Here is a 114795-nt window from a genome sequence, read left to right as displayed (position 1 = left end):
GGCGAGCCGGGGTTCCGGCAAGCCAGAGGAAGAGGGCCAGCGGTCCGAGCCCCCAGAACACGAAGGTGAGTACGCCGCCAACGACCGTCGTGTCCGAGATCGCTGCGATCAGCACGACGTACAGCCAGGCGATTGCAATAATGTACATGGCGCCGATTCTACCCGCAGCGCGGGTATGGCGCCGGGGACCGTGCGCGGTCCGGGGAAAATCAAGGTGACCAGCGAATTCCGCATGCGTCCTAACCAGCGCCTCAGGAGGGGCTGATGTCCGAATCCGACAACAAACAGGGCAGCCCCGCCATCGAGGGAATGCTGCAGTTCGGCCAGGCGATGGCGCAGAACTTCTTTCAGGCCATCGCGCGCCAGCATGCGGTCATGCAGGACAGCAGCGGAGAGGCCGCGCCAAGCGTCACCATGCCGGAAACCGACGCGTTTGCGCGTCTGCAGCAGGATTTCGCCGCGCGCCACGTTGCGCTATGGACGACGATGCTGCAACTGAAGCCGGGCGAGAAGGCCGCCCCCGTCATTTCTCCTGAACCCGGGGACCGCCGGTTTTCCGCGCCCGAATGGAGCGAAAGCCCGCTCTTCGACTACGTCCGCCAGGCCTACCTGCTGAACGCGAGCTTCCTCAGTCAGGTTTCCGAAGAGCTGCCAATGGCCGACGGTCGCGCCAAGTCGCGCCTGCAGTTCCTGACCCGGCAATACGTCGATGCGCTGGCGCCGTCCAATTTCGCCGCGACGAATCCCGAATTCATCAAGACCGCCCTCGACACCGAAGGCGAGAGCATCACGCGTGGCATCAAGAACCTGATCGCCGATCTCGAAAAGGGCCGCGTGTCGATGACCGACGACGAAGCGTTCGAGGTCGGACGCAACATCGCCGTTTCGCCGGGGGCGGTCATCTACGAGAACGAGCTGATGCAGCTCGTCCAGTATGCGCCGCTCACCGACAAGGTCGCCCAGGTACCGCTGCTGATCGTGCCTCCCTGCATCAACAAGTTCTACATCCTCGACCTGCAGCCCGACAACTCGCTTGTGCGCTTCACGGTGGAGCAGGGGTTTACGGTCTTCCTCGTGTCGTGGAAGAACCCCAAGGCGGCGGAATCGACAGCGACCTGGGACGACTACCTCGAGAAGGGGCCCCTCAAGGCGCTCGAGGTCGTGCGTACCGTCACGCGCGTGAAGAAACCGAACGTGCTTGGATTCTGCGTCGGTGGCACGATATTGACGTCGGCGCTCGGTGTCGCGCGTGCGCGTGGCGAAGATCCCGTGGCGAGCCTGACGCTCATGACGACCCTGCTCGATTTTGCCGATGCGGGCGAACTCGGCTGTCTGGTCGACGAGGCGAGCGTGACGGCGCGCGAGGCTGCGATCGGCAAAGGGGGGCTGCTGCCCGGACAGGAGTTGGCGAACGTCTTTTCGGCGCTGCGTGCCAACGACCTCATCTGGCAGTACGTCGTCGGCAACTACCTGAAGGGCAACAAACCGGGCGCGTTCGACCTGCTGTACTGGAATTCCGACAGCACGAATCTGCCGGGGCCGTTCCTGACGTGGTATTTGCGTAACATGTATCTGGAAAATAACCTGCGCATGCCAGGCAAGCTCAAGATGCTCGGCGTGAAGGTCGATCTGGGCAAGGTCGACGTGCCGGCTTACCTGCTCGCGACGCGCGAGGATCACATCGTTCCGTGGAAGGGCGCCTACCTTTCGCGCGGACTGTTGGGCGGGGAAACCACCTTCGTGCTCGGTGCGAGCGGCCACATTGCCGGAGCAATCAATGCGGCGTCCAAGAATCGCCGCAGCTACTGGGTGAATTCCTCCGGCGCCGCCGACCCGGACGAATGGCTGGACGAGGCCGTCGAGCAGAAGGGCAGCTGGTGGCTGCACTGGATCGAATGGCTCAGGCCATACGGGGGCAAGCAGGTCGCGGCGCGCGGCCGGCTTGGCAATGCGAAGTACGCGCCGATCGAGCCCGCGCCCGGTCGTTACGTCAAGGAAAAGGCCTGACGCGCACAAACCGGCCCGGAACGAGAATTATGCAGCGGCAGCGGACACGGGGGGCGCTGCCGGAAGTGTCTGGAAACCCCTTGTGAATCGATCAACGGGAGAGGAGGAAGTTTATGGCAAGAGTTGCACTAGTGACCGGTGGCATGGGTGGCCTGGGCGAGGCGGTCTGCATCAAGCTCGCCGCGCTGGGCTACAGGGTCGTGACGACGCATTCCCCGGGCAACACCAAGGCCGCTGAGTGGCTGCAGACCATGAACAACATGGGCTACGGCTTCAAGGCCTATCCCTGCGACGTGTCGGATTTCGATTCGTGCAAGACCTGCGTCGAGACCGTCACCCGGGAAGTGGGGCCTGTGGACGTGCTGGTGAATAACGCCGGGATCACCCGCGACATGACCTTCAAGAAGATGACCAAGGCCGACTGGGATGCCGTCATCTCCACCAACCTCGACAGCGTGTTCAACATGACGAAGCAGGTCATGGACGGCATGGTCGAGCGCAAGTGGGGGCGTGTCATCAACGTTTCGTCGGTCAATGGCCAGAAAGGTGCATTCGGCCAGACCAATTACTCCGCTGCGAAGGCGGGGATGCATGGCTTCACCAAGGCGCTGGCACTGGAAGTTGCGCGTAGTGGCGTGACCGTCAACACCATCTCGCCGGGATACATCGGCACCAAGATGGTGACGGCCATCCCGCAGGAAATCCTTGAATCCAAGATCCTGCCGCAGATTCCGGTGTCGCGTCTGGGCAAGCCCGAGGAAATCGCCGGACTGGTGGCCTATCTCGCGTCCGAGGAGGCTGCCTTCGTGACCGGTGCGAACATCTCCATCAACGGCGGCCAGCACATGTTCTGACCGGGACCGTATCCGGTTCGCCAACGGCGCGTTTCCGAAAGGAGCGCGCCGTTTTATTTTCCTTTTGCAGTGCAGCAAACTCTTCGAAAAGTCCCTATAATTTACCGGCTTTGCGGTAATGCACTGCCGCACGGTTGCCAGAGGGGGCGCGCTGTGGGCGTTTGTCGCGCGACCGGACGCACCTCCCATCACCAATCTGCAAGAGGATTGCACCATGACTCAAAAAGTCGCACTCGTTACCGGCGCCATGGGCGGTTTGGGCACCGCGATCTGTCAGGCCCTGGCCAAGGACGGCCTGAAGGTCGTCGCCAACTGCCTGCCGGGTTTCCCGCAGAAGGATGAGTGGCTTGCCAAGCAGAAGGAAGTCGGTTTCGAGTTCATTGCTGCCGAAGGTGACGTGTCCGATTACGAATCCTGCAAGGCAATGGTCGCCAAGATCGAAGCCGAAGTCGGCGCGATCGACGTCCTGGTGAACAACGCCGGCATCACCCGCGACAAGTTCTTCCCCAAGATGGAGAAGGGCCAGTGGGATGCGGTGATCAACACCAACCTCAACAGCCTGTTCAATGTCACCCACCACGTCTCGCCGAAGATGGCCGAACGCGGCTGGGGGCGCATCATCAACATTTCCTCGGTGAATGGCGTCAAGGGGCAGGCGGGGCAGACCAACTACTCCACGGCCAAGGCCGGTGTGCTGGGCTTCACCAAAGCGCTCGCCGCCGAGCTGGCGACCAAGGGCGTCACCGTCAATGCCATCGCCCCGGGCTACATCGGCACCGAGATGGTCATGGCGATCCGCGAGGACATCCGCCAGGGCATCATCGACACGGTGCCGATGAAGCGTCTCGGCAAGCCCGAGGAAATCGGCGCGCTGTGCTCCTATCTCGCGTCCGATCTGGCTGGCTATGTGACCGGCGCGACCATCAACATCAACGGTGGCCTGCACATGTGCTGATGCAGTATTCCGCGTCCGCGGATCGCTGCGAGACCCCGCCGAACGGCGGGGTTTTTATTTCTGCACCGCGGTATAATTTTATCGAACGTGGAGAGCGGAATTGACCGCCGACGAGGAGAGGCATTGATGGCTGAGCAGTCGCGTCTTATCAAGAAGTATCCCAACCGCCGTCTGTACGACACCCGGACCAGTTCCTACATCACGCTGGCCGATGTGAAGGAACTCGTGCTGGGGCGGGAGGAGTTTCAGGTTGTCGATGCCAAGACCGGCGAGGATCTCACGCGCAGCATCCTCCTCCAGATCATCCTCGAGGAAGAGGCGGGCGGAGCGCCCATGTTTACCAGCGACCTGCTTGCGCACATGATCCGCTTCTACGGAAATGCGACGCAGGGGATGATGGGCAAGTACCTCGAGAACAACATCAAGGCCTTCACCGAAATGCAGGCCAAGCTGCAGGAACAGACGCAGGCGATCTATGGCGAGAACAGTCCGATCAGCCAGGATCTGTGGGCCCAGTTCCTCAATTTCCAGGGTCCCGCGCTGCAGAGCGTGATGGGCACCTACGTCGATCAGAGCAAGAAGATGTTCTCGCAGATGCAGGAGCAGATCGAGAACCAGACGCGCAGCATCTTCACCGGCTTCCCGTTCCCGAACTACGCCCCGGCCGCGAAGGAAGAGCAGGCCGCACCCCAGGCTGCCAAGGAAGTGAAGCCCGAGGCGCCTGCGGCGAAGACCGGCCGTTCGAGCCAGAAATAACAATCCGGCCGGGGCCATTCCGGACTCCGGTCGACACCCCCCTCAGAGCATGACCCAGCACAAAACTCCAGGCGTACCGCGAGTCGGTTTCGTCTCCCTCGGCTGCCCCAAGGCGACAGTCGACTCCGAACATATCCTCACGCGCCTGCGGGGCGAGGGCTACGAAATCTCCGGCAGTTATGACGACGCCGATCTCGTGGTCGTCAATACCTGCGGCTTCATCGATGCCGCCGTCGAGGAATCGCTCGACGCGATCGGCGAGGCTCTGGCCGAGAACGGCAAGGTCATCGTCACCGGCTGTCTCGGTGCCAAGGACGATGTCGTGATGGCGGCGCATCCGCAGGTTCTTGCCGTCACCGGCCCGCATGCGACCGACGCCGTGATGAAGGCGGTTCACCAGCACCTGCCCAAGCCGCACGATCCCTTCACCGACCTCGTGCCGCCGCAGGGCATCCGCCTCACGCCGAACCACTACGCCTATCTGAAGATCTCCGAAGGCTGCAACCACCGCTGCACCTTCTGCATCATTCCGTCGCTGCGCGGCGATCTCGTATCGCGCCCGATCCACGAAGTGATGCGCGAAGCGGAGTCCCTGGTGGATGCAGGCGTGAAGGAGCTTCTCGTCATCTCGCAGGACACCAGCGCGTACGGCGTGGACACCAAGTACCGCACCGGCTTCTGGAACGGGCGCCCGATCAAGACGCGGCTGCTCGACCTCGCGAAAGCGCTCGGCGAACTCGGCGTGTGGATCCGCATGCACTACGTCTATCCGTATCCCAGCGTGGACGACCTCATCCCGCTGATGGCCGAAGGCAAGATCCTCCCCTATCTGGACATCCCGTTCCAGCACGCCAGCCCGCGTATCCTCAAGGCCATGCGGCGCCCGGCGAACGCCGAGAACGTGCTCGAACGCATCCGTTCCTGGCGCAGCATCTGTCCGGACCTGACGATCCGCTCCACCTTCATCACCGGATTTCCTGGCGAGACTGACGAGGATTTCGAGCTGTTGCTGCAGTTCCTCGAGGAAGCGAAGCTCGACCGCGTCGGTGCGTTCGCGTACTCCCCCGTCGAGGGCGCCGAGGCGAATCAGCTGTCCGACCCGGTTCCCGACGAAGTGCGCGAGGAGCGCCGCATGCGCCTGATGGAGTTCCAGGAAGACATCTCGACCCAACGTCTCGAGCGCTGGATCGGTCGCGAGATAACCGTGCTCGTCGACGACATCGAGGAGGACGGCGCGATCGCCCGGTCGCCCGGGGATGCACCCGAGATCGACGGCCTGGTCATCATCCCGAATGGTGAGGGGCTCGAGCCCGGCGAGTTCGCCCGGGTGCGCATTACCGACTGCGACGTGCACGACCTGTACGCCGAGCCGATAGTCTGACAAGGCGCCTAGCCGATGTTCGAGCCGACGCCGCAGAATCCTGGCAAGTCCGGCCCCGTCATCGGATTGGCGCTCGGCAGCGGCGCGGCACGCGGCTGGGCCCACCTCGGAGTGCTGCGCGTACTTGCCCGCGAGGGGATCGAGCCGCAGATCATCTGCGGCTGTTCCATCGGCGCCTTCGTCGGTGCCGCCATGGCATCGGGCGACCTCGATAAGCTCACTCAGTGGGCCGAGGCGCTCAAGTGGCAGGATGTGGTCTCCCTGCTCGACGTGAGCCTGCGCGGCGGCCTCATCAAGGGCGAGAAACTCATCCAGTTCTTCGAACGCAACTTCGTCGACCGCGATTTCTCGCAGCTCGACCGCAGTTTCGCTTGCGTTGCGACCGAGCTCGAGACGGGACGCGAGATCTGGCTGCGCGAGGGTAGCGTCGCGCAGGCCGTGCGGGCGTCGATCGCTCTGCCCGGACTATTCACGCCCATCGTGCGCGACGGCCGTCTTCTCGTCGATGGCGGGCTCGTGAATCCCGTGCCCGTGTCGCTATGTCGTGCGATGGGGGCCGACGTGGTGATCGCGGTCGATCTGGGTTCGGACATGATCGGCAAGGCGTGGCGTGCCACGCCGGTCGAGCAGGTCGAAGAGACCTCCGAGGGCTGGACGGAGCGCCTCTTTGCGCGTCTCGGCCTCCCGACGAACGGAAACGGCAATGGACGCGCCGTCCAGGCGGCCGGTGCCGACGCATCGCTCCCGTCCCTGATGACCGTGCTCACCTCCAGCATCAACATCATGCAGGTGCGCATCGCACGCAGCCGCCTGGCGGGCGAGCCCGCCGAGGTGCAGATTTCTCCAAGGCTCGCGCACATCGGCACGATGGACTTCCACCGTGCCCGTGAGGCGATCGCGGAAGGTGAGGCCGCGGTCACGGGCATGTTGCCGGCTCTGCGCTACGTGCTCGGGCGTACGGTTGCGGGAGATGCGGTATGAACGACGTGGTCGGGGCGCTGGCCGGGGCTGTAGGAATGTCGCACGTGATTCACGATGCGGCGGCCATGGTTCCTTATCTCACGGACTGGCGCGGACGTTACACCGGCCGCGCGATCGCTGTCGTAAAGCCCGGTAACACCCGGGAAACCGCAGACGTCGTGCGCATCTGCGCGTCCGCGAGAGTTCCGATGGTGCCGCAGGGGGGCAACACGGGGTTGTGTGGCGGGGCGACGCCGCTTGCCGATGGTGAGTCGGTCGTGATCAGCATGGCACGCATGAACCGCATACGGGCGGTTGATGGCGCGAACAATGCGCTCGTCGCGGAAGCGGGGTGCACGCTAGCGGCGGTCCAGCAAGCCGCCGAGGCGGCCAGCCGGCTGTTTCCGCTCTCGCTCGCGTCGGAGGGAAGCTGCCTCGTCGGCGGCAACATCTCGACGAACGCCGGTGGCGTGCAGGTCTTGCGTTACGGGAACATGCGCGAGCTGGTGCTCGGCGTCGAGGTCGTGCTTCCTGACGGGCGCATCTGGGACGGGTTGCGTGCCTTACGCAAGGACAACACCGGTTACGATCTCAAGCAGCTCTTCATCGGTGCCGAGGGAACTCTGGGTATCGTCACCGCAGCGGCCCTCAAGCTGTTTCCGCGTCCGCGCTCAAGCGCGACCGCTTGGGTTGCCGTTCCCGACCCGCAGGCTGCAGTCGCCCTGTTGGCCCTGCTGCGCGATCGCTGCGGGGAGCGCGTCAATGCGTTCGAACTCGTCGGCCGACCCGCTCTAGAGCTCGTGCTGCGCCACATTCCCGCGATGCGCGCGCCGCTTGCGGGGGCTCACGACTGGCATGTGCTCGTCGAAGTCGCCGACGCACTCGATGGTGCGGCGCTGGATGACATGCTCGAGCGCGCGATCGCCGGCGCGATCGAAACCGGTCTGGCGGTCGATGGCGCCGTCGCGTCCAGTCTCGGTCAAGCGCGGGCCCTGTGGTCCTTGCGCGAGAACATCTCCGAGGCGCAAAAGATCGAAGGGGTCAGCATCAAGCACGACATTTCCGTGCCTGTCAGCCGCATCCCCGAATTCCTGCAGCGGGCGCGGGCGGCGCTGACGGCGATGTGGCCTGATGTGCGCATCGTCGCGTTCGGTCACATCGGCGACGGGAACCTGCACTACAACCTGTCCATGCCAGGCGCCTTCGACAATGCCGGGTTCGTGGCCCGAACGGGCGAGGTCAATCGCATCGTTCATGACCTCGTTGCCGCACTGAACGGTTCGATCTCGGCCGAGCATGGCATTGGCCAATTGAAACGCGACGAGAACGCCCGCTACAAGTCCGACGTCGAACTCGACCTGATGTGGACCGTGAAACGGGCTCTCGATCCGCACGGGCTGATGAATCCCGGGAAAGTCGTCTGATTTCGAAAAAAGTGAAAGTTCGGGGTTTACAGCCTCGGGGTGGCACCCTATAATGCGCGCTCTTTCGCCGTCGGGGGTATAGCTCAGCTGGGAGAGCGCTTGCATGGCATGCAAGAGGTCAGCGGTTCGATCCCGCTTACCTCCACCAGTCGAAAGAATTGCAGTCCCCATCGTCTAGAGGCCTAGGACACCGCCCTTTCACGGCGATAACCGGGGTTCGAATCCCCGTGGGGACGCCAGTATGCAGCGAGGCGTTGAGTTATAATGGCGGCTCGCAAGCCGGTCTGTAAGGCCGGGCAAGAGGTCAGCGCGGAGTGGTAGTTCAGTTGGTTAGAATACCGGCCTGTCACGCCGGGGGTCGCGGGTTCGAGCCCCGTCCACTCCGCCAACAACAATGCAGACGTTAGTCCAAATGCATTGGCAGTATCGGTTTAAAGTGCTTGCGGTTGGTAGCGCCAGAAGCTAGAATGCGCAGCTCTGTTGGGGGTATAGCTCAGCTGGGAGAGCGCTTGCATGGCATGCAAGAGGTCAGCGGTTCGATCCCGCTTACCTCCACCAACGAAGCAACAAGACGTTGTCCCCATCGTCTAGAGGCCTAGGACACCGCCCTTTCACGGCGATAACCGGGGTTCGAATCCCCGTGGGGACGCCAGATCAAGCAAGGCGTCGAGCAGACGAATTGCAGTCGGCAAGTAAAGCCGGCAACTGGTCAGCGCGGAGTGGTAGTTCAGTTGGTTAGAATACCGGCCTGTCACGCCGGGGGTCGCGGGTTCGAGCCCCGTCCACTCCGCCAACAAATGAAATGGGAGCCTTAGGGCTCCCATTTTTTTCGTCCCTGCATATCCGTTTCCCGAAGTCGGACCATCTGAAGAGCTGCGCGCTTGTGCTGTCATGGGTGCCGCCGCGGACAGCTCATGCTGGCTGACGTCTCGACATTGCGTTATAGTTCCATACGCATCAGTATGGTCCCGGCCAGCGATGGGTCGGGGCGTTACTTACCAAGGGAGCGGGATCAATGAATCTAACGAAGATCGGCGTCGTAGGCGCCGGCACGATGGGTAACGGCATTACCCAGGCATTTGCGGTAGCCGGGTTCGACGTGGTGATGATGGACGTCGCGGAGGCGGCGGTGCAACGTGGTCTGGCCACTCTGACCGCGAGCTTCGATCGTCTGATCAAGAAGGAGAAGATGACCGAGGCGCAGAAAGCGGAGGCTCTTGCGCGTATCGCGACGGCCAGCGACGTCGGGGCGCTTGCGGATTGCGATCTGGTGATCGAGGCGGCGACCGAGAACCTCGATCTGAAGCTGAAGATATTTGCGCAGCTCGATGCAGCGGTGAAAGCCGACGCCGTGCTGGCATCGAACACCTCCTCGATCTCGATCACCAAGCTCGCAGCTTCGACCCGGCGCGCGGACAAGGTCGTCGGCATGCACTTCTTCAATCCGGTGCCCATGATGGCGCTGGTCGAGCTGATCCGTGGCCTGCAGACGTCCGATGCGACCTATGCGGCGGTCGAGACGGTCGCGAAGGCGATCGGTAAGACCCCCGTCCAGGTGCGCAACAGCCCGGGTTTCGTCGTCAATCGCCTGTTGTGCCCGATGATCAACGAGGCGATATTTGCGTTGGGTGAAGGGCTTGCCACGGCCGCCGAGATCGACGAGGCAATGAAGCTCGGATGCAATCACCCGATCGGACCGCTGGCCCTCGCCGACATGATCGGGCTCGACGTCGAACTGGCGGTGATGCAGGTCCTGTTCGAAGGTTTCAAGGATCCGAAATACCGCCCTGCGCCGCTGCTCGTCGAAATGGTCGAGGCGGGCTATCTCGGGCGCAAGTCGGGCAAGGGCTTCTACGACTACAAGTAAGCGCGTTGCGGCCCTCGTGGCCTCGTGTCCCGGTCAGGGAAAACAAAAACGCCACCGACGAGGTGGCGTTTTTTCTTGTTGCCGTTCCGATCAGCCGCGGCGCATCGCGTCGAAGAACTCCGCATTGCTCTTGGTTGCCTTGACCTTGTCCATCAGGAATTCCATCGCATCGATGTCATCCATGCCGTACAGCAGCTTGCGCAACACCCAAACCTTCTGCAGCACGTCCGCCTTCATGAGCAGCTCTTCGCGACGAGTCCCGGAGCGGTTGACGTTGATGGCCGGATACACGCGCTTCTCGGCCATGCGGCGATCGAGGTGCAATTCCATGTTGCCGGTACCCTTGAATTCCTCATAGATCACCTCGTCCATCCGGCTTCCGGTGTCGATCAGGGCTGTCGCGATGATGGTCAGCGAGCCACCTTCCTCGATATTCCGCGCCGCGCCGAAGAAACGCTTGGGCTTCTGCAGGGCGTTGGCGTCGACGCCGCCGGTGAGCACCTTGCCGGAGGCCGGTACCACGGTGTTGTAGGCCCGCGCGAGGCGCGTGAGCGAATCGAGCAGGATTACGACGTCCTTCTTGTGTTCGGTGAGTCGCTTGGCCTTTTCAATGACCATCTCGGCGACCTGCACATGGCGCGAAGCGGGTTCGTCGAAGGTGGATGCCACCACCTCGCCTTTGACCGAGCGCTGCATTTCGGTGACTTCTTCGGGGCGCTCGTCGATCAGAAGGACAATGAGGGCGACGTCCGGGTGGTTGGCCGAGATGGCGTGGGCGATGTGCTGCAGCATCACGGTCTTGCCGCTCTTCGGCGGAGCGACCAGGAGGCCCCGCTGGCCCTTGCCGATCGGCGCGATCATGTCGATGATCCGGCTCGTGATGTTCTCCTCGCCACGAATGTCTCGCTCGAGCTTGAGGCATTCGTTCGGGTGCAGCGGAGTCAGGTTCTCGAACAGGATCTTGTGCTTGCAGTTCTCGGGCGGTTCGCCGTTGATCTTGTCGAGCTTGACGAGGGCGAAGTAGCGCTCGCCGTCCTTCGGGGTGCGGATCTCGCCCTCGATGGTATCGCCGGTGTGCAGGTTGAAGCGGCGGATCTGTGACGGCGAGACATAGATGTCGTCGGTGCCGGCGAGGTAGGAGATGTCCGGCGAACGCAGAAAGCCGAAGCCGTCGGGGAGGACTTCGAGCGCCCCGTCACCGTATATGGGTTCCCCCTTCTTGGCCCTGTTCTTGAGCAGGGCAAATACCAGTTCCTGCTTGCGCAGGCGGTTTGCGCCTTCGATTTCGTTGGCGACCGCCATTTCGAGCAATTGGCTGACGTGGAGGGACTTGAGCTCCGATAAATGCATGGCGAAGGGCGCGACGGGGCGCAGATGGATGAAACCGGTGAGGGGGATGCTACGGAAGGTACTGCTGCGGCGCCGGAAGGCCGGCTTCGGGAGCGGGGGGCGCCGCGCAGGCAGGGCTGGACTTTAGCCCCGGTCAGAGATTGCTGTCAATGAAGGCGGTGAGTTGCGACTTGGAAAGCGCGCCGACCTTGGTGGCCTCGACGTTGCCGCCCTTGAACAGCATCAGCGTCGGAATGCCGCGAATGCCGAACTTGGCCGGGGTTTCCTGGTTTTCATCGATGTTCAGCTTGGCGACCTTGAGCTTGCCCGCATATTCCTTGGCGATGTCGTCGAGGATCGGGGCGATCATCTTGCACGGACCGCACCATTCGGCCCAGTAATCGACCAGCACCGGGGTTTGTGCCTGGAGCACCTCGGCCTCGAAGTTGCCGTCGGTGACGTAATGGATGTGCTCGCTCATGATTCCTCGCATCAAGGTCTTGCTGTCTTTCGGATTGGGAGTCGGGCCGGTACGGCCCTCGGAGACAGTGGCAGGAGAGGCCTGCCACTTCAGAGTGTCGGGAAAAGTTATGCCAAGCCGTCCCGTCCGTCAAGCATTTCGCCCTTTTTTCGCCGCCTGTGCTGTCGGGGTTTGCCCGTCCCTGTGTCAAAACGGCGAAGGTCTCGGCTATATTGTCGAAAAAGCAGGCGCGCCCAGGGCGGCGCGTGCCGGCTTGACCAACTGGAGTGAACGACGATGGCCTACGTAGTGACAGAAGCCTGCATCCGCTGCAAATACACTGACTGTGTGGATGTGTGCCCCGTGGACTGCTTCCGCGAAGGTGCGAATTTTCTCGTGATCGATCCAGCGGAGTGCATCGACTGCACCCTGTGCGTGGCCGAATGTCCGGTAGAGGCCATCTACGCCGAGGACGACGTGCCCGAAGGCCAGCGCCATTTCATCGCCCTCAACGCTGAGCTTGCGAAGGAATGGAAGCCGATCGTCGAGCGCAAGGATCCTCTGTCGGATGCCGACGAGTGGGCTGCCCGCAAGGACAAGCTGGGCGAACTGAAGCGCTGAGGTCGTGGGCGGGAGGCCTTTGACGGCGGTCCGATCGTGCGTCTGAGTGGTCTTTTCCTGATCGGGACTATGCAATATCATGCACTTGGGTCAGTTGATATGAATTTGGAAAGGGGATTGGCATGCTGGTGAGCGAGATTCTTGCGATCAAGGGCAAGGTGCTCTACACCATAGCGCCGAACAAGAGCCTTGCCGAGGCGGTCGAAATCATGACCGAGCAGGATGTCGGTTCGCTCGTGGTCTTTTCGCACGGCCAGATGGTCGGCATGCTGACCTTCCGCGAAGTGCTGGTTGCGGTGCATAAGGGTGGCGCCGAGTGGGGGAAGATGGCGATCGAGGAGGCGATGCTGTCCGGTCCCATCGCGGCATCGCCGAACATGGAAATGGACGAGCTGCGACGTCTCATGGTGGAGCATCGGCAGCGCTATCTGCCGGTGATGGACGGGACGACGCTGCTCGGGGTCGTTTCCTTCCACGACGTGGCCAAGGCAGTACTCGAGGAGCAAAGTTTCGAGAACCGCATGCTCAAGAATTACATCCGGAACTGGCCACAGGAGCCGGGCGAAGAGGCCTGAGGCAAGGCAGGCCGGTTCTGCCGCAGTTCCATCCTCGCGCCGGGAAGTGCGAGGGGCAAGGCACAAGACGACCTTCGCCCGATGAGGCGAAGGCATGCAGCTGGAAGCCGGCGGCGCCGACGAGGCGTTGCCGGGACTGCCTCGGGAGGGCACCGCCGGACGTTGCGGTCCGGCGCCATTTCCAACTGTTGGAGGAGTGCTGTGGAAAAGATCTGGCTCAAGAGCTATCCGCCCGGAATTCCCGCGGAAATCGACGTAAACGAGTTTGCGTCACTTGCCGACGTATTTTCCAGGGGGGTGCGCCAGTTCGCCGACCGCATCGCCTACGTGAATATGGGCAAAACCATCACGTATGCAGAACTGGACCGGCGTTCGGCGCAGTTCGCGGGTTATCTGCAGGGGGAGTTGAAGCTGCCGCGCGGGGCCCGCGTGGCGCTGATGATGCCCAATCTCCTGCAGTACCCGATCGCGATGTTCGGCGCATTGCGTGCCGGCTACACGGTCGTAAACGTAAATCCGCTCTACACGGCGCGAGAACTGGAGCACCAGCTCGGGGATTCGGGTGCGGACACGATCGTCATCGTGGAGAATTTCGCCCGCACGCTCGAGGACGTCCTGCAGCGCCTGCAGGTGCGCAACGTGGTGGTGACCAGCCTCGGCGAGTTGCTCGGTTTTCCGAAGGGCATGCTGGTCGATTTCGTCGTGCGCCACGTGAAGAAGATGGTGCCGTCGTGGAAGATTCCCGGATACGTGCGGTTTTCAGAGGCGCTGGCGACGGGCGGACGACATCCGTTGCAGGCGGTGGAGATCGGTCATGATGACGTCGCCTATCTCCAATATACCGGCGGCACGACCGGCGTCGCGAAGGGCGCGGTCCTGACGCATGGCAACATCATCGCAAACCTGCAGCAAGCGCATGCCTGGATCAAGCCCTACCTGCGAAAGGAGGGGGAGATCATCATCACGGCATTGCCGCTGTATCACATCTTCTCGCTGACGGCGAACTGCCTCACCTTTTTCAAGGTCGGCGCGATGAACGTGCTGATCACCAATCCGCGGGATATCCCGGGGTTCGTCAAGGAACTCGCGAAATACCGGTTTACGGCGATCACCGGTGTGAACACCCTGTTCAACGCGCTTCTGAACAACGAGGACTTCAGCAAGCTCGATTTTTCGTCCCTGCACATCACGCTGGGCGGCGGCATGGCCGTGCAGCAGGCAGTGGCCGAAAAGTGGCGCCGCGTGACCGGCCGCCCGCTCGTGGAGGCATATGGTCTGACGGAGACGTCTCCGGCGGTGACGATCAATCCGCTCGACTTGCCGCAGTTCAATCACTCCATCGGACTGCCGGTTTCGTCGACGGAGGTCAGCATCCGTGGCGACAATGGAGAGGAGGTGCCGCTGGGGCAACCGGGCGAACTGTGCGTGCGCGGCCCGCAGGTGACGCGGGGATACTGGCAGCGGCCGGAGGAGACGGCCAATGCCTTCACCGCGGACGGTTTCCTGCGTACCGGCGATGTGGCGACCATTGACGAGCGCGGCTTCGTCCGCATCGTCGATCGCAAGAAGGACATGATTCTCGTGTCGGGCTTCAACGTCTTTCCGAACGAGGTCGAGGATGTCATCGCCGGCCATCCGGGGGTGCTCGAGGTGGCTGCCGTCGGGGTTCCGGACGAACGGACCGGCGAGGCGGTGAAGGTGTTCGTCGTGCGCAAGGATCCTGCCTTGACGAAGGAGGACATCGTCGCGCACTGCCGTACGAATCTGACGGCGTACAAGGTGCCGCATCTGGTCGAGTTCCGCGAGGAGCTGCCGAAGACGAACGTCGGAAAGATCCTGCGGCGACTCCTGCGCGACGGGCAGGCTTGAGCAAAGGTGCTTGTGTTTCCGTCGAGCCTGTGTTTAGATTTGAGCCTTAACTGTTTGTCTTTGTCCCGATGACCCATCTGGTTCGTGCCCTCGTTGTAGTCGCCCTGTCCGTACGCGTAGTAGTAGGCGTAGGCGGCCGCGCGTCTCGAGGGTAAGGACAGAAGCAAACAAGAGATTCCAACCCCCGCCGGCGCGCAAGCCCGGCGGGGGTTTTTGTTTTTGCGCCGCCGGTTTTGATGCCCGACACCGAACCGAAGGAGCGCAAGATGATGCAAATGACCGGCGCCGAGTTGATCGTGCGCCTGCTTGAACGGCAGGGTATTCGTACCATTGCAGGAATCCCCGGGGGGGCCATCCTGCCCCTGTACGATGCCTTGTCCGGTAGCGACATCATCCGTCACGTGCTCGCTCGTCACGAGCAAGGGGCGGGCTTCATGGCGCAAGGCATGGCGCGGGTGTCCGGGCGTCCGGAAGTGTGTTTCGCGTCCAGCGGTCCGGGCGCGACGAATCTGGTGACCGCGATCGCGGATGCGCGTCTCGATTCGATTCCCATGGTCGCGATCACGGGCCAGGTGCCGCTGTCGATGATCGGCACGGATGCCTTCCAGGAAGTCGATATCTACGGCATGACCGTGCCGATCACCAAGCACAACTTCCTCGTCCGTTCGGCCACGGAACTGCTTGAAGTCATCCCGCAGGCATTCCGCATCGCGATGTCCGGCCGCCCCGGGCCGGTGCTCATTGACGTTCCGAAGGACGTGCAGAATCAGTTGGTGAGCTTCGAGGCCTACCCCGAGCCGGCCGTGCCGGATCCGGTGCCCGCTCTGGACATGGTCGCGATCGAGACGGCTGCGAAGATGATCGACGAGGCGGAGCGTCCCGTACTGTATCTGGGCGGGGGCGTCGTGCATTCGGGGGCCTCGCGGCTGGCGGTCACGCTGGCGGAGCAGGCCGGACTGCCGACGACGATGACGCTGATGGCGCTGGGCACGATGCCGGTCGATCATCCGCTGTCCATCGGCATGCTCGGCATGCACGCCGCGCGTTACACGAATTTCGTTCTCGAGGAATCGGACCTGCTGATCTGCGTCGGCGCGCGCTTCGACGACCGCGCGATCGGCAAGGCGGCGCAATTCTGTCCCAATGCGCAGATCATCCATATCGACATCGATCCGGCAGAGCTGCACAAGATCAAGACGGCGCACGTGGCGATCAACGGCGATGTTGCGACCGTGCTGGCGGCTCTGCTCCCGCGCGTGAAGCAAAGCCTGCGCAAGCGCTGGCTGTCGCACGTGGATAGCCTGAAGTCGCGTTTCCCGATGGTGATGCCGGGGCGCGACGATCCCCGCGCCCACTATGGTCTGGTGCATGCGGTCGCCGCCGCTCTGGACGACGAGGCCGTCATCGCGACCGACGTCGGGCAGCACCAGATGTGGGTCGCCCAGGCCTATCCGTTCCGGCGTCCGCGCCAGTGGCTGACCTCGGGGGGCCTCGGAACGATGGGCTTCGGAGTCCCGGCGGCGATCGGCGCCGCGCTTTCCGAACCCGATCGTACCGTGGTGTGCTTTACCGGAGACGGGAGCTTCAAGATGAATATCCAGGAGCTCGCGACGCTCGCCGAGGAGGGGCTGAACGTCAAGATCGTGCTGATGAACAACAACTCGCTTGGTCTCGTGTATCAGCAGCAGAACCTTTTTTACGGCAAACGCGTGTTTGCGTCGAAGTACCGCGGCGAACCCGATTTCGTGAAGATCGCCGAGGGCTTCGGCATAGCGGCTGTGGATCTGGATAGTTCGCCGAATCCGCGCGCGACGCTCGCGCAGGCGCTGCAAAGCCGCGGACCGTGCCTGATCCATGCGTCGATCAGCCGCGAGGAATTCGTTTATCCGATGGTGCCGCCGGGCGCTGCCAATACTGAAATGATCGGAGGTTGAACATGATCGAACAAGTCGCCGAGCCTTTGCAGCAACAAGGTTTCGCCAAGGTGGTGCTGGAACTCGAAGTGAATAATCACCCGGGCGTGATGAGTCACATCTGCAACCTGTTCGCCCGCAGGGCGTTCAACGTCGAGGGCATCCTGTGCATGCCGATGTCCGACACCAGCCGCAGCCGCATCTGGCTGCTGGTGTTCGAGGATCAGCGTCTCGAGCAGATGGTGCTGCAGGTCGAGAAGTTGGTCGACGTGCTTTCCGTGCGTCGCCACGGCGCCGAGCACGAGGTATTCGAGCGTCTCGAGAAGTACTTCCATTGAGGTCGGGCCGGGCGTGTCGCCCGGCCGCCTGTCGGAAGGGGCGAAACGGCGCTGTGCTAAACTGCAAAACTCCTTCCGATTCACGTTCTGGTCGAGATTGCGATGTCCGGCAACACCCTAGGTAAACTCTTTTGTGTCACCTCCTTCGGTGAGTCCCACGGACCCGCGATCGGCTGCGTCGTCGATGGCTGTCCGCCGGGACTGCCGATTTCGGCCGAAGAGATCCAGGTCGAACTCGATCGCCGCAAACCGGGTACCTCGCGCCACGTGACTCAGCGCCGCGAGCCGGACGAGGTGGAGATCCTGTCGGGGGTGTTCGAGGGGGTGACGACCGGTACGCCGATCGCCCTTCTGATCCGCAATCAGGATCAACGCTCGCGTGACTACGGCAACATCTCCGAGACCTTCCGTCCCGGACATGCCGACTACGAGTACTGGCAAAAATACGGGATTCGCGACTATCGCGGAGGCGGTCGCTCGTCTGCGCGCGAGACGGCGGTGCGGGTGGCGGCCGGCGCGATCGCGCGGAAGTGGTTGCAGGAGCGCTACGGCATCGTGATTCGCGGCTTCATGTCGCAGCTCGGTCCCATCCCGATCCCCTTCGTGAGCTGGGACGAGGTTTCGCGTAACCCGTTCTTCGCGCCCAATGCCGGAATCGTTCCGCAACTCGAGGCCTACATGGACGAGTTGCGCAAGTCCGGGGATTCGATCGGCGCGCGTATCGACGTCGTCGCCACGGGCGTTCCGGTGGGCTGGGGCGAACCCGTCTATGACCGGCTCGACGCCGACATCGCGTATGCGATGATGGGCATCAACGCCGTGAAGGGGGTCGAGATCGGCGCCGGCTTCGAGTGCGTGACGCAGCACGGCACCGAACATTCCGATGAGATGACGCCAGAGGGCTACCTGACGAACAACGCGGGTGGCGTGCTCGGCGGCATTTCGAGCGGTCAGGACATCATCGTGAGCATGGCGGTGAAGCCGACCTCCAGCATCCGTCTCGATCGCCGCTCGATCGACAAGCAGGGCAAGCCCGTGATCGTGAATACGCACGGGCGGCACGACCCCTGCGTCGGCATCCGCGCAACCCCGATCGCCGAGGCGATGCTGGCCATCGTGCTGATGGATCATGCATTGCGCCATCGCGCGCAATGCGGCGACGTGATGACCGAAACGCCCAGGATCGCGCGGCTGGCGCCACAGGGTGTGCAGCGCGTCCCTCCGCCGCGCGCCTGACGGGGCCGGATTGTCGGTGTCGAATTCCGGTGCCCTTGCCGGCTTCCGGGGCGTGAGGGGCTGAATTGCATCAAGGCGTCGCGGCGGTTCCCTACTGGCGTCTTTCGGCCTACTACTTTTCCTATTTCGCGTTCGTCGGCGCCTTTTCGCCCTATTTCACGCTCTACTTGCAGTCGATCGCGCTGTCGGCGACCGACATCGCGCTGTTGATGTCGTTGATGCAGGTGATGCGCGTGCTGGCTCCGAACATGTGGGGCTGGCTGGCCGAGCGCTTTGGCCGGCGGCTCGCCATCATCCGCGTGTCGGCGTGGGCGAGCCTCGTCGGCTTCTGTGTCTTCTTCTTCACAACGCGTTTCGAAGGGCTGTTCCTGGCCATGGCCCTGATGGCTTTCTTCTGGAGCGCCGCGCTGCCGCTGGTAGAAAGTCTGACGTTCGCCCATCTGGGGGCGCACTCCGGGCGATACGCCAGTATCCGCGTGTGGGGATCGGTCGGGTTCATCGCCGCTGTGCTCGGGCTCGGATACATGCTCGATTTCCTCCCGCTCCAATCGGTGCTGTGGATCACTGCGGCGATCCTCGCAGCGATCGCCCTGTGCGCGGCGGCGCTGCCCGAGGCCGCGCGACCGCTCGCCCATCGCGAGAGCGCGAGCCTGCATGAGACGCTCCGGCGCCCCGAGGTTCGGGCGCTCCTGGTCGCGTGCTTCCTGATGTCGGCCGCACACGGTGCGCTGTACGTGTTCTATTCGATATTCCTCGTCGATCACGGCTACGACAAGTCGGTGGTCGGCTGGATGTGGTCACTCGGCGTGGTCGCCGAGATCGTGGTCTTCATGTTCATGCCGAGGCTGCTGCGCCGCTATTCGATGCGCGCGATCCTGGTCTTCGCGTTTGCGTGCGCCGTCGTGCGCTTTGCGGCGATCGGCTGGGGCGTCGGGTCGCTTGCGGTGCTGGTGTTTGCCCAGCTCCTGCACGGAGCAACCTTCGGTGCCTACCATGCGGCGGCGATCGCGGCGGTGAACCAGTGGTTTCGCGGCAAGCTGCAGTCGCACGGGCAGGCCCTCTACGGAAGTATTTCCTTTGGTGCGGGAGGGATGCTGGGCGGGCTTGTGAGCGGATTTACGTGGGAAACCGTGGGGCCGGCGTGGACCTATACTCTGGGTTCGCTATTCGCGCTGGCAGGTCTCGCCTGGCTGATGCTGGGCTGGCGTAGCGGAGAGGAGTCGATGATGGACGGAGGGCTCGGATGATGTGTCGATTTGCGACGATGATGTCGGTTGCCGCGGCTGCGTGGCTCATGTCTGCCTGCCAGACGGTGCAGACGACCGGTGGCGGCGCCGTGGGCGTCGATCGCGGCCAGATGATGATGGTGTCGGCCGCGGAGGTCGAGCAGGCCTCCGGCAAGCAGTACCAGCAAGTGATGGGCGAGGCGCGCCAGAAGGGCGTGCTCAACCGCGATCCGGCGCAGCTGGCACGCGTGCGCGCAATCTCCAATCGCCTGATTCCCCAGTCCGCCGTGTTCCGCCGGGATGCCGCGCAGTGGCAATGGGAGGTCAATGTGATCCACACCGACGAGCTCAACGCATGGTGTATGGCGGGGGGCAAAATGGCGGTTTACTCCGGCCTCATCGATCAGCTGAAACTCACCGACGACGAGCTCGCTGCGGTAATGGGGCACGAGATCGCGCATGCCTTGAGGGAGCATTCGCGCGAGCAGATTTCGAAGGCAATGGTGACCAGCGTGGGGGCGTCCGTCGCGGGGGCGATCCTCGGCGTCGGACAGCTCGGTACGGATCTCATGGGCATGGTCGGCAAGGTGACCTTCGAGCTGCCGAATTCGCGCCTGCATGAAACAGAGGCCGATCGCATCGGCGTCGAGCTTGCCGCACGTGCGGGCTACGACCCGCGGGCCGCCGTCAGCCTGTGGGACAAGATGGCGTCACGCTCGAACGGCGGTCCGCCGCAGTGGCTTTCGACTCACCCCGGGCACGACACGAGGCGCAAGGATCTCGGCGAGTACGCCCAGCGGGTCATGCCGCTCTACGAGCAGGCGCGCCACTGAGGTCGGCGCCGCGAAGGTCCGGCCCGCCTATCCAGTCGGCGACGCGTGTGAAATAATCGAAGACCCTTTCCTTGTCTTTCCGCGGGATTTATTGGATGGAAGCCCAGACGCTGTACGAAAAGTTGTGGTCCAGTCATGTCGTCCACCAGGAGGCCGACGGTACTGCGCTCATTTATATCGACCGCCACCTGGTGCACGAGGTAACCAGCCCGCAGGCCTTCGAGGGCCTCAAGCTCGCCGGGCGCAAGCCGTGGCGCGTGAGTTCGATCGTCGCGACCGCCGACCACAACACACCGACCGATCACTGGGAACGGGGCATCGAGGATCCGGTTTCGCGCCAGCAGGTCGAAACGCTGGACGCCAACATCCGTGAGGTCGGCGCGCTGGCTTATTTCCCGTTCAAGGACTCGCGCCAGGGCATCGTTCATGTGATCGGGCCCGAGAATGGCGCGACGCTGCCCGGCATGACCGTCGTCTGTGGTGACTCGCACACCTCCACGCACGGTGCGTTCGCCTGTCTGGCGCACGGTATCGGCACCTCCGAGGTCGAGCATGTGATGGCGACGCAGTGCCTGCTGCAGAAGAAGTCGAAGACCATGCTGGTCAAGGTCGACGGCAAGCTCGGGCGTGGCGTGTACGCGAAGGACATCGCACTCGCCGTGATCGGCCGCATCGGTACTGCGGGCGGCACGGGTTATGCGATCGAATTCGGCGGCAGCGCGATCCGCGCGCTGACGATGGAAGGGCGCATGACCCTGTGCAACATGGCGATCGAAGCGGGCGCGCGTGCCGGTCTCGTCGGCGTCGATGACATCACGATCGACTACCTGCGCGGCAAGCCGTTCGCGCCCAAGGGCGAGCTCTTCGACAAGGCTGCAGCCTACTGGCGCACCCTGAAGTCGGACGAGGGCGCGCGCTTCGACCGCGTCGTCGAACTCGACGCCGCCGAGATCCTGCCGCAGGTCACCTGGGGCACCTCGCCCGAGATGGTCGAGACGGTGACCGGCCGCGTGCCGGATCCGGCGAAGATCGCCGATCCGGTCAAGCGCGAAGGCGTCGAGCGCGCGCTCAAGTACATGGGCCTTGCACCGAATACGGCGATCAGCGAGATCCCGGTGGATCAGGTGTTCATCGGGTCGTGCACGAATTCGCGCATCGAAGACCTGCGCGAAGCGGCGGCGGTCGCCAAGGGGCGGAAGAAGGCGGCGAGCGTCAAGCGCGTCCTGGTCGTTCCCGGTTCGGGCCTGGTGAAGCAACAGGCTGAAACTGAGGGCCTCGACAAGATCTTCATCGACGCGGGCTTCGAATGGCGCGAGCCGGGGTGCTCGATGTGCCTGGCGATGAACGCGGACCGTCTCGAACCGGGCGAGCATTGCGCCTCGACCTCGAACCGCAATTTCGAAGGGCGCCAGGGCGCGGGCGGCCGCACGCATCTCGTGAGCCCTGCGATGGCTGTCGCCGCGGCCGTGGCCGGGCACTTCGTGGATGTCCGCGAGCTTTCCTGAACTCATCCGGCGCGAGGCCGCGCCGACGACCGATATTGACACGGATGGCCGGGCCATCCAGAGGGTAGTGAAAGAATGAAACCGTTTACCACACTCGAAGCGCTGGCCGTGCCGCTCGATCGTGCGAACGTCGACACCGACGCGATCATCCCCAAGCAGTTCCTGAAGTCGATCAAGCGCAGCGGCTTCGGTCCGAACCTTTTCGACGAATGGCGTTACCTCGATCACGGCGAGCCGGGGCAGGATTGCAGCGGCCGTCCCGGGAATCCGGATTTCGTACTGAACAAGGCGCGCTACCAGGGCGCGCAGATCCTGCTCACCCGTGACAATTTCGGCTGCGGCAGCTCGCGCGAGCACGCGCCGTGGGCTCTCGAGGACTACGGCTTCCGTGTGCTGATCGGCACGAGTTTCGCCGACATCTTCTTCAACAACTGCTTCAAGAACGGGGTGTTGCCGATCGTGCTGCCGGCGGCGCAGGTCGACGAGCTCTTCCGTCAGTGCGAGGCGGCCGATGGCTACCGCCTCGTGGTCGATCTGGCGGCGCAGACGGTCACCCGTCCTGACGGCATGATCGTCAAGTTCGACGTCGATCCATTCCGCAAGGAATGTCTGCTTAACGGCTGGGACGACATCGGCCTGACGCTGCGCCACGCAGACAAGATCCGCGCTTTCGAGGAAAAGCGCCGCGCCGAGCACCCCTATTATTTCGCCTGAGCAGCGCTGCAAGGGCACCTGGAGAAACCTGCTGATGAAGATTTGTGTTCTGCCGGGCGACGGAATCGGTCCGGAAATCATGGCCGAAGCCGTCCGCGTGATCGACGCGCTGGACCTGAAGTTCGAACTCGAAGAGGGCCTGCTGGGCGGTGCCGCGGTCGATGCGACCGGCGATCCGTATCCGGAAGCGACGCGCAAGCTCGCGCGCGAGGCCGACGCCGTGCTGCTCGGTGCCGTCGGCGGCCCGAAGTGGGACAGCCTGCCGCGCGAGCAGCGCCCCGAGCGCGGCCTGCTGGGCATCCGCAAGGATCTGTGCCTGTTCGCCAACCTGCGTCCGGCGATCCTCTATCCCGAGCTCGCGAATGCCTCGACGCTCAAGCCCGAGGTCGTCTCGGGCCTCGACATCCTGATCGTGCGCGAACTCACCGGCGACATCTACTTCGGTCAGCCGCGCGGCATCGAGAACCGTAACGGCGAGCGCTACGGTTTCAACACCATGCACTACACCGAATCCGAGATCCGCCGCATCGGCCGCGTCGCCTTCGAGGCCGCCCGCAAGCGCAACAAACGCCTGTGCTCGGTCGACAAGATGAACGTGCTGGAAACCACGCAGCTGTGGCGTGACGTGATGACCGAGCTTTCGCCCGAGTATCCGGACGTCGAGCTCACCCACATGCTCGTGGACAACGCCGCGATGCAGCTTGTCCGTGCGCCCAAGCAGTTCGACGTGATGGTCACCGGCAACATGTTCGGCGACATCCTGTCCGACGAGGCGTCGATGCTCACCGGTTCGATCGGCATGCTGCCGTCGGCCTCGCTGGACGCGAACAACAAAGGGCTCTACGAGCCCTCGCACGGCTCGGCCCCGGACATCGCCGGCAAGGGGGTGGCGAACCCGCTCGCGACGATCCTGTCGGCGGCGATGATGCTGCGCTATACGTTCAATAACGAGGCCGCCGCTACCCGCGTCGAGACGGCCGTGAAGAAGGTCCTCGCTCAGGGATATCGCACCGGCGACATCTACGAGCCGGGTACGACGAAGGTGGGCACGAAGCAGATGGGCGACGCCGTGCTGGCGGCGCTCTGAGATTTCTGGCAATTCGAGGTATAGCAAATGAACAAGGTTGGTCTGGTCGGTTGGCGTGGCATGGTCGGTTCCGTGCTGATGCAGCGCATGGTCGAGGAGGGCGACTTCGCCCACATCGAGCCGGTGTATTTCTCGACGTCCGCGGCCGGCGGCAAGCCGCCCGCTTTCGGTGGCAAGGAAGCCTCGCTGCCGCTGCAGGATGCGTCGAACATCGACATGCTCAAGCAGATGGACATCGTGATCACCTGCCAGGGCGGCGACTACACCAAGTCCGTCTATCCGCAGCTGCGTGCCGCGGGCTGGAAGGGGCACTGGATCGACGCCGCGAGCGCCTTGCGCATGGAAGACAACGCGGTGATCATCCTCGATCCGGTCAACATGAATGTGATCAAGGATTCGCTCGTGAAGGGCGGCCGTGACTGGATCGGCGGCAACTGCACCGTCTCCCTGATGCTGATGGGCCTCGGCGGTCTTTTCCGGAACGACCTCGTCGAGTGGGTGTCGGCGATGACCTATCAGGCCGCCTCCGGCGCCGGCGCGCAGAACATGCGCGAGCTGCTTGCCCAGATGGGGGCGCTGCACGATGCAGTCAAGGCGGAACTGGCCGATCCCGCTTCCGCGATCCTCGATATCGACCGCAAGGTCGCCGCGACGATGCGCTCGTCCGATTTTCCGGTGAAGAATTTCCGCGGAGCCGCGCTCGCGGGCAGCCTGATCCCGTGGATCGATGTGCCGGTCGACAACGGCCAGTCGAAGGAGGAATGGAAGGGCGGTGCGGAGTGCAACAAGATCCTCGGCCGGCCCGCCTTCCGCAGCCCCGGCAGCATCCCCATCGACGGCCTGTGCGTACGCATCGGCGCGATGCGCTGCCATTCCCAGGGGCTCACGATCAAGCTGCGCAAGGACGTGCCGCTCGACGAGATCAGCGACATCATCGGGAAGGCCAACGACTGGGTGAAGGTCGTTCCCAACGAGCGGGAAATCTCGGAGCGCGAACTGACCCCGGCAGCCGTCACTGGCACCTTGGCGGTCCCCGTCGGCCGTCTGCACAAAATGGCGATGGGGCCCGAGTACCTCGGTGCCTTCACCGTTGGCGACCAGCTGCTTTGGGGGGCGGCCGAGCCCCTGCGCCGCATGCTGCGCATCGTTCTCGATCGCTGATCGTAGTGGCGTGAGGAAACGGCGTTTGCATCGCCGTTTCCTCGTGTCCTATGCCTTGGTCCTCAAGGCAGGATGACGGTATTTGCGGATTGGGAAATAGTCTTGGCAATTAAAGAATTGCTGCCAAGACTTAAACAAAATGTTAGATTGCCGAGGCATGACGGATGCCCGGCTGCGTCCGCGACGTCCATATTCCACGCAGTTTGGTACCCAGACTAGGGTGCGGATGATAAGACAATGATGAAGACATCGATCAAGGCTTCCCTGATCGCGACGGCGATCGCCATGTTCCCACTAGGCAGCAATGCCGCCGGACTCGGTTCGATCCATGTTTTCAGCGGCATCGGACAGCCGCTCAGGGCAGAGGTCGAGCTGAACGCGAGCAATGAGGAGCTACAGTCGCTTTCGGCGCGCGTTGCTCCCCTGGAAGCATTCCGTCAGGCGAGTCTTCAATATACCGCTGCGATATCGGGGCTGCGCTTCGCGGTAGAGCGCAGGGGTAGCCGCTCCGTTGTCAAGATCACCAGCGACAGGCCGTTTAACGATCCGTTCGTCGATCTCCTGATCGAGCTGAACTGGGCGTCCGGACGGCTGATGCGTGAATACACCTTCCTGCTCGATCCCGTGCCCGCAGGTGCTCCGGCTCCCGCCGTCGGGCGCGGAGCGGCGCCGGTCGCTGCGCCGCTTGCTGCGCCGGCTGCGTCAGTGCAGCGCAGGGCGCCGGTAGCGAATCAGGCGCCGGTTGCAGGCCAGGCGGCCGGGACCGGCGGCGAGCGCCATGAGATCAGGAAGGGCGATACGCTTCATCGTATCGCCGAGGCGAACCGGCCCGAAGGCGCCAGCCTCGATCAGATGCTCATCGCCCTGTTTCGGGAGAATCCCGAAGCTTTCGACGGGAACAACATCAACCGCCTGCGCACCGGTGCGATCGTGAACGTTCCGTCCGATGCGCGCGTTCGCGAGATCGATCCCGGTCAAGCGCGTCGCGAGGTGCAGGCCCAATCCGCGGACTTTGCCGCGTACCGCAGGAAGCTCGCCGGAGCGGTCGCCGCGCGGCCCGTGGCCGGTGAATCGGCTCCGTCGCGTAGTGATGCCGGCACGATCGTGCCGAAAGTCGACGAGCCTGCGCGCCCCGTAGCGGGCGATCAGGTCAAGGTTTCGGGTGCGCCGGCCGAGCCGGGGGCCGACAAGGCTCGCCTCGCCCGCCTTCAGGCGCTCGAGGAGGAACTCGTTGCGCGCGACAAGGCGCTCGAGGAAGCGAATAGTCGTGTCGCCGCCCTCGAGGCCAATGTCAAGCAGATGCAGGAATTGCTCAACCTGCGCAGCGAAAGCATGGCTCAGCTGCAGCAGCAAGCGACCGCCGCGCCGTCGGCTGCGGCGCAGGAGCCCGCCGCGGCGTCTTCCGCTCCGGCGCAGCAGCCCCCCGCGGCAGAGTCGCAGCAGGCGGCCCCGGTCCAGGAGCAGGCGCCCGTTCCTGCACCCGCGCCCAAGTCGGCGCCCGCTCCGGTGCAAGCGCCGGCGGCGGTCGAGGAGCCGGGCTTCGTTCAGAGCCTGCTCGGCGATCCGGCGGTCCTTGCCGGTGGTGGCGGCATTCTCGCGCTCCTCCTTGCATATGTCGGCATCAAGGCGCGACAGCGGCGCAGGCAGGATGAGGATCATGGGGTCGAATCCGTCGCGAGCGCCTTCCCGCCGCCGACCAATTCGGTCTTCGGAGCGACGGGGGGGCAGAGCGTCAACACGGGCGAGAGCAGCGTACTGCACACGGATTTCAGCCAGTCCGGTCTTTCGGCGATCGACACCGACGAAGGCGTCGATCCCGTTGCCGAGGCCGATGTGTATATGGCTTACGGGCGCGACGCGCAGGCCGAGGAGATTCTGCTCGATGCCCTGAAGACCGACACCACGCGGATGGCGATCTACGTCAAGCTGCTGGAGATCTACGCCCAGCGCAAGAATCTCAAGGCGTTCGAGAACACCGCGACGGATCTCTATTCGCGGACCGGCGGCGAGGGGGGGGATTGGGAGAAGGCTGCCGAGATGGGGCGTCGCCTCGATCCCGAGAATCCCCTGTATCGTGCCTCGGCGGCCAGCGGTATCCCGACTGCCGGTTTTGCAGCGGGTGCCACGGTCGCGGCGGGTCTCGCGGCGGCCACCCATTCAGGCGCTTCCGACACATCGTTCGCCGCGGCGGGGCCTGCCGTTCGCGAGTCGCCGTCGACCGAAATGCCGGTGGATGCCGGAATCGAGGCTTTGCCGGAGGTCGACGCGGGAGCGCTCGACTTCGATCTCGATGCCGGCCTCGATTTGGGTGCGGTCGCCGCAGCGGAGGCTCCCATGCCGCAACTCGATGCTGTTCCGCCCGCGGAGATCGCGGCGCAGCCTCTGGAGGCTGCAGCCTCATTCGATCTTGATGTCGGCGGGATAACAGGGGAGCCGGTCGAGACGGAGCCGGTTTCGCAGCCGGCTGCCGATCCGATGCTTGCGACCGTGATTGGGCAGGGGATGGACTTCGCGGCGGCAGACCAAGCCCTCGAATTCGATCTTGCGCCGGATCTCGATGTCGCCCCGGTGTCGGTGTCCGGCGAGGTCAGCCTCAACGAGACCGTGATTTCAGCCAATAGCGCGCCGGCCGCGAGCGGTAATGGATCGGCGGACGATCTAGAGAAGACGTCGTTCGACAGCAGTCTGCTGGACTTCGACTTCAATCTCGACGGCGGCGCCAACCAACCCGCTGCGAGTTCGCCGGGACTCGATCTCGCGGGCATCGATTTGAATCTGGAAGCAACTTCCTCGATGCCTTTGACGCCGGCGGCCGAGGCAGCGGAAATTCCTGACATCGGTGATGTTGTCGGGTCCGCGGGCGAAGCGTCTGCCGGCGGCCTGGCGCCTGACGCGGATGTGGTCGAAGAGGTCAATACCAAGCTCGAGCTGGCCCGCGCCTACGAGGAAATGGGCGATACGGAGGGGGCGCGCGAACTCGTTCAGGAGGTGTTGCGCGAGGGCTCGGCGGCGCAGCGGGAGGCGGCGGCCCGCCTGGCCGAGCGACTCGGTTAACGGTCGGGGTTGCAGGTCGCGCATTTCAAGGGGCCGCCGTCGGGCGGCCCGTTCATTTTCATGCACTCCGGATCCGTAATTGTGTTGTGGATGGCGTGCGTCGTCGTCCTGCAGGTCTTGTCGCCCGTGCCCCTGGCGGTTGCGGCAGGCTTGTGCGCGCTTGCCGGATGGCGGTTTGCGCCATCGCGTAGCCTCAAGTTGCTGCGGCGTGTGCGCTTTCTTGTTCTCGCGATACTCGTGCTGTTCGCCGGATTTACGCCGGGCGAGGCGCTCGTGCCGGCGCTTCCCGAATTCAGTCCGAGTCGCGAAGGGCTGGTGTTGGCTGCCGAACATGTGGGGCGGTTGGTCGCGGTCGTGCTGTGCGTGGCGTTGCTGCTGGAGGGGCTGCCGGTGTCGCGTCTTGTCGGCGGTCTGCATGCCCTGCTGCGCCCTCTGGGATGGCTCGGTCTCCCTACCGAGCGGCTGGCGGTACGCTTGATGCTCGTTCTACGCTACGTGGAATCGGCACCTGCGGCTGCGTGGCGCGACTGGCTCGAGGATGACGGTATCAATGGCAACGGCGCCGACAGGATCGTGATTGCCCGCGAAGCCCTTGCGTGGGGGGATCTGGCGGCTTTGCTACTGGCGCTGGGAGCGGCAGCGTTGTGGTTCGGAGTGACACGATGAGAATTGCTCTTGGCGTCGAATACGCCGGCGACGCCTTTCAGGGCTGGCAGAGCCAATCCCACGGGCAGACCGTGCAGGACCATCTCGAGGCAGCGCTCGGCGGCATGGCCGGTCACCCGGTGCGACTGCACTGCGCCGGGCGGACCGACGCCGGCGTCCATGCGACGGCGCAGGTGGTACATTTCGACACCCAATCCGTGCGCTCGCTGCATGGCTGGGTTCGCGGTACCAATGCCCGGATGAAAGGGCCGGTCGCGGTGCGCTGGGCGGTGGAAGTCGGCGAGGATTTTCATGCGCGCTTCTGCGCCGTTTCGCGCCGTTACCGCTACATCCTCTACAACTCGGCCGTGCGTCCTGCGCTCCTGGCCGGTCGCGTGGGATGGTTCCATCCGCCGCTCGATGAAGCGGCGATGGCGGAGGCCGCCCGTTCCCTCCTGGGCTGGCAGGACTTTTCGGCGTTCCGTGCCGCCGGATGCCAGGCGAAGTCGCCGATCAAACTGATGCACGAGGCGCAGGTGAGGCGCGACGGGGACTACATCGTCTTCGATTTCTGGGCGAATGCCTTCCTGCACCATATGGTGCGCAACCTGGTCGGGTCGCTGGTGTACGTCGGCAAGGGCTGTTTCCCGCCAGCGTGGATGTCCGAAGTGCTGCAGTCGCGCGACAGGAGCCGGGCAGCGATGACTTTCTCCCCGGACGGGCTGTATCTCGCGGGTGTCGAGTACCCCTCGCACTGGCCGCTGCCTGATGAAGGGCGTATCATCGCGCTCCCGCGTATCCCTTTCGTCTGAGTGTCCAGAACCCGAATCAAGATCTGTGGCCTGACCCGCGCCGAGGACGTGCATGCCGCCGTCGAGGCTGGCGCGGATGCGATCGGACTGGTCTTCTATCCGCCGAGCCCGCGTTTCGTCGCGTTCGAGCGTGCCGCGGAGCTGGCTGCGCTGGTGCCGCCGTTCGTCACGACGGTCGGTCTCTTCGTGAATCCGGATCCGGCGTACGTGCAGCAGGCGCTCGCACAGGTGCCGCTGCAGCTCCTGCAGTTTCACGGCGACGAGCCCGAAGGCCTGTGTGCGGCCTTCGGTCGCCCCTGGATCAAGGCCGCGCGAGTGCGCCCGGGGGTCGATCTGGTAGAATTCTCGGCTTCCCACCCGTCCGCTTCCGGATTGCTGCTCGACGCGTTTGTCGAAGGCTACGGCGGCGGAGGCAAGGTTTTCGATTGGTCCCTGATTCCCGAGCGCCTCGGGCGGCCGCTGATCCTTTCCGGTGGACTGGATCCCGATAACGTCGCCGAGGCAGTCCGCCGCGTAAGGCCGTGGGCTGTCGATGTGTCCAGCGGCGTGGAGTCGGGCAAGGGTATCAAGGATGCGGCACGGATTGCCGCGTTCGTCGCTGGAGTACGCAATGCAGACGGCTGACAAGCCATACCGGTTTCCTGATGCGCACGGCCATTTCGGGCCGTACGGCGGCGTGTTCGTCGCCGAGACGCTGATTCCTGCGCTGGACGAGCTCAACGCAGCCTACGAGGCGTGCCGGAACAACCCGGCCTTCGTGGCCGAGTTCGAATACGAGCTCAAACACTACGTCGGCCGGCCGAGCCCGATCTACCACGCGAAGCGCATGTCGGATGTGCTCGGCGGTGCGCAGATCTACCTCAAGCGCGAGGATCTGAATCACACCGGTGCGCACAAGGTGAACAACTGCATCGGACAGGCTCTCGTTGCGCGCTACATGGGCAAGCCGCGTGTGATCGCGGAGACCGGCGCCGGTCAGCACGGCGTCGCGACGGCGACGGTAGCGGCGCGCTACGGGATGGAGTGCGTGGTGTACATGGGCGCCGAGGACGTGAAGCGCCAGGCCGCCAACGTGTACCGCATGAAGCTTCTGGGGGCGAAGGTCGTTCCCGTGGAGTCGGGCTCCAGGACGCTGAAGGACGCGCTCAACGAAGCGATGCGCGACTGGGTCACGAACATCCACAATACTTTCTACATCATCGGCACGGTGGCCGGGCCGCATCCGTACCCGATGATGGTGCGCGACTTCCAGACTGTCATCGGCAAGGAATGCCTCGTGCAAATGCCGGAGATGACCGGTCGCCAGCCCGACTACGTGATCGCCTGCGTCGGCGGCGGGTCGAACGCGATGGGCATATTCCATCCCTACATCGACGTTGCGGGAGTCAGGCTGATCGGCGTGGAAGCATACGGCGAGGGGCTGGAGTCCGGGCGCCATGCGGCCAGCCTCACCGGCGGAACCCCCGGCGTGCTGCACGGCAACCGCACCTACCTGCTCCAGAGCGACGACGGCCAGATCATCGAAACCCACTCGATCTCGGCCGGTCTCGACTATCCGGGCGTAGGGCCGGAGCATGCCTGGCTCAAGGACAGCGACCGCGCGGAGTATGTCGGGGTCACCGACGAGGAGGCGCTGGCCGCTTTCCACAATCTGTGTCATCTCGAAGGCATCATCCCCGCGCTCGAGTCGTCCCACGCCCTCGCGTATGCCGCGAAGCTGGCGCCGACCCTGCCGCGCGACAAGATCCTGCTGGTCAATCTCTCCGGTCGCGGCGACAAGGACATGCACACTGTCGCCGAAAAGTCCGGCATCCAGTTCTGACTCCGCGGGCCTTCACGGGCCCGCGCATCCCGATACCGCTTATGTCCAGAATCCAGTCAGTTTTTCAGAGCCTGCAGGCCTCGGGGCGGCGGGCGCTGATCCCCTTCATCACCGCGGGCGACCCCGTTCCCGAACTCACCGTGCCGCTGATGCATGCGCTCGTCGATGGCGGGGCGGACATCATCGAGCTGGGCGTTCCGTTCTCCGATCCGATGGCGGACGGCCCGACCATCCAGCGCGCGTCCGAGCGCGCGCTCGCCAATGGGATGAGCCTGCGCAAGGTCCTCGCGCTGGTGTCCGACTTCCGTACGACGAATTCCGGTACGCCGGTCGTCCTGATGGGCTATGCGAACCCGATCGAGGCCATGGGCGTCGAGCGGTTCGTCGCCGCAGCCGGCGCTGCCGGCGTGGACGGGGTCCTCGTCGTCGATTACCCGCCCGAGGAGTGCGAAGCGTTTGCGCGCACGCTCAAGGCGGGCGGCATGGATCCGATCTTCCTGCTGGCACCGACTTCCACCGAACAGCGCATCCGTGAGGTCGCGACGATAGGCAGCGGCTACATCTATTACGTCTCGCTCAAAGGGGTGACCGGTTCGGGTGCCCTCGACTTCAACGATGTCGCCGCGCGCATGCCGCAGATCCGCCAAGGGGTCGGCATGCCCGTCGGCGTCGGCTTCGGCATCCGCGACGCCGAATCGGCCCGCCGTATCGGCGAAGTGGCCGATGCCGTCGTGATCGGCAGCCGCATCATCGAGGAAATCGAGAACAGTCCGCGCGATCAGGCGGTAGCCCGGGTAAAGAATTTCGTTGAGGGCGTGCGCGCCGCGCTCGACCAGATCCAAGGAGCTCCGCGATGAGTTGGCTTCAGAAACTGCTGCCGCCGAAGATCAAGCGTGCAGAGAGTGCAGCGCGCAAGTCGATTCCGGAAGGCCTGTGGAGCAAGTGCCCGGCGTGCGAGGCCGTCCTCTATCGCTCCGATCTCGAGAGCAATCAGAGTGTGTGTCCGAAGTGCGGTCACCACCAGCGCCTGCGCGCGCGGGCACGGCTCGACCTGCTGCTCGATGCGGAAGGGCGCTTCGAGATCGGTAACGAGGTCGTCCCGGTTGATCCGTTGAAATTCAAGGATTCGCGGCGCTATACGGAGCGTCTGTCGGCGGCGAACGACGATACCGGCGAAGCCGACGCAATGGTCGTGATGCAGGGCTCCATCCTGACCGTGCCGGTCGTGGTCGCCTGCTTCGAGTTCGATTTCCTCGGCGGATCGATGGGATCTGTCGTGGGTGAGCGCTTCGTGCGAGGCGCAAAGGCTGCGCTGGAGCAGCGCCTGCCTTTTATCTGCATCACCGCCACCGGCGGCGCCCGAATGCAGGAGGGGCTCTTCTCGCTGATGCAGATGGCCAAGACGACGGCTGCGATCACGCAGCTCGCCGAGCGCAAGCTGCCGTTCCTCACTATCCTCACCGATCCCACGATGGGGGGGGTATCTGCCAGCTTCGCTTTCATGGGCGACGTCGTGATTGCCGAACCGGGCGCCCTGATCGGTTTCGCGGGTCCGCGTGTGATCGAGCAGACCGTGCGTGAAACCCTGCCAGGGGGGTTTCAGCGCTCCGAATTCCTGCTCGAAAAAGGCGCGATCGACATGATCGTCGATCGGCGTGAAATGCGCTCGAAAGTCGCCGAACTTCTGACCCTACTCACGCGTCAGCCCGCCATTGGTGTTTGATTTCCGTTCCGCTTCATGCATCTTCCCGATTCCCTGAGCGGCTGGCTCGAGCTGCTCGAAAGCCGCCATGCGGTCCAGATCCAGCTTGGCCTGGATCGCGTATCCCGCGTGCGCGACGCGCTCGACGTGCGCAGCGATGCCGTGGTGATCACCGTCGGCGGCACCAACGGCAAGGGCTCGACCTGCGCGATGCTGGAGGCGATCCTGCTCGCTGCCGGATACCGCGTCGGCTGCTACACGTCCCCGCATTTGCTGCGTTACAACGAGCGCGTGCGCATCGACGGACGCGAAGTCGATGACCAGATGCTGGCCGACGCCTTTCGCGCAGTCGAGGAGGCGCGCGGCGAAACCCCGCTGACCTATTTCGAGCACGGTACGCTCGCCGCCTGTTGGGCATTTTCCAGTGCGCCGCTCGACGTCGTGATCCTCGAAGTCGGCCTCGGTGGGCGCCTCGATGCGGTAAATGCGATCGACTCCGACTGCGCGATCGTGACCGGCATCGCGCTGGACCACATGGATTGGCTGGGCGACACGCGGGAGAAGATCGGCTTCGAGAAGGCCGGCATCTTCCGCGCGGGGCGTCCGGCGATCTGTTCCGATCCGATGGCCCCCGCCACGCTGGTCGACCATGCACGCGCGATCGGCGCCGACCTGAAGCTGGTTGGCGAGGATTTCGGATTCAGCGGCGACCGTACCCAATGGACCTGGTGGAGCAAGGGCGGCGCGCGTCGAGGGGGGCTCGCTTATCCTGCCCTGCGCGGGGCCAACCAGCTCCTGAACGCGTCGGCAGTGCTGATGGCGCTCGAAATGCTGCGACAGCGGATCCCCGTGTCCATGCAGGCGGTCCGCCAGGGGCTGATGCTCGTCGAACTGCCCGGGCGATTCCAGGTGTTGCCGGGGCGGCCCTCGGTGGTGCTCGACGTCGCGCATAATCCGCAGGCCGCGGGCGTGCTGTCCGAGAACCTGTCCAACATGGGCTTTTTCCCGGAAACTTGGGCGGTCCTGGGCATGCTCGCGGACAAGGACGTCGAAGGTGTTGTGAAGCTGATCCAGGATCGCGTCGATCACTGGATGCTGGTGAGCCTCCCCGGGGCGCGCGGGCTTAGCGCCGAGCGTCTCGAGCAGCGCCTGCGCAGTGTCGGGGTGCGAGGCGATATCCAGCGATTCGAGAGCCCGGCGGAGGGCTATGCGGCCGCCCGGAAAACTGCAGGCGAGGGTGATAGAATTGTAGCCTTTGGCTCATTCCTGACGGTCGCGGATGTGCTGGCTTTCGCCCGCGCCGCTCGTCATTGAGGCTCCGCGTGACCGATAGCGACAACGTCGAACTCAAGAAGCGCGCCAGGCGCCGCTTGGTGGGAGCGGCTGCTCTGGCGCTGCTCGCAGCGATCATCCTCCCGATGGTGATGGATCAGGAGCCGAGTGCTCCGGCGCAGGATATCCAGGTCACGATTCCCGACCGCGAGGCCGACAACACCCTGTCGCGCCCCATTGCAGGGCGCTCGGCGCGAGATCCCGACCTGCAACTTGCGCCTCCGCCCGAGGAGCAGCCGCCTGCTTCAGGTTCCTCCGAGGTGCCAAGGCAGGAAGTCGCGGCAGGCGTGCCGCCTCCGCAACGCCCGGCTCCTGCCCCCGCCGCAACCGACGTACCAAGGGGCGCAGGACCGGCAAGCTCTGCGGTCGAGCCCCTCAAGACGGCGCCATCGCCGGCGGCGAAGATCGCCACAACCGACAGCGCTCGTGCCTTGGCCATTCTCGAAGGCAAACCCGCCGTGCCTTCCGCCTCCGCAGCGGCAAGCAGTTTCGTCGTCCAGATCGGCGCCTTTGGTGACGGCGGCAAGGCCGCGTCGATTGCGGCAGACCTGAAAAGGCGGGGTTTCGCAGCCTACACTGAAAAGGTCGGCGCGATGACGCGCGTGCGGGTCGGACCATTCGGCGGGCGCGATGATGCCGAAAAAGCTGCCCAGCGGGTCCGGGCGAGTGGATTGAGCGGTTCGGTCGTGCCGAAATGAGCACGCGCAGATTCCTGCGATGACGGTATTCGATTACGCATTCCTCGGAGTTCTCGCTTTGTCGGCGGCGATCGGCATGTGGCGCGGATTGGTAAGCGAGGTGATCGCGCTGCTCGCGTGGGCGGTTGCGCTCTTTGCAGCCTGGCGCTACGCCGGCGATGCGGCGGTGCTGTTCGGCGGCATGATCGTCGAACCGGCCTGGCGCCAGATCGCCGGATTTGCGCTGATCTTCGTCGCGGTGCTGATGCTTGCTGCCTTGTTGCGTTTCCTGCTGCGCGAGCTGCTCAAGGCGGTTGGGCTCGGCACTGCCGACCGGGTGTTCGGCGCGCTGTTCGGTGTCGCCCGCGGTATTGCCATCGCCGTCGCGGTGGTGCTGCTCGGCGGTCTGATCGGGATTGCGCGCGAACCATGGTGGTCCAACGCAATGTTCGCTCCTCCGCTGGAGACGGCGGTCATCGCTGCCAAACCGTGGCTGCCCGATGTGGTGGCTACAAAGATTCGATTCAGATAGGTGCTATTCCATGTGCGGAATCATTGGGGTCGTTGCAAAATCCCCGGTCAATCAGTTGCTCTATGACGGCCTGCAGGTGCTGCAGCACCGCGGACAGGATGCGGCAGGCATCGCCACGTCGGAGGGCGGGCGCTTCCTCATGCACAAGGGGCCCGGGCTCGTGCGCGACGTGTTCCGCACCCGCAACATGCGCAATCTGGTCGGCAATTGGGGTATCGGCCATGTCCGCTACCCGACCGCGGGGTCGGCGTGCAATCCGGCCGAAGCGCAGCCTTTCTACGTCAATTCGCCCTTCGGCCTGCTGCTGGCCCATAACGGCAACCTGACGAACTCCGAGGAACTGAAGCGCGAGATGTTCCTCTCCGACCTGCGCCACATCAACACCAACTCTGATTCCGAGGTGCTGCTGAACGTGCTCGCGCACGAACTGCAGGCTGCTGCCAAGGGCTTCAAGCTCGACGAGGACGCCGTCTTCCGCGCAGTGGCGGGCGTGCATCGCCGTTGCCGTGGTGCGTATGCGGTTGTGGTGATGATCGCCGGGTTCGGGTTGCTGGCCTTCCGTGATCCGTTCGGCATCCGTCCGCTCGTCGTGGGGCGCAACGATGTCAACGGCGGCCATGAATGGCTCGTCGCATCCGAGTCGGTCGCGATGGACGTGCTCGGGTTCAAGACGTTGCGTGACGTGGCGCCGGGCGAAGCGATTCTCATCGACACACAGGGCAATTTCCGCAGCCGCCAGTGTGCGGAGAAGACGGTCGAAGCGCCGTGCATGTTCGAGTTCGTGTATCTCGCGCGTCCGGACTCGGTGATCGACGGAGTGTCGGTTTACGAGTCGCGCGTGAAAATGGGTGAATTCCTCGCCGACAAGCTCAAGCGCGTCGTGCCCCACGCGGACATCGACGTCGTGATCCCCATCCCAGATTCCAGCCGTCCCTCTGCGATGGAGATGGCCCATCGGCTGAACCTCCCCTACCGCGAAGGGTTCGTGAAGAACCGCTACATCGGGCGCACTTTCATCATGCCCGGCCAGGCGACCCGGCGTAAGTCGGTGCGCCAGAAGCTCAACACCATCCCGCAGGAATTCAAGGGCAAGAAGGTACTGCTGGTCGACGACTCCATCGTCCGCGGTACCACCAGCCGCGAGATCGTCACCATGGCTCGCGACGCCGGCGCCGTGAAGGTGTACCTCGCGTCTGCAGCGCCGCCGGTTCGCTATGCGAACGTGTACGGCATCGACATGCCGACCCGCGCCGAACTGATCGCGGCCGATCGCAATGAGGAAGAGATCTGCCGGGTCATCGGAGCGGACGGACTGATCTATCAGGATATCGCCGATCTCAAGGCCGCCGTGCGGGCGGTCAATCCCGCGATCAAGTTCTTCGAGACGTCCTGTTTCGACGGCTCCTACATCACCGGCGACATCACGCCCGAATACCTGAACGGCGTCGAGAACCAGCGTGGCGAGACCAAGTCGGGCGACGATGGCGAAGGCGGGCAACTCGACCTGAACCTGGTCGCAAATCAGGACAACTGAGCAGGACAACTGAGCGGACATGAGCGAATACGAGTTCGACACCCTGGCGGTGCGCGCCGGCATCGCGCGCAGCCAGTTCAATGAACACAGCGAAGCCCTCTATCTCACTTCGAGCTTCGTCTTCGACAACGCCGCGCAGGCCGCGGCCCGCTTCTCCGGCGCGGACGAGGGCAACGTCTACGCGCGCTTCACGAATCCCACCGTGACGGCGATGCAGCAGCGCCTCGCCGCCCTCGAGGGCGGCGAAGCCTGCGTCGCTACCGCGTCGGGCATGTCCGCGATCCTGTCGCTCGCCATGGCGACGCTGCAGGCGGGTGACCACGTGGTCGCGTCGATGGGGCTTTTCGGGGCGACGCAGCAGCTCTTCGGGACGATCCTGGCGAAGTTCGGCATCGAGACGACCTTCGTGCCCGCGACCGACCCGGATGCCTATCGCGCTGCGATCAAGGCGCGCACGCGGCTCTTTTTCATCGAGACGCCCTCGAATCCCCTCACCGAGGTCATCGACATCGCCGCCGTGGCAGAGATCGCACATGCCTGCGGTGCGATCCTCGCCGTCGACAATTGTTTCTGCACCCCGGCGCTGCAGCGCCCGCTCGAAATGGGGGCCGACGTAGTCGTGCATTCCGCGACGAAGTACCTGGATGGCCAGGGGCGGGTGCTCGGTGGTGCGGTGGTTGGCAAGAAAGTCATCGTCGACGAAGTGTTGAAATTCCTGCGCACGGCAGGACCGTCGATTTCGCCCTTCAATGCGTGGGTGATCCTGAAGGGGCTGGAAACTCTGCGCATCCGCATGGAGGCACAGTCGGCGACCGCGATCGAACTCGCGCGCTGGCTCGAGCAGCAAGCGGGTGTCGAGAGGGTGTATTACCCCGGCCTCGCCTCCCATCCGCAGCACGAACTCGCGATGCGCCAGCAGAAGTCCGGCGGGGCGATCGTCAGCTTCGAGGTCGCCGGAGGGCGTGAGGGCGCATGGCGGGTCGTGGATTCGACGCGCATGATCTCGATCACCGCGAATCTTGGCGATGCCAAGACCACCATCACCCATCCGGCGTCCACGACGCATGGGCGCATCAGTGCCGAAGCGCGTGCTGCGGCAGGCATTACCGAGGGACTGCTGCGTATCGCTGTCGGCCTGGAGGCGGTCGAGGATTTGCGCGCGGATCTCGCACGCGGCCTGGCGGGCTGACAGGCGTCGCGGGGGCGGCGCGCTTGGCGCCCCCTTGTTACGCGCGAGAGTTTCTCAAGGGCCGGGGCGGAATTCTGTTCCGTCCCAAAGCAGCCAGTTCGCCGTTCCGCGCCAGTCGGAGAGAACCCAGCGCTCGCATGCCCGACCGTCCACTTGATGTACATGGCGTGCCGGTCGGTGCGTATGGCCATGGATGAGCGTCGGGTAGTCGTGGGCTCGCAGCAGGGCATCCACGGCTGCGGCGTTCACGTCCATGATGTCCAGAGTCTTTTCCTGCTTCGCCGTTTCGCTATGTCGACGCAGACCCTCGATCACCTGCTTGCGTTCTTCGAGGGGGCGTGCGAGAAATGCCCTCTGCCACTGGGGGGAACGGACCTGATGACGGAAAGCCTGATAGGCATGGTCATCGGTGCAGAGGCTGTCGCCATGGGTGATCAGCACCCGCCGGCCATCGAGATCGAGCACCGTGGGATCGGCAAGGATGGTCAGCCCCGCATGACGCGCGAAGTCTTCGCCCACGAGAAAATCGCGATTCCCTGCGACAAAGCCGATCCGCGTACCCCGCGCGGCGAGTGTCGCAAGGGCTTCTCCGATCTCGCGGTTCAGCGGGATGCCGCAATCGTCGTCGCCGGCCCAGTACTCGAACAGATCCCCGAGGATGTACAGGGCATCAACCCCGCGCGCCTGCCCTGCAAGCAGGCCGAGGAAAGCGCGGGTGTTGTCCGGACAGTGCTCCGAGAGGTGCAGATCCGCGATGAAGAGGGCCGACATGCGCGTAGGGGTGCTTGAAGCGGGTCGGCCCGTCGATATCAGACGATTTCGGCGCGTTCGATGATGACGTCCTCGACCGGCACGTCCTGGTGGAAGCCGCTCGAACCCGTACGCACCGCGCGGATGCTGTTTACGACGTCCATGCCTTCGGTGACGCGGCCGAACACGCAGTAGCCCCAGCCCTGGACGTCCGGTGCGCGGTAATTGAGGAAGTCGTTATCGACGACGTTGATGAAGAACTGGGCCGTGGCGGAGTGGGGCGCCTGGGTGCGGGCCATTGCGATCGTGCCCGTGAGGTTCTTCAGGCCGTTGTCGGCCTCGTTCTTGATCTGCTCGCCGGTGGGCTTCTGCTTCATGCCGGGCTCGAAACCGCCGCCCTGGATCATGAAGTTCTTGATCACGCGATGGAAGATGGTGTTGTCGTAGTGGCCCGCGCTGACGTAGTCGAGGAAGTTCTTGACCGTCTCGGGTGCCTTGTCGGCGTCGAGTTCGAGGGTGATCGTGCCGTGATTCGTATGAAGCTTGACTGCCATGTGGGGCTCCTTGGGGCTCGTTACTTGGTTTGACCGGTCTTGGCAGCCTCAATGAGGCGGACCGATTCGATGACTATCGGTTCGGCCGGGACGTTGGGCATGCCGCCAACGACACCGGTGCGCGTCTTGCCGATCTTCTGCACGACGTCCATGCCGCTCGTGACCTTGCCGAACACCGCATAGCCCCAGCCGTCGCGCGACGGGTAGTCGAGGAAGCTGTTGTCGATGAGGTTGATAAAGAACTGGGAGGTGGCGGAATGGGGGGCGGAGGTCCGTGCCATTGCGAGCGTGCCCGTTTCGTTGCGCAGGCCGTTCTTGGCTTCGTTCTCGATAGGTGCGCGTGTCGGCTTCTGGCTCATCGAGCCGTCGAAGCCTCCACCCTGGATCATGAAACCGTCGATGACGCGGTGAAAGATCGTGCCGTTGTAGTGGCCGCTCTTCGCATATTCGAGGAAGTTCTCGACCGACTTGGGCGCCTTGTCCGCAAATAGTTCGAGGAGGATCGTGCCCTGATTGGTGCGCATTTCGATGACGGGATTGGCGGCCTGTGCGACGGTGCAGCAGACGAAGAGGAACAGGCTTGCGAAAAAGCGTTTCATGTCGAGCTTCCGTTCGGGAGTGAAATTGTCGGACGGCCCTCAGGCCTTGCCCTCATAGACGATCTTCCATCGACCGCCTTCCTTGAGCCAGTACTGGCGCTTGCGGACACGGTCGGACAGGTCGTCGCTGCGGTAGTCCTGCTCGAAGGTCACGACCACGATGTCGTCTCGCCCGGGATTCCGGAACATGCTCAATTTGTCGAGGCGCACCTTGATCCATTGGCGGCTAGCCGCGACCTTGCGTTTCTGTTCCGACCATTCCGCGAAATTCTGGGTGTCGCTGCGGAAGTCCTTCGAATAATGCGAGAGGTAACGGCCCACCTCGCCGGCCTTTTCCCAGTCGCGGCGCCAGTCTTCGATCGCCAGTTGCAGGTTGCGGCGTTCGGCCTGCCAGTCGTCCAGCGACAGCCATTCGATGTCGTTGCTGATGATCACCGGCGTGAGTCCGGGCTGGACGAAGTTCGAAAGCTTGAGAAAATCCTGATTCGCAAGCGTGACGCAGCCTTCGGAAGACAGCGGCGGCCGGGCGTAGGTGTTGCTCGGGGTTCCGTGCAGCCAGATTCCGTGTCCGGTGCGTCCGAGCCGTCGGTCCCACTCGTTTGGGTAATTGATCGGGAAGGCGCCGATGCCGTATAGATCCGGCAGTTTTGCCTGCTCGATGAAGGAGGTCACTTCATACACGCCGAGCGGCGTCTTGTTGTCTCCCTCGACGCGCTTGTCCGTGCCGGCCTTGCCATGACTGATGTAGTAGTCGGCGACGAAGCGCGGCTTTCCGCCCTCGTTGGCATATACGTACAGACGTGCGCGTTTGGTGTCGACGACGACCGCAAAGCGCTGGTCCGGACCCATCTGCAGGAGATAGCGCGGGATGTAGGTCGCCGCCGCGGGACGCTCGCGATAGGCACGCAGCCTCGCAATGGCTTCATCGCGCAGTTCACTGACCCGTTCTGCGGGTGCCGGTGCATTGCCGAACGTCGAGATCGGCTTGGAGCGGGCCAGCAGCAGGTCGCCCTTGATCAGATGGGCAAGCCGGAAATTGGGGTAGGCGCGCAGCACCTCCTCGGTTCTTTCGAGTGCCGCGTCGAGCCGGTTCGCTTCGATTTCGGTGAAGACGTATTCGAGCGACGCATCCGGACCGGAATCGGAGATGCCACGCGGAGCCGGTGCGCCGGTCGCCACGAGTGGCAGAGTCGCCACGGCCAGGGTGGCGAGCAGTCGGGCGAACGGTTTCCGTCCGAGGGGCATTTCCGTCATCCTCCGACGCGTTCCTGGCGGATGCGCCACGAACCGTTACGCTTGACGAGTTCGAGCGTCTTGGTCGTGCTGGAAGTGAAGCCTGCAGACTCATAGTTCTGACGGAAACGTACCGTTGCCACTTCGCCGTCCACCTTCGCGTCGGGTTTCTCGATGTCGACGGCAATGCGGCCGGGTTTGCCCACGCGCTGTTCGCGCTCGTCTTCCCAAGCCTTGCGGGACACGCCGCCCGGGGTGCGGAACTCCTTGTCGTAGAAGCCGAGGTACGTCTTCACGTCTTTGCGCGACCACGCCTTGGCCCAGGCTTCGACCGTCTGCAGTGCTTCGCGCTCGGCGTTGGAACCGGCTGCCGCGACGGTTGCGGGTTCCGGCGCTGCAGGGCGGGGTGTGGGTGCCGCCGCAGGGGCGGGCGATGCCACCGGGGCCGTCGAGGCCGCCGCAGGGGCCGGCGCCGCGACAGGTGCCGCCGGCTTGGCCGCAGGGGCAGTCGTGGCGGCGGCCGGCGCGACCGGAGCCGGCGTGGATGGCGCGGGCGCGCCGGCGACTGCGGCCGGCGCTGCGGCCGGTGCAGGGACGGGGATTGCGGCCGGAGCCGAAGCTGCGGCGGTGCGCGACTGTCCCCCCTGTCCGGTGACACGGGTTCGCGAACCGGAGGACATCATCTCGCGGATCAGTGCGAGCTTGGACTGTGCAGCCGTGTTGGCCGAGTCGAGTTGCAGGGCCTTGTCGTAGGCCTGGCTCGCGAGGCGTGCGTAGACATCGCCGAGGTTCTCGTGGGCGGTCGCATAGCTCGGGTGGGTGCGGATCGCCATTTCCAGGGCCGCACGCGCCTTGTCGTACTGGCGCTGCTGGGCGTACAGCACGGCAAGGTTGTTGTAGGGCTCCGGCAGTTCGGGGAAATCCTCGGTGAGCTTCTGGAAAACCGCGACGGCTTCGTCCTGGCGGTTGAGCTCGGTGAGGGCGATTCCCTTGAGGAAGCGCGCCTGCGGTTCCTTGGCATTGCCCGCGAGCACCCGGTCGGCCATTGCCAGCGCCTGCGCATGCTGGCCCTGATTCACGAGCGATTGAATCTGGGCGACGTTGTCGGCCGCGTGCAGCAACGGAGCTGCGCCGAGGCCGACGATGAGGGCCATCACGGCCAGGGCGGAATTGGGTCGCATGTTCATTGTGTTAGAATTGCTCGGTTTCCGTTGATCCACGCGGATTTAACACGACATTCTATCAAATAACGGGAGTCGCATCACGGCGGGCCAGCGGACCCGGTGCGAAGGCTGCGGTCCTCACCGACGCTTTTCGGCTCGCCGTTCGACCGTGCGCGGAAATCTGTCCCGTCGAATGCTGTCTTTCTGTGCCGCCTTGCGGAAAATGCCATGCTTCAGATCCACAACACACTGACGCGAAAGAAAGAAATCTTCGTTCCGATCGAGCCCGGTAAGGTTCGGATGTATGTCTGCGGCATGACTGTGTATGATTTTTGCCATCTAGGTCATGCCCGCGTGATGGTTGTGTTCGACATGGTCGCGCGCTGGCTGCGGGCGAGCGGGTTCGGTCTTGAGTATGTCAGGAACATTACGGATATTGATGACAAAATCATTCGTCGTGCAGGTGAGAACGGGGAGTCGATCCGTTCGTTGACCGACCGCTTCATCGCGGCGATGCACGAGGATGCTGATGCGCTCGGCGTGATGCGACCCGACCACGAACCGCGTGCGACGGAGTACGTGGGACAGATGCAGTCGCTGATCGAGCGCTTGCGCCACAAGGGGCTCGCATACGTCGCCGAGAACCGCGACGTGTGCTACTCGGTGCGCAAGTTCGAGGGCTACGGCAAGCTGTCGGGCAAGTCGCTGGATGAGTTGCGTGCCGGTGAACGCGTGGAGATTGCGGGCGACAAGAACGATCCGCTCGATTTCGTGCTGTGGAAGCATGCGCGTACCGAGGAGCCGGCGGAGGTGAGGTGGGCCTCGCCGTGGGGTGAGGGGCGCCCCGGCTGGCATATCGAATGCTCCGCGATGAGCTCGGATTTGCTCGGCGAGCATTTCGACATCCACGGTGGCGGACAGGACCTGCAGTTCCCGCACCACGAAAACGAAATCGCGCAGTCGGAGGGGGCTCATGGCCACACCTTCGTGAACTACTGGATGCATAACGGCTTCGTTCGCGTCGATGACGAGAAGATGTCGAAGTCGCTCGGCAATTTCTTCACGATTCGGGACGTGCTGAAGAAGTACGACGCCGAGGTGGTGCGCTTCTTCATTCTGCGCGCCCACTATCGCAGCCCGCTCAATTACTCGGATGCGCATCTCGAGGATGCCCGCCAGTCGCTCACGCGCCTGTACACCGCGCTGCGCAACGTCGCGCCGGCGGATGCGCCGATCGACTGGGAGGAGGCGCACGCGCGGCGCTTCCGCGAGGCGATGGACGACGACTTCAATACCGCCGAGGCGGTCGCTGTGCTGTTCGATCTCGCGAACGACGCGAATCGCAACGGTTCCGCGGCCATGGCAGCGCAACTGAAGGGCTTGGGCGGAGTGCTCGGCCTGCTCGGCCGCGATCCGCTGGCCTTCCTTCAGCGCGGCACTTCGGAAGCGGGGAGTGACGAAGCTGGGGAGATCGAGGCGCTGATCGAGCAGCGCGTGCAGGCCAAGAAGGCGAGAAATTTCGCCGAGGCGGACCGGATTCGTGCCGACCTGCTGGCGCGGGGCATCGCGCTCGAGGACACGCCACACGGTACCTTGTGGCGGCGCGCGTAAGCACTTGAGGCGATTGCGCCCCGCGATGCGGGGGGCAATCGCCGGATTCAAACGGTGCCGGATCGGCCGCGGCGCCGGTTTTCCCCGGCGTGCGGCCGATCCGTGCGCGGCATCAGCCGCCGAAGAACTCCTTCACCTTGTCCATCCAGGACTTGGCCTTGGGGTTGTGGCGATCGGCATCGCCGCGCGACACTTCTTCGAATTCCCGCAGCAGTTCCTTCTGACGCTCGGTGAGGTTCACCGGCGTCTCGACGACGACATGGCACAGCAGGTCGCCGTGCGCTTGCGAGCGCACGTTGCGGATGCCTTTGCCGCGCAGGCGGAAGACCCGCCCGCTCTGTGTCTCTGCCGGGATCTTGAGGCGTGCCATGCCCTCGAGCGTCGGGATCTCGATCTCGCCGCCCAGCGCGGCGGTGGTGAAGCTGATCGGCATCTCGCAGTGCAGGTCGTCGTGTTCGCGCTGGAACACCGAGTGCTGGCGGATGTGGATCTCGACGTAGAGGTCGCCGGGGGGGCCGCCATTGACACCGGGCTCACCGTGGCCGGCGTGGCGCAGGCGCATGCCTTCGTCGATGCCGGCGGGAATTTTCACCTCCAGCGTCTTCTGGCGCTTCACGCGACCGGCACCGCCGCAGTCGCGGCAGGGGTCGGGGATGATGCGGCCCGTGCCGTGGCACTTCGGGCAGGTCTGCTGGATCGAGAAGAAGCCCTGCTGGATGCGCTCCTGGCCGGCGCCGCCGCAGGTGGGGCAGGGCTTGGGCTGGGTGCCCGGCTTTGCGCCGCTGCCGTGGCAGGTGTCGCACTCTTCCACGGTCGGGATGCGGATCGTTTTTTCCGCTCCGCGTGCGGCTTCTTCCAGCGAGATCTCGAGGTTGTAGCGCAGGTCCGCGCCGCGGTAGACATTCGAGCGACCGCGGCCTCCTCCTCCGCCGAAGATGTCGCCGAAGATGTCGGAGAATGCATCGGCGAAACCGTCGAAGCCCTGCCCACCGGGACCCGCTCCGGCCGAGGGGTCGACGCCGGCGTGGCCGTAGCGGTCGTAGGCGCCGCGTTTCTGCGCGTCGGAGAGGATCTCGTAGGCTTCCTTGGCCTCCTTGAACTTGTCCTCGGCGTCCTTGTTGTCCGGATTGCGGTCCGGATGGTGCTTCATGGCCAGCTTGCGGTAGGCCTTCTTGATTTCGTCGTCCGCGGCGTCGCGATTGACGCCCAGTACGTCGTAGTAATCCCGTTTCGTTGCCATTTCCTGTCGCTCAGGCTGGGGTGGCCGCGCGGGCCTCCCTGTCATGCAAAGGCCGAGCCTGCCGGAAAGACTGCTCCGGCGTCGGCTCGGCCATCATCTCGCCGCCCGGCGAGCGATCACTTCTTGTCTTTGACTTCGGTGAATTCGGCGTCCACGACGTCGGCGTCGGCCGCCTTCGAGCCCCCCGACGAGCCGCCTGCGCTGCCCGCAGCACCGGCTTCGGCGCCCTGGGTCTGGGCGTACATCTGTTCGCCGAGTTTCTGACTGGCCATCGCGAGCGCCTGGGTCTTGGCTTCGATCGTGGCCTTGTCGTTGCTCTTCAGCGACTCCTCGGCGTCCTTGATCGCGGCTTCGATCTTCCCCTTCTCGTCGGCATCGATCTTGTCGCCGTACTCGGTGAGCGACTTCTTCACCGAGTGCACCAGCGCGTCGCACTGGTTGCGCGCGTCGACCAGTTCGTGGGCCTTCTTGTCCTCTTCGGCGTGTGCAGCGGCGTCCTGCACCATGCGCTGGATCTCGTCGTCCGACAGGCCCGAGTTGGCCTGGATCTTGATCTTGTTTTCCTTGCCGGTGGCCTTGTCCTTGGCCGAGACGTGCAGGATGCCGTTCGCGTCGATGTCGAAGGTGACCTCAATCTGCGGCATGCCGCGCGGCGCCGGCGGGATGTCGGACAGGTTGAACTGGCCGAGGCTCTTGTTGCCGGCGGCCATCTCGCGCTCGCCTTGCAGGACATGGATGGTCACGGCGTTCTGGTTGTCGTCGGCCGTCGAGAACACCTGCGAGGCCTTGGTCGGGATCGTGGTGTTCTTCTGGATCAGCTTGGTCATGACGCCGCCCAGAGTCTCGATGCCCAGCGACAGCGGGGTGACATCGAGCAGCAGCACGTCCTTGACTTCGCCCTGCAGCACGCCACCCTGGATGGAGGCGCCGACCGCGACCGCTTCGTCCGGGTTCACGTCCTTGCGCGGATCCTTCGCGAAGAACTCCTTGACCTTCTCCTGCACCTTGGGCATGCGCGTCATGCCGCCGACGAGGATCACGTCGTCGATGTCGGAGACCTTCACGCCCGCGTCCTTGAGCGCGATACGGCACGGTTCGATCGTGCGCTGGACGAGGTCGTCCACCAGCGATTCGAATTTCGCGCGGGTGATCTTTATCGCAAGGTGCTTCGGGCCGGTCGCGTCGGCGGTGATGTAGGGCAGGTTCACTTCGGTCTGCTGCGACGAGGACAGCTCGATCTTGGCCTTTTCGGCCGCTTCCTTCAGGCGCTGCAGCGCGAGCACGTCGTTCTTGAGGTCGACGCCCTGTTCCTTCTTGAACTCGGTGACGATGTAGTCGATCAGGCGCTGGTCGAAGTCCTCGCCGCCGAGGAAGGTGTCGCCGTTGGTGGCGAGCACTTCGAACTGGTGTTCGCCGTCGATGTCGGCGATCTCAATGATCGAGATGTCGAAGGTGCCGCCGCCGAGGTCATACACGGCGATTTTCGAGTCGCCCGGCTTCTTGTCCATGCCGAAGGCGAGCGCGGCTGCAGTCGGTTCGTTGATGATGCGTTTGACTTCGAGGCCGGCGATGCGGCCGGCGTCCTTGGTCGCTTGGCGCTGGCTGTCGTTGAAGTACGCAGGGACGGTGATGACGGCTTCGGTGACTTCCTCGCCGAGGTAGTCCTCGGCAGTCTTCTTCATCTTGCGCAGCACTTCGGCCGAGACTTGCGGCGGGGCGATCTTCTTGCCCCGCACATCGACCCAAGCGTCGCCGTTGTCGGCCTTGCAGATGGTGAAGGGCATCAGGTCGATGTCCTTCTGCACTTCCTTTTCCTCGAAGCGGCGGCCGATGAGGCGCTTTACCGCGAACAGGGTGTTCCGCGCGTTCGTGACCGCCTGGCGCTTGGCCGGCGCGCCGACCAGGATCTCGCCGTCGTCCGCGTATGCGACGATCGAGGGGGTGGTGCGTGCGCCTTCGGAGTTTTCGATGACTTTGGGCTTGCCGCCTTCCATCACGGAAACGCAGCTGTTGGTGGTGCCCAGGTCGATGCCGATGATCTTGCCCATGTCAGTTCCTTTCGGTTGAGGGTGAGGCCGGGGAGGCGGGCGATTCGCTCCGCTCTGAGGGCCTCGGCTTGCCGTATTGCGTTGTCAGTTAGTTAGGGATGTCGTCGCCGATTTCAAGTGGCGGCCGAATTCAGGCGCTCTTGCCCTTGGAGACGGTCACCATTGCCGGACGCAGCACGCGCTCGTGCAGCAGGTAGCCCTTCTGCAGCACGCTCACCACAGTGTTCGGTTCGCCGTCGGCCTCGACCATCGCGATGGCCTGGTGACGGTTGGGGTCGAACTTGCTGCCGACCGGGTTTTCGTCGGTCACGCCGGCGCTCTGGAAGGCAGCGGCGAGTTGTTTCAGCGTCAGCTCGACGCCTTCACGCAGGCTTTCGATCGTCTGCTTGTCGGTCGCCAGGGCAGCCTCGAGGCTGTCCTTGACGGGCAGCATGGCATTCGCAAATTTTTCCGCCGCGAACTTCGAGGCCTTGGCAATGTCTTCCTGCGCGCGCCGCCGGATGTTCTCGGCCTCGGCCTTGGCCCGCAGCCAGGCATCATGATGTTCGGCAGCCTTCAGTTCGGCTTGGCGCAGCAATTCCTCGAGGCTGGGCATCGTGTCGCCCGCGGCCTCGGAGGCGGCGTCGTCCAGGGGCGCATCGCCGGATTGTTCAGCGGTGGCCTGCAGCAGCTCTTCGGGGGCCTCGGCGGAGGGCTTGTTTTCCTGCATGGGGTGGAACTCCCTGTGTTCGTTCGACGGGCGGGAGATGGGGGCGGGTGTTCCGGTTTCAAGGGCATGGTGACAAAAAGTTTGTCGGGTTGCCCATGCACCCCGCGTGTGTCAGGATTGAATTTCGCACGGGTTCCAAGGCCGCGCGAGATGCTGGGTCCGGATCACACATGAGCGAGATGCCGCTGACAATCGGGAAGTACCGCATCGTGAAGGAAGTGGGTCGCGGTGCGACGGCGATCGTCTATATGGCGGAGTCCGCCGATTGGCCGGTGCCGGTCGCCCTCAAGCTGATACGTTTCAACGACAAGTCGAAGGACGAGTCGAAGTGGAACCGACGGCTGCTGAAGCTGCTCAAGGCGGAAAAGGCTGTTTCGACGCGCCTCGATCATCCGCACATCATTCACGTGCACGACGTCGTGATCGAAGCGGAGCAGGCCTACGTCGTCATGGAGTATTTCCCCGGGGAGTCGCTGGAGCGCTATTGCAGCTTCGAGCACCTGCTGCCCGTCCATCGGGCAATCGGGATCGTGTTCAAATGCTGCATGGCGCTCGATTACGCCTATCGGCAGGGTATCGTCCATCGCGACATCAAGCCGGCGAACATCCTCGTCGATGACCAGGACAACGTCAAAATCACCGACTTCGGTCTCGCGCTGAACATCAGCAAGAAGGTCGAGTCGGACTCAACCTTCATCATGGGGGTCGGCTCGCCGGCCTACATGAGCCCGGAGCAGATCAAGGGCTATCCGCTCAATCAGAAGACCGACCTGTATTCGCTCGGGGTCGTGCTGTTCAATCTTCTCACCGGACGCCTGCCCTTCAGGGCGAGCAACCCTGCGCAGTTGATCTACAAGATCATCAATGCCGACCCGCCGCGTGTCTCGCAGCTCAATCCCGAGCTGCCCGAGCAGATAGATGCCGTGATCCGCAAGTCCCTCGAAAAGGATCTGTATTCCCGCTACAAGAACGGCGCCGAGTTTGCCAAGGAACTCTCGGCCGTGCGCTATCAGCTGGTCGACGACACCTATGTGCCGCCCGACACCAGCCGCTTCTCCTTGTTGCGCAAGCTGGCATTCTTCACCGAGTTCGATGATGTCGAGCTGTGGGAGGTGTTGCGCATTTCGGTGTGGCGCGTCGTCGATTGCGGGACCACGCTCATTCGCGAGGGCGACGCGGACCAGCGCTTCGGCATCGTCGTCGACGGCGAGGTCGAGGTGTCGGTCGATGGCCGCCGTGTGAGCCAACTCGGCGTGGGCGAGGTGTTCGGCGAGATCGCGTGGCTCGATGGCGTCAGACATCGTCACATGACGACGGTCACTTCGGTGAATTCGACGACCTATCTCGAGGTCAATCCTTCCGCATTGGCGCTCGCGACGGATGAACTGCGTGAGCTGTTCCGTGCGATGCTGGCGACGATCGCCGTCCGGCGCCTTGGCGAGGCGCTGCGCGAACTTTCGGCAAACGGCGAGCCGGCAATGGCCGGCAAGTTCACCGCCTCGGGGCTCGACCTGCAATTGGTCGAGGACTGAAGCGCCGGTTACGCCAGGCCTATACGCTCAGGGCGATCTGGCTGACGGTGCCAGCGGTGCCGTCGTCCCGCAGATAGAGGCTGGTCGAGCGCATTGCCAGACGGACGCGGGCATCCCCCTAGTCGGCGAGCGCGATATTGACGATCGAAGTGAGCAGGCTGTAGAGCAGGGCGCTCCAGAATGCGGTCCAGAAATCGGCGACATGCACGCCGCTGACGAGTCCCGCGACTCCCCAGAACAGGAATGCGTTGATGATCAGCGTGAACAGGCCGAGTGTCAGGACGGTGATCGGCAGCGTGATGAGGATCAGCAGCGGCCGGATCAGTGCATTGATCAGGCCGAGCAGCAGCGCGGTCACGAGCGCGGCCGTGTAGCTCTCCACCCGCAGGCCATCGATGATTTCGGGCAGGAGCATCAGTGCGAGCGCGTTCAGCAGCCAGCGCAGAGCGAGTTTGAGGGGCGGATTCATCGTCAGCACGTCGCTCCCGCAATGCGCGCGCGCTGGGCGCTGGCGGCGAGGTCCTGTGGGCCCGCGGGCGGGCGGGTCAGCCAGTTGCCGAGATTGTCGCGCACGATGTCGGTCAGCGCCTTGATCCAGTCGTCACGCTCGTTCAGGCACGGGATGTAGTGGAATTCCTTCCCGCCGCACGACAGGAACGCATGGCGGCATTCCATCGCGATCTCCTCGAGCGTCTCCAGGCAGTCCGCCGGAAAGCCCGGACACATCACGTCGACGCGTTCCGTGCCCTGGCGCGCCATCGCTTCGAGCGTTGGCTGGGTGTAGGGTTTGAGCCATTCGGCCTTGCCGAAGCGCGACTGGAAGGTCAGTTGCCAGCGGTCGTCCGTCAGCCCGAGTTCCCTGGCGAGCAGGCGTGCCGTAACGTGGCATTCGCAGTGATAGGGGTCGCCGAAGTCGAGCGATCGCCGCGGGATGCCATGGAAGCTCATGACCAGTTTGTCGCCCTCGCCATTCTTCATCCAGTGGTCGCGCACGCTCTGGGCGAGCGCCGCGATATAGCCCGGGTGGTCGTGGAAACTGCGCACGTAGCGGATTTCGGGCTGGTTGCGCCAGTGCGCGAAGCAGTTCGCGACTTCGTCCAGTACGCTTGCCGTCGTGCTGGCGGCATATTGCGGATACATCGGCACGATCAGGATGCGATTGCAGCCTTCAGCCTTCATTCGGTTCAGTACGTCCGGCACCGAGGGCGAACCGTAGCGCATCGCCCATTCAACCTGCAGCCCGGTGATGCCGCAATGGCCGAGGTAGCCGGCAAGCAGCTTCGTCTGCCGCTCGGTATGCACCGTCAGCGGTGACCCTTCGTCCATCCAGATCGTCGCGTATTTCGCCGCGGACTTCCGCGGGCGGGTGTTCAGGATGACGCCGTTGAGGATGGGCCACCAGACCGGGGCGGGGATCTCGACGACCCGCGGGTCGGACAGGAACTGCTTGAGGTATGGGCGAACGGCTGCGGCGGTGGGTGCCGCGGGGGAGCCGAGGTTGACGAGCAATACGCCTGTGCGTGCGACCGTGCCGTGTTTCCAGGCGGGTTCAGGCCAGTAACGGGCCATGCTGATCCTTGTGTGATTGCGGTGCGCCGTTCAGTTCGCGTTCGATAGTGCGTTCGAGAGCAGGCGAGCCGTGATGTCGACGATGGGAATCACGCGATCATAAGCCATGCGCGTCGGTCCGATCACGCCGACCGAGCCGACGATGCGGCCGTTGACTTCGTAACCGGCGGTCACGACGCTGCAGCCGTCGAGCTGCGCCAGTCCCGATTCGTCACCGATGAAGATCTGCACCCCCTGGGCGCGATTGGACAGGTCGAGGAGCTGGATGAGTCCGGTCTTCTGCTCGAACAGTTTGAACAGCTCGCGCAGCCGCGCCATGTTCGATGACAGGTCCTCGACGTCGAGCAGGTTGGTCTCACCCGACAGCACGTAGCGGGCGCTGTCGTCCTCTGCGGCGGCGCTGCCGGTTTCGACCGCCGCATTCATCAGCTCGCTCATGTCGCTGCGCAACTGCTTCAGTTCTGCCCGGATGCGCGTGCGAATATCGTCGAACCCGAGTCCGGCACAGTGTTCGGTGAGATAGTTCGCCGCTTCGACCAGCTCGGAGGGCGAGTATGAACGCCGCGTATGGATGATGCGGTTCTGCACGTCGCCTGCCGTCGTGACGATGATCAGCAGGATGCGGTTTTCCGACACGCTGATGAATTCGATCTGGCGGATCTTGATCAGGTCGCGATGCGGTGAAACGACGACTCCCGCAAACTGTGTCAGCTCGGACAGCAGGTGTGACGCGGAGCTGATCAGGCGCTGGGGCTGGTCGGGCTGCAGATGCCCCTTGAGTTCGCGCAACTGCGCCTGCTCCAGCGGCTGCACGGTCAGCAGCGAGTCGACGAAGAAGCGGTAGCCGAGTGCCGTCGGAATGCGGCCGGCCGAAGTGTGGGGGCTCGCGATGAAGCCCATCTCCTCGAGGTCGCTCATCACGTTGCGCACCGTTGCGGGCGAAAGTTCGAGGCCCGAATAACGCGACAGCGCACGCGAGCCCACCGGCTGCCCTTCCACGATGTAGCGTTCGATTAAGGTCTTGAGCAGGATCTGGGAGCGCGGGTCGAGCGGTTTCATGACGGTACGAGGTTATTTACCCGATTCTATGGAAGTGCCGGCGCCTCTGCCAAGGTTCTCGGCGATTGTGGTTTAATCCGTGGCATGAGCCACAGCTTTAATACCGTTGCCCTGATCGGCAAGTACCAGAGCCCGGACGTTGCTGGCGCGGTCCTTTCGATAGCCAGTTTCCTGCGTGAAAGGGGGCTGGCTGTATGGATCGAGCAGGGTACTGCAAGTTCCATCGGACTCGTCGGGGAATTCGCCACCGTGACCTATGACGAGATTGGCGCTCAGGCCGATCTTGCAGTGGTGCTCGGGGGGGACGGCACGATGCTGAATACCGCCCGCCGGTTGTCCGAACATGCCGTCCCGCTGGTCGGCATCAACCAGGGCAGGCTGGGCTTTCTGACCGACATCCCGCGCAAGGAGGCCTTGAGCAAGCTCGCCGAAATCCTCGACGGCCGCTACGTGGAAGAAGCGCGCACAATGCTCGACGCCGAAGTCGTCCGCGGCGGCCAGCGGGTGTTTCACACCCTCGCATTCAACGATGTCGTCGTGAACAAGGGCGATCTCGGACGCATGATCGAGTTCGATCTGTCGATCGACGGCGAATACGTGTACACGCAGCGTTCGGATGGCATGATCATCACGACCCCGACCGGATCCACCGCTTACGCGTTGTCCGCCAACGGGCCGATCCTGCACCCTACCGTCGGCGGTATCGCCCTCGTGCCTCTGTGTCCGCACGCCCTTACCGCGCGGCCGATCACGCTGCCAGACAGCTGCCGGATCGAGATCGAGCTGCTTTCTCCGCACGACGCACGCATCCACTTCGACGGCCAGACGCGTTTCGATGCGCATGCCGGCGACATCGTCCGGCTCACGCGTTCGCCCAAGGTGGTGCGTTTTATGCACCCCGAAGGCTACAGTTACTTCGCCATGCTGCGCGGAAAGCTCCACTGGAGCGCGACGCCGCGATTGCCCTGACTGGCCTCCCCTCCTTGAGTCTTCATCTGCGACGCCTATGCTCCGCCGCCTGACCATCCGTGATTTCGTGATCGTCGACCGCCTCGAACTCGAGTTCCGGACGGGCTTCGGGGCTCTTACCGGGGAGACGGGCGCGGGCAAGTCGATCCTGCTGGACGCACTAGGCCTCGCACTGGGTGGTCGTGCCGATGCCGGTGCGGTGCGCACCGGTCGCGACAAGGCCGATATCGCCGCCGAATTCGATCTTCCCGCAGATGGCGGCCTGTCGGGCTGGCTCGCCGCACAGGATCTGCCGGCCGATGAGGGTATGGCGATCCTGCGGCGCGTCGTCGAGGCGGGGGGGCGATCGCGTGCCTGGATCAACGGCGTGCCGGTGACGCAGGCGCAGTTGCGCGAGGCGGGGGACTGGCTCGCCGACATCCACGGCCAGCATGCGCATCATGCCCTGCTCAGGGGGGATGCCCAGCGTGCGCTGATCGATGCCCATGCCGGTGCCGGCGCCCTTGCGAGCGAGGTTGCAGAGCGCTTTCGCGGGTGGCAGCGCCTGGTCGAGCTGCGACGGACGGCGGAGCAGGATTCGGCCGCCTCCGAGCGCGAACGCGAATTGCTTGCGTGGCAGGTCGACGAGTTGCGCAACCTGGCGTTCGATGCCGGCGAGTGGTCCGAGATCAATCAGGAGCACGCTCGGCTGGCCCATGCGGCGGGCCTCATGGAAGGGGCGGACGAGGCCCTGGCAACGCTGGGCGAAGGGGAGGCGGCAGTGTCGTCCCTGCTGCGGCACATCAGCGTGCGCGTCGATGCGATGGCCGACATCGATCCGGGGCTGGGTGATGTGCGGGAGCTGCTCTCCGGAGCGGCGATCCAGGCGGACGAGGCGCTGCACGCGCTGCGCCGCTATCGCGACCGGCTGGATCTCGATCCGCAGCGCCTTGCCGAGATAGAGCGCCGCATCGGTGCCGTGACCGATCTCGCGCGCAAGTATCGAGTCGATCCCGAGGGCTTGCCGGCCTTGTTCGACGACTGGACGCGGAAGCTCGAGGAACTGGTCGCGCGCGCGGATCCCGTCCATCTTGCCGAGCAGGAGGCGCAGGCCAGGGCGGCGTACGAACAGGTAGCATCACGCCTCTCGGCGGCGCGTCGGCCGGCCGCCGAGCGTCTGTCGCGCGAGGTCAGCGAGGCAATGCAGGCGCTCGCGATGGCGGGTGGTCAGTTTGCCGTAGCACTCGAACCGTGCGCACCCTCGGTGCATGGCGTCGAGACCGTCGAGTTCCGTGTTGCGGCCAACCCGAGTCAGCCGTTGCGCCCCTTGGCCAAGGTCGCTTCGGGCGGCGAGCTGTCGCGTATCGGCCTGGCGATCCAGGTCATGACGAGCCGCGATTCCGCGACGCCTACACTGATTTTCGACGAAGTCGATGTCGGTATCGGCGGCGGTGTGGCCGAAATCGTCGGTAAGCTCCTGCATCGGCTGGGCCGGGAACGACAGGTGCTGTGCGTTACCCATCTTCCCCAGGTTGCCGCATGTGCCGACTGGCAATGGAACATTGCCAAATCGAACCGCGGCAACGAGGTCGTGAGTGCCGTCACGCCGCTCGAAACCGAAGGTCGTATCGAGGAGATCGCCCGCATGCTCGGGGGGGTCAATATCACGGACACCACGCGCCGCCATGCGGCGGAAATGCTTGGGGTGAACGCGGCTTCCTAGCCTCCGGGAGCCGTGCGGAGGGGGTCAGCTCCCCAGCTTGCGATTCGGGCAGTCCTTCCTGAGACAATCGACGTAGAGGTACAGCGCGTGTTCGCGGACCGCGAAACCGCGCTCCTGCGCGATCTGGTTCTGGCGCCGCTCGATTTCCGCGTCGAAGAACTCTTCCACCTTGCCGCACTGCACGCACACCAGATGGTCGTGATGGCCGCTTTCCTTCAGTTCGAAGACCGCCTTGCCGGACTCGAAATAGTGCCGCTCGAGCAGACCCGCCTGCTCGAACTGCGTCAGGACGCGGTAGACGGTGGCAAGTCCGATGTCCATGCCTTCCGCCATCAGCAGTCGATACACGTCCTCGGCGGTGAGGTGCCGCAGGTCCGACGTCTGGAACAGATCGAGGATCTTCAGACGCGGGTAGGTGGCCTTGAGGCCTATATTTTTAAGGTTTTGCGAATTCTCTGACATGGTCGCTCTGTTGGCTTGCAGTTCGCGCGGCAGCGTGGCTGCTGGCTACGTATGATATATTTTTTCGCCTTTGTCTGAAAAAGATACGCCGTTCGGCGCTAACGACCAAGATCTCCATCCATGCGTGTATTGATTCTTCCGGCGGTCGTCGCCGTCGCGGGCCTCGTGGCCGGTTGTTCCCTTACCTCCCTGACCGATCGGCTCAATCCCCATCGCGTCGATGTGCGCCAGGGCAATTACGTCGACCAGGAAATGGTCACGCGCCTCAAGAAGGGCATGACGCGGGAGCAGGTGCGCTTCGCCCTTGGCACGCCCCTCGTGACCGACGTCTTCCATGCCGATCGCTGGGACTACGTCTATACCTTCCGCCCCGGGCGCGGTGATGCTCAGCAGCGCGTCCTCAGCGTTTTCTTTGACGGCGACAAGCTCGATCGGGTTTCCGGCGACGTGCAGTCGGGTGATGCGCCAGCCGCTGCTGCGGCCGCGCAGACCGAGCGTGCCCGCGTGATCGAGATCTCGCCCGCAGCCGAGCAGTAAGACTTGTTTGCTCCGCTCACAGGATCTGTTTGAATGAATCCCTTACGTATTGCAATTGCAGGCGCGTCCGGCCGCATGGGGCGGATGCTGATCGAGGCCGTGCTGAACGACAGTGAGGTCGTCCTCGCGGCAGCCTTCGACAGGGCGGGTGCGCCTTTTGTCGGGCGCGATGCCGGTGAACTGGTCGGCAGCGCCTGCGGCGTCATGGTCACGGACGACGTCCGTGCCGCAATCGCCGCGGCCGATTGCGTGATCGATTTCACCCGTCCGGAAGGAACGCTCGTCCATCTCGGCATCGCGCGCGAACTCGGCAAGGCGATGGTGATCGGAACGACGGGTTTCTCCGCGGCGGAAAAGGAGACCATCGTCGCGGCGGCGAAAGAGATCCCCGTGGTGTTCGCTCCGAACATGGCCGTCGGCGTCAACGCCGTGTTCAAGCTTCTTCAGGTGGCCGCTCGTATCCTTGATGAAGGCTACGACGTGGAAGTCATCGAGGCGCATCATCGCTTCAAGGTCGACGCCCCCTCCGGCACGGCGCTGCGCATGGGCGAGGTCGTTGCGCGCGAACTCGGGCGGAATCTCGACGAGTGCGCGATCTACGGGCGCGAAGGCGTCACGGGTGAGCGCAAGCCCGAAACGATCGGGTTCTCCACGATCCGCGGTGGTGATGTCGTGGGCGACCATACCGTTCTCTTCGCCGGCATCGGCGAGCGCATCGAGATCACGCACAAATCCGGTAGCCGCATGCCCTACGCGCTGGGTTCCGTCCGCGCGGCGCGTTTCCTGGCCGGGCGAAAGAGCGGCCTGTTCGACATGCAGGACGTTCTCGGGCTTCGCTGAGTCGTCGCGATCGTCCTTCGCCGTCGTTGCCTCGGACGGCGCCAAACGATACAATTCAGCGGTTTAGACAAGCGGGATTGGCCGATCAGCGGCTCGTCCCGTTTTTTTCACGTTCGGGTAGGCCCGTTGTGCCTGTCCCTGTCTTTTCGGCTGAACTCAGGAGTTTGTCGTGACTGCTTCCCCGCCCGCCCTACTAGCACTCGCCGATGGGACGGTATTTTTCGGCAAGGGAATCGGTGCGGCCGGCAGCACGGTTGGTGAGGTGGTATTCAACACCTCGATGTCCGGTTATCAGGAAATCCTTACCGACCCGAGCTACTGCCGCCAGATCGTAACGCTGACTTATCCGCACATCGGGAATACCGGCGTGAATCGTGAGGACGTCGAGTCCGGGCGAGTCCACGCCGCCGGACTCGTCATTCGCGACCTTCCCATCTTTCCGTCCAACTTTCGCATGGACCAGACCCTCGACGCCTATCTCAAGGCCGAGAACGTGGTCGCCATCGCCGGCATCGATACTCGCAAGCTGACGCGCGTGCTGCGCGAGAAGGGGGCTCAGGCCGGCTGTATCGTCACCGCGGCCGACGGCGCATCGCTCAATGCGGAAGCCGCGATCGCTCAGGCGCGCGCCTTCCCCGGTCTCGCGGGCATGGACCTCGCAAAGGTCGTGAGTGCAGACCGCGCCGTCGAGTGGGCCGAGGGTGAATGGGTCCTTGGTTCCGGTTACCAGGTCGAACAGAAAACCCGCTTCCACGTCGTTGCCTATGACTTCGGCGTCAAGCGCAACATCCTGCGCATGCTGGCGAGCCGCGGCTGCAGGCTCACCGTCGTGCCCGCGCAGACACCCGCTGCGGAAGTGCTCGCCCTCAATCCGGACGGCATCTTCCTGTCGAACGGCCCCGGCGACCCCGAGCCCTGCGACTACGCGATTGCCGCCATTCGCGAATTCCTTGCTCGCGGCATCCCGACCTTCGGCATCTGCCTCGGTCATCAGCTCATGGCGCTCGCGTCCGGTGCGAAGACCGTGAAAATGAAGTTCGGCCATCATGGCGCGAACCACCCGGTGAAGGATCTCGATACCGGGCAGGTGCTCATCACCAGCCAGAACCACGGCTTTGCGGTCGACGCCGACACCCTTCCTGCGACCCTGCGTCCGACTCACGTCTCGCTGTTCGACGGCAGCCTCCAAGGCATGGAGCGCACGGACGTGCCGGCGTTCTGCTTCCAGGGGCACCCCGAGGCGAGCCCCGGCCCGCACGACGTCGCCTACCTGTTCGACCGCTTCATCAAGCTGCTCGAAGCGCGCAAATGATTCGCAAGCGGCAGCCCGCGCTGCCGCTCCCCAACGCAAGACCGAGGTTAGGCAATGCCTAAGCGCACAGACATTCAAAGCATTCTCATCATCGGCGCCGGCCCGATCATCATCGGCCAGGCGTGCGAATTCGACTATTCCGGCGCCCAGGCCTGCAAGGCGCTGCGCGAGGAAGGCTACAAGGTCGTCCTCGTCAACTCGAACCCGGCCACGATCATGACCGATCCGGGTACGGCCGATGTTACCTACATCGAACCGATCACCTGGCAGGTCGTCGAGCGCATCATCGAGAAGGAGCGCCCGGACGCGCTGCTGCCGACCATGGGTGGCCAGACCGCGCTGAACTGCGCGCTCGATCTCGCCCGCAACGGCGTGCTCGAGAAGTACGGCGTCGAACTGATCGGCGCCTCGCGCGAAGCCATCGACAAGGCCGAGGACCGCCTGAAGTTCAAGGACGCCATGACCAAGATAGGCCTTGGCTCCGCACGCTCCGGCATCGCCCACAGCATGGAAGAGGCGCTGCAGGTCCAGGGCGGCATCGGCTTCCCGGTCATCATCCGCCCGTCCTTCACGCTTGGCGGCACCGGCGGTGGCATCGCCTACAACATGGAAGAGTTCGACGAGATCTGCAAGCGCGGTCTCGAGGCGAGCCCGACCAATGAACTGCTGATTGAAGAGTCGCTGATCGGCTGGAAGGAATACGAGATGGAAGTCGTCCGCGACCGCGCGGACAACTGCATCATCGTCTGCTCGATCGAAAACCTCGACCCGATGGGCGTGCATACCGGCGACTCGATCACCGTCGCACCGTCGCAGACGCTTACCGACAAGGAATACCAGATCCTGCGCAACGCCTCGATCGCCGTGCTGCGCGAGATCGGCGTTGATACCGGCGGTTCGAACGTGCAGTTCGCGATCAACCCCAAGGACGGTCGCATGATCGTCATCGAGATGAACCCCCGCGTGTCGCGTTCGTCGGCGCTCGCCTCGAAGGCTACCGGCTTCCCGATCGCGAAGGTCGCGGCGAAGCTCGCCGTCGGCTACACGCTCGACGAACTCAAGAACGACATCACCGGCGGTGCGACGCCGGCCTCGTTCGAGCCCTCGATCGACTACGTCGTCACCAAGATCCCGCGCTTCGCCTTCGAGAAATTCCCCCAGGCGAACGACCGTCTCACCACGCAGATGAAGTCGGTCGGTGAAGTCATGGCGATGGGCCGCACCTTCCAGGAGTCCTTCCAGAAGGCCCTGCGCGGACTGGAAGTGGGTGTCTATGGCCTCGACGAGGTCGAGACCGATCGTGCCGACCTCGAGCACGAACTCGCGAATCCCGGTGCCCAGCGCATCTGGTACGTCGGCCAGGCTTTCCGCGAGGGCTATACGCAGGAGCAGGTGTTCAACCTGACCAAGATCGATCCCTGGTTCCTCGCCCAGATCGAGGATATCGTCCTGACCGAGAAGGCCATCACCGGTCGCTCGCTGAAGGCGATCCAGGCACCCGAACTGCGCGAGCTCAAGCGCAAGGGCTTCTCCGATCGCCGCATTGCAAAGCTGCTCGGCGTGGATGAAACCGCCGTGCGCCTGCACCGTCACGCCAGCGGCGTGCGGCCGGTGTTCAAGCGCGTCGACACCTGTGCAGCAGAATTCGCGACCTCGACCGCCTACATGTACTCCTCCTATGAGGACGAGTGCGAAGCGCGTCCGACCGACAAGAAAAAGATCATGGTCCTCGGTGGCGGCCCCAATCGCATCGGCCAGGGCATCGAGTTCGACTACTGCTGCGTCCACGCCGCGCTCGCCCTGCGCGAAGACGGTTACGAGACCATTATGGTCAACTGCAACCCCGAGACCGTCTCGACCGACTACGATACTTCCGATCGTCTGTATTTCGAGCCGATCACCCTCGAGGACATCCTCGAGATCGTGCATATCGAGAAGCCCGTCGGCGTCATCGTCCAGTTCGGCGGCCAGACGCCGCTCAAGCGTGCGCAGGCGCTGGAAGAAAACGGCGTGCCCATCATCGGCACGAGCCCGGACATGATCGACGCGGCCGAAGACCGCGAGCGCTTCCAGAAGCTGCTCAACGACCTCGGCCTCAAGCAGCCGCCCAACCGTACCGCCCGTACGCCCGAGGCGGCCGTGCGGCTCGCTGCAGAAATCGGCTACCCGCTGGTCGTGCGTCCGAGCTACGTGCTCGGCGGCCGCGCGATGGAAATCGTGCATGAGCAGAAGGATCTCGAGCGCTACATGCGCGAGGCCGTGAAAGTCTCCAACGAGTCGCCCGTGCTGCTCGATCGCTTCCTCAACGATGCCACCGAAGTGGACGTCGACGCGCTGTCCGATGGCGAGCAGATCATTATCGGCGGCATCATGGAGCACATCGAACAGGCGGGTGTGCACTCCGGTGACTCGGCATGTTCTCTGCCTCCGTACACGCTGTCCGCGAAACTGCAGGACGAACTGCGCCGCCAGACCGAGGCGATGGCGCGCGCGCTCAACGTCTGCGGTCTCATGAACGTCCAGTTCGCCATCCAGGGGGAAGGTGACGATGCGACCGTCTACGTCCTCGAAGTGAACCCGCGTGCGTCGCGCACCGTGCCCTTCGTCTCCAAAGCCTGCGGGCTGCAGCTCGCGAAGGTCGCCGCCCGCTGCATGGCGGGGCAGAGCCTCGTAAGTCAGGGGGTCACCAGCGAAATCGTTCCGCCGTACTACTCGGTCAAGGAAGCCGTGTTCCCATTCGTCAAGTTCCCGGGGGTGGATACCATCCTCGGGCCCGAGATGAAGTCCACGGGCGAAGTCATGGGGGTCGGTCGCAGTTTCGCGGAAGCGTTCGTCAAGTCGCAGCTTGCCGCGGGCGTGCGTCTGCCGCAATCGGGCACGGCCTTCATCAGCGTGAAGCCGACCGACCGCGGTGGCGCCGTTGCAGTCGCGCGTGAGCTGCACGACCTCGGTTTCCGTATCGTCGCCACGCGTGGCACGGCTTCGGCGATCGATGCAGCGGGAATTCCCGTGAACGTCGTCAACAAGGTCACCGAAGGACGTCCGCACATCGTGGACATGATCAAGAACAACGAAGTCAGCATGGTCATCAATACCGTCGAGGAAAAGCGCCAGGCGATCGTCGACTCGCGTTCCATTCGTACGAGCGCGCTCGCAGCGAAGCTCACGGTGTTTACGACCATCGAGGGTGCCCGCGCCGCCTGCATGGGCATGCGCCACCTCGAAGGGCTCGAGGTCTACGGCCTGCAGTCCCTGCACGCGGAACTGAACAAGCAATCATGAACAAGACTCCCCTTACCGTGAACGGTGCGGAAAAACTCCGCATCGAACTGCACCGCCTCAAGACCGTCGATCGTCCCAGCGTGATTGCAGCGATCGCCGAAGCGCGCTCGCACGGCGATCTTTCCGAAAACGCGGAATACGACGCTGCGAAGGAGCGTCAGGGCTTCATCGAGGGTCGGATCAAGGAAGTCGAGGGAAAGATCGCGAATGCGCAGATCATCGATCCGCGCCTTCTCGATGCCGACGGGCGCTGTGTGTTCGGTGCGACCGTGAACCTCGAGGACATGGAGTCCGGGCAGGCAGTCACCTACCAGATCGTCGGCGAAGACGAGGCCGACATAAAGGAGAACAAGATTTCCATCAGCTCTCCTATCGCGCGCGCCTTGATCGGCAAGTACGCCGGCGACATCGCCGAGGTGCAGGCCCCGGGCGGCGTGCGCGAGTACGAGATCATCGAAGTACGCTACATCTGAAAGCAGACGGGCCGGGGGTTGGGCTTCGGCCCGTTGTGCGATTCCGCAAGGGGCCGCATCTGCCCCCGGCGCAATCGGGTGATCACTTGTTGCCGAGCGGCCCCGACTTGCGAACGAGGTTTCTGGTGCGCTTCTCCGCCAGCCGCCTCTTGTCCGACGCGGCCTTGATGAGCGCGGTGCGCCGCGCGGCGGCAGCGAACGCGCGGGCCGACTTGGCCTTCGCGGCGCCCGGCACGTTCACCGCGGTAGCGGCCTTCGGCGTTGCGGCTGCTTGTTCTTCGCGACGTTCGCGCCACACGACCAGGATCGTGCCGATGTGTTGCACCGGGGCTGCGTCGAGCTCCGCGCAGATTGCCTGCATCAGTGCATCACGGTCGGTGCGCTCGGTACCATGAACCTTGATCTTGATAAGCTCGTGTGCCTGCAGGGAACGGTCGATCTCGCCCAGGACGGTCGGCGTGAGCCCGTTGCCCGCAACGCTGACAACAGGGTTCAGATGGTGGGCCGCGGCCCGCAATTCGCGGCGGCGGGCAGGGGATAGGTCGATCATTGTTTTCTCAAATCTTTCAGGGGCATGGATTCTACTCCCATGACTAGGACCAAGACCAGCAAGGCATGGATGCACGAGCACGTGAACGACTCCTACGTGCAGCGTGCGAAGAGCGAAGGCTACCGCTCGCGTGCCGCATACAAGCTGATGGAGATCGATGACAAGGACCATCTCCTGCGACCGGGCATGGTCGTCGTCGACCTCGGCGCGGCTCCGGGTTCCTGGACGCAGATCGCGTTGCAGCGCGTCGGCAGGGCCGGGCGGGTATTTGCGCTCGACCTGCTTCCCGTCGAGCCGTTGTCTGGCATGGAGTTCATCCAGGGCGACTTTCAGGAGGATTCCGTGCTGGCCGAACTCGAAAGCCGACTCGCGGGTGAGCCGGTAGACCTTGTACTTTCGGACATGGCCCCCAATATGTCCGGTATCGACACGGTGGATCAGGCGCGTTCCATCCATCTCGGCGAACTGGCCCTCGATTTCGCGGCACGGCATCTGAAACCCGGCGGAAACTTTCTTATCAAGGTGTTTCAGGGCGCCGGGTTCATGGAGTTCCGTAGCGAGATCCAGCGCCATTTCGCTTCGCTTCAGGTGCGCAAGCCGAAGGCCTCGCGAGACCGCAGCGCCGAAGTGTATCTCCTGGGTCTGAGGCGCAAGCCCGACTGAGCCGAGCCTTCCGCGTCGATTGTCTGTTTCGATCGTGACCATTGGTTTACGCAGCGGAACGTTCGCCACTAGAATGGGTCAATGTTTCGCTGCCCCCATGGGCTCATAAGGAAAGAAGTTGAATAATCTCTTCAAGAATCTCGCGATCTGGATGGTCATCGGCGTCGTCCTGATGACGGTGTTCAACCAGTTCAATTCGCGTCAGGTTTCTACCAACACGATGGAATATTCCCAATTCCTCGAGGAGGCGAAGGCCGGGCGCATCGCGAAGGCGACGGTCGACGGCCGGCTCGTGCGTGCAACTACGCAGGAAGGCCGCCAGATCACGGTTTACACGCCCGGCGTGCAGGATATCTGGATGGTGTCGGACCTGATCCGCGCGGGCGTTGCCGTCAATGCGACCAAGCCCGAGGAAGAGCAGTCCTTCCTGATGAGCATCTTCGTGTCCTGGTTCCCGATGCTCCTGCTCATCGGCGTATGGGTGTTCTTCATGCGCCAGATGCAGGGGGGTGGCCGCGGCGGCGCGTTCTCGTTCGGAAAGTCGAAGGCCCGCATGCTCGACGAGTCGGCGAACTCGCTGAGCTTCGCCGACGTCGCCGGCTGTGATGAGGCCAAGGAAGAGGTATCGGAACTCGTCGACTTCCTCCGGGATCCGTCCAAGTTCCAGAAGCTCGGCGGCCACATCCCCAAGGGCGTCCTGATGGTCGGATCCCCCGGTACCGGCAAGACGCTGCTCGCGAAGGCCATCGCCGGCGAGGCAAAGGTTCCCTTCTTCTCGATCTCCGGTTCGGATTTCGTCGAAATGTTCGTCGGCGTCGGTGCGGCGCGTGTGCGCGACATGTTCGAGCAGGCCAAGAAGCACGCCCCGTGCATCATCTTCATCGACGAGATCGATGCGGTCGGTCGGCAGCGCGGCGCCGGTATGGGCGGCGGCAACGACGAGCGTGAACAGACGCTTAACCAGTTGCTGGTCGAAATGGACGGCTTCGAGGGGCAGACCGGCGTGATCGTGATCGCCGCCACCAACCGGCCCGATGTGCTTGATCCGGCCCTGCTTCGTCCCGGGCGCTTCGACCGCCAGGTCGTCGTGCCGCTCCCGGATATCCGTGGCCGCGAGCAGATCCTCAAGGTGCACATGCGCAAGGTTCCGATCGCGCCGGACGTCGAGCCGGTCGTCCTTGCCCGCGGCACGCCCGGCTTCTCCGGTGCCGACCTTGCAAACCTCGTCAATGAGGCAGCTCTTTTCGCTGCGCGCGGCAGCAAGCGTCTGGTTGACATGGAAGACTTCGAGCGCGCCAAGGACAAGATCATGATGGGCTCGGAGCGCCGCTCGATGGTCATGCCGGAAGAAGAGCGCCGCAACACCGCCTACCACGAGTCAGGTCACGCAGTGGTCGCCAAGCTGCTCGACAAGACCGATCCGGTGCATAAGGTCACGATTATTCCGCGTGGCCGCGCCTTGGGTGTGACGATGCAGCTGCCTGAGACCGATCGCTACAGCCAGGACCGCGAGCGCCTGTTGCAGACGATCGCCGTGCTGTTCGGGGGGCGGATCTGCGAAGAGATCTTCATGAAGCAGATGACTACCGGAGCGTCGAACGACTTCCAGCGCGCTACAGATCTCGCGCGGCGGATGGTGACCCAGTGGGGTATGTCTGACAACCTCGGCCCGATGGTATACGGTGAGGAAGAGGGCGAAATCTTTCTCGGCAGGCAGGTCACCACTCACCGTAACGTATCGGAAGCCACGATGCAGAAGGTGGATGCCGAAATCCGTCGCATCATCGATCAGCAGTACGCTCTGGCACGCCGCCTGATCGAGGAAAACAGCGACAAGATCGAGGCGATGACGAAGGCGCTCCTCGAATGGGAAACCCTGGATGCGGACCAGATCAGCGACATCATGGCGGGTCAGCCTCCGCGCGCGCCGAAGCCCACTTCGCAGGCGATCCGGCGATCGCGGGACGACGACGCGCCTGGTGCGGCGCCGACTGCGGCAGCGCCCGTCGCCTGATCCGATCGGGCCTTGACGCACCCCTAATTGGGCCGACGAGAGTCGGCCCGATTCTTTTTCAGGAGAAAGAACACATGGCGGTTCTCAAGTGCGGCCGGTTCGACATCGATCTCGACCGCCCGCGCATCATGGCCATCATTAACACCACGCCCGATTCGTTCAGCGGAGATGGGCTCGGGCACGACATCGATGCTGCCCTGCGGCGCTGCGAAAATGCAGTCGCGGCCGGCGCGCATATCCTCGATATCGGGGGTGAATCGACTCGTCCGGGGTCCGACTCCGTCTCCGAGCAGGAGGAGCTAGATCGGGTCATTCCCCTTGTCGAGCGCTTGGCTGATTGGCCGGTTCCCGTGTCCATCGATACGGTAAAGCCCGCAGTCATGCGTGCATCCCTGGCCGCGGGGGCGAGCCTGATCAACGACATCAACGGTTTTCGCGCGCCCGGAGCGATCGAGGCTGTGAGCGGATCCGATGCCGCGCTGTGCGTCATGCACATGCAGGGCGAACCCCGCAGCATGCAGGCCGCTCCCCGCTACGAGGATGTGGTAACCGACGTGATGGATTTTCTCGCTCGGCAGGTGCGCGCGCTGGAGGCTCACGGGGCCGCCAGGGGGCGCATCCTTCTTGATCCCGGCTTTGGCTTCGGCAAGACGCTTGAGCACAATCTAGCCATGATGCGTGCGCTCGACCGCTTCCTCGGGACGGGATATCCGCTGCTCATCGGCGTGTCGCGCAAGTCGATGTTGGGTGCCATTACCGGACGTTCCGTTGGGGATCGGACCGTGGCAAGCGTCGCCGCTGCCCTGATTGCCATCGAGCGCGGGGCGCGCATCGTCCGCGTTCATGACGTGGCGCAGACGCGCGACGCCGTTGCCGTCTGGGAGGCGGTACGGTTCGGAACTTCCTGATTGGCAGCTGTCTCCGCGACCGCTGCGGATGCGATAATTCGCCTTTTGCAATCGGAAGCAGTCATGGCGCGCAAATATTTCGGTACCGACGGAGTTCGCGGCAAAGTAGGCGAATCCGTGATCACGCCCGACTTCGTGATGCGCCTGGGCTACGCCGCAGGCGTCACGATCGTCGGGCGGGAGCAACTGCCACGCGGCGAGCGGCCGGCGGTGCTGATCGGTAAGGACACCCGTATTTCCGGCTACATGCTCGAGGCTGCCCTGGAGGCGGGTCTTGCCGCTGCCGGAGTCGACGTGTTGCTCGCGGGGCCGGTTCCGACACCGGCCGTGGCCTACCTCACGCGCGCCCTGCGGCTGCAGGCCGGCGTGGTGATCTCCGCTTCGCACAACCCTTATTACGATAACGGGATCAAGTTTTTCTCGGCCGACGGAAGCAAGTTGCCCGATGCCGTCGAGATGGAGATAGAAGCGCGCGTGGATCAATCCATGGGCTGCGCGGAGTCAGCCAGGCTCGGGAAGGCTCGGCGCATCGATGATGCCGCTGGCCGTTACGTGGAATTCTGCAAGAGCACTTTCCCGAACGAGCTCGACCTGCGCAACCTGAGGATCGTCCTCGACTGTGCCAATGGCGCGGCCTATCACATCGCACCGAGCGTGTTCCACGAACTCGGCGCCGAAGTGGTTTCGGTCGGCGTCGAGCCCAACGGGCTCAACATCAACGAGGGCTGCGGGGCTACCTCGCCGGAGCACCTGTGTTCCGCCGTTATCGCCAACAATGCGGATCTCGGTATCGCGCTCGACGGCGACGGGGACCGTGTGATGATGGTGGACGCGCGCGGCGAACTCTATGATGGCGACAAGCTGTTGTACGTGATCGCAGCTGCGCAAAGGGATCAGGGGCGTCTCGATGGCGTAGTAGGTACCCTCATGAGCAATCTCGGCTTCGAGCACGCGGTTGCGAGGCTAGGGGTTCCTTTCGCCCGGGCCAAGGTCGGCGACCGCTACGTACTCGAGACGCTTCAGGAGAAGGGCTGGAAGCTGGGCGGAGAGAACTCGGGCCACATCATCTGTCTCGACCGCCATACCACGGGAGACGGCATCATCTCCGCCCTGCAGGTTCTCGCCGCCTTGCAGCAGACGGGAAGGGGCCTTGCTGAAGCTTGCGCGGATCTCGTCTTCTACCCGCAGACGTTGATCAACGTGAAGCTTCCGGCCGGATTCGACTGGCAGGCGCACAAGGGAATTGCCTCGGCGGCCAGGGACGCCGAGGCACGGCTGGGAAGCCGTGGTCGTGTGCTGCTTCGTCCGTCGGGCACCGAACCGCTGCTGAGGGTCATGGTGGAAGGGCAGGACGGCGTCGAGGTCGACCTTCTTGCGCGCCAGATCGCCGATTGCATCGAGAGGGCAACGGCAGGCTAGTGTTAATCCCCGTATATGAACTGTCACATTCCTGAAATGTGCTGCAACTAAAGTGTGCGCACTTCGGGATGCGTCCGCGTGGCAGAGCGATTTGCCGGGCCTGTCGGCTCGTGTCGGTGCATCCGGTTCGGACAATGACAGAGTTCATTCACTGGAGATTCACTATGTCGGGTTTCAAGCAGACTGCTCTCGCAGCCGCCGTCCTCGTTCTGGGCGCGCAGGCCGCGCATGCCCAGTCGATGGTCAAGATCGACGGTTCGAGCACGGTGTTCCCGGTCACCGAGGCAGTCGCCGAGGACTTCCAGTCCTCGAAGAAAGGTGAAGTGAAGGTTACGGTCGGCATCTCCGGAACCGGCGGCGGTTTCAAGAAGTTCTGCCGCGGCGAAATCGATATTGCCGACGCCTCGCGTCCCATTCTGAAGAAGGAAATGGAGGCCTGCTCACAAGCCGGCATCAAGTACGTCGAATTGCCGGTCGCCTTCGATGCCCTGACCGTCGTCGCGAACCCGAAGAATGCATTCATCAAGCAACTTTCGGTCGAGCAGTTGAAGAAGATGTGGGAGCCGGGTGCGCAAGGCACCATCACCAGCTGGAAACAGGTCGATCCGTCCTTCCCCGACGCGCCGCTCAAGCTCTTCGGTGCAGGGTCCGATTCGGGTACCTTCGATTACTTCACGGAGGCGATCGTCGGCAAGGCGAAGGCCTCGCGTGGCGACTACACTGCCTCCGAGGACGACAACGTGCTGGTGCAGGGTGTCTCCCGCGACGTCAACGCCATCGGCTACTTCGGTTATGCGTATTACGCGGAAAACCAGGGCAAGCTCAAGGCCGTGCCGATCGTGAATAAGGAAGGCAAGCCTGTTCAGCCCGGTGCAGCAGCGGTGCTCGACGGTTCGTACAATCCGCTGTCGCGTCCGATTTTCATCTACGTTGCGGAAAAGTCGCTGGAAAAGGCCGAAGTCCGCGATTTCGTGACCTACTATCTGAAGAACGCGAGCAAGCTCGCGACCGAGGTGAAGTACGTTCCGCTCCCCGCCAAGGCGTATGAAATTGCTCTGGACCATGTAAACAAGAAGAAGCTCGGTACGGTCTTCGGCGGCGAAGCTGAAATTGGAGTGACGATCGAAGCGCTGCTGGCTCGCGAAGCCAAGCTCTGATCGGATCTGAAGGTTGTGGTGCTCGGGCGTTCCGCCCGGGCACCTTTTTGTCGTTTGTAGGCGTCCAATGCAAGAAACCAATTCCGGCGGTGCCGCATCGCTCGTGCCCTACGGTCCGCTTTCCGTCAGCGATCGGCTTGCGAAGAAGGTGCTGCGCAACTTCAAGGAACGTGTCATCGAGCTCCTGCTTCTGGGAGCCGCTTTCGTCTCGGTTCTTACGACGGTCGGCATCATCTGGGTGCTGGTAAGCGAATCGGTGAATTTTTTCGACAACGTGCCGATCTGGTCCTTCCTGACCGACACGATGTGGACGCCGCTGTTCGCGGAGCCGCGCTACGGAATCCTGCCATTGTTGGCAGGTACGTTGACCACTTCCGCCGTGGCGCTGGTCGTCGCCATCCCGTTGGGAACCACCATCGCGATCTATCTATCCGAATTCGCCCGTCCGGCGGTTCGTGAGGTGGTAAAGCCCTTCCTTGAACTGCTCGGCGGCATTCCCACCATCGTGTATGGGTACTTTGCCCTGATGGTCGTCATCCCGTTGCTTCAGCTGCTCATGCCGGAACTGTCGGGATTCAACATGCTCGGCGCCGGCATCGTCATGGGCATTGCGATCATTCCGTACGTGAGTTCCCTTGCCGAAGACGCCATGCGTGCGGTGCCGATGAGCATGCGCGAAGGCTCGTACGCCATGGGGGCGACCCGACTGCAGACGGCGTTTCGTGTCGTCTTCCCGGCCGCCTTGTCGGGGATCCTGTCTGCATACATTCTGGGCATTTCGCGAGCGGTGGGGGAAACCATGATCGTGGCGGTCGCGGCGGGCATGCAACCCAATTTCACCGTGAATCCGCTCGAGCCGGCGCAGACGATTTCCGCCTACATCGTGCAGGTTGCCCTCGGCGATCTCCCGCACGGCTCCATCGGGTACCAGTCGATCTTCGCGGCCGGTTTGAGCCTGATGCTCATGACGCTTGCCCTGAATCTTGTCGGGCACGTGGTGCGGCGTCGATATCGCGAAGCTTATTAAGAAGAACGGCATGAAAGCAGAGGACATTCCCCTGATCAGAAAGATCATCCGGCGCAACAAGCGCCTCGAGCTGCTGTTCGCAGTTGCCGGCTTTGCAGCGCTGCTTGTCGGCGTGCTGACCTTCGTTGCGCTGTTTGCGCAGATGGCCTGGGCCGGCTGGGAGCGCATTACCCCCGAGTTCTTCACCAACTTCCCGTCGCGTCGTGCCGGGCAGGCAGGGATTTTGTCGGCCTGGGTGGGGTCGTTGCTCGTAATGCTCGTAACGGCAGTTTCGGCCGTCCCGCTGGGTGTTGCCGCGGGCGTCTACCTCGAAGAGTACGCACCGAAGAATCTGCTAACGGACATCATCGAGATCAACGTGACCAATCTCGCCGGTGTGCCGTCGATCGTGTATGGCCTGCTTGCCCTCGGGGTGTTCGTATACACCTTTGGTTTCGGTCAAAGCATCCTTTCTGCAGGCCTGACGCTCGGGCTCCTCATTCTCCCGGTGGTCATCGTTGCGACGCGCGAATCGATCCGTTCGATTCCCTTGCATATCCGCGAGGCAGCGTACGGGCTGGGTGCGACGCGCTGGCAGGTGACCCGTGATCACATCGTGCCCTATTCGCTGCCCGGTATCATGACCGGCGTCATCATCGGCATGTCACGGGCGATCGGCGAGACGGCTCCCATCATTACGATCGGTGCGCTGACCTTCATCGCGTTCCTGCCGGAGTCGCCCGTCGGTCCGGAGTTCCCCTGGGTGAACTTCGAGTGGCTGAAATCGGGATTTACCGTGATGCCGATCCAGATGTTCAACTGGACTTCGCGTCCCGAAGAGGCTTTCCAGCAGAATGCTGCGGCAGCCGGTTTTATCCTCGTCCTGATGACGCTGGCGATGAATGCCGTATCCATCTGGATTCGTTACCACGTGCGCAAGGACATCAAATGGTAAGCGTTGCTACGATGCGAATGAGCGAACAGGCCGCCGCAGGGGTGGCGTTGCAGACCGGCGTTGCCTCAGGTGAGGCGCGGGACCCGAACTCCCCCGATACGGCTGTGCGTAACGGTAACGCGGTGCCCGTAAAGGCTTCCGTTGAGAACTTCAGTTTCTATTACGGCGACTTCAAGGCGCTCAAGTCGATCTCCATGCCCGTGCATGAGAAGCGCGTGACTGCCTTGATCGGTCCGTCCGGCTGCGGCAAATCGACGCTCTTGCGGACGTTCAACCGCATGCACGATCTCTATCCGGGCAATCGATACGAGGGGACGATCCGGCTGCATCCGGACAATACCAATCTGCTGGATCCGGCCGTCGATCCCATCGAAGTGCGCATGCGCATTGGTATGGTCTTCCAGAAGCCCAATCCCTTCCCGAAATCCATCTACGAGAATGTCGCCTACGGTCTGCGCATCCGCGGCGAGCGCAATCGTTCGGTGATCGACGACCGGGTGCGGGAAGCGCTGCGCGGTGCGGCCCTGTGGTCGGAAGTCGAACACCGGTTGCACGACCCGGCAACGGCCTTGTCGGGTGGTCAGCAGCAGCGACTGTGCATTGCGCGTTGTCTTGCCACCCAACCCGAAGTGTTGCTGTTCGACGAGCCGACCTCGGCGCTCGATCCGATCGCGACGGCTAGCATCGAGGAGCTGATCCACGAACTGCGTGACAAGGTCACGATCCTGATCGTTACTCACAACATGCAGCAGGCTGCCCGTGTGTCCGATTACACGGCATACATGTATCTCGGCGAGCTGATGGAGTTCGGCGAAACGAACCAGATCTTCGTCAATCCGAAGCGCAAGGAAACCGAAGACTACATTACCGGCCGATTCGGCTGAGTCTGCGGGCAGGACTTCGTCCTCCCTTCGCCGGACTCGCCGATCGGTGGGGGCCGGCCGCATTGAAATCGTCGCACGGACGCCGCCGAATGCAAGGGGGCAGCTGTTTCAGCTGCCCCTGATGGACAGGGTCGCCCCTGCCTTCCTTTACCTCGAGAAGGCCTGACGATACAATCCGAAAATTTCGCTGGGGCGCGATGCATGAGACGAAAGCTAGTCGTCGGTAACTGGAAGATGAACGGCGACCGTGCGCGCAACAGTACTCTGCTGGACCAGCTTCTGAGCGCCATGCCTGCCGGCGTCGACTGCGCAGTGTGTGCGCCGTTTCCATATCTTCCGCAGGTCGGGGAGCTTCTGGCTGGTAGCGGCGTCGCTCTTGGTGCCCAGGATGTGAGCGAATTCCCTGATGGTGCCCATACGGGTGATGTCAGCGTCGCGATGCTTGCCGACTGGGGGGTCCATTTTGTTATCGTCGGCCATTCCGAGCGAAGGGCGTTTCACGGCGAGTCTGACGGGGTGATTGCCCGCAAGGCCGCAGCTGTGCTCGCTAAGGAGCTAGTGCCCATCGTCTGCTTCGGCGAGACATTGGTCGAGCGCGAATCCGGAGTGACCGAGCAGGTGCTCGTGCGGCAACTGGATGCGCTTGCGGCCAACCTTTCGCCCGATGCCTTGCAGCGTATCGTGCTGGCTTACGAACCTGTATGGGCGATTGGCACCGGCCGCGCTGCGACGGTAGAGCAGGTTCAGGCGGTGCTGGTATTCGTCAGGCGATGGCTGGCGCGCCATCTTTCTGCTCCGGAGCGGATTCGTATCCTTTATGGCGGTAGTGTCAAGCCCGAGACCGCGGGTGGGTTATTCGGCTTGCCGGATGCTGATGGAGGTTTGATCGGTGGGGCTTCGCTCGTTGCGGAGTCCTTTCTGGAAATCTGCCGGGCGGCGGCGAGGGCTGCGCAGGGCAACTGAGATTCAAAACAGGGTTATATTATGAGCAATTACTTATTTTCGATCGTCCTGACGATTCATGTGTTGGTGGGGCTCGGCATCATCGCGCTCGTACTGATGCAGCATGGGAAGGGCGCTGATGCGGGGGCAGCATTCGGCAGCGGCGCGTCGGGCAGTGTGTTCGGATCCTCCGGGTCGGCGAATTTCCTTAGTCGCACCACGGGAATACTTGCGGCTGTCTTTTTTCTCACGAGTCTCGGGCTCAGCTATCTCGGTAACGGCAAGGCGGTTAAGCCCTCCAGCGTCATGCAGGATGCGGCCGTGATCGCTCCGGCGCCCAACGGGGAGGTTGGTGCGGCGGGGGATTCGAAGGCGCAATCGATCCCGAAATAAGTTCCCCTTGGGGCTATGCGGGATAAGAGAAAGGTCGTATAATTTTTGCGCTGTAACGGACGTGCCGACGTGGTGAAATTGGTAGACACGCCATCTTGAGGGGGTGGTGGCGAAAGCCGTGTGAGTTCGAGTCTCACCGTCGGCACCAGAATACTGAATCGCCCGCGGAAGCGGGCGTTTTCATGCAGTGGGTTAATTAAAAAAACTAAAACAATCTGTATTTAAGACGGGGTGTCACGCAATGCTGGAAAACTACTTTCCTGTTCTGATGTTCATCCTCGTGGGGCTTGGTTTCGGCCTGGTTCCTGTCATTCTGGGTCGGCTCGTTGCGCCCAATCGCCCTGGCAGCGAGAAGCTGTCCCCTTATGAGTGTGGCTTCGAGGCGTTCGAAGATGCGCGCATGAAGTTCGATGTGCGCTACTACCTCATTGCGATCCTTTTCATCCTTTTCGATCTCGAAATCGCCTTCCTGTTTCCGTGGGCGACGGTGTTCCAGGAATTCATTGCGGCCGGTCAGGTCGCGTGGTTCGTATTCGGTTCGGTTATGGTCTTCATTGCCGTGCTGGTCATCGGTTATGTCGTCGAGTGGAAAAACGGTGCGCTCGACTGGGAGTGATGCATGAGTATTGAGGGCGTCTTTCGCGAAGGGTTTGTAACCACTTCGCTCGATGCGGTGATCAATTGGACTCGCACGGGGTCTCTCTGGCCGATGACCTTCGGTCTCGCCTGTTGCGCGGTCGAAATGATTCATGCGGGTTGTTCTCGTTACGACCTTGACCGCTTTGGTGTGGTGTTCCGGCCCAGTCCGCGGCAGTCGGATTTGATGATTGTTGCAGGGACTCTCTGCAACAAGATGGCGCCGGCTCTGCGCAAGGTGTATGAGCAAATGGCTGAGCCGCGCTGGGTTATCTCGATGGGTTCGTGCGCCAATGGCGGTGGCTACTACCACTATTCCTACTCGGTCGTGCGCGGTTGTGATCGCATCGTTCCGGTGGATGTTTACGTCCCGGGTTGTCCGCCGACGGCTGAAGCGCTGCTCTACGGCATTATTCAGCTCCAAAACAAGATCAAGCGCACGAATACCATCGCGCGCTGACGGATGGTTCATCTATGAGTCCCAAGCTTGAGCGTCTGAGTCAGGCCTTGCACGAGGTCCTGGGTGGCAGGTTGCGGTCGATCGTGGTCGATCGTGGTGAGGTGACCATCGAAGTTGCGCCGGAAGATTATCTCGGCGTGGCTCAAAGTCTGCGTGATCACGCAGACCTGTGCTTTGAAGAGCTGATCGATGTGTCCGGTCTCGATTATTCGACCTACGGGAATGGAGCCTGGAGTGGCAAACGTTTCGCGGTTGCCGTCCATCTCCTGTCGGTTGCGAAGAATTGGCGCCTGCGTGTGAAGGTCTTCGCCGATAACGATGATTTTCCGGTGCTCGAATCCGTCGTGGGTGTCTGGCCGAGCGCCAACTGGTACGAGCGCGAGACTTTCGATCTGTACGGGATCATGTTCTCGGGCCACCCTGACCTGCGGAGGATCCTGACGGATTACGGTTTTGTCGGTCATCCGTTCCGCAAGGACTTCCCGGTCACCGGGTACGTCGAAATGCGCTACGACGCGGAGCAGGGTCGGGTTGTCTATCAGCCTGTTACGATCGAGCCGCGCGAAAATACACCGCGCATCGTGCGCGAAGAGAATTACGGGGATGTCGGCCATGGCTGAGATTCGCAATTACACCATCAACTTTGGCCCTCAGCACCCGTCCGCGCACGGCGTGCTGCGTCTGGTTCTCGAACTGGACGGCGAGGTTGTTGAGCGCGCTGACCCGCATATCGGACTGCTGCACCGGGGGACGGAAAAGCTTGCCGAAACCCGTACGTGGATCCAGTCGGTGCCCTATATGGACCGGCTGGACTACGTGTCCATGATGTGTAACGAACATGCGTACTGCATGGCGATCGAGCGGCTGCTCGGAATTGAGGTGCCGATTCGTGCGCAATACATCCGCGTGATGTTCGATGAGGTCACGCGGATCCTGAACCATCTGCTCGGTATCGGTACGCATGCACTCGACATCGGCGCAATGACGATGGTCCTGTACACCTTCCGCGAGCGTGAAGATCTCATGGACGTGTACGAGGCAGTGTCCGGTGCGCGGATGCATGCGGCGTATTATCGTCCGGGTGGTGTCTATCGCGATCTGCCTGACCGCATGCCGCAGTACGAGGTTAACAGGTTCAAGAATGCCAACACGGTTCGGCAATTGAACGAGAGCCGTCAAGGGTCCATGCTCGACTTCCTTGAGGACTTTACCAACCGATTTACCGGCTATTGCGACGATTACGAGACGCTGCTGACGGATAACCGCATCTGGAAGCAGCGGACCGTCGGCATCGGTGTCGTGACTCCCGAACAGGCGAAGGCTTGGGGCTTTACCGGTGTCATGCTGCGTGGTTCGGGCGTGCCCTGGGATCTGCGCAAGAAGCAGCCATACGAGGTTTACGACCAGGTCGATTTCGATGTGCCGGTCGGAAAGACGGGCGATTGCTACGATCGCTACCTCGTCCGGATGGAGGAGATGCGGCAATCCAACCGCATCATCAAGCAGTGCATCGACTGGTTGCGCAAGAACCCCGGGCCCGTGATCGCCGACAACCACAAGGTTGCGCCACCGCCGCGCGAGCGGATGAAGGCGAACATGGAGGAGCTGATCCATCATTTCAAGCTCTTCACCGAGGGTATGCACGTTCCTGAGGGCGAGGTCTATGCCGCGGTCGAGCATCCGAAGGGCGAGTTCGGCGTGTACGCGGTGTCCGATGGCGCGAATAAGCCCTACCGTCTGAAGATGCGTGCGCCCGGCTTTGCGCACCTCGCTGCGATGGATGAAATAGCGCGTGGTCACATGATCGCCGACGTCGTCGCGATCATCGGCACCATGGATGTCGTGTTCGGCGAAATCGACCGCTGAACGCTTGGTCTTGAAACGTCGGCTGGCAACCCGGGAAGACGAGTACGAAATGCTGAGTCAGGAATCGCTACAACAGATCGATCGCGAGATCGCGAAATATCCACCGGATCAGAAGCAGTCCGCCGTGATGTCGGCGCTGCGCATCGCGCAGGTCGAAAAGGGCTGGTTGCCGAAGGAAGTCATCGAGTTCGTCGCCGACTACCTCGGTATGCCCGCCATCGCGGCTTACGAGGTGGCGAGCTTCTACAACATGTACGACCTCGAGCCGGTGGGGCGCCACAAGATCACCGTGTGCACGAATCTCCCCTGTGCGCTGTCGGGGGGAGTCCACGCGGCTGATTACCTCAAGGAAAAGCTCGGTATCGACTTCAACGAAACGACCCCTGACGGGAAGTTCACGCTGAAGGAAGGCGAGTGCATGGGGGCTTGCGGGGATGCACCCGTGCTGTTGGTGAACAACCATCACATGTGCAGCTGGATGACGAAGGAAAAGATCGATCAGATCCTCGCGGAGCTGGAAGACAAATGAGCGGAAGCGGACTGATTCTCGCCGGCGTCGACGGCGATCGTACCTGGGGGCTGCAGGACTATGTTGCACGCGGTGGTTATTCCGCGCTGCGCAAGATCATCAGCGAAAAAATCCCGCCCGAGACGATCATCGCGGAACTCAAGGCCTCCTCGCTGCGTGGTCGCGGCGGCGCGGGCTTCCCGACCGGGTTGAAGTGGAGCTTCATGCCGCGCTCCTTCCCCGGGGCAAAGTATCTGGCGTGCAACTCGGACGAAGGCGAGCCGGGTACCTTCAAGGATCGCGATATTCTGCGCTATAACCCGCACACGGTCATCGAAGGGATGACCATCGCTGCGTATGCGATGGGTTGCGAGCGTGGCTACAACTACATTCACGGCGAAATCTTCGACGTCTACGAGCGCTTCGAAGCTGCGCTCGCCGAGGCACGTGCGGCGGGCCTGCTCGGGCAGAGCATTCTCGGTTCCGATTTCTCGTTCGAGCTGTTCGCCCATCACGGCTACGGGGCCTACATCTGCGGTGAGGAAACGGCGCTGCTCGAGTCGATCGAAGGCAAGAAGGGCCAGCCGCGCTTCAAGCCGCCGTTCCCTGCAAGCTACGGTCTGTACGGGAAACCGACGACGATCAACAACACGGAAACCTTCGCATCCGTGCCGTTCATCATCAACATGGGCGGAGAAGCCTTCCTCAATCTGGGCAAACCGAACAACGGGGGCACGAAGCTGTTCTCGGTATCCGGTCATGTGAATCGCCCCGGCAATTACGAAATTGCAATGGGTACGCCGTTCGCCGAACTGCTCGAGATGGCGGGCGGGATGCGCGGCGGACGCAAGCTCAAGGCGGTGATCCCCGGCGGTTCTTCGGCGCCCGTCCTTCCGGGCAACGTGATGATGGATTGCACGATGGACTATGACTCGATCTCGAAAGCGGGGTCGATGCTCGGTTCCGGCGCCGTCATCGTGATGGATGAAACGACGTGCATGGTCAAGGCGCTCGAGCGTCTGTCGTACTTTTACTTTGAGGAGTCCTGTGGCCAGTGCACCCCTTGCCGGGAAGGTACGGGCTGGCTCTACCGCGTCGTTCATCGCATCGAAAACGGACTCGGCCGGAAGGAGGACCTTGACCTCCTCAATTCGGTGACCGGCAACATCATGGGCCGCACCATCTGTGCCCTCGGTGACGCCGCGTCGATGCCGGTGCAGAGCTTCATCAAGCACTTCGGCTCCGAATTCGAGTACCACATCGAAAACAAGAAATGTCTAGTGCCGCCTGAAGTCCAGTATGAAGGCAGCCAAATCTACGTGAGACCGTGATGCTAGAGATTGAAATCGACGGCAAGCAGGTGACGGTCGAGGATGGCAGCACCATCATGGATGCTGCCACCAAGATCGGTGCTTTCGTTCCGCACTTCTGTTACCACAAGAAGCTCTCGATCGCAGCGAGCTGCCGTATGTGCCTCGTGCAGGTCGAGAAGGCGCCCAAGCCGCTTCCTGCGTGTGCCACGCCCGTGACGAACGGGATGAAGGTGTGGACCCGCTCCGAGCAGGCGGTGAAGGCCCAGAAGGGCGTCATGGAGTTCCTGCTGATCAACCACCCGCTCGATTGCCCGATCTGCGACCAGGGCGGCGAGTGCCAGTTGCAGGATCTGGCCGTCGGCTATGGCGGCAGCCAGTCGCGTTACGAGGAAGAGAAGCGCGTCGTTTTCAACAAGAATCTCGGTCCGCTCGTGTCGACCGACATGACGCGTTGCATCAACTGCACCCGCTGTGTGCGGTTCACGACGGAAATCGCCGGGCAGATGGAATTGGGCCAGGCCTTCCGCGGCGAGCACGCCGAGATCATGCCCTTCGTCGAAAAGACGGTGGACTCGGAATTGTCCGGGAACATCATCGATCTCTGCCCCGTCGGTGCGCTGACGTCGAAGCCGTTCCGCTTCTCGGCACGTACTTGGGAACTTGCGCGCCGCCGTTCGGTTAGCCCGCACGACTCGCTTGGCTCCAACCTGATCGTTCAGGTGAAGCACGATGTCGTCAAGCGCGTGCTCCCCTTCGAGAACGAGGACATCAACGAATGCTGGCTGTCTGACAAGGACCGCTTCTCGTACGAAGGCCTCAACAGCGAAGATCGTCTCACCGTCCCGATGCTCAAGCAGGACGGCGTGTGGAAGGAAACGGACTGGCAGACGGCACTTGAGTTCGCTGCAAACGGCCTGCGCAAGACCGCCAAGCAGAACGGCCCGGATTCCATCGGCGCGCTGGCTTCGCCGCATGCTACGATTGAAGAGCTGTATCTCCTCCAGAAATTCACCCGTGCGATCGGGTCCGACAGCGTCGATTTCCGTCTGCGTCAGAGCGATTTCCGTGCTGACGGGTTCCGCGAAGGAGCGCCGTGGCTTGGCATGCCGATCAGCGAGGTGGCCAGCTTGAACCGCCTGTTCGTGATCGGCAGCTTCCTGCGTAAGGATTCGCCGCTACTCGCCCAGCGCGTGCGGCAGGCGGCGAAGCGTGGCCTGCATGTCAGTGCGATCAATGCGAGCGCCGAGGAATGGCTGCTGCCGGTGAAGAACCGCGTGTTGACCGCTCCCTCGGCTATCGTCCCGGTGCTCCTGCAGGTGGTTGCTGCCCTCGCGGCCGAGAAGGGCGTAAACGCGGCGGAGCATCTTGGCGCAGCCATCCCTGCGACGGTGTCGGATGAAGCCAGAGCGATCGCCCAGAGCCTCGCATCCGGCCGCAAGGTCGCGGTCTGGGTCGGCAACCTAGCAGTGCAGAGTGAATACGCGTCGGAGATTCAACAACTCGCGGAGGAAATTGCACGCCTGACCGGAGGCGTTTTCGGGGTGATCGGTGAAGCGGCGAACAGCGTCGGCGGTTATCTTGCGAAGGCGGTGCCCTTGGTCGGTGGCCTCAATGCGCGCCAGATGCTGGAGCAACCCCGCAAGGCCTATCTCCTGTTGAATGCTGAACCGGACCTCGATTTCGCGAATCCGGCTCTGGCTCAGACCGTACTCGGGGCCGCGCCGCTCGTGATCGCGCTGTCGGCATTCAAGTCGCCGTCCCTGCTCGCTGCAGCGGATGTGCTGCTGCCGATCGCTCCGTTCACCGAGACGTCGGGCACCTTCGTTAACTGCGAAGGACGTGCGCAGAACTTCAACGCGGTCGCTCGGCCGCTTGGTGATACGCGTCCGGGCTGGAAGGTTCTCCGGGTTCTCGGAAATCTCCTCGAGTTCGAGGGGTTCGATCAGAACGATTCGGAGGCTGTCGCTGCAGAGGCGCTCGCGGAGGGCAGTCGTCCGGATCTTGGCAATCGTCTGTACGGTCTCGAGTTCAAGTTCGCCGGACAGACTGCCGCGGGATTCGAACGTGTCAGCGACGTGTCCATTTACGCGGCCGATCCGCTGGTGCGACGCGCCACGTCGCTGCAGAAGACGCGTGACGCGAAGGCTCCGGTGGCTTGCGCGAGTACGGCGACTCTGGCCGCAATCGGCGTCGCATCGGGGGCGCGCGTGCGCCTGAAGCAGGGACAGGGTGCGGCTGAGGTCCTGATCGTCGCGGACGATTCGGTCGCGGCGAACTGCGTGCGTGTTGCTGCAGCCAACGCGGCAACAGCCGCCCTCGGCGCAATGTGCGGCGAGATCAGCGTGGAGCGTGTCTGATGGAAGCGTTGCTGGAACCCGTGTCGCAGTTTTTCGGGCCCGCGTGGCCTGTCGTCTGGACGCTCGCGAAGATCGTCGCGATCATCGCTCCGCTCATGCTCGGCGTGGCTTACCTGACGCTCGCGGAACGCAAGGTCATCGGTTACATGCAGGTCCGCATCGGCCCGAACCGCGTCGGCCCGAAGGGGCTGCTGCAGCCGATCGCCGATGGCATGAAGCTCCTCTTCAAGGAGATCATCGTTCCGTCGGGCGCGAGCAAGGGCCTCTTCATCCTGGGGCCGATCCTCGCGATCGCGCCGTCGCTGGCGGCTTGGTCTGTTGTGCCGTTCAATGAGGGCATGGTGCTCGCAAACGTGAACGCGGGCCTGTTGCTGCTCCTCGCCATCACTTCGATGGAAGTGTACGGTGTCATCATTGCCGGCTGGGCGTCGAACTCGAAGTACCCGTTCCTCGGCTCCATGCGCGCCGCAGCGCAGATGGTTTCGTACGAGGTGGCGATGGGTTTTGCACTCATCTGTGTGCTGCTGATCTCGTCGAGCCTCAATCTGAGCGACATCGTGCATTCGCAGGGGCAGGGCAGGTTCCATGAGATGGGGCTGTCGTTCCTGTCATGGAACTGGCTCCCACTTCTGCCGATGTTCATCGTCTTCCTGATCTCGGGCATTGCAGAAACCAACCGTGCGCCTTTCGACGTGGTCGAGGGCGAGTCGGAAGTGGTTGCAGGGCATATGGTCGAGTACTCCGGGATGGCCTTCGCGCTGTTCTTCCTCGCCGAATACGCGAACATGTTCCTCGTGTCGGTGATGACGGCTGTGCTCTTCATGGGCGGCTGGCTGTCGCCGATCGGAGCGATTCCTGACGGTTTCCACTGGCTGGCACTGAAGACCGCGTTCTTCCTGTTCGTGTTCCTGTGGGTACGTGCGACATTCCCGCGCTTCCGCTACGACCACATTATGCGGTTGGGTTGGAAGGTGTTTATTCCGATCACCCTGGTTTGGGTGATCGTGGTGGCGGTGTGGATGATGTCGCCGCTGTCTATCTGGAAGTGAGAGGCTGAAGATGGGTGCCAAGGATTACATCGGTAGCCTGTTCCTGACGGAACTGATCAAGGGCTTGGCGCTAACGGGGCGTCACCTGTTCGCGCGCAAGATCACGGTGCAGTTTCCGGAGGAGAAAACTCCGCAAAGCCCGCGTTTTCGTGGCCTGCATGCCCTGCGACGCTACCCCAACGGTGAGGAGCGCTGCATCGCATGCAAGCTGTGCGAGGCGATCTGCCCGGCAATGGCGATCACTATCGAGTCCGACCAGCGCGACGACGGGTCGCGTCGCACGACGCGATACGACATCGATCTGACGAAGTGCATCTTCTGTGGTTTCTGCGAAGAGGCCTGTCCGGTGGATGCGATCGTCGAAACGCGCGTGCTCGAGTACCACGGTGAGCAGCGGGGCGACCTGTATTACACGAAGCAGATGCTGCTCGCCGTCGGCGACCGGCATGAAGCCCAGATCGCCGCCGACCGGGAAGCCGACTCGAAGTACCGCTAAGGGAGGGCGCCTGCGGGCGCCGCAAAGGACATGGATTTCAAGACCCTCGTTTTCTACATCCTGTCGGCGATCATGGTGTTCGCCGCGCTTCGGGTGATTACGTCACGGAACCCGGTGCACGCCGCACTGTTCCTGGTGCTTTCGTTCGTCACCGCCGGTGGCATCTGGCTGCTTCTGGCCGCGGAGTTCCTGGCAATCGTCCTTGTGATGGTGTACGTCGGGGCGGTGATGGTGCTCTTCCTGTTCGTCGTGATGATGCTCGACATCAACCTCGATCGACTCCGGGAGGGCTTCTGGAGCTACCTGCCGGTTGGGGCGCTGATCGGAATTCTGCTGGTCGTCGAAATGGCGCTGGTGCTCGGTGGCCGATACTTCGGTCTCGAGGCGATGCCCGAACCGCCTGCGGTGCAGGCTGGCTACAGCAATACGCGCGAACTGGGACGCCTCCTGTATACCGATTACGTCTATCCGTTCGAACTTGCTTCGCTGCTGCTGCTGGTGGCGATGGTCGTGGCGGTATCGCTTACCCTGCGCAAGCGCAAGGGGCTGCGTCAGGTGAATCCGTCGGATCAGGTGGCCGTCAAGCGTGGCGATCGCGTCGAGCTCGTTTCGATGCCCGCCGAGAAAGAATAAGAACTGCGGCAGTTTCGCGGGAACTGGTGCAATCAAGGGGTTATAGATGCTTTCGCTTTCCCACTATCTGATTCTGGGCGCGATCCTGTTCGCGATCAGCGTGGTCGGAATCTTCCTGAACCGGAAGAACCTGATCGTGCTGCTGATGGCGATCGAGCTGATGCTGCTCGCGGTCAATCTGAACTTCGTCGCCTTCTCGCACTATCTGGGCGATCTGGCCGGACAGATTTTTGTTTTCTTCATCCTCACCGTGGCGGCGGCGGAGTCTGCGATCGGTCTCGCGATTCTGGTCGTGCTGTTCCGCAACCTGCGGACGATCCACGTTGATGATCTGGACAGCCTCAAGGGTTAAGGAAGCGGCTCGATGACGGACATGCAAAAGCTCTATCTCCTGGTACCGCTAGCGCCTCTCGCAGGGGCGCTTCTGGCGGGTCTGTTCGGCAAGGCCATCGGCCGTGCCGGCTCGCATATCGTGACGATCCTCGGCGTTGCGGTTGCGTTGGCCGCCTCGGTCGTGATCTTCCAGGATGTTCAGGCCGGCAATACCTTCAATGGCACGGTCTATACGTGGATGAAGAGCGGGAACCTGACCTTCGAGGTCGGATTCCTGATCGACCCGCTCACGGTCATGATGATGCTCGTGGTCACCTTCGTGTCGCTCATGGTGCATATCTACACCATCGGCTACATGCACGACGATCCCGGCTACCAGCGCTTCTTCAGCTACATCTCGCTGTTCACGTTCTCGATGCTGATGCTGGTGATGTCGAACAACTTCCTCCAGCTGTTCTTCGGCTGGGAAGCTGTGGGCCTGGTGTCTTATCTGCTGATCGGCTTCTGGTACGAGCGGCCGACCGCGATCTACGCGAACCTCAAGGCCTTCCTCGTCAACCGTGTCGGCGACTTCGGCTTCCTGCTGGGGATCGGCCTGATTGCGGCGTACACCGGCAGCCTCAACTACGCCGAGGTGTTTGCGAAGGGGAGCGAGCTTGCCGCGCAGGACATGGCAGTTACCGGTTGGCCGCTGATCACCGCAATCTGCATCTGCCTGTTCATCGGTGCGATGGGCAAGTCGGCACAGGTGCCGCTGCATGTCTGGCTGCCGGACTCGATGGAAGGTCCGACGCCGATCTCGGCGCTGATTCACGCGGCAACGATGGTGACGGCCGGTATCTTCATGGTCGCACGCATGTCGCCGCTGTTCGAACTGTCCGATGTGGCGTTGTCCTTCGTTCTCGTCATCGGTGCGACGACGGCCCTCTTCATGGGCTTCCTCGGCATCGTGCAGAATGACATCAAGCGTGTGGTTGCGTATTCGACCCTGTCGCAGCTCGGTTACATGACCGTCGCTCTGGGCGTTTCGGCATACTCGGCGGCCGTGTTCCATCTGATGACGCATGCGTTCTTCAAGGCGCTGCTGTTCCTCGGTGCCGGTTCGGTGATCATCGGCATGCATCACGATCAGGACATGCGCAACATGGGCGGCCTGTGGAAGTACATGCCGATCACGTGGATCACCTCGCTCCTCGGTTCGCTGGCGCTGATCGGTTTCCCGTTCTTCGCGGGCTTCTACTCCAAGGATTCGATCATCGAGGCCGTGCATGCATCGCACATCCCGGGCGCGGGCTATGCACTGTTCTGCGTGCTGGCGGGCGTGTTCGTGACGGCGTTCTACTCGTTCCGCATGTATTTCCTTGTCTTTCACGGCAAGGAGCGGTTCGGCAACAACCATGGTCATCACGACCACGAGGGCGACCACGACGACGAAGAAGTGTCGGCGGATCACCATCACGGTCTCGCTCCCGGTCAGAAGCCGCATGAGTCGCCGTGGGTGGTGACGCTGCCGCTGGTGCTCCTTGCGGTGCCGTCGGTGGTCATCGGTTTCTTCACGATCGAGCCGATGCTCTTCGGCAACTGGTTCAAGGGCGTGATCCACGTCGGCAGCAACCACGTCGGTCTGTCCGAGCTGGCGGCCCAGTTCCACGGTCCGGTCGCGATGGCTCTGCATGGCCTGCAGACGGCGCCGTTCTGGCTGGCGATGGGGGGCGTGGTGCTGGCGTGGTTCTTCTACATGGTTCGTCCGGACATCCCGGCCGCGATCCAGCGTACTTTCCGCCCGGTGCATGCGTTGCTCGAAAACAAGTATTTCTTCGATCGTTTCAACGAGATCGTGTTTGCGGGCGGTTCGCGACTGATCGGTAAGGGACTCTGGAAGGCTGGCGATCAGGGCATCATCGATGGCGTGGCAGTCAACGGAACGGCGAGGCTGGTGGGCTGGGTTGCACAGATCAGCCGGTTGTTCCAGACGGGCCATCTGTACCAATACGCCTTCGCAATGATCATCGGGGTCTTCATTCTCCTCACCTTCTGGTTCAACCTGGTGTGAACCAAAGGGTCGGTCTGTGAATAACGATAAACACGCGTCAGTTTTCGGCGCACTGAACGGAAAGTAACGATGACGGGTATGCCATTCCTCAGCCTCGCGATCTGGATACCGATCCTGGGTGGGTTGCTCGTGCTAGCAACCGGTTCGGACCGCAATGCGCCGCTGGCGCGGTCCCTTTCCATGCTGGTTGCTCTGGTCGGGTTCGTGGTGACGATCCCGCTGTTCACGCAGTTCGATGCAAGCAGCAGTTCGATGCAGTTCGCCGAGTTCCTCCCGTGGATTCCGCGTTTCAACATCAACTACCACCTCGGCGTGGACGGCATTTCGGTGCTGTTCGTGCTGCTGAACTCGTTCATTACGATCATCGTCGTGATGGCGGGCTGGCAGGTGATTCAGGAGAAGGTCGCGCAATACATGGCGGCGTTCCTGATCATGTCGGGGCTGATGAACGGAATCTTCTCTGCGCTCGACGGCATTCTGTTCTACGTGTTCTTCGAGGCTTCGCTGATTCCCCTTTACCTTGTCATCGGTATCTGGGGTGGAGCGAACCGTGTTTATGCTGCGATCAAGTTCTTCCTCTACACCCTGCTCGGGTCGCTGCTGATGCTGATCGCGTTGCTGTACCTCTTCATGGAGGCCGGCGGCAGTTTCAGCATCCTCGATTGGCACAAGCTACCGCTGGCGATGCCCGCGCAGACGCTGATCTTCTGGGCCTTCCTGATCGCCTTTGCGGTCAAGGTGCCGATGTGGCCGGTGCATACCTGGCTGCCGGATGCCCACGTCGAGGCGCCTACGGGCGGCTCGGTGGTGCTGGCGGCGATCGCACTGAAGCTGGGCGCCTACGGTTTCCTGCGGTTCTCCCTGCCGATCGTGCCTGATGCATCGCAGGCCATGGCACCGATGATGATTGCGCTTTCGCTGATCGCGGTGATCTATATCGGCTTCGTCGCGCTGGTCCAGACCGACATGAAGAAGCTGGTTGCGTACTCGTCGATTTCGCACATGGGTTTCGTGACTCTCGGTTTCTTCATGTTCAATGTCGTGGGTCTCGAAGGCGCGCTGGTGCAGATGATTTCGCACGGTTTCGTCTCGGGTGCGATGTTCCTTTGCATCGGCGTGCTTTACGACCGCATGCATACCCGCAACATCGCCGACTATGGCGGCGTCGTTAAGACCATGCCCAAGTTCGCCGCGTTCTTCATGCTGTTTGCAATGGCGAATGCCGGCCTTCCCGGCACCAGCGGCTTTATCGGCGAGTTCATGGTCGTGCTGGGCGCGGTGCAGTTCAATTTCTGGGTGGCCTTCGCTGCGGCGACGACCCTGATCCTTGGTGCGGCCTATACGCTCTGGATGTACAAGCGCGTCGTCTTCGGCGTCGTCGGCAACAGTCATGTCGCCGAACTCGAGGACATCGGCGGGCGCGAGTTCGCATTCCTCGGCATTCTCGCGCTGTGTGTGCTGGCGATGGGCTTGTATCCCTTCCCGTTCACGGAAGTGATGCATACGTCGGTTAATGAACTCCTGCGGCATGTTGCCGTGAGCAAGCTCTGAGCGAGCGGGCGAGACACTTTTTCGGACTGGTCAGAAGATGAATTTCGTCGTTCCCGACTTCTACCCCGCAGCGGCCGAGATTCTCGTTGCCGTGATGGCGCTGGTGATCATGTTGGCTTCCACGTTTGCACGCCGCGTGGCCAGCGATCTCGCATACGGGCTCACACAGCTCACGCTGGTGTTTGCGGCGCTGGTGAGCGTGCTCGTGAGTCCCAACCTCCTTGCAGCCGTTGCGGCGGTGATTTCCGAATTGCCTCTGTTCGGCGTTCGTCTCGCCGAGGTGCTGATGAGCCTGGCAGAGGGCTATGCGGCGAACGAGGTGGTCGCGACCTTCAGCGGGATGTTCATCGGCGACATGCTGGGCGGTCTGCTCAAGGTGTTCTCGCTGCTGGCAGTGGCGATTGCGCTGCTTTACGGGCGCGGTTACCTTGCCGACCGCAAGATCGATCGTCCCGAATACTATCTGCTGTCGCTCCTGATGAGCCTCGGCATGATGGTGATGATCAGCGCGAACCACATGCTGTCGCTGTACATGGGCCTCGAGATGATGTCGCTGTCCCTGTACGGGATGGTCGCGTTCGATCGCGAGTCGCCGCGTGCGACCGAGGCGGCGATGAAGTACTTCGTGCTCGGTGCGCTGGCCTCGGGCCTCCTGCTCTACGGCATGTCGATGATCTACGGTGCGACGGGTAGCCTCGAGCTATCGGGCATTGCGCAGTCGATCTATCATCAGGCCGCCAACAAGACGGTCCTCGTGTTCGGTCTGGTGTTCATCGTCGCAGGCGTCGCATTCAAGCTGGGCGTGGTTCCGTTCCACATGTGGGTGCCCGACGTCTATCAGGGCGCACCGACGGCCGTGACGCTGATGATTTCGTCGGCGCCCAAGCTGGCCGCGTTTGCGATGGCCATGCGCCTGCTGGTTTACGGCCTGTTCGAACTGGCCGATCAGTGGCAGACGATGCTGATGTTCCTCTCGGTGCTGTCGATCGTGCTCGGCAACCTGGCTGCGATTGCCCAATCGAACATCAAGCGCATGCTGGCCTACTCCGGTATCTCGCACATGGGCTTCGTGCTGCTCGGCCTGCTCGCGGGAGTGGTCGATGGCGACCGCAATTTCGCGCTCAATGCGTATAGCTCCGCGATGTTCTATGCGGTGTCCTACGTCATCATGAGCCTCGCATCGTTCGGCATGGTGATCCTGCTGTCGCGCGCCGGCTTCGAGGCCGAGACCATTGATGACTTCAAGGGCCTGAACAAGCGTAACTCATGGTTTGCGGCGCTGATGATGATCGTGATGTTCTCGATGGCGGGTATCCCGTTCTTCATCGGTTTCTTCGCGAAGCTTTCTGTCCTGCAAGCCGTGGTCGCCGCAGGTTACGTCTGGCTCGCTGTCGTTGCCGTGCTGATGTCGGTGATTGGCGCGTTCTACTATCTGCGCGTCGTGAAAGTGATGTACTTCGAAGAGCCGGTTGATAGCACGCCGATCAGAGCTCAGGGCGAGGTCCGCTTCCTGTTGTCGGCGAATGGTCTTGCGATCGCCGTGCTCGGACTGCTGCCCCAGGGCCTGATGTCGCTCTGCGCCTATGCGCTCCTCGCGTCCCTCTGAGCGGGATCCGCTCGAGGAGAGTGAGCTCGAATCCTTCCCGGTCTACGACGGAGTCCTGCTGAAGGTCCGTCGGGACCGGGTTGCGCTTCCAGACGGCAGCGAATCGGTCCGGGAGTACATTACCCACCCGGGTGCGGTCGTTGTCGTTGCAGTCCTGCCTGACGGTCGCCTTCTGTTTGAACGGCAGTTCCGTTATCCGTTGCGCCGTGCTTTTCTGGAGTTGCCCGCCGGCAAGATCGATGCGGGTGAGGATCTGCTTGCCTGTGCCCGGCGCGAGTTGCGCGAGGAGACGGGCTATGAGGCCGGCACGTGGCAGTACCTCGGGGTCATGCATCCGTGCATCGGTTACTCCGATGAGCGCATCGAGATGTTCCTCGCGCGTGATCTGATGCATGTGGGCGATGCGCTCGACGACGGCGAATTCCTCGAAATCCTGACGTTCTCTGTCGATGAGGCGGTTCGCGCGGTGATGGAAGGCGCGATTACCGACGCCAAGACGATCACGGCCTTGTTCCGGGCCTTGCCTGAACTGGGGCTTGGAATTTCAGAATTTCCTGCGTAGGCGTGTCGCGCCCGATCGGGCCGGCCACCGCAATCAGGAGGCTGCGCCGACTTTGAGTAAGACTGCGGGGTCGGGCAACCGGGCAGCCTAAAAAAAACGCGAACCATACGGTTCGCGTTTTTCGTTCGGGCGTCCGCACGGACGCCCCCGGTATCGGTCAGCCGCAGGTGCCGACCGCCCCGCATGCGGTGCAGAAGTCGCAGCCGTCCTTGCGGATCACGGAGTGATTGCCGCATTCGGAGCAGAGCCCGCCCTGCATGACCTTCGGATCGCTGTTTTCGCGCGGAGCCTCGAGAATACCCATCTCGCGAACCGGATAGCCTTGCTCGTCGAGCACGCCGAGCATCGCATAGCGGTGGATGATGAGTTGTGCCATGTAGGCCACGGTGCTCGGGTAGTTCTGCTGACGACGGGTGCCGGGGACGAAGGCCATGAAGTCGCCGAGCGGCTCGGGGTAGTTGAGCAGCTTGCGCAGCTTCATGCCGACCCAAGCCGGGTCCATGACGCGCATGTCGAGCGACAGGATGCGGGTAAGCCCGTCGAGCGCACGCGGATAGTTGCCGGACAACCATACCGAGTACGGGCGGGTGACGCCGTCGGGCAGGGTGATCTCCTTCAGGCCGAGGACGAAGTCTTCGGCGGTGGCGGGGTTGGAGATATCGACCGTCCAGGACAGCGTGCCGTCGGTGCCGGTCTTGGGCTCCTGCAGGCTGAAGAGGGTGTCGAGCACCGGGGTCGGCGTGTCATTCACCTCGAGCGCGCCGAGCTTCTCGCAGCGGTAGCGCACCACCTGGGCGAAAGCCGAGACCACGCCCGGGAACATGGTTTTCTCGCCGTGGGGCGGGAAAGGCATTTCGAAGGACTTCTCGCCGATCGTGCGGGCCAGGGTCTCGAGCTTGAGCTTGAGCCAGCCGCGGTCGTTTGCACGCATGTCCATCGACAAGGTCTTGGCAACGGCACCGAGGCCGCGCGGTTGGTCAGCGCCGTTGACCCACACTTCGAACGGGAAGGAGCCGCCGTTGTTGCCGACCTGGCCGACGAAGAGGGCGAAGTCGCCGGTCGGGGTGCCGAGCATGTAGGTCCACGCCATGTTGCCGTCCGGCAGTTCGGGGCGGCCGGGCCAGCGCAGGCTGGAGAGGACGGGGGCAGGCAGGGTGTTGATCGACAGGCGCTTGTTCGGGCCGGAAAGCTCGACGTCCTGCGGCTGCTTCTGCTCGGACGACGGGGTCACGGAGAGCACGGAGCCCAAGACGGAGTTGGGACGGTAGGTCGCGAGCCCCTTGAGGCCGGCCTTCCAGGCGGAGAGGTAGAGGTCTTCGAACTCGGTGTAGGGGTAGTCCTCGGGGACGTTTACGGTCTTGGAGATCGAGGTGTCGACGAAGGGTGCGACCGCGGCCACCATGTCCTTGTGGGCCTGCGCGGAGATCTCGAGCGCGGTGACAAAGTAGGACGGGAGGCTCGCGACGTTGCCGCCGAGGTGCTTGTACAGGCGCCATGCGTAGTCTTCGACGGCGTATTCCTTGTAGGTGCCGTCGGCCATGCGCTTGCGGCGCGTGTAGGTATACGAGAAGGGCGGTTCGATGCCGTTCGATGCGTTGTCTGCGAAGGCGAGCGAGATCGTGCCGGTCGGGGCGATCGACAGCAGGTGCGAGTTGCGCAGGCCGTGCTTGCGGATCTTGTCCTTCACCTCGGACGGCAGGCGCGAAGCGAAGTTGCCGCCGGACAGGTAGAGATCGGCGTTGAATAGCGGGAAGGCGCCGCGTTCCTTGGCCAGTTCGACCGAGGCGAGATAGGCGCGGTCGCGCATGTATTCGGAGATCTTCGCGGCGACGGTGCGGGCTTCGGGGCTGTCGTAGCGTTTGCCGAGCATGATCAGGGCGTCGCCGAGGCCGGTGAAGCCGAGGCCGACGCGGCGCTTCGACTGTGCCTCGTTCTCCTGCTGTTCGAGCGGCCAGTGCGTGACGTCGAGCACGTTGTCGAGCATGCGGATGGCGATGTCGACGACCTTGCCGAAGGCCGCATAGTCGAAGTCGGCCTTGTCGGTGAAGGGGTTCTTGACGAAGGGCGTGAGGTTGATCGAGCCGAGGTCGCAGCAGCCGTAGGGGGGCAGGGGCTGTTCGGCGCAGGGGTTGGTCGCCTCGATGGTTTCGCAGTAGTACAGGTTGTTGTCCTGGTTCATGCGGTCGAGGAACAGGATGCCCGGCTCGGCGTGGTCGTAGGTCGATCGCATGATCTGGTCCCACAGCTCGCGTGCGCGCAGCTTGCGGTACACCCACAGGCCGTCATCGCGCTGGTACGCGCCGGCGGCCTTGAGATCGTCGATCGGTTCTGCCTTGTGCGCCAGCTCGACATCGGTATCGGTGTCGACGGCCTCCATGAAGGCATCGGTGACGCCCACGGAGATGTTGAAGTTCGTCAGGTCGCCGTGGTCCTTGGCGTGGATGAACTCCTCGATGTCGGGGTGGTCGCAGCGCAGCACGCCCATCTGGGCGCCGCGGCGTGCGCCGGCGGACTCGACCGTCTCGCACGAGCGGTCGAAGACGCGCATGTAGGACACCGGGCCGGAGGCGTTGGAGAGGGTGCCCTTCACGAGGGCGCCCTTCGGACGGATGCTGGAAAAGTCGTAGCCGACGCCGCCGCCGCGGCGCATCGTCTCGGCGGCCTGGGCGAGGGCGGTGTAGATGCCGGGGCGGCCGTCGACGGCTTCCGAGACGGAATCGCCGACCGGCTGGACAAAGCAGTTGATCAGAGTTGCCTGCAGCTTGGTGCCGGCGGCGCTGTTGATGCGGCCTGCGGGGACGAAGCCTTTTTCCTGGGCTTCGAGGAACTTCGCTTCCCAGTGGGCGCGCTTTTCTTCGGCCTCGACGGCAGCGAGGGCCCGCGCCACGCGCGCGCGGACTTCGGAGACGCTCTGCTCGTCGTCCTTGGCATATTTTTCGATGAGAACCTCGCCCGAGATTTCCTGCGGGGCGAGCGTCGAGGCGTCGGCCTTGCCTTTGGCCTGCGAATTGATCGTCGTGCTCATGGTCTTTTTGAGTCCGTCTGTGAGTCCGTTCGATGGTGTGTGTTTCGGGCTGAAGAATAGCTCGCCATCTTTGATTTTGCAAAAAAATAAAAACCATAAAAAACAGGATGTTAAAATATTTTGCGGTATGTCAAGCGCGGTGCAATCACTATATCTAGTAGTGCCTTTGGGTGGCTCGCGAAGCTGGAAGTCGCGCCCGCAAAGGGTTTCGGGGCCGTGTCGGGATGCGTCGGGTGATGACCGTCCTGCAGGAGGGGATGGAAATATTTGTGTCTTGCCCTACGACGCACTGCAGCATCACTTGCTGCTAAAATTCTTGCATAGAGCATGCTCCGGAGTTTGCCCATGCAGGATGCCGAGCGGATAGCAGCACAGGCGGTCGAGCACCATCGGCGGGAACCCTCGCAATTGCTGCAGATTCTTATCGAGACGCAGGACGGCATCGGCCATTTGCCGCCGGCGTCGCTGACGCGCATTGCAGACCTGCTCGACTTGCCGCGCTCTCGCGTGGAAGGTGTGGCCGGGTTCTACAGTTTCCTGCACATGGAGCCGGTCGGCCGTTACCGCATCCTCTTTTCCGACAACATCATCGACCGGATGCTGGGTAGCCGCGGGCTGATGGAGAGCCTTTGCCGCCTGCTGGAGGTGGCCCCGGGAGAGGTTTCGGCGGACGGGGCGGTGAGCGTCGACACGACGTCGTGTACGGGCATGGGCGACCAGGGACCGGCGATCCTGGTCAATGGGCTTGCGGTGACGCGACTCGACGAGGCGCGCGTCGAGCGCATCGCATCGCTGGTACGCGCCGGCACGCCATTGGCCGATTGGCCCGCTGACTATCTCCACGTCGACGACAACATCCGCCGGCGCGGGGCGTTGCTCGGGGAAGACTTCGTTCCCGGGGCGGCGCTGCAGGCGGCGATGGCGCGCGGGCGGCAGGGCTGGCTCGAGGAAGTGCGCATTTCCGGCTTGCGCGGGCGTGGCGGGGCGGGCTTCACGACAGCGGTGAAATGGATGGCCTGTCGCGATGCGCCGGGCGCCGACAAGGTGGTGGTGTGCAACGCGGACGAAGGCGAGCCGGGCACGTTCAAGGATCGCGTGCTGCTCGCGAGCCAGGCGGAGCGCATCTTCGAGGGGATGACCCTCGCGGCGTGGGCGACGGGCGCGCGGCAGGGCTTGCTGTACCTGCGGGGCGAGTATCGCTATCTGCTGAAGCATCTGCGGGCGGTACTGGCGCTGCGCCGCGCCGCGGGCCTTCTCGGGGCGCGGATCCTCGGCGAAGGGGGATTCGACTTTGATATCGACATCCATCTGGGCGCCGGCGCCTACGTGTGCGGCGAGGAAACGGCTTTGCTCGAATCGCTCGAAGGCAAGCGCGGAACGCCGCGAATCAGGCCGCCGTTCCCGGTCACGCATGGCTATCTTGGGCGTCCGACCGTGGTGAACAACGTCGAGACGCTGGCGAAGACCACGCTGATCGCCGTGCAGGGTGGTGCGGCCTTTGCGGCGACGGGAACGCCGCAATCGACCGGCACGAAACTCCTTTCGATCTCGGGGGACTGCGCGTATCCCGGGGTGTATGAGTATCCCTTCGGCGTGACGATCGAGCATGTGCTCGAGGACTGCGGGGCGCACGATCCGCAGGTCGTCCAGGTGGGCGGCGCGTCAGGTGTGACGATCGCGGGCCACGAGTTCCACCGGCGTATCGCGTTCGAGGACGTACCCACGGCCGGGGCCTTCATGGTGTTCGATGGCCGCCGCGATCCATTCGAGATGGCACGCAATTTCGTGCACTTCTTCGCCCACGAGAGTTGCGGATTCTGTACGCCGTGCCGCGTCGGGACGGCCTTGCTCAAGGGCTACATGGACAAGCTCGCGAGCGGGAAGGGGGCGAAGATGGATCTGGCCGACATCGAGTGGCTGGACCGGCTGTTGAAGAATGCGAGCCATTGCGGGCTCGGGTCGAGCGCACCGAATCCGGTGATCGACACGCTGATCAAGTTCCGGCCGGCCTACGAGCGGCGACTCGTGTCGCTCGACTTCAAGCCGGCGTTCGACCTCGATGCGGCGCTGGAAACGGCGCGTCGCATGACCGGCCGCGACGATCCGGCCGCGCACCTGGATTGGCGGGAGGAGGTATAGCGATGGGCGGGAAGTTCCTGTTCGATGGGCAGCCGGTGCCGTTCGAGGAAGGTCAGACGATACTCCAGGCCGCACGCGCGGCCGGTCACTATATTCCGCACCTGTGCTGGCACCCGGATTTTCCGCCGCACGGCTCGTGCAAGCTGTGCATCGTCAAGGTCGGCGGGCGCCACGTTTCGTCTTGCGCGTTGCCGGCGCGGGACGGGATGGAGGTGGAAAGCAACACGCCGGAGATCAACGGCGAGCGGCGGGCGCTCCTGCAGATGCTGTTCGTCGAGGGCAACCATTTCTGCCCTTCGTGCGAGAAGAGCGGCAACTGCCAGCTGCAGGCGCTGGCGTACGAGCTGGACATGAGCAGCGCGCGCTTTGCGCACTTCTACCCGGACCGCCCGGTGGACGCGTCGCATCCGGACGTGCTGCTGGATTTCAACCGCTGCATCTTCTGCGAGCTGTGCGTGCGGGCGTCGCGTGATGTGGATCACAAGGGCGTGTTCGCGCTGACCGGGCGCGGCATCCGCAAGCATCTGGTCGTGAATGCGGAGTCGGGGCGGCTGGCCGATACGGACTTCGCGGTGGGCGACCGGGCGGCGGACATCTGCCCGGTCGGCGTGATCCTGCACAAGCGGGTGGGTTTCGCGCTGCCGATCGGCGAGCGCAAGTACGACGAAGCGTCGATCAGCACCGTTGCGATGGAGAAGGGCGAATGAGCGACAGCATCGGTATGCCCCGCGTGCGCGTTGCGACGACCTCGCTGGCGGGATGTTTCGGCTGCCACATGTCCTTCCTCGACATGGACGAGCGCCTGCTCGAGCTGGCGAAGGTCGTGGAGTTCGACCGCTCGCCGCTGACCGACATCAAGCACTGCGGTCCCTGCGACATCGGCCTGATCGAGGGGGGGGTGTGCAATGCCGAGAACGTGCACGTGCTGCGCGAGTTCCGCCGCAACTGCAAGACGCTGGTCGCGGTCGGCGCGTGCGCGATCAATGGCGGTCTGCCGGCGCAGCGCAATCATCTCGATCTCGGCGATTGCCTGCAGCAGGTGTACGTGAAGCGCGACGGCATCGAGGAGGGGGGCGTTCCGGACGACCCTGAACTGCCGCTGCTGCTCGACCGGGTACACCCGATCCACGAGGTGGTGCGGGTCGATTACTTCATACCGGGATGTCCGCCGTCGGGCGATGCGATCTGGAAGTTCCTGACCGACCTGATCGGCGGTCGCACGCCGCGCCTGGCGCATCCCTTGTTGCGTTTCGATTGAGGTCTCGCATGGATTCGTCGCTTGAAACCGCTGCCGACAGGGAGCAATTGCGCCGGGTCGTGATCGACCCGGTGTCGCGCGTCGAAGGGCACGGCAAGGTGACGCTGCTGCTCGACGAAGACGACCATGTTCGCGAGGCGCGTCTCCATATCGTGGAGTTCCGCGGCTTCGAGGTGTTCATCCAGGGGCGCCCGTACTGGGAGGTGCCGGTGATGGTGCAGCGCCTGTGCGGCATCTGTCCCGTCAGCCATCACCTTGCGGCGTCGAAGGCGATGGACCGGGTGCTGGGCATTCCGGTCACGCGTTCGGCCGAGAAACTGCGCCGCCTGATGCACTACGGGCAGATCCTGCAATCGCACGCCTTGCATTTCTTCCACCTGTCGTCGCCGGACCTGCTGTTCGGCTTCGAGTCCGAAGTCGGCAAGCGCAACATCGTCGGTGTCGCCGCGGCTTACCCGGAGGTGGCGCGGCAGGGCGTGCTGCTGCGCAAGTTCGGCCAGGAGGTGATCCGCGCGACCGCCGGCAAGCGCATCCACGGCACCGGTTCGGTGCCCGGCGGGATGAACCGGCATCTCGCGGTGGAGGATCGTGACGCGCTGCGTGCGGAGATCGATCACATGGTGGAGTGGAGCCGTGCGGCGGTCGAGCTGGTGAAGCGGTTGCATCGGGCCGATCCCGCGCTGTACGACGAGTTCGGGCGCCTCCGCGCCAACGTGATGAGCCTCGTGCGGGCCGACGGGGCGATGGACCTGTATCACGGGGCGCTGCGCTTTCGCGATGCAGATGGAAAGATCCTGATCGACAAGGTGCCGGATCAGTCCTACCGCAGTCTCATCCGGGAGCAGGTCAAGCCCTGGAGCTACATGAAGTTCCCTTACCTGCAGCAGCTGGGGCCGGACGAGGGGTGGTACCAGGTGGGGCCGCTCGCGCGGGTGCAGAACTGCGATTTCATTCCGACACCGCTGGCCGAGGCCGAGCGCCGCGAGTTCATCGATCACGGCCGGGGCGAACCGGTCAGGGCGACGCTGGCCTATCACTGGGCGCGGATGATCGAGATGCTGCACGCGGCGGAAACGATCCGCGACCTGCTGGGGGACGGCGACCTGCTCGAGGGCGCGCTGCTGGCGGACGGGGAGCGCGGGAGCGAGGGGGTCGGCATCATCGAGGCGCCGCGCGGCACCCTGATCCACCATTACCAGGTCGGCGGCGACGACCTCGTCACGATGTGCAACCTGATCGTGTCGACGACGCACAACAACCAGGCGATGAACACGGCGGTGCGGGAAGTCGCACGTCGCTACCTGGACGGGCGGAAGCTGACCGAGGGCTTGCTCAATCACATCGAGGTGGCGATCCGGGCCTATGACCCGTGCCTGTCCTGTGCGACCCACGCGCTGGGCAAGATGCCGCTGGTGCTGGAACTGGCGGATGCCGGCGGGGAGGTCGTCGATCGGGTGGTGCGTGAGTGATTCCAGTCGGCTGGTGATCTTCGTCACCGGCAACGAATCGCGCGGGGACGATGCGGCCGGACCGCTGTTAGTGCAGCAGCTCGAGGGCGATTTGCCGGCCAGCGCGCGGGTGGTGTGCGAGTTTCAACTCCAGGTCGAGCATGCGCTGGAGCTGCGCGGCGCCGATCTGGCGCTGTTCGTCGATGCGGCCTGCGGCCTGGAGACGCCTTTCGAGTTCGCCGAAGCCGACGGAAATGGGCCGGTGTCGAGTTTTTCCCATGCGCTGTCGCCGGAGGCCGTGCTGGATGTGTTCCGCCGCATCGAGGGGGCGGAGCCGCCCCCGGCCTTCATCCTGGGGTTACGCGCCGTCCGCTTCGAGCTGGGCGAGGGCTTGTCGGCGCTCGCCGCGGACGCGGTAGGGGCGGCCCTTCCATTTGCCCGGGAGTTGTTCGAGGTGCCGCAGCCGGACCGCTGGCGTGCGGTGGCTCAGGCGCGTGCGCGTTCGTTGCCGAGGTTGGGGAAGAAGAGCGCGGTATAGCCCGCGAGGTCGAGTTCGGCGCTTTCGCGGATGCGGCGCAGGCTGGCCGGTTCCATTTCGAGCAGGGTCCAGATTACTGGGTCGATGCGCTCGGCGGCAGCGGTGCTCGATTCGTTTTCCTGGTCCGCTTCGGCAATGCGCGCGGCCACGTGCACCATCGCCGCCTCGTAGACGTAGTCGCCACCGAGGCGCGGCGTGGTCTGTGCTCCGACGATGTCGACGAAGCTGGTCGGCAGGCGCCAGTGTGCCATCAGGGCGGCTGCGACCTCGGCGTGATCGCAGCCGACGATGCGACGCTCCGCCTCGTGCAGTGGTTCGCGGGTGGCGGCCGCGACCGTACGCGCTTCGTCCGCGAGCTCCGGCACCGTCTGGTACATCACCAGATGACCGATGTCCGACAGCATTCCGATGACGAACAGTCGTTCGACTCCGATCATGCCCTGGTTCCGGCCGATCTCGCGTGCAGCGAGGCCGCGCATGACACTTCCGCGCCAGAAGCGCGGCATGTCGAGGTGGCGGGGCGCGAACAGGGAAAACGCGCCGCTCACCGATATGGCAAGCACGAGATCGTGCACCTGCTGGATGCCGAGAACCGTCACGGCGCGCGAGATGGTGTCGATCTTCCCGCCGTAGCCGTAGAAGGCGCTGTTGGCAAGGCGCAGCAGGCTGGAGGCGATGGCGGGATCGGCGCTGATGGCGTGGGCGACGCCGGCGACCGAACCCGTCGGCGCGTCGAGTTCATCGCGAATGCGCAGATATATGGTCGGCAGCGAGGCGAGTGTTATGACGTTGGCGACAAGTTCCTGGGCGGAATGCATGACGGTGGTCCGAAGGGGGCTTGTTCAAGGGGCTTGTTCAACAGGCGCTGTCGGTGGCGGAGCGTCGCCGGCAGGGGCGACGAGGTCGCGGTAGGCGTGCCAGCTGGCATGGCCGACGACAGGCATCAGTACCACCAGCCCGAGATGGAAGCTGAGGAATCCGATTATAGTCAATATGACTATGAGCAAGGCCCACACGGCCATCGCGCCGGGGTTGCGGGCGAGGGCTCCGATGCTGGCGAGCATCGAGGATATGGCGTCCTGGTTGCGGTCGAGCATGAGGGGGACGGAGATCACGCTGGCGGCGAACACGATGCAGGCGAACAGCAGTCCGACGCAGAAATAGACGAGCAGGAACTCGAGATTCTCGAGCGTCACGAGCTGGTTGAGAAAGCCGCTGAGGTTGGGGAGTTCGTTGGTGTAGAAGAGGGCGAAGATGACCAGCGAAGCGCGCGCCCAGACGAGGAAGATCACCCCGAGGACGACCGCGAAGATGCCGATGTTGCCGGCGTTGCGCCGCCACACGGTGAGCGTCGGCAGCAGGGCGCAGACCTGTCCTTCTTCGTGCCTGCGGCTGATCTCGTACAGGCCCATCGCGAGGAAGGGGCCGAGCAGCAGGAATCCTGACGTCATCGCGGCGGTGTATTCGTAGGCGTGCTCGAACACCATCGTGACGAGCAGGCCCATTACCGCAAAGCAGAAACCGTAGAACAGGCTGGGAATCGGACAGGCGCGGAAATCGTCGATTCCGCGCCTGATCCAGCGCAGGGGGGCGCCCGCATCGACTTCGCGGACGGTCGGAAAGACAGGTTCTTCTGCTGCCGTACCCGTATCGTTCTGCTGCGACATGGCTCTCTCCTGTTGGGGGTCTTGTCGTGCGGCAGCGAACGGGGCTTCCATGTTGTTGTGTTATGCGCTGGTGAGGAAGCCTCGCATGGCATCGCCTACCGCATCGGGCGCTTCGGCCATCATCGCATGACCGGCGCCTTTGATCACTATCATACGCGCGCCGCCGGGAACCTTGGCGAGCGCTTCCTGCAGGGGCTTGACGGCCTTTCGGGGCGTCATCTGGTCGCGTTCGCCGCACAGCATCGCGCACGGGACGGCGATGCGCGCTGCGGCGTCGAGGCCGCCCAGGTAGGCATTGCATGCTGCGAGGTCGTTTGCGAGCACGCCTGCGCGCTGGCGTTCCATCAGGCGCTGATTGAGGCCGGTGAGGGAAATGCCGGGGACGGGGCTCGCGCCGAGTTGTGAGGCGGGGGTGTAGGACCACTGGTTGATCATCCCGTGCGCGGCATCGCGCGCGTGTGCGGCGGCTTCGAGGAGCGGTGGCGCGACGGGCATCGGCGCGACGCTGCCGATCAGGATGAGTTTCGTAATGCGCGCCGGTGCCTGCGCGGCCGTCTGGAGGGCGACGAGCGAACCCATGCTGTGGCCGGCGAGGGCGGCGTGGACGACGCCGGCGGCGTCGAGCAGGGCCTCGACCCAGTCCGCGAGGGCCTCGATGGTGGGCAGCGGGCTGCCCTGCGAGCGTCCGTGGCCGGGGAGGTCGGGTGCGAGCACGGCGAAGCCGTGGTGTGCGAGCCGGCGGGCCTGGTAGTTCCACACGCTGTGGTCGTGGCCGGCGCCGTGGATCAGGACGACGACCGGCAGTTGGCGATCGAAGGGGCGGCCGCCGGTGTAGAGATAGGCGGGCGTGTCGTTGACGCTCAGTTCCATGGTTTAACCCTGCACGACGCGGCCGGCGGCGTAGAGGCCGCGGTTGAGGTCTTCGATGAGGTCGTCGACGCTTTCGAGTCCGACCGACAGGCGCACGGTGCCTTCGCCGATGCCGGCGGCGGCGAGGTCCTGCGCGGACATGCGGAAGTGGGTGGTGCTGGCCGGGTGGATCACGAGGGACTTGGCGTCGCCGACGTTGGCGAGGTGCGAGAACACCCGCAGGCCCTCGATGAAGGCGCGGCCGGCGGCGCGGCCGCCTTTCAATTCGAAGGACAGCACCGAGCCGGCGCCGTCGGGCAGCAGGCGGGCGGCGAGCGCGTGGTCGCGGTGGCTGGCGAGGCCGGGCCAGGCGACATGGGCGACGAGCGGATGGGCCGCGAGGTGTTCGGCGACCTTGCGCGCGTTGGCGACGTGGGCGCGCATGCGCAGCGGCAGGGTTTCCATGCCCTGCAGGATCTGGAACGCGTTCATCGGCGACAGGCAGGCGCCGAAGTCGCGCAGGCCCTCGCGCCGCGCGCGCAGCAGGAAGGCGGCGATGGGCGATTCCTCGGCGAAATCCATGCCGTGGAAGCCGTCGTAGGGTTCGGTGAGCGTCGGGAAGAGGCCGGAGGCTTCCCAGTCGAAGCGCCCGCCGTCGACGAGCAGGCCGCCGACCGCGACGCCGTGGCCGCCGAGGAACTTGGTCGCCGAGTGCAGCACGAGGTCGGCGCCGAGTGCGAGCGGGCGCTGCAGGCAGGGGGTGACGAGGGTCGCGTCTACCAGCAGGGGCAGGCGATGGGCGTGCGCGATGTCGGCGACCGCGGGGATGTCGAGTACGTCCAGGCCGGGATTGCCGAGCGATTCGCCGAAGAAGAGCCGCGTCTCGGGGCGAACGGCGGCGCGCCAGGCATCCGGGTCGTGCGGATCGACGAAGGTGGTGGTGATGCCGAAGCGCGGCAGCGTATAGGCGAGCAGGTTGTGCGAGCCGCCGTACAGCGCGTGCGAGGCGACGATGTGGCCGCCGGTGCCCATCAGCGTGGTGATCGCGAGATGCAGGGCGGCCTGTCCGCTCGCGACGGCGATCGCGCCGACCCCGCCTTCGAGGGCGGCGATGCGTTCCTCGAGCATCGCGTTGGTCGGGTTGGAGATGCGCGTATAGACGTGGCCGGGGCGTTCGAGATTGAACAGCTCCGCGGCGTGGTCGGTGTCGGGGAAGACGTAGCTGGTGGTGAAGTAGATCGGGGCGGCGCGGGCGCCGAAGGCGGGGTCGGGAGACTGGCCCGCGTGAAGCGCGAGGGTTTCGGGTCCGAAGGTCTTGGGCTGGGTCATCGGCGGTGCCGGTTGTGGTCCTCGGCGCGAGCGGGGCTCACGCCAGTTCGTTGGGGTCGAGCATGCGCTGGATGACGGAAATGCGGTCCTTGAGGGCGAGCTTGCGCTTCTTCAGGCGGCGCAGCAGCAGTTCGTCTTCCTGCGGGGAGTCCTGCAGACGCGAAATGGCGTCATCGAGGTCGCGGTGCTCGTTGCGGAGTTCCGTGAGCCGGATCTGCAGGCTGGTGACGTGGTCGAATGCTTCCTCTGTCATCGGGTACCTGCTCGGGCTGGGCGTGTGTACGCCGTTGGAGGGACGTTCAGGCCGATAATCTTATGCGCCGCGCGGGGCGATGACAACTCGCTGCGCAGCACGGCGGTGCGATCCTTAGACGGCGCCATGTGCCGTGCTGCGGACCGTCGGGGATGGCTCCAGGCGGACGACGGCAACCGGGGCGGCCGAACGCGCGTTGTCGGCCTGCAGTTCTGCGCCGAGCAGGGCCTTCAATCCTGCGGGCTGGCGCGGGTGTGCGGGGAAGTCGCGGCGGGCGGCTTCGAGCTGGGCGCGATTGGCACTGAAGTAGCGCGCTGCCTTGACTACGCGCGGGAGGTTCCTGACGAGGTGCCAGAGACTCCAGCGGTGTTCCCGCAGGCGGCGGGCGAAGCGGCGGCGGTAGCCCTTGCTGTCGTAGAAGCGGCGGACGTGCCAGTTGTAGAGGGCGTCCATCTCCTCGCGCGAGGCGAAGCCTGCGGGACGGTAGACGAAGTTGAGGCAGTTCATCAGGCGCCAGTCCTCGCGGAAGTCGCCGTTGCTGCCGTCGGCGCATTCGTCCCAGATCGGCGCGCCGTACATGGGGCTGAACTTGGTCATGTTCATCTCGTCGAGATCGAGCGAGAGGATGAAGTCGCTGGTCGCGCGCAGCGTCTGCGGAGTTTCGCCGGGCAGGCCGAAGATGAAGAGGCCCTTGGCACGCAGCCCCGCGGCGTGGATCTTGCGGACGGTGTCGCGCACGGCGTCGAGGGTGACGCCGGCCTTGTGGCGTTCCATCATTGCCGGGTCGGCCGATTCGATGCCGAGCGAGACCATCAGCGCGCCGGCGCGCTTGAGCTGGTGCAGCATCTCTTGCGAGGTGTGGCCGGTGCGGATGGCGCAGTTGAACTGCATGCCCAGCGGTTTTTCGATGAGCAGGCGGCACAGTTCGTCGACGCGCTTGCGGCTAGCGGTGAACAGGTCGTCGTAGAAATTGATGTGGTGGACGCCGAACTTGTCGCGCAGGTGCTTCATGTGTGCGTAGATGTACGTGGCCGAATTGACCTTGTACAGGCGTTCGAACACGGTGCGGTCGCAGAACGAGCAGGTGTAGGGGCAGCCGCGCGAGGTGATCATCGTGGCGCCGTGGCGTTTGGCGTACGAGAAGAGCGGCAGGTGGTAGCCGGCGGGAAAGCCGGCGAGCTTTTCGTAGGCGGGGAAGGGCAGTTCGTCGAGGTCGAGGATGCGCGGCCGGCGCGGGTTGGCGACGATGCGCGGGCCGTCGCGCCACACGAGATTGTCGATCGCGGCCGCGGGCTTGCCGTCGGCGAGGTCGAGCAGCGGGCCTTCGCCCTCGCCGATGCACAGGTAGTCGATCTCGGGGAAGTGTTCGAGCAGCGGCGCGCCGATCGAGGAGGCGTGGACGTTGCCGAGGACGATACGGATGTCCGGCCGCTGGCGCCGGATGCTTGCCGCCATGTCGATGGCGTCCATGAATGCCGAGGTCGTCGCCGAGAAGCCGACGAGTTCGGGTTCGGTGGCGAGGATGGCGTCGACGTTGGCTTCGATGCCGGGCGGCGCGAACGGTCCGAGGCAGTCGTGGACGGCGGTTTCGTGACCGTGCCGGTCCAGCCAGGCGGCGAGCGACAGGATGCCGATCGGCGCCATGCGGTTGGCCAGCACCGAGAAATCGGGCTGTCCGGGGACGAAGTTGAATCCGGCGGGATGGACCAGGGTGACGCGCACGGGGGCGTCAGCCGCAGAGCGCAGCCAGGATCAGCTGGCGGTTTTCACGGGCGGATTCGAGCAGGTGGGCGAGATCCTGCGGGTCGATGTTGTGCGTGGCTGCGTCAAGGAGGCCGGCGCGGTGATCCAGCCCGAGCAGTTTGTCGAAGGGATTGGGCGTTTCGACCGCGAGGCCCGCGACGAAGAGGATGTCGGCGAGGTTTGCGGGGGGCCAGGCGCCGCCGTAGGGATTGCTGCACTCGAACGCGTCCAGGATCGATTCGGGCAGTTCGAACACTTCGAGCACAGACTCGCTGACGGGTTCGCTCCAGGTGGTCACGAACTCGGCGAAACGTGGCAGGTCGTCCTCGAGGGCGGGATAGTCGGCCGAGCGGGCGAGCAGCAGAAACTGCCCGATGTCGGCCATCATGCCTGCGAACATCGCGGTGTCGGGATTCACGACGCGCAGATCGCGAGCGAGGGCGTAGGACCAGGCCGCGACATCGACCGAGTGCATCCACAGCCCGGAGGCGATGGCGCGCATTTTGGGCGAGCGGTGATCCTGTGCGAGTTGTTCGGCCGCGACCGAAAAGGCCAGGCAGCGCAGCGACGAGAGACCGATGCGACGCACGGCATCCGCGACGTTGGTGATGGGGGTGGCATGGGGGTTGAGTGCGACGGCGTTCGCCATGCGCACGGTCTTGGCGCTGAGAACGGGCTCGGTCTTGACCGCCGCGGCGATCTCTTCGAGCGAGGACGCCGGGCTGTCGGCGAGCCGCTTGATGCGCAACGAGACGTCGAGGGAGGTCGGGAAGCTGAGATGGCCTTCGGCAATTTCGGCCTCGATCTGCTCGCCGAATGCTCGTGCCTGAGAGTCGAAATCCTTCATCGCGATCCCGTGTGATTGTCGATCGTGAAAGTTTACCCCGCCTGGACTTCGGTCGGGAGCTCGTTGCAATGGCGTCCGGACTGCGGTCACGCGGTCGTGGGAATGCCGCTGCCGTCGAGTGCGCGGATCAGCGGGGCGATTCGTTCGAGCGGACTTCCTTCCGTCTGCGCTTCGGCGCGAAGGTGCAGGTTACGCGCGAGGTTGCGCATGCGCCATTCGATTTCGCGGATCACGAGATTGATTTCGGCGACGAGTTCGCCGTCGAGGTTCGCGGCACCGAGGGAATCGGCCTCCATGACCCCGGTCGAGCGCAGCGACTTGAGCAGGTTGTGGAGCAGGGCGAGTGCGTTGGTGGCCGTATGCCGCACGAAGGGCGTCGGACCCCGTGCAACCAGCGCTTCGGCTTCGGCCATGGCGGCGTTCATGCGCTTGCAGCTTGCCTGGACGCGCGCGTTGAAGTCTCCCGCCGGTGTTGTCCCGAATACGTCGTCGCCGTTGCGCAACGCTTGCGTGATGACCGCGACCGCATCGTGGTCGAATTCTTCGGGAACGATGCGCAGCGCCAGCGAGGCGCGCAGGGCGGCTCCGTCATCGCCGCGCGACAGGATGGCACCGACGGAATCGGCGACCGCGAGCCACGAGCCGAGCCGGCTGTGCCCGCTGCGGTCTACCTGGTTCGGGTAGCCGCTGCCGTCGAGGCGTTCGTGATGGTGCGCGACGCACTGGCCGACCGCGGCCGGCAGCGTCGTGAGTTCGGCGATGAGGAGCTGGCCCACGCGCGGGTGGCTTGCCACGTGCTTCCACTCTGCCGGTTCGAGCTGGTAGCTGTCGCGCAGGTAGTCGGGGTTGATGTACATCTCGCCGAGGTCGTGCACGAGGGCGGCCATCAGCAGGAGCTGGGCATCGTGATCGGTCGCATTCAGGCGCGCGGCGATTCCGGCGCAGATGATCACGGTGGTCTGTGCGTGCTTGAAGCTGCTGCTGCCTTTGGCATGCGCCGTGGTGAGCAGAAGGCGCAGCGGTTGGGGCAGCGGCACGTTGCGCATGCCGTTGATGAGCCCGATCGCGTCGCGGGTGGCGATGCGGGCGAGCAGCGGATTCTGTTCGATGTGCGCCATGCACGCACTGGCGATGTCGCCGAATGCGACGGCCCCCTCGACGGCGAGGGTCGTTTCGAGCGGTTTCGCGAGTTTGCGGCGCAGCAGTTTTTCCTGCAGGTCGGCGGAAACGGGCTTGCCCTTTGCCCAGAGCTTCATCCCGCGTTCGTCGTAAATGTCTTCCGCAGCTTCTACCGTCCGCGTTTCCGCGAGTTCGACGATGCGTTCGAGGCAGTGCTGGTTGACCGAATTGAATAGCATGATGTGCTCGTCCTGACTGCAGTGCCGGAGGCTGCTGTGCGGCCGGCATGATACCGACGGGATTTTGGGCGCTTGCCGCGGGGGGAGCAATAGTTGATTTTGCCCCCCCGCGTTCCGTGCCACCGCCGGTGCGGCAATCAGAGGCTGTACGAGGCTCCGATCGCCGCGATGCCCGCACGCGCGATCAGTGCGTCGTCGGAGGACTTGACGCCGGAGACGCCGACCGCGCCGATCACCTCGCCGCCGACGACGATCATCTCGCCGCCTTCGAGCGGCGTGACAGGCAGGCCGAGACCGGCGTAGCGGCCGTTGTTGACCATGTCTTCAATGGCCTTGCTGGGCTTGCGCATCATCACGCAGGTGCGGGCCTTTTCGGGGGCGACATAGGCGCTCGACGGCGGCGCGTTGTCCAGGCGCTGCAACCACAGCAGGTGGCCTCCTTCGTCGCAGATTGCGATCGTGACCGCCCAGCCGTTGCGCAGGGCTTCGGCTTCGGCCGCTGTGGCGACCTTGCGCGCGTCGTCGAGGGTCAGGACCTGGCGGGTCTTCATCTTGGGTGTCTCCATTCGGCAAAAAAGGGCGCAATTGTGCAGCGTGCGACGGGTTTGGCAAAGCTTGTGCCGGGGCCGGAAGGGGGCGTTGGAGCACGAGAAGGCCCCGGCGCGTGACGAATGCATGGCGTGCTCATGTGTTCTTGATGCGGATCACGTATTTTTCAGGCAAATCCCAATACGCTGACAAGAATTGCATATCCCGATGCCCGAAGGATGCGCAACGGATGTCCGGTGGCGGTGCGAAAGGTGTGCGGGCGTGTTCGTGGAGAGGATCGTGAAACTGATTTTTGCACCCGCAGTGGGTCTGATGAATCGTTGCAGTTACCCGGTGAAGTTCGGCCTGCTGGGCCTGATCATCCTGGTGGCCTTTGCCAGCCTGATGCTGACGCTCGCGCGCGAGTTGAACTCGACGATCGAGCGGACGGAACGCGAACTCGTGGCTTCGGACCTTTCGCGGCCGATCTCCCGGGCGGTCGAGCTGATGCAGCAGCACCGCGGGCTGTCGGCGGCGATGCTCGGGGGGCTGGAGAGTGCGAAGGCGGCGCGCGCAGACAAGGCCGTCGAGGTCGATCGTGCGCTCGAGACGCTGGAGGCGGCGCTGCCGCAATCCGTGCGCAACAGCGGGTGGAGCGATATCCGCTCGCGCTGGAGTGCGCTGAAGCAGGAGGGCCTCAAGCTGAGCCAGCCCGAGAATTTCCAGACGCATACGCGGCTGATCGACAATCTGCTGGATTTCCAGATCGCGGTCGCCGACGAGTACGGCCTGACCTTCGATCCGCAGCAGGACAGCTACTACCTGATGTCGACGGCGGTGATCCGCATGCCCTACCTGCTGGAGCGCACGGGCCAGTTGCGGGCCAAGGGGTCGGCGGCGCTCGCGCGCGGCACGATCGACGATGCGGGCAAGCTCGGGGTGAGCGTGCTCGCAGGTGACGTGACCGAGGCGGTGAGCGATCTCGAGACCAACATCCGCAAGATCGTCGCACAGCGGCCGGACCTCGGACAGCGGCTGGAGTCGTCTCTCGCGGAAATGAACGGCAAGTTGGCGACGGTGGGCGGAGTGGTGCGCCAGATCCTCGCGGGTGATCTGCAGAGCACGTCGTCGTCCGCGTACTTCGGGATGACGACCGAGGCGATCACGGTGGGCTACCGGCAGATGAACGAAATCCTGCTGCCGACGCTGGACGAGCTGTTGCGCCAGCGCATCGCCGAGGCGCAGCGGGTGCTGCATTTCAACGTCGCGGTGCTGGTGGTCGTCGCGGTGGCGATCGCCTACCTGTCCATCGGGGTGTATCTGTCGATCATGGGCAGCGTGAAGCGGCTCGCCGAAGGCAGCCACCGGCTGGCGGCCGGTGATCTGACGACGGCGATCAGGTTGCAGGCACGCGACGAGCTGCACATGATCGCCGACAGCTTCAACGACATGGCGTCGACGATGTGCCGCCTGATCACGAGCATCCAGAGCAATTCGGGCCAGGTCGCGGAGACGGCGCGCGGCATGGTGGAGTCGGCACGCCAGATCGACACGGCTTCGCAGCGGCAGAGCGAGGCGGCGTCGAGCATGGCGGCGGCGGTGGAAGAGATGACGGTGGGCATCGACCATATCGCCGGCAACGCGAGCAATGCCAACGCGCTCGCCCAGCGCTCGGGCAAGCTGTCGGGCGAAGGGGGCGAGATCGTCGAGTCGGTGGTTGCCGATATCGGGGAGATCGCGCGGGCGGTGTCCGGGTCAGCCGATACCATTGCCGAGCTGGACCGCAGTTCGGAGCGGATTTCGGCGATCGTGAATGTGATCAAGGAGATCGCCGACCAGACCAACCTGCTGGCGCTGAATGCAGCGATCGAGGCGGCGCGCGCGGGCGAGCAGGGGCGCGGCTTCGCGGTGGTGGCGGACGAGGTGCGCAAGCTGGCCGAGCGCACGACGCAGTCGACGCAGGAGATCGCGCAGATGGTCGGGGCGATTCAGCGCGATGCGCGCGACGCGGTGGAGAGCATGCAGGGCGGCGTGACGCAGGTGAATGCGGGCGTCGCACGCGCCCAGCAGGCAGGGACGGCGATGTCGAGCATCCGCGACGAAGCGGGGCGGGTCGTGGAGACGGTGGCCGAGATTTCCGACGCCTTGCGCGAGCAGAGCGTCGCTTCGACCGAGATTGCGCGCAACGTCGAGACGATCGCGCGCATGGCCGAGGAGAACAGCGCGATTGCGGTCGATAGCCACCGCACGGCGGATCGGCTGGAGAGCCTGGCGGGGAGCCTGCTTGCCGACGTGAGCCGTTTCAAGGTGGCCTGAGGGCGTTTTACCCGTTCATGCGTGGGTGGGGGGCGTGGCCTGGCGCAGGGTGTCGGAAGGCAGTTCGCCGAACATCGCGCGGTAGTCCGACGCGAAGTGCGACAGGTGCCAGAAGCCCCAGCGCGCGGCGATGTCGGCGATCTGGTGGCTGGCCGGGTCGGCGGACTTCAGTTCGCGGCGTACGCCGTTGAGGCGCAGGGCCCGCAGGAAGCTGACGGGGTTGAGGTTGAGGATATCCTGGAAGCTGTACTGCAGCGTGCGGCGCGAGACGCGCAGCTCGGTGCATAGGTCGGCGACGGTGATCGGTGCGTCGATGTGCGCGCGCATGTACTCGCGGGCGCGGTCGACGATGAGCTGGCGCGTGCGGCAGGGCGTGGCAGGGCGTGGGGTGTCGTCGCGCGGCGTGATGGCCGCGACGATGCTGGCATAGATCGCCTGCTCGAGCCCCTTCCGCATCTGCGGGTGGCGCAGGAGGTCGGGGGTCGCCTCGAGGCTGGCGAGGACCGTCAGGAGGAAGCTGCGCAAGGTAGCGGCCTGGTCGGCCGTCGCGGGAATGATCCGCCGCTTGCCGATTTCGGCTTCCACGTCCCGGTGTTCGACGCGGAAGGCGTAATCGGTGAAGGCTGCGACGTCGGTCGTGACGGCGACGATGTCGTGCAGGCGCGGGGTGCGGTAGTCGAGGTCTTCCCCGCCCTTGAGCGTGATGATGGAGTCGAGCTCGCACGGTTCGCCGCAGTACCAGCCGGTGCCGTCGAGTTCGACCGGCACGCCGATCGTGCGCGAGCCTTCCCAGGACGTGCCGATCTCGTGCACGACCTGATTGGTCCGCTCGCGGAAAACCTGCACGTTGTCGAACCAGAATTCGTCGAACCGCCCCGTGAAGGTGCCGGCCGAAAGCTGGTCGTAGCGCTGATTCCAGTGTTGCAGGCAGGCTGCGTGGTCGTCTGCGTCGCGTGTGTCGAGATGGACGACGGAATACGCGTCGTCGCCGGCGGCGCGCGTATTGCTGTCGCGCCCGGCGAGGGTGTGAGCATCCATTTTCCGATTGTCTCCTGACCGGAAAGGGCCGTTTGTAGTTATGCCTTTGATTGTTTTTCAAAACTAATACAAAAGTCGCACGCCGAACAGTGAAATCTTTCTAACGAGCTGCGTCGCGCGGGCCGTCGTGGCCAGCCCCGGGTGTTTCGTCGCGGATTGCCATTTTCGGATAACGGCTCGGAGAAGCTGCTTCCTACAATCGCCTCCATCGGTTGTACCGCCGCGTGAGGACGCGGCAGGGCACAGCCGGAAAAAAATGCCGAACCGAACGGCACATCACACCAAGTGAGGAGACGACAACATGACGAAGACGACGAGCTCGCCTCGCCGCGCGCTTATCTGCATCACGCTCGCGGCGGTGCTGGGCAGCGGGGGCGCGCGTGCGGCGGCGACCGAGGCCGAGGCGGCGGCGCTGGGCAAGAACCTGACGCCGATCGGCGCGGAGGCGGCGGCGAACAAGGACGGTGCGATTCCGGCGTGGAGCGGCGGGATGACGCAGGTGCCCGCGGGCTGGAAGCCGGGGCACCTGGATCCCTTCAAGGACGACAAGCCGCTGTTCTCGATCGACGCGGCCAATCTCGACAAGTACGCGGACAAGCTGTCGGCCGGCCAGATCGCATTGATCAAGGCGTACAAGGGCTACCGCATGGACGTCTATCCGAGCCGGCGCAGCTGTCCGGTGCCGGATTTCGTCGCTGCGCAGACGAAGAAGAACGCGGCCGCCGCGAAGCTGGGCGCGGACGGCTGGCAGCTCGAGCAGGTGTTCGGCGCGGGCGTGCCGTTCCCGGTGCCGAAGTCGGGTGCCGAGGTGATGTGGAACTACAAGCTGCGCTATACGGGCCTCGGCCGCCGCGCGCAGATCTCGGCGCTGATGCCGGAGAAGGACGGCAGCTACGTCGAGAACAAGCAGTGGGCGTACGAGATGTACCCCTTCAACGACCCGAAGGTGACCGGGCCGGCGGACGTGGGCGGCGTGGAGTCGAAGCTGCTGTACGACGTGCTGACGCCGCCGTCGCGCGCGGGCGAGGGCTACCTGATCCACGCCTACATCGACAAGCCGCAGGACGCGTGGATCTACTTCCCCGGCCAGCGCCGCGTGCGCCGCTCGCCGACCTTCGCCTACGACAACCCGATCGCGGGCTTCGACAACCTGTACTTCGTCGACCAGATCAACATGTTCACCGGGGCGTTGGACCGCTACGACTACAAGCTGGTGGGCAAGAAGGAGATGTACGTGCCGTACAACTCCTACAAGCTGATCAACAAGAAGCAGAAGTTCAAGGACATGCTCGGGCCCGAGTATGTCAATCGCGACCTGATGCGCTACGAGCCGCATCGCGTATGGGTGGTCGAGGCGACGGTGAAGGCGGACAAGCGCCATTCCTTTGCGAAGCGGGTGTTCCACTTCGACGAGGACTCGTGGGCGCTGCTGCAGGTGGATATGTACGACGCCAAGGGCAACCTGTGGCGCGTGCAGGAAGGCAGCCTGTGGGCGGCGCCGGACGTGGGGGCTTGCATGGCCTATGAAACCCAGATGTACGACCTGGTGGCGCGCCGCTACGTGGTCGACAACTGGACGGCCGAGGGCGAGGTGCTGGATCTGACCGCAGCCAAGGACGGCCGGATCACCGCCGCGAACTTCACGCAGGACGAAATGCGCCGCCGCGGCGAGCGCTGACCCCCACTCCACTCAGGGAGAGTCTCCATGAAGAAAAGGACGATTTCGGATCGTCGGGGCACGCTCGCGCCTTCGATCCTGGCAGTTGCGGTTGCGGCGGCATGCTGGTCGCCGGCGAGCCATGCGTTTCGCTTCGGTTCGGAAGAGGGGGTGTCGGGCAGCTTCGACAGCACCGTCTCGTACGGCGTCATCAGCCGGTTGCAGTCGGCGGGCTGCAAGACGGTCGGCAACGACAGCGGCGGCTGCAACAACACGACGAACAACGAACTGCACACGAAGCAGGCCGGTAACGGGTATGCCAACGCCGATTTCAATTTCACCAACTTCGACGACGGCAACCTGAACTACAAGAAGGGCGACATCGTCTCGGCAGTGCTCAAGGGCACGCACGACCTGTCGCTGAAGTATCCGGGCGGTTGGAGTGCGCTGGCGCGCTTCAACTGGTTCGTCGATACGAAGTCGGACGACACGCGGCGCACGTCGGTCGCGGACGAGGCTTCGGGCGAGATGACCTTGCTCGACGCGTGGGTCGCCAAGGAGTTCACCGTCGGCGAGCGGCGCGGCAAGGTGAAATTCGGCAACCAGGTGATTTCCTGGGGCGAGGACATCTTCATCATCGGCGGCGTGAACCAGATCAACGCGATCGACCTGCAGAAGTTCCATGTGCCGGGCACGCAGCTGAAGGAAATCTTCATTCCGGCGCCGATGCTGTCGGCTTCGCTGGGCCTGACCGAGAAACTGGGGGCGGAGGCGTACTACCAGTTCGCGTGGAACGGCTTCAAGTTCGATCCGGTAGGGACCTTTTTCTCGGCGGCGGACGTGCTGGGCAAGGGGCGGCGCGTCGCGTACGTGCCGACCAGCATCATCGAGGACTTCGCCGGGCCGGGCGCCTGCGCGGGCCTGCCGACCGGGCACTGCGGCGACAATCCCGGGATCTCGGATGCGGATGCCGTCGCGGCGGGCATTGCGGTGCCTTATCTGGGGACCAACAAGCCGAAGAAGACGGGCCAGTACGGCGTGAACTTCCGCTACAACGCGGAGGAGATCGACACCGAGTTCGCCTTCACGTACCAGCGCTACCACGACAAGCTGCCCTTCCTCGGTTTCACCGGCAACAGCCTCGGGGCGGTGACCGGATACTTCATCGCCTACGGCGAGGACAAGGATCTGTATGCGATCTCGGCGAACACGAAGATCGCCAACGTTGCAGTCGGCGCGGAGCTGTCGTACCGCCCGAACGACAGTGTCGGCATCGACCCGACCGTGCCCTTTACCGGGAAGTACAGCATCTATCGTGATGGCGGCGGCAATCCGGGCTTTGTCGAGGAGGAGAAGTACCAGTTCCACCTGACGGGCTTCTACACCTTCTCGCACAACGACCCGCTCGGCGGCGTCGCGAAGGCGCTGGGGGCGACGGACGGCTTCATCCTTGCCGAGGCGGCCGTCGCGCATTACCCGGGGCTCGACCTCAGCGGGCGCGTACCGTACTTCCTGCCCGACTACTCGCTGCCCGACAAGACCTCGTGGGGCTACGTGGTGGAGGCGGCGCTGAACTACCCGAACGTCGCCGGTACCGGCGTGACGCTGACGCCGCAGATCGACTGGTACCACGACGTGAATGGCACGACGCCGAACGGGCTGCCTTTCGTCGAGGGGCGCAAGGCGCTGACGCTGTCGCTGTTCGCGAACTACCGCGACGCGTGGAAGGGCGCGATCCAGTGGGTGACCTTCTACGGCGGCGGCGCCAACAACCTGATGCGCGACCGCGACTTCCTCTCGGCAAGCGTTTCGTACTCGTTCTGATGCAGATGCCGGCGCTGGCGGGACGCGAGTCCGTCGGTGCCGGCTCAATGGATACCCCGACATGATCGAAAAACTGGTGCTGGCGATGCAGCGTGTGTGCTTCAGGCACCGCCTGCTGATCCTGCTCGCGCTGCTCGGCTTCACGGTGGTGATGGCGCTGTTCGCGTCGCGCCTGCACATGAGCGCCGGCTTCGACAAGCAGCTGCCGCAAAACCACGAATACATCCAGACCTTCAACCAGTATCGCGAGGTGCTGTTCGGCGCGAACCGCATCATCGTGACCGTCGAGGCCACGAAGGGCGACATCTGGAACGAGAAGGCCCTGACCAGACTTTATGACGTGACGCAGGCGCTGTTCTTCATGAAGGGCGTCGACCGGCGCACGGTGACGTCCCTCTGGACGCCCAACACCCGCGCGGTGCAGATCACCGAGGAGGGCATGAAGGCCGAGGACGTTATCGGCGGCGACGTGACGGTGAAGGCGCTGACGCCGGACAACATCGCGGCGATCCGCGAGCGCACGATCGTCGGCGGCTTCATCGGCAGCCTGGTCGCCAACGACTCGTCGTCGGCGATGGTCGTCGCGGAACTGGCCGACCCCGATCCGCAGACCGGCGAGCGGCTCGACTACGCGGAGTTCAGCCAGCGGCTCGAGCGCGAGGTGCGGGACACCTTCACCGACGGCGACGTGAAGATCCGCATCATCGGCTTCGCCAAGCAGATGGGCGACATCTCGGAAGGGGCGACGAGCGTGATCGAGTTCTTCGCGCTCGCCTTCCTGCTGACCGCGGCGGCCGTCTATTGGTACACCCGCTCCTGGATGCTGACCTTCCTGCCGCTGGCGTGCTCGCTGGTGTCGGTGGTGTGGCAGTTCGGCACCATCACGCTGCTGGGTTTCGGGCTGGATCCGCTGGCGATCCTGGTGCCCTTCCTGGTGTTCGCGATCGGCGTGTCGCACGGCATCCAGCAGGTGAACTACATCGCCAAGGAAGTGATCAACGGGGCCGACGGCTACACGGCGGCAAGCCGCAGCTTCACCGGGCTGCTGGTGCCGGGCACGCTCGCGCTGATCACGGCCTTCGTCGGTTTCGCGACGCTGGTGCTGGTGCCGATTCCGATGATCCGCGAGCTGGCGATCACGGCTTCGGTGGGCGTCGCATACAAGATCGTGACCAACCTGATCATGCTGCCGGTGCTCGCAAGCTACTTCCGCTTCGACGATCGCTTCGTCGGGCGCGCGACCAAGATGGAGGGGCTGCGCAACCGCACGATGGCTTCGCTCGGGGTGCATATCGCGAATCCGCGCAACGCGGCGATCGGGACGCTGGTGTGCCTCGCGCTGTTGGCGGTGGCGGTGTGGCAGAGCCAGGGGCGCCACGTCGGTCACGTGTTGCCGGGCGCACCGGAGCTGCACGACGACTCGCGCTACAACCAGGACGTCGAGGCGGTGGTCGCGCGCTACGCGCTGGGGCTGGACCTGCTGACGGTGGTGGTCGAATCGCCTGCCGATGGCTGCTATCGCCACGACATCATGAGTCATGTCGACCGGCTGACGTGGTATCTGGCGAACGTACCGGGCGTGCTGTCGGCGCAATCCTTGCCGAGCCTCACGAAGCTCGCCGCATCCGGCGTCAATGAAGGCAATCCGAAGTGGGCCGCGCTGCCGCAGGAGGAACTGACGTTGGGCGAGGCGGTGCGCCAGGTGCCGGAAGGCATGCGGCTATTCAATGCGGATTGCACGCTGCTGCCGGTGAATCTGTATCTCGCCGACCACAAGGCCTCGACGATCAAGGAAGTGGTCGCGGCAGTGAAGCATTTCCGCGAGATGCAGCCTTTCCCGGGCGTGACGGTGCGGCTCGCGAGCGGCAACGCCGGCGTGCAGGCGGCGACCAACGAGGTGGTGGAGCATTCGGAGCTGCCGATGATGCTCTACGTGTATGCCACTATCCTGGTGCTGGTGTTCGCGGTGTATCGCGACTGGCGCGCGATGATCGCATGCTGCCTGCCGCTGACGCTGGCGACCTTCCTCGGCTACTGGTTCATGAAGGCGCTCGACATCGGCCTGACGGTCGCGACGCTGCCGGTGATGGTGCTGGCTGTGGGGATCGGCGTCGATTACGCGTTCTACATCTACAACCGGCTGCAGATGCATCTGGCGCACGGCGAGGACATCGTCACGGCCTTCAAGCAGGCCTTGCGCGAGATCGGTGTGGCGACCGTGTTCACGGCGGTGACGCTGTCGATCGGCGTGGCGACCTGGTCGTTCTCGGCGCTGAAGTTCCAGGCCGATATGGGGATGCTGCTGACCTTCATGTTCATGGTGAACATGATCATGGCGATCACCTTGCTGCCCGCGCTGGCGGTGACGATCGACGTGCTGATCCCGCGCCGCGGCCCGGTCCGCGCGCCGCTGATGGCCCACTGAGGTGATCCCGATGAAGACAAGCAATCGAATCGGGCGGACTTTGCTCGGCCTGTGTCTGGCGGCGAGCGCGACGGTATTCGCCGCCGCGCCGGCCGATGCGGCGAAAGTGCCGGCGCCGGCGATGAAGGCGCGGCTCGCCGCAAAGGTGCCGGTGACCGGGATGGTGCGCGCGGGCAATGCGCTCGTCGCGGTCGGCGATTACGGGACGATCGTGCGCTCGACCGA

103 protein-coding genes and 7 tRNA genes (2 of these 110 cut by a window edge) are annotated in these 114795 nt (G+C 63.7%); 83 read left to right on the top strand and 27 right to left on the bottom strand.

Features of this window, described 5'->3' with window-relative positions; translation table 11 throughout:
• Positions 1-148: the 5' portion of a hypothetical protein gene (locus BW991_RS06080; protein WP_076601202.1), read on the bottom strand. It extends 77 nt beyond the left edge of the window; only the first 148 of its 225 coding nucleotides appear in the window; its start codon is at positions 146-148; the stop codon falls past the left edge of the window.
• Positions 149-264: 116 nt separating this feature from the next.
• Between BW991_RS06080 and phaC the strand changes: the two genes are divergently transcribed.
• From phaC to BW991_RS06010, 14 genes are all read left to right on the top strand, one after another.
• The gene (gene phaC, locus BW991_RS06075; protein ID WP_076601201.1) at positions 265-2007 is read left to right on the top strand and encodes a class I poly(R)-hydroxyalkanoic acid synthase; all 1743 of its coding nucleotides are present in this window, start codon (positions 265-267) and stop codon (positions 2005-2007) included.
• A 113-nt stretch (positions 2008-2120) separates the two neighbouring features.
• Positions 2121-2861 carry an acetoacetyl-CoA reductase gene (gene phbB / locus BW991_RS06070; RefSeq protein WP_076601200.1) on the top strand — a complete coding sequence of 247 codons (741 nt, stop codon included), beginning with the start codon at positions 2121-2123 and terminating at the stop codon, positions 2859-2861.
• A 214-nt stretch (positions 2862-3075) separates the two neighbouring features.
• Positions 3076-3816, top strand: coding sequence for a beta-ketoacyl-ACP reductase (gene phbB / locus BW991_RS06065; protein WP_076601199.1), 741 nt, complete (start codon positions 3076-3078; stop codon positions 3814-3816).
• 126 nt (positions 3817-3942) lie between these two features.
• Positions 3943-4572, top strand: a complete 630-nt coding sequence (gene phaR / locus BW991_RS06060; RefSeq protein WP_076601198.1) for a polyhydroxyalkanoate synthesis repressor PhaR — start codon at positions 3943-3945, stop codon at positions 4570-4572.
• A 49-nt stretch (positions 4573-4621) separates the two neighbouring features.
• The gene (rimO, locus tag BW991_RS06055; RefSeq protein ID WP_076601197.1) at positions 4622-5953 is read left to right on the top strand and encodes a 30S ribosomal protein S12 methylthiotransferase RimO; all 1332 of its coding nucleotides are present in this window, start codon (positions 4622-4624) and stop codon (positions 5951-5953) included.
• A gap of 15 nt (positions 5954-5968) precedes the next feature.
• Positions 5969-6934 carry a patatin-like phospholipase RssA gene (gene rssA, locus BW991_RS06050; RefSeq protein WP_076601196.1) on the top strand — a complete coding sequence of 322 codons (966 nt, stop codon included), beginning with the start codon at positions 5969-5971 and terminating at the stop codon, positions 6932-6934.
• Complete coding sequence (locus BW991_RS06045) at positions 6931-8337, top strand: FAD-binding oxidoreductase (protein ID WP_076601195.1); 1407 nt, start codon at positions 6931-6933, stop codon at positions 8335-8337. The genes rssA and BW991_RS06045 overlap by 4 nt, the downstream gene beginning before the upstream one ends.
• Positions 8338-8409: 72 nt before the next feature.
• Positions 8410-8485 (top strand) — tRNA-Ala (locus tag BW991_RS06040).
• Positions 8486-8500: 15 nt separating this feature from the next.
• A tRNA-Glu gene (locus BW991_RS06035) sits at positions 8501-8576 on the top strand.
• 72 nt (positions 8577-8648) lie between these two features.
• A tRNA-Asp gene (locus tag BW991_RS06030) sits at positions 8649-8725 on the top strand.
• Between the two features lie 94 nt (positions 8726-8819).
• A tRNA-Ala gene (locus BW991_RS06025) sits at positions 8820-8895 on the top strand.
• A gap of 18 nt (positions 8896-8913) precedes the next feature.
• Positions 8914-8989: transfer RNA gene (locus BW991_RS06020), tRNA-Glu, on the top strand.
• 64 nt (positions 8990-9053) lie between these two features.
• A tRNA-Asp gene (locus BW991_RS06015) sits at positions 9054-9130 on the top strand.
• 222 nt (positions 9131-9352) lie between these two features.
• Positions 9353-10204, top strand: coding sequence for a 3-hydroxybutyryl-CoA dehydrogenase (locus tag BW991_RS06010; protein ID WP_076601194.1), 852 nt, complete (start codon positions 9353-9355; stop codon positions 10202-10204).
• A gap of 90 nt (positions 10205-10294) precedes the next feature.
• Here BW991_RS06010 and rho read toward each other — a convergent pair whose 3' ends face one another.
• Both rho and trxA read right to left on the bottom strand, forming a co-directional pair.
• Positions 10295-11554 (bottom strand): transcription termination factor Rho, encoded by a 1260-nt coding sequence (rho, locus tag BW991_RS06005; RefSeq protein ID WP_076601193.1) that lies wholly within the window; start codon positions 11552-11554, stop codon positions 10295-10297.
• A 133-nt stretch (positions 11555-11687) separates the two neighbouring features.
• Positions 11688-12014, bottom strand: a complete 327-nt coding sequence (gene trxA / locus BW991_RS06000; RefSeq protein ID WP_050416668.1) for a thioredoxin TrxA — start codon at positions 12012-12014, stop codon at positions 11688-11690.
• A gap of 276 nt (positions 12015-12290) precedes the next feature.
• On the opposite strand from trxA, the gene fdxA reads away from it, so the two are divergent.
• From fdxA to BW991_RS05880, 24 genes are all read left to right on the top strand, one after another.
• Positions 12291-12614: a ferredoxin FdxA gene (gene fdxA, locus BW991_RS05995; RefSeq protein ID WP_076601192.1), complete on the top strand. Its 324-nt coding sequence runs from the start codon at positions 12291-12293 to the stop codon at positions 12612-12614.
• A 122-nt stretch (positions 12615-12736) separates the two neighbouring features.
• Positions 12737-13189 (top strand): CBS domain-containing protein, encoded by a 453-nt coding sequence (locus BW991_RS05990; protein WP_076601191.1) that lies wholly within the window; start codon positions 12737-12739, stop codon positions 13187-13189.
• A 201-nt stretch (positions 13190-13390) separates the two neighbouring features.
• On the top strand, positions 13391-15058 hold the full coding sequence (locus BW991_RS05985) for a long-chain-fatty-acid--CoA ligase (RefSeq protein WP_076601190.1): 1668 nt from the start codon (positions 13391-13393) through the stop codon (positions 15056-15058).
• A 266-nt stretch (positions 15059-15324) separates the two neighbouring features.
• A complete protein-coding gene (gene ilvB, locus BW991_RS05980; RefSeq protein ID WP_076601361.1) occupies positions 15325-16992 on the top strand; it encodes an acetolactate synthase large subunit in 1668 nt (555 codons plus the stop codon).
• 2 nt (positions 16993-16994) lie between these two features.
• Entirely contained in the window at positions 16995-17309 is a 315-nt protein-coding gene (gene ilvN, locus BW991_RS05975; protein ID WP_076601189.1) for an acetolactate synthase small subunit, read from the top strand.
• Positions 17310-17411: 102 nt separating this feature from the next.
• Positions 17412-18545, top strand: a complete 1134-nt coding sequence (aroC, locus tag BW991_RS05970; protein ID WP_076601188.1) for a chorismate synthase — start codon at positions 17412-17414, stop codon at positions 18543-18545.
• A gap of 65 nt (positions 18546-18610) precedes the next feature.
• Positions 18611-19792 carry an MFS transporter gene (locus BW991_RS05965; RefSeq protein ID WP_076601187.1) on the top strand — a complete coding sequence of 394 codons (1182 nt, stop codon included), beginning with the start codon at positions 18611-18613 and terminating at the stop codon, positions 19790-19792.
• Positions 19789-20604: a M48 family metallopeptidase gene (locus tag BW991_RS05960; RefSeq protein WP_076601186.1), complete on the top strand. Its 816-nt coding sequence runs from the start codon at positions 19789-19791 to the stop codon at positions 20602-20604. Before BW991_RS05965 ends, BW991_RS05960 begins: the two co-directional genes overlap by 4 nt.
• A 95-nt stretch (positions 20605-20699) precedes the next feature.
• Positions 20700-22109 (top strand): 3-isopropylmalate dehydratase large subunit, encoded by a 1410-nt coding sequence (gene leuC / locus BW991_RS05955; protein WP_076601185.1) that lies wholly within the window; start codon positions 20700-20702, stop codon positions 22107-22109.
• A 75-nt stretch (positions 22110-22184) separates the two neighbouring features.
• A complete protein-coding gene (gene leuD / locus BW991_RS05950; RefSeq protein ID WP_076601184.1) occupies positions 22185-22823 on the top strand; it encodes a 3-isopropylmalate dehydratase small subunit in 639 nt (212 codons plus the stop codon).
• A gap of 34 nt (positions 22824-22857) precedes the next feature.
• On the top strand, positions 22858-23910 hold the full coding sequence (leuB, locus tag BW991_RS05945) for a 3-isopropylmalate dehydrogenase (RefSeq protein WP_076601183.1): 1053 nt from the start codon (positions 22858-22860) through the stop codon (positions 23908-23910).
• 27 nt (positions 23911-23937) lie between these two features.
• Complete coding sequence (gene asd / locus BW991_RS05940; protein ID WP_076601182.1) at positions 23938-25071, top strand: aspartate-semialdehyde dehydrogenase; 1134 nt, start codon at positions 23938-23940, stop codon at positions 25069-25071.
• Between the two features lie 240 nt (positions 25072-25311).
• The gene (locus BW991_RS05935; RefSeq protein WP_076601360.1) at positions 25312-28125 is read left to right on the top strand and encodes a motility hub landmark protein FimV; all 2814 of its coding nucleotides are present in this window, start codon (positions 25312-25314) and stop codon (positions 28123-28125) included.
• Between the two features lie 9 nt (positions 28126-28134).
• Positions 28135-28791, top strand: coding sequence for an energy-coupling factor transporter transmembrane component T (locus BW991_RS05930; RefSeq protein ID WP_244551622.1), 657 nt, complete (start codon positions 28135-28137; stop codon positions 28789-28791).
• The gene (truA, locus tag BW991_RS05925; RefSeq protein WP_076601181.1) at positions 28788-29582 is read left to right on the top strand and encodes a tRNA pseudouridine(38-40) synthase TruA; all 795 of its coding nucleotides are present in this window, start codon (positions 28788-28790) and stop codon (positions 29580-29582) included. Before BW991_RS05930 ends, truA begins: the two co-directional genes overlap by 4 nt.
• Positions 29583-30206, top strand: a complete 624-nt coding sequence (locus BW991_RS05920) for a phosphoribosylanthranilate isomerase (protein ID WP_076601180.1) — start codon at positions 29583-29585, stop codon at positions 30204-30206.
• On the top strand, positions 30193-31404 hold the full coding sequence (gene trpB, locus BW991_RS05915; protein ID WP_076601179.1) for a tryptophan synthase subunit beta: 1212 nt from the start codon (positions 30193-30195) through the stop codon (positions 31402-31404). Before BW991_RS05920 ends, trpB begins: the two co-directional genes overlap by 14 nt.
• Before the next feature lie 41 nt (positions 31405-31445).
• Positions 31446-32261, top strand: coding sequence for a tryptophan synthase subunit alpha (trpA, locus tag BW991_RS05910; protein ID WP_076601178.1), 816 nt, complete (start codon positions 31446-31448; stop codon positions 32259-32261).
• Positions 32258-33127, top strand: a complete 870-nt coding sequence (gene accD / locus BW991_RS05905) for an acetyl-CoA carboxylase, carboxyltransferase subunit beta (RefSeq protein WP_076601177.1) — start codon at positions 32258-32260, stop codon at positions 33125-33127. Before trpA ends, accD begins: the two co-directional genes overlap by 4 nt.
• A gap of 15 nt (positions 33128-33142) precedes the next feature.
• The gene (gene folC / locus BW991_RS05900) at positions 33143-34420 is read left to right on the top strand and encodes a bifunctional tetrahydrofolate synthase/dihydrofolate synthase (RefSeq protein WP_076601176.1); all 1278 of its coding nucleotides are present in this window, start codon (positions 33143-33145) and stop codon (positions 34418-34420) included.
• 8 nt (positions 34421-34428) lie between these two features.
• Positions 34429-35136 (top strand): SPOR domain-containing protein, encoded by a 708-nt coding sequence (locus BW991_RS05895; RefSeq protein ID WP_076601175.1) that lies wholly within the window; start codon positions 34429-34431, stop codon positions 35134-35136.
• A gap of 19 nt (positions 35137-35155) precedes the next feature.
• A complete protein-coding gene (locus BW991_RS05890) occupies positions 35156-35647 on the top strand; it encodes a CvpA family protein (protein ID WP_076601174.1) in 492 nt (163 codons plus the stop codon).
• A 10-nt stretch (positions 35648-35657) separates the two neighbouring features.
• Positions 35658-37181 carry an amidophosphoribosyltransferase gene (gene purF, locus BW991_RS05885; protein ID WP_076601173.1) on the top strand — a complete coding sequence of 508 codons (1524 nt, stop codon included), beginning with the start codon at positions 35658-35660 and terminating at the stop codon, positions 37179-37181.
• Between the two features lie 19 nt (positions 37182-37200).
• Positions 37201-38370, top strand: coding sequence for an O-succinylhomoserine sulfhydrylase (locus BW991_RS05880; protein WP_076601172.1), 1170 nt, complete (start codon positions 37201-37203; stop codon positions 38368-38370).
• A gap of 54 nt (positions 38371-38424) precedes the next feature.
• On the opposite strand, the gene BW991_RS05875 is transcribed toward BW991_RS05880, so the two are convergent.
• From BW991_RS05875 to BW991_RS05855, 5 genes are read right to left on the bottom strand one after another with little or no spacing between them, the layout of a single operon-like run.
• Positions 38425-39141, bottom strand: a complete 717-nt coding sequence (locus BW991_RS05875) for a UDP-2,3-diacylglucosamine diphosphatase (RefSeq protein ID WP_076601171.1) — start codon at positions 39139-39141, stop codon at positions 38425-38427.
• Positions 39142-39179: 38 nt separating this feature from the next.
• The gene (locus BW991_RS05870; RefSeq protein ID WP_076601170.1) at positions 39180-39674 is read right to left on the bottom strand and encodes a peptidylprolyl isomerase; all 495 of its coding nucleotides are present in this window, start codon (positions 39672-39674) and stop codon (positions 39180-39182) included.
• Positions 39675-39694: 20 nt separating this feature from the next.
• Positions 39695-40273: a peptidylprolyl isomerase gene (locus BW991_RS05865; protein ID WP_076601169.1), complete on the bottom strand. Its 579-nt coding sequence runs from the start codon at positions 40271-40273 to the stop codon at positions 39695-39697.
• 39 nt (positions 40274-40312) lie between these two features.
• On the bottom strand, positions 40313-41527 hold the full coding sequence (locus tag BW991_RS05860) for a L,D-transpeptidase family protein (protein ID WP_076601168.1): 1215 nt from the start codon (positions 41525-41527) through the stop codon (positions 40313-40315).
• Complete coding sequence (locus tag BW991_RS05855) at positions 41524-42687, bottom strand: nuclear transport factor 2 family protein (protein WP_244551621.1); 1164 nt, start codon at positions 42685-42687, stop codon at positions 41524-41526. The genes BW991_RS05860 and BW991_RS05855 overlap by 4 nt, the downstream gene beginning before the upstream one ends.
• Before the next feature lie 210 nt (positions 42688-42897).
• Between BW991_RS05855 and cysS the strand changes: the two genes are divergently transcribed.
• The gene (gene cysS / locus BW991_RS05850; protein WP_076601166.1) at positions 42898-44280 is read left to right on the top strand and encodes a cysteine--tRNA ligase; all 1383 of its coding nucleotides are present in this window, start codon (positions 42898-42900) and stop codon (positions 44278-44280) included.
• Between the two features lie 112 nt (positions 44281-44392).
• On the opposite strand, the gene dnaJ is transcribed toward cysS, so the two are convergent.
• The 3 genes from dnaJ to grpE all read right to left on the bottom strand — a co-directional run bounded on the left by dnaJ (position 44393) and on the right by grpE (position 48277).
• Positions 44393-45520, bottom strand: a complete 1128-nt coding sequence (gene dnaJ, locus BW991_RS05845) for a molecular chaperone DnaJ (RefSeq protein WP_076601165.1) — start codon at positions 45518-45520, stop codon at positions 44393-44395.
• Between the two features lie 116 nt (positions 45521-45636).
• Positions 45637-47568, bottom strand: coding sequence for a molecular chaperone DnaK (gene dnaK, locus BW991_RS05840; RefSeq protein WP_076601164.1), 1932 nt, complete (start codon positions 47566-47568; stop codon positions 45637-45639).
• A 130-nt stretch (positions 47569-47698) separates the two neighbouring features.
• Complete coding sequence (gene grpE, locus BW991_RS05835) at positions 47699-48277, bottom strand: nucleotide exchange factor GrpE (RefSeq protein ID WP_076601163.1); 579 nt, start codon at positions 48275-48277, stop codon at positions 47699-47701.
• A gap of 170 nt (positions 48278-48447) precedes the next feature.
• On the opposite strand from grpE, the gene BW991_RS05830 reads away from it, so the two are divergent.
• Positions 48448-49809 (top strand): serine/threonine-protein kinase, encoded by a 1362-nt coding sequence (locus BW991_RS05830; RefSeq protein ID WP_076601162.1) that lies wholly within the window; start codon positions 48448-48450, stop codon positions 49807-49809.
• Positions 49810-49927: 118 nt separating this feature from the next.
• Here the strand turns inward: BW991_RS05830 and BW991_RS05825 are convergent, their stop codons facing one another.
• From BW991_RS05825 to hrcA, 3 genes are read right to left on the bottom strand one after another with little or no spacing between them, the layout of a single operon-like run.
• The gene (locus BW991_RS05825; RefSeq protein WP_076601161.1) at positions 49928-50278 is read right to left on the bottom strand and encodes a phage holin family protein; all 351 of its coding nucleotides are present in this window, start codon (positions 50276-50278) and stop codon (positions 49928-49930) included.
• 2 nt (positions 50279-50280) lie between these two features.
• Complete coding sequence (hemH, locus tag BW991_RS05820) at positions 50281-51378, bottom strand: ferrochelatase (RefSeq protein WP_076601160.1); 1098 nt, start codon at positions 51376-51378, stop codon at positions 50281-50283.
• A 30-nt stretch (positions 51379-51408) separates the two neighbouring features.
• The gene (gene hrcA, locus BW991_RS05815) at positions 51409-52437 is read right to left on the bottom strand and encodes a heat-inducible transcriptional repressor HrcA (RefSeq protein WP_076601159.1); all 1029 of its coding nucleotides are present in this window, start codon (positions 52435-52437) and stop codon (positions 51409-51411) included.
• Between the two features lie 84 nt (positions 52438-52521).
• Between hrcA and BW991_RS05810 the strand changes: the two genes are divergently transcribed.
• Both BW991_RS05810 and recN read left to right on the top strand, forming a co-directional pair.
• Positions 52522-53406: an NAD kinase gene (locus tag BW991_RS05810; RefSeq protein ID WP_076601158.1), complete on the top strand. Its 885-nt coding sequence runs from the start codon at positions 52522-52524 to the stop codon at positions 53404-53406.
• A gap of 37 nt (positions 53407-53443) precedes the next feature.
• Positions 53444-55108: a DNA repair protein RecN gene (gene recN, locus BW991_RS05805; RefSeq protein WP_076601157.1), complete on the top strand. Its 1665-nt coding sequence runs from the start codon at positions 53444-53446 to the stop codon at positions 55106-55108.
• 24 nt (positions 55109-55132) lie between these two features.
• Here the strand turns inward: recN and fur are convergent, their stop codons facing one another.
• Positions 55133-55570, bottom strand: a complete 438-nt coding sequence (gene fur / locus BW991_RS05800) for a ferric iron uptake transcriptional regulator (protein ID WP_076601156.1) — start codon at positions 55568-55570, stop codon at positions 55133-55135.
• A 120-nt stretch (positions 55571-55690) separates the two neighbouring features.
• On the opposite strand from fur, the gene BW991_RS05795 reads away from it, so the two are divergent.
• The 5 genes from BW991_RS05795 to greA all read left to right on the top strand — a co-directional run bounded on the left by BW991_RS05795 (position 55691) and on the right by greA (position 62014).
• Positions 55691-56107, top strand: coding sequence for an outer membrane protein assembly factor BamE (locus BW991_RS05795; protein WP_076601155.1), 417 nt, complete (start codon positions 55691-55693; stop codon positions 56105-56107).
• 33 nt (positions 56108-56140) lie between these two features.
• Positions 56141-56947, top strand: a complete 807-nt coding sequence (gene dapB / locus BW991_RS05790; RefSeq protein ID WP_076601154.1) for a 4-hydroxy-tetrahydrodipicolinate reductase — start codon at positions 56141-56143, stop codon at positions 56945-56947.
• A 169-nt stretch (positions 56948-57116) separates the two neighbouring features.
• Entirely contained in the window at positions 57117-58259 is a 1143-nt protein-coding gene (gene carA / locus BW991_RS05785; protein WP_076601153.1) for a glutamine-hydrolyzing carbamoyl-phosphate synthase small subunit, read from the top strand.
• A 54-nt stretch (positions 58260-58313) separates the two neighbouring features.
• On the top strand, positions 58314-61541 hold the full coding sequence (gene carB / locus BW991_RS05780) for a carbamoyl-phosphate synthase large subunit (RefSeq protein WP_076601152.1): 3228 nt from the start codon (positions 58314-58316) through the stop codon (positions 61539-61541).
• Positions 61538-62014, top strand: coding sequence for a transcription elongation factor GreA (gene greA, locus BW991_RS05775; RefSeq protein WP_076601151.1), 477 nt, complete (start codon positions 61538-61540; stop codon positions 62012-62014). The genes carB and greA overlap by 4 nt, the downstream gene beginning before the upstream one ends.
• A gap of 82 nt (positions 62015-62096) precedes the next feature.
• On the opposite strand, the gene BW991_RS05770 is transcribed toward greA, so the two are convergent.
• Positions 62097-62564, bottom strand: coding sequence for a YhbY family RNA-binding protein (locus BW991_RS05770; RefSeq protein WP_076601150.1), 468 nt, complete (start codon positions 62562-62564; stop codon positions 62097-62099).
• A gap of 39 nt (positions 62565-62603) precedes the next feature.
• Between BW991_RS05770 and BW991_RS05765 the strand changes: the two genes are divergently transcribed.
• The 26 genes from BW991_RS05765 to BW991_RS05645 all read left to right on the top strand — a co-directional run bounded on the left by BW991_RS05765 (position 62604) and on the right by BW991_RS05645 (position 88328).
• Entirely contained in the window at positions 62604-63227 is a 624-nt protein-coding gene (locus BW991_RS05765; RefSeq protein ID WP_076601149.1) for an RlmE family RNA methyltransferase, read from the top strand.
• Between the two features lie 118 nt (positions 63228-63345).
• Positions 63346-65241 carry an ATP-dependent zinc metalloprotease FtsH gene (gene ftsH / locus BW991_RS05760; protein ID WP_076601148.1) on the top strand — a complete coding sequence of 632 codons (1896 nt, stop codon included), beginning with the start codon at positions 63346-63348 and terminating at the stop codon, positions 65239-65241.
• Positions 65242-65315: 74 nt separating this feature from the next.
• Complete coding sequence (gene folP / locus BW991_RS05755) at positions 65316-66149, top strand: dihydropteroate synthase (RefSeq protein ID WP_076601147.1); 834 nt, start codon at positions 65316-65318, stop codon at positions 66147-66149.
• Positions 66150-66212: 63 nt separating this feature from the next.
• Entirely contained in the window at positions 66213-67568 is a 1356-nt protein-coding gene (gene glmM / locus BW991_RS05750) for a phosphoglucosamine mutase (protein WP_076601146.1), read from the top strand.
• Between the two features lie 164 nt (positions 67569-67732).
• The gene (locus BW991_RS05745) at positions 67733-68725 is read left to right on the top strand and encodes a PstS family phosphate ABC transporter substrate-binding protein (protein ID WP_076601145.1); all 993 of its coding nucleotides are present in this window, start codon (positions 67733-67735) and stop codon (positions 68723-68725) included.
• A gap of 67 nt (positions 68726-68792) precedes the next feature.
• Positions 68793-69752 (top strand): phosphate ABC transporter permease subunit PstC, encoded by a 960-nt coding sequence (pstC, locus tag BW991_RS05740; RefSeq protein WP_076601144.1) that lies wholly within the window; start codon positions 68793-68795, stop codon positions 69750-69752.
• 10 nt (positions 69753-69762) lie between these two features.
• Positions 69763-70686: a phosphate ABC transporter permease PstA gene (gene pstA / locus BW991_RS05735; RefSeq protein WP_076601143.1), complete on the top strand. Its 924-nt coding sequence runs from the start codon at positions 69763-69765 to the stop codon at positions 70684-70686.
• 17 nt (positions 70687-70703) lie between these two features.
• Positions 70704-71570 (top strand): phosphate ABC transporter ATP-binding protein PstB, encoded by an 867-nt coding sequence (pstB, locus tag BW991_RS05730; RefSeq protein WP_244551620.1) that lies wholly within the window; start codon positions 70704-70706, stop codon positions 71568-71570.
• Between the two features lie 201 nt (positions 71571-71771).
• Positions 71772-72533 carry a triose-phosphate isomerase gene (gene tpiA / locus BW991_RS05725; protein WP_076601141.1) on the top strand — a complete coding sequence of 254 codons (762 nt, stop codon included), beginning with the start codon at positions 71772-71774 and terminating at the stop codon, positions 72531-72533.
• Between the two features lie 21 nt (positions 72534-72554).
• Positions 72555-72905 carry a preprotein translocase subunit SecG gene (secG, locus tag BW991_RS05720; RefSeq protein WP_076601140.1) on the top strand — a complete coding sequence of 117 codons (351 nt, stop codon included), beginning with the start codon at positions 72555-72557 and terminating at the stop codon, positions 72903-72905.
• A gap of 63 nt (positions 72906-72968) precedes the next feature.
• Positions 72969-73053: transfer RNA gene (locus BW991_RS05715), tRNA-Leu, on the top strand.
• A 93-nt stretch (positions 73054-73146) separates the two neighbouring features.
• A complete protein-coding gene (gene ndhC, locus BW991_RS23565) occupies positions 73147-73521 on the top strand; it encodes an NADH-quinone oxidoreductase subunit A (protein ID WP_088179577.1) in 375 nt (124 codons plus the stop codon).
• 3 nt (positions 73522-73524) lie between these two features.
• Positions 73525-74001, top strand: a complete 477-nt coding sequence (locus BW991_RS23560; protein ID WP_018992218.1) for a NuoB/complex I 20 kDa subunit family protein — start codon at positions 73525-73527, stop codon at positions 73999-74001.
• Between the two features lie 14 nt (positions 74002-74015).
• Positions 74016-74621, top strand: a complete 606-nt coding sequence (locus BW991_RS05705; protein ID WP_076601139.1) for an NADH-quinone oxidoreductase subunit C — start codon at positions 74016-74018, stop codon at positions 74619-74621.
• The gene (locus BW991_RS05700) at positions 74614-75867 is read left to right on the top strand and encodes an NADH-quinone oxidoreductase subunit D (protein WP_076601138.1); all 1254 of its coding nucleotides are present in this window, start codon (positions 74614-74616) and stop codon (positions 75865-75867) included. Before BW991_RS05705 ends, BW991_RS05700 begins: the two co-directional genes overlap by 8 nt.
• A gap of 49 nt (positions 75868-75916) precedes the next feature.
• Positions 75917-76396, top strand: a complete 480-nt coding sequence (nuoE, locus tag BW991_RS05695; RefSeq protein WP_076601137.1) for an NADH-quinone oxidoreductase subunit NuoE — start codon at positions 75917-75919, stop codon at positions 76394-76396.
• Complete coding sequence (nuoF, locus tag BW991_RS05690) at positions 76393-77706, top strand: NADH-quinone oxidoreductase subunit NuoF (protein ID WP_170879057.1); 1314 nt, start codon at positions 76393-76395, stop codon at positions 77704-77706. The genes nuoE and nuoF overlap by 4 nt, the downstream gene beginning before the upstream one ends.
• Entirely contained in the window at positions 77706-80045 is a 2340-nt protein-coding gene (gene nuoG / locus BW991_RS05685; RefSeq protein ID WP_076601136.1) for an NADH-quinone oxidoreductase subunit NuoG, read from the top strand. The genes nuoF and nuoG overlap by 1 nt, the downstream gene beginning before the upstream one ends.
• Positions 80045-81094, top strand: coding sequence for an NADH-quinone oxidoreductase subunit NuoH (gene nuoH / locus BW991_RS05680; RefSeq protein ID WP_076601135.1), 1050 nt, complete (start codon positions 80045-80047; stop codon positions 81092-81094). Before nuoG ends, nuoH begins: the two co-directional genes overlap by 1 nt.
• A gap of 10 nt (positions 81095-81104) precedes the next feature.
• Positions 81105-81590, top strand: a complete 486-nt coding sequence (nuoI, locus tag BW991_RS05675; protein WP_018992225.1) for an NADH-quinone oxidoreductase subunit NuoI — start codon at positions 81105-81107, stop codon at positions 81588-81590.
• Between the two features lie 30 nt (positions 81591-81620).
• Positions 81621-82223 (top strand): NADH-quinone oxidoreductase subunit J, encoded by a 603-nt coding sequence (locus BW991_RS05670; protein WP_076601134.1) that lies wholly within the window; start codon positions 81621-81623, stop codon positions 82221-82223.
• A gap of 46 nt (positions 82224-82269) precedes the next feature.
• The gene (gene nuoK, locus BW991_RS05665; protein ID WP_018992227.1) at positions 82270-82575 is read left to right on the top strand and encodes an NADH-quinone oxidoreductase subunit NuoK; all 306 of its coding nucleotides are present in this window, start codon (positions 82270-82272) and stop codon (positions 82573-82575) included.
• 12 nt (positions 82576-82587) lie between these two features.
• Positions 82588-84609: an NADH-quinone oxidoreductase subunit L gene (nuoL, locus tag BW991_RS05660; RefSeq protein ID WP_076601133.1), complete on the top strand. Its 2022-nt coding sequence runs from the start codon at positions 82588-82590 to the stop codon at positions 84607-84609.
• 69 nt (positions 84610-84678) lie between these two features.
• The gene (locus BW991_RS05655; RefSeq protein ID WP_076601132.1) at positions 84679-86160 is read left to right on the top strand and encodes an NADH-quinone oxidoreductase subunit M; all 1482 of its coding nucleotides are present in this window, start codon (positions 84679-84681) and stop codon (positions 86158-86160) included.
• A 37-nt stretch (positions 86161-86197) separates the two neighbouring features.
• Positions 86198-87766, top strand: a complete 1569-nt coding sequence (gene nuoN, locus BW991_RS05650) for an NADH-quinone oxidoreductase subunit NuoN (RefSeq protein WP_076601131.1) — start codon at positions 86198-86200, stop codon at positions 87764-87766.
• On the top strand, positions 87744-88328 hold the full coding sequence (locus BW991_RS05645) for an NUDIX domain-containing protein (RefSeq protein ID WP_076601130.1): 585 nt from the start codon (positions 87744-87746) through the stop codon (positions 88326-88328). The genes nuoN and BW991_RS05645 overlap by 23 nt, the downstream gene beginning before the upstream one ends.
• Positions 88329-88485: 157 nt before the next feature.
• Here BW991_RS05645 and BW991_RS05640 read toward each other — a convergent pair whose 3' ends face one another.
• Positions 88486-91353, bottom strand: coding sequence for an adenosylcobalamin-dependent ribonucleoside-diphosphate reductase (locus BW991_RS05640; RefSeq protein WP_076601129.1), 2868 nt, complete (start codon positions 91351-91353; stop codon positions 88486-88488).
• Between the two features lie 345 nt (positions 91354-91698).
• Here BW991_RS05640 and BW991_RS05635 point away from each other — a divergent pair, with 345 nt between their 5' ends.
• Genes BW991_RS05635 through BW991_RS05615 form a run of 5 tightly spaced genes read left to right on the top strand, consistent with a single transcriptional unit; the run spans position 91699 to position 96736 of the window.
• Entirely contained in the window at positions 91699-93492 is a 1794-nt protein-coding gene (locus BW991_RS05635) for an NAD(P)H-dependent oxidoreductase subunit E (protein ID WP_076601128.1), read from the top strand.
• A gap of 2 nt (positions 93493-93494) precedes the next feature.
• Positions 93495-94199: a 2Fe-2S iron-sulfur cluster-binding protein gene (locus BW991_RS05630; protein WP_076601127.1), complete on the top strand. Its 705-nt coding sequence runs from the start codon at positions 93495-93497 to the stop codon at positions 94197-94199.
• Positions 94196-94750, top strand: a complete 555-nt coding sequence (locus tag BW991_RS05625; protein WP_076601126.1) for an NADH-quinone oxidoreductase subunit B family protein — start codon at positions 94196-94198, stop codon at positions 94748-94750. Before BW991_RS05630 ends, BW991_RS05625 begins: the two co-directional genes overlap by 4 nt.
• Positions 94751-94758: 8 nt before the next feature.
• A complete protein-coding gene (locus BW991_RS05620) occupies positions 94759-96219 on the top strand; it encodes a Ni/Fe hydrogenase subunit alpha (protein WP_076601125.1) in 1461 nt (486 codons plus the stop codon).
• 13 nt (positions 96220-96232) lie between these two features.
• Positions 96233-96736 (top strand): hydrogenase maturation protease, encoded by a 504-nt coding sequence (locus BW991_RS05615; protein WP_244551619.1) that lies wholly within the window; start codon positions 96233-96235, stop codon positions 96734-96736.
• Here BW991_RS05615 and BW991_RS05610 read toward each other — a convergent pair.
• The 9 genes from BW991_RS05610 to BW991_RS05570 all read right to left on the bottom strand — a co-directional run bounded on the left by BW991_RS05610 (position 96685) and on the right by BW991_RS05570 (position 105333).
• Positions 96685-97554: an HDOD domain-containing protein gene (locus tag BW991_RS05610; RefSeq protein ID WP_076601123.1), complete on the bottom strand. Its 870-nt coding sequence runs from the start codon at positions 97552-97554 to the stop codon at positions 96685-96687. The two genes, BW991_RS05615 and BW991_RS05610, sit on opposite strands and share 52 nt — an antisense overlap.
• A 24-nt stretch (positions 97555-97578) precedes the next feature.
• Complete coding sequence (locus tag BW991_RS05605; RefSeq protein ID WP_076601122.1) at positions 97579-98403, bottom strand: DUF2189 domain-containing protein; 825 nt, start codon at positions 98401-98403, stop codon at positions 97579-97581.
• 60 nt (positions 98404-98463) lie between these two features.
• A complete protein-coding gene (locus BW991_RS05600) occupies positions 98464-99273 on the bottom strand; it encodes an alpha/beta fold hydrolase (protein ID WP_076601121.1) in 810 nt (269 codons plus the stop codon).
• A gap of 3 nt (positions 99274-99276) precedes the next feature.
• Positions 99277-100581: an O-acetylhomoserine aminocarboxypropyltransferase gene (locus BW991_RS05595; protein ID WP_076601120.1), complete on the bottom strand. Its 1305-nt coding sequence runs from the start codon at positions 100579-100581 to the stop codon at positions 99277-99279.
• 37 nt (positions 100582-100618) lie between these two features.
• Positions 100619-100834 carry a DUF465 domain-containing protein gene (locus tag BW991_RS05590; protein ID WP_050416593.1) on the bottom strand — a complete coding sequence of 72 codons (216 nt, stop codon included), beginning with the start codon at positions 100832-100834 and terminating at the stop codon, positions 100619-100621.
• Positions 100835-100948: 114 nt separating this feature from the next.
• The gene (locus tag BW991_RS05585; RefSeq protein WP_076601119.1) at positions 100949-102556 is read right to left on the bottom strand and encodes a B12-binding domain-containing radical SAM protein; all 1608 of its coding nucleotides are present in this window, start codon (positions 102554-102556) and stop codon (positions 100949-100951) included.
• A 7-nt stretch (positions 102557-102563) separates the two neighbouring features.
• Positions 102564-103424 carry an HDOD domain-containing protein gene (locus BW991_RS05580; RefSeq protein ID WP_076601118.1) on the bottom strand — a complete coding sequence of 287 codons (861 nt, stop codon included), beginning with the start codon at positions 103422-103424 and terminating at the stop codon, positions 102564-102566.
• Between the two features lie 86 nt (positions 103425-103510).
• Positions 103511-104782, bottom strand: a complete 1272-nt coding sequence (locus tag BW991_RS05575) for an HD-GYP domain-containing protein (protein ID WP_076601117.1) — start codon at positions 104780-104782, stop codon at positions 103511-103513.
• 137 nt (positions 104783-104919) lie between these two features.
• Positions 104920-105333, bottom strand: coding sequence for a GlcG/HbpS family heme-binding protein (locus BW991_RS05570; protein WP_076601116.1), 414 nt, complete (start codon positions 105331-105333; stop codon positions 104920-104922).
• A 277-nt stretch (positions 105334-105610) separates the two neighbouring features.
• Between BW991_RS05570 and BW991_RS05565 the strand changes: the two genes are divergently transcribed.
• On the top strand, positions 105611-107626 hold the full coding sequence (locus BW991_RS05565) for a methyl-accepting chemotaxis protein (protein ID WP_076601357.1): 2016 nt from the start codon (positions 105611-105613) through the stop codon (positions 107624-107626).
• A gap of 15 nt (positions 107627-107641) precedes the next feature.
• On the opposite strand, the gene BW991_RS05560 is transcribed toward BW991_RS05565, so the two are convergent.
• Positions 107642-108664, bottom strand: a complete 1023-nt coding sequence (locus BW991_RS05560; protein ID WP_076601115.1) for a helix-turn-helix domain-containing protein — start codon at positions 108662-108664, stop codon at positions 107642-107644.
• A 301-nt stretch (positions 108665-108965) separates the two neighbouring features.
• Here BW991_RS05560 and BW991_RS05555 point away from each other — a divergent pair, with 301 nt between their 5' ends.
• From BW991_RS05555 to BW991_RS05540, 4 genes are all read left to right on the top strand, one after another.
• On the top strand, positions 108966-110342 hold the full coding sequence (locus tag BW991_RS05555; protein ID WP_076601114.1) for a DUF1329 domain-containing protein: 1377 nt from the start codon (positions 108966-108968) through the stop codon (positions 110340-110342).
• A gap of 27 nt (positions 110343-110369) precedes the next feature.
• Complete coding sequence (locus BW991_RS05550; protein ID WP_076601113.1) at positions 110370-112145, top strand: DUF1302 domain-containing protein; 1776 nt, start codon at positions 110370-110372, stop codon at positions 112143-112145.
• Positions 112146-112206: 61 nt separating this feature from the next.
• Entirely contained in the window at positions 112207-114570 is a 2364-nt protein-coding gene (locus BW991_RS05545) for an efflux RND transporter permease subunit (protein ID WP_076601112.1), read from the top strand.
• Positions 114571-114580: 10 nt separating this feature from the next.
• Positions 114581-114795 carry the start of a WD40/YVTN/BNR-like repeat-containing protein gene (locus tag BW991_RS05540; protein WP_076601111.1) on the top strand. The gene runs 757 nt beyond the window's last position, so only the first 215 of its 972 coding nucleotides appear in the window; it begins with the start codon at positions 114581-114583; its stop codon lies off the right edge, out of view.

The sequence above is a fragment of the Aromatoleum tolulyticum genome (genome assembly GCF_900156155.1).
GTDB lineage: Bacteria > Pseudomonadota > Gammaproteobacteria > Burkholderiales > Rhodocyclaceae > Aromatoleum > Aromatoleum tolulyticum.
This window is presented reverse-complemented; position numbering and strand designations above follow the sequence as displayed.

Excerpts from the sequence above, each read along its gene's own strand:
- BW991_RS05655 (WP_076601132.1), top strand. The coding sequence starts at position 84,679 with ATGACGGGTATGCCATTCCTCAGCCTCGCGATCTGGATACCGATCCTG.
- BW991_RS05960 (WP_076601186.1), top strand. The coding sequence starts at position 19,789 with ATGATGTGTCGATTTGCGACGATGATGTCGGTTGCCGCGGCTGCGTGG.
- BW991_RS05560 (WP_076601115.1), bottom strand. The coding sequence starts at position 108,664 with ATGGATGCTCACACCCTCGCCGGGCGCGACAGCAATACGCGCGCCGCC.
- glmM (WP_076601146.1), top strand. The coding sequence starts at position 66,213 with ATGGCGCGCAAATATTTCGGTACCGACGGAGTTCGCGGCAAAGTAGGC.
- BW991_RS05870 (WP_076601170.1), bottom strand. The coding sequence starts at position 39,674 with ATGGCAGTCAAGCTTCATACGAATCACGGCACGATCACCCTCGAACTC.
- nuoE (WP_076601137.1), top strand. The coding sequence starts at position 75,917 with ATGCTGAGTCAGGAATCGCTACAACAGATCGATCGCGAGATCGCGAAA.
- BW991_RS05765 (WP_076601149.1), top strand. The coding sequence starts at position 62,604 with ATGACTAGGACCAAGACCAGCAAGGCATGGATGCACGAGCACGTGAAC.
- fdxA (WP_076601192.1), top strand. The coding sequence starts at position 12,291 with ATGGCCTACGTAGTGACAGAAGCCTGCATCCGCTGCAAATACACTGAC.
- tpiA (WP_076601141.1), top strand. The coding sequence starts at position 71,772 with ATGAGACGAAAGCTAGTCGTCGGTAACTGGAAGATGAACGGCGACCGT.
- fur (WP_076601156.1), bottom strand. The coding sequence starts at position 55,570 with ATGTCAGAGAATTCGCAAAACCTTAAAAATATAGGCCTCAAGGCCACC.
- phbB (WP_076601200.1), top strand. The coding sequence starts at position 2,121 with ATGGCAAGAGTTGCACTAGTGACCGGTGGCATGGGTGGCCTGGGCGAG.
- nuoN (WP_076601131.1), top strand. The coding sequence starts at position 86,198 with ATGAATTTCGTCGTTCCCGACTTCTACCCCGCAGCGGCCGAGATTCTC.
- BW991_RS23560 (WP_018992218.1), top strand. The coding sequence starts at position 73,525 with ATGAGTATTGAGGGCGTCTTTCGCGAAGGGTTTGTAACCACTTCGCTC.
- dnaJ (WP_076601165.1), bottom strand. The coding sequence starts at position 45,520 with ATGGCAACGAAACGGGATTACTACGACGTACTGGGCGTCAATCGCGAC.
- leuB (WP_076601183.1), top strand. The coding sequence starts at position 22,858 with ATGAAGATTTGTGTTCTGCCGGGCGACGGAATCGGTCCGGAAATCATG.
- secG (WP_076601140.1), top strand. The coding sequence starts at position 72,555 with ATGAGCAATTACTTATTTTCGATCGTCCTGACGATTCATGTGTTGGTG.
- BW991_RS05600 (WP_076601121.1), bottom strand. The coding sequence starts at position 99,273 with ATGGAACTGAGCGTCAACGACACGCCCGCCTATCTCTACACCGGCGGC.
- trpB (WP_076601179.1), top strand. The coding sequence starts at position 30,193 with ATGCAGACGGCTGACAAGCCATACCGGTTTCCTGATGCGCACGGCCAT.
- BW991_RS05670 (WP_076601134.1), top strand. The coding sequence starts at position 81,621 with ATGGATTTCAAGACCCTCGTTTTCTACATCCTGTCGGCGATCATGGTG.
- BW991_RS05645 (WP_076601130.1), top strand. The coding sequence starts at position 87,744 with ATGCGCTCCTCGCGTCCCTCTGAGCGGGATCCGCTCGAGGAGAGTGAG.
- BW991_RS05745 (WP_076601145.1), top strand. The coding sequence starts at position 67,733 with ATGTCGGGTTTCAAGCAGACTGCTCTCGCAGCCGCCGTCCTCGTTCTG.
- asd (WP_076601182.1), top strand. The coding sequence starts at position 23,938 with ATGAACAAGGTTGGTCTGGTCGGTTGGCGTGGCATGGTCGGTTCCGTG.
- phaC (WP_076601201.1), top strand. The coding sequence starts at position 265 with ATGTCCGAATCCGACAACAAACAGGGCAGCCCCGCCATCGAGGGAATG.
- BW991_RS05700 (WP_076601138.1), top strand. The coding sequence starts at position 74,614 with ATGGCTGAGATTCGCAATTACACCATCAACTTTGGCCCTCAGCACCCG.
- nuoK (WP_018992227.1), top strand. The coding sequence starts at position 82,270 with ATGCTTTCGCTTTCCCACTATCTGATTCTGGGCGCGATCCTGTTCGCG.
- pstC (WP_076601144.1), top strand. The coding sequence starts at position 68,793 with ATGCAAGAAACCAATTCCGGCGGTGCCGCATCGCTCGTGCCCTACGGT.
- BW991_RS05705 (WP_076601139.1), top strand. The coding sequence starts at position 74,016 with ATGAGTCCCAAGCTTGAGCGTCTGAGTCAGGCCTTGCACGAGGTCCTG.
- BW991_RS05610 (WP_076601123.1), bottom strand. The coding sequence starts at position 97,554 with ATGCATTCCGCCCAGGAACTTGTCGCCAACGTCATAACACTCGCCTCG.
- leuC (WP_076601185.1), top strand. The coding sequence starts at position 20,700 with ATGGAAGCCCAGACGCTGTACGAAAAGTTGTGGTCCAGTCATGTCGTC.
- dapB (WP_076601154.1), top strand. The coding sequence starts at position 56,141 with ATGAATCCCTTACGTATTGCAATTGCAGGCGCGTCCGGCCGCATGGGG.
- BW991_RS05935 (WP_076601360.1), top strand. The coding sequence starts at position 25,312 with ATGAAGACATCGATCAAGGCTTCCCTGATCGCGACGGCGATCGCCATG.
- BW991_RS05595 (WP_076601120.1), bottom strand. The coding sequence starts at position 100,581 with ATGACCCAGCCCAAGACCTTCGGACCCGAAACCCTCGCGCTTCACGCG.
- BW991_RS05550 (WP_076601113.1), top strand. The coding sequence starts at position 110,370 with ATGAAGAAAAGGACGATTTCGGATCGTCGGGGCACGCTCGCGCCTTCG.
- BW991_RS05575 (WP_076601117.1), bottom strand. The coding sequence starts at position 104,782 with ATGCTATTCAATTCGGTCAACCAGCACTGCCTCGAACGCATCGTCGAA.
- folP (WP_076601147.1), top strand. The coding sequence starts at position 65,316 with ATGGCGGTTCTCAAGTGCGGCCGGTTCGACATCGATCTCGACCGCCCG.
- leuD (WP_076601184.1), top strand. The coding sequence starts at position 22,185 with ATGAAACCGTTTACCACACTCGAAGCGCTGGCCGTGCCGCTCGATCGT.
- rimO (WP_076601197.1), top strand. The coding sequence starts at position 4,622 with ATGACCCAGCACAAAACTCCAGGCGTACCGCGAGTCGGTTTCGTCTCC.
- BW991_RS06010 (WP_076601194.1), top strand. The coding sequence starts at position 9,353 with ATGAATCTAACGAAGATCGGCGTCGTAGGCGCCGGCACGATGGGTAAC.
- BW991_RS05810 (WP_076601158.1), top strand. The coding sequence starts at position 52,522 with ATGAGCCACAGCTTTAATACCGTTGCCCTGATCGGCAAGTACCAGAGC.
- nuoF (WP_170879057.1), top strand. The coding sequence starts at position 76,393 with ATGAGCGGAAGCGGACTGATTCTCGCCGGCGTCGACGGCGATCGTACC.
- greA (WP_076601151.1), top strand. The coding sequence starts at position 61,538 with ATGAACAAGACTCCCCTTACCGTGAACGGTGCGGAAAAACTCCGCATC.
- recN (WP_076601157.1), top strand. The coding sequence starts at position 53,444 with ATGCTCCGCCGCCTGACCATCCGTGATTTCGTGATCGTCGACCGCCTC.
- BW991_RS05875 (WP_076601171.1), bottom strand. The coding sequence starts at position 39,141 with ATGTCGGCCCTCTTCATCGCGGATCTGCACCTCTCGGAGCACTGTCCG.
- trxA (WP_050416668.1), bottom strand. The coding sequence starts at position 12,014 with ATGAGCGAGCACATCCATTACGTCACCGACGGCAACTTCGAGGCCGAG.
- BW991_RS05555 (WP_076601114.1), top strand. The coding sequence starts at position 108,966 with ATGACGAAGACGACGAGCTCGCCTCGCCGCGCGCTTATCTGCATCACG.
- BW991_RS05605 (WP_076601122.1), bottom strand. The coding sequence starts at position 98,403 with ATGTCGCAGCAGAACGATACGGGTACGGCAGCAGAAGAACCTGTCTTT.
- pstB (WP_244551620.1), top strand. The coding sequence starts at position 70,704 with ATGAGCGAACAGGCCGCCGCAGGGGTGGCGTTGCAGACCGGCGTTGCC.
- BW991_RS05625 (WP_076601126.1), top strand. The coding sequence starts at position 94,196 with ATGAGCGACAGCATCGGTATGCCCCGCGTGCGCGTTGCGACGACCTCG.
- BW991_RS05990 (WP_076601191.1), top strand. The coding sequence starts at position 12,737 with ATGCTGGTGAGCGAGATTCTTGCGATCAAGGGCAAGGTGCTCTACACC.
- trpA (WP_076601178.1), top strand. The coding sequence starts at position 31,446 with ATGTCCAGAATCCAGTCAGTTTTTCAGAGCCTGCAGGCCTCGGGGCGG.
- BW991_RS05770 (WP_076601150.1), bottom strand. The coding sequence starts at position 62,564 with ATGATCGACCTATCCCCTGCCCGCCGCCGCGAATTGCGGGCCGCGGCC.
- grpE (WP_076601163.1), bottom strand. The coding sequence starts at position 48,277 with ATGCAGGAAAACAAGCCCTCCGCCGAGGCCCCCGAAGAGCTGCTGCAG.
- ilvN (WP_076601189.1), top strand. The coding sequence starts at position 16,995 with ATGATCGAACAAGTCGCCGAGCCTTTGCAGCAACAAGGTTTCGCCAAG.
- rho (WP_076601193.1), bottom strand. The coding sequence starts at position 11,554 with ATGCATTTATCGGAGCTCAAGTCCCTCCACGTCAGCCAATTGCTCGAA.
- BW991_RS05570 (WP_076601116.1), bottom strand. The coding sequence starts at position 105,333 with ATGAAGACCCGCCAGGTCCTGACCCTCGACGACGCGCGCAAGGTCGCC.
- hrcA (WP_076601159.1), bottom strand. The coding sequence starts at position 52,437 with ATGAAACCGCTCGACCCGCGCTCCCAGATCCTGCTCAAGACCTTAATC.
- dnaK (WP_076601164.1), bottom strand. The coding sequence starts at position 47,568 with ATGGGCAAGATCATCGGCATCGACCTGGGCACCACCAACAGCTGCGTT.
- carB (WP_076601152.1), top strand. The coding sequence starts at position 58,314 with ATGCCTAAGCGCACAGACATTCAAAGCATTCTCATCATCGGCGCCGGC.
- BW991_RS05545 (WP_076601112.1), top strand. The coding sequence starts at position 112,207 with ATGATCGAAAAACTGGTGCTGGCGATGCAGCGTGTGTGCTTCAGGCAC.
- phbB (WP_076601199.1), top strand. The coding sequence starts at position 3,076 with ATGACTCAAAAAGTCGCACTCGTTACCGGCGCCATGGGCGGTTTGGGC.
- hemH (WP_076601160.1), bottom strand. The coding sequence starts at position 51,378 with ATGGCCCGTTACTGGCCTGAACCCGCCTGGAAACACGGCACGGTCGCA.
- BW991_RS05890 (WP_076601174.1), top strand. The coding sequence starts at position 35,156 with ATGACGGTATTCGATTACGCATTCCTCGGAGTTCTCGCTTTGTCGGCG.
- BW991_RS05795 (WP_076601155.1), top strand. The coding sequence starts at position 55,691 with ATGCGTGTATTGATTCTTCCGGCGGTCGTCGCCGTCGCGGGCCTCGTG.
- accD (WP_076601177.1), top strand. The coding sequence starts at position 32,258 with ATGAGTTGGCTTCAGAAACTGCTGCCGCCGAAGATCAAGCGTGCAGAG.
- BW991_RS06045 (WP_076601195.1), top strand. The coding sequence starts at position 6,931 with ATGAACGACGTGGTCGGGGCGCTGGCCGGGGCTGTAGGAATGTCGCAC.
- BW991_RS05855 (WP_244551621.1), bottom strand. The coding sequence starts at position 42,687 with ATGCGACCCAATTCCGCCCTGGCCGTGATGGCCCTCATCGTCGGCCTC.
- aroC (WP_076601188.1), top strand. The coding sequence starts at position 17,412 with ATGTCCGGCAACACCCTAGGTAAACTCTTTTGTGTCACCTCCTTCGGT.
- BW991_RS05580 (WP_076601118.1), bottom strand. The coding sequence starts at position 103,424 with ATGAAGGATTTCGACTCTCAGGCACGAGCATTCGGCGAGCAGATCGAG.
- ilvB (WP_076601361.1), top strand. The coding sequence starts at position 15,325 with ATGATGCAAATGACCGGCGCCGAGTTGATCGTGCGCCTGCTTGAACGG.
- truA (WP_076601181.1), top strand. The coding sequence starts at position 28,788 with ATGAGAATTGCTCTTGGCGTCGAATACGCCGGCGACGCCTTTCAGGGC.
- phaR (WP_076601198.1), top strand. The coding sequence starts at position 3,943 with ATGGCTGAGCAGTCGCGTCTTATCAAGAAGTATCCCAACCGCCGTCTG.
- pstA (WP_076601143.1), top strand. The coding sequence starts at position 69,763 with ATGAAAGCAGAGGACATTCCCCTGATCAGAAAGATCATCCGGCGCAAC.
- purF (WP_076601173.1), top strand. The coding sequence starts at position 35,658 with ATGTGCGGAATCATTGGGGTCGTTGCAAAATCCCCGGTCAATCAGTTG.
- rssA (WP_076601196.1), top strand. The coding sequence starts at position 5,969 with ATGTTCGAGCCGACGCCGCAGAATCCTGGCAAGTCCGGCCCCGTCATC.
- cysS (WP_076601166.1), top strand. The coding sequence starts at position 42,898 with ATGCTTCAGATCCACAACACACTGACGCGAAAGAAAGAAATCTTCGTT.
- ndhC (WP_088179577.1), top strand. The coding sequence starts at position 73,147 with ATGCTGGAAAACTACTTTCCTGTTCTGATGTTCATCCTCGTGGGGCTT.
- BW991_RS05825 (WP_076601161.1), bottom strand. The coding sequence starts at position 50,278 with ATGAATCCGCCCCTCAAACTCGCTCTGCGCTGGCTGCTGAACGCGCTC.
- nuoH (WP_076601135.1), top strand. The coding sequence starts at position 80,045 with ATGGAAGCGTTGCTGGAACCCGTGTCGCAGTTTTTCGGGCCCGCGTGG.
- BW991_RS05830 (WP_076601162.1), top strand. The coding sequence starts at position 48,448 with ATGAGCGAGATGCCGCTGACAATCGGGAAGTACCGCATCGTGAAGGAA.
- BW991_RS05620 (WP_076601125.1), top strand. The coding sequence starts at position 94,759 with ATGGATTCGTCGCTTGAAACCGCTGCCGACAGGGAGCAATTGCGCCGG.
- nuoL (WP_076601133.1), top strand. The coding sequence starts at position 82,588 with ATGACGGACATGCAAAAGCTCTATCTCCTGGTACCGCTAGCGCCTCTC.
- BW991_RS05865 (WP_076601169.1), bottom strand. The coding sequence starts at position 40,273 with ATGAAACGCTTTTTCGCAAGCCTGTTCCTCTTCGTCTGCTGCACCGTC.
- BW991_RS05860 (WP_076601168.1), bottom strand. The coding sequence starts at position 41,527 with ATGACGGAAATGCCCCTCGGACGGAAACCGTTCGCCCGACTGCTCGCC.
- nuoI (WP_018992225.1), top strand. The coding sequence starts at position 81,105 with ATGGGTGCCAAGGATTACATCGGTAGCCTGTTCCTGACGGAACTGATC.
- folC (WP_076601176.1), top strand. The coding sequence starts at position 33,143 with ATGCATCTTCCCGATTCCCTGAGCGGCTGGCTCGAGCTGCTCGAAAGC.
- nuoG (WP_076601136.1), top strand. The coding sequence starts at position 77,706 with ATGCTAGAGATTGAAATCGACGGCAAGCAGGTGACGGTCGAGGATGGC.
- BW991_RS05630 (WP_076601127.1), top strand. The coding sequence starts at position 93,495 with ATGGGCGGGAAGTTCCTGTTCGATGGGCAGCCGGTGCCGTTCGAGGAA.
- BW991_RS05640 (WP_076601129.1), bottom strand. The coding sequence starts at position 91,353 with ATGAGCACGACGATCAATTCGCAGGCCAAAGGCAAGGCCGACGCCTCG.
- BW991_RS05590 (WP_050416593.1), bottom strand. The coding sequence starts at position 100,834 with ATGACAGAGGAAGCATTCGACCACGTCACCAGCCTGCAGATCCGGCTC.
- BW991_RS05635 (WP_076601128.1), top strand. The coding sequence starts at position 91,699 with ATGCAGGATGCCGAGCGGATAGCAGCACAGGCGGTCGAGCACCATCGG.
- BW991_RS05880 (WP_076601172.1), top strand. The coding sequence starts at position 37,201 with ATGAGCGAATACGAGTTCGACACCCTGGCGGTGCGCGCCGGCATCGCG.